Origin of the sequence: Mesorhizobium sp. C432A, from assembly GCF_030323145.1 — a bacterium.
Taxonomy (GTDB): domain Bacteria; phylum Pseudomonadota; class Alphaproteobacteria; order Rhizobiales; family Rhizobiaceae; genus Mesorhizobium.
On the sequence record NZ_CP100470.1, the window covers coordinates 3,147,518 to 3,262,860 of the forward strand.

Here is a 115,343-nt window from a genome sequence, read left to right on the forward strand (position 1 = left end):
GGTCAAGGCGGAGCTCGACGAACACGAGACGCTGCTTTCCAACCGCAAAGCCAGGGACATGCTTGGCTTCCGTCCCGAGCACAGCTGGCGCAAATACGTCAAATAGGCCGGCCGGGGGCAAGGTTGCGACCTGATCTGTGCACAGCCGCAGCCTTTGCCGTCAACGCCCCGCCCTTTGCTTGACAGCTTCCGAAATCCGGACTTTGTGGAGGCATGAGGGACGGAAAGCCGAACAAGGGAAAGATGCCTGAAAAGGCGGCATCCGCAGAGCGCCCGGCGACCCTTCGCCGGGCTGACGCGGCCCGGATGCCCGGCACCAGCGTGCATGCGTCACTGGCCAGCGAAATCGGGCTTCGGATTGTGCGCGGCGACTATCCGCCGGGCACCATCCTGCCCAATGAAGCCAAATGGTCTGAAACCTTCAACGTCAGCCGCTCGGCGGTGCGTGAGGCGATCAAGATGCTGATGGCCAAAAGCCTTCTGGCATCACGCCCTAAAATCGGCAGCTGGGTGGAGCCCAGGGAGCGCTGGAACCTGCTCGATCGCGATGTGCTCGCCTGGTACGCGACCGCGCCCGACCGTGAGGTGTTCCTGAAGGCGGTGCAGGAATTCCGCCACATCATCGAGCCGGAAGCGACTGCCTTCGCCGCCATGCGACGCACCGAGGAGCAGATGGCCGAGATCAGCCAGGCCTGCCGCGAGATGGGCGAGGCGTCGAGCCTGCAGGAGCGCACGCGCGCCGACACGCGCTTTCATCTCGCCATCCTGCGCGCCTCCGGCAACGATCTGCTGGTGCCGCTCGGCGTGCTGATCGAATCCGCCTTCGATCATCTGTTCACCTATACGACGCGCGAACTCGACGATCTGCAGCATGCACAGCAACTGCACGAGGCGATCGAGAAGGCCATCCGCCTGCAGCGGCCGGATGCGGCCCGCAACGCGGTGCGCAAGCTGCTCGCCAATACCGACGGCGTCATCAACACCCGGTAGGATGTGCTGATATTCAGGTGAGGCCGGCCTGCAAACGCCGGCTTTCGCGCTTCACGTACTTAAGTACGCTCCGCTCCGGTTCTCGAAACCCAATGTTTTCGGCGCGGCCTGACCTGAATCTCAACACATCCTGCGAGCGCTCAGCCGGCCTGCGAAGTGGCCAGGTGCTGCTTGGTCAGCGCGATCAGCAGCGCCTGGTCGCGCGCGGCGTGCTCGGGGCGGTTGATCACCTCGTCGCCATTGACGATCGCACCCCAGAAGCCGCGCAGTTCCTCGATGAAGGCTTTGCCGTAGCCGGCGCGCAGATCCTTCGCCGACAGTGTGTGGCCGTCCGAGGTCTTCACAGTCAGCCGGGTCGGGTGATGGTTGAGCCAGGGCGAGGGGAATTCGAGCTCAAGGCTGGCATCGTCGAAGAAGAGCGTGATGCGTTCCTTGTAGTCGGCGAGCTTCGGCACGGTGAGATGCGTCATCGTCCACAGCGCCTGGCCGTCGAGCAGTTTTACCGCGCCCTGGCCGCCATCGCCATTGGCGAAGATCTGCGCGCCGACGACCTCGCCATCCGGCACGCTGAGCGCGTCGAGCAGGCCGTGCACGGCATTCACATCGTGAATCAAGGCGGAGCTGTAAGCGCCGGTAAATCCACGGAAAGCCAGATCGGTTATTGGCTGGCCGAGCGCGCGCTCGACCTGTTGTTTCTGCTTGCTTTGAGCTGCGGCAATCAGCTCCTCGGGAATGTCGTTGCCGCGCTTGTAGCGCTGGTGGGCGATGAACGGCCAGGCATCGGGATCGTTGACCTCGACGGAGACGGACCGCAGCGTCTTTGCCGTGCCGGGCAGCGAGGCCAGCGCCAGCCGGTAGCTCGGATCGAAGCGCTTCATATAGCCGACCTGCATGACCTTGCCGGCCTTGTCGCGCGCGGCGATGATCTCGGCGATTTCCGCCGGGGAATAGCAGAGCGGCTTTTCGCAGAAGACATGCAGGCCGCACCCAAGGGCGGCCAGCACCTGCTCGTAATGAAGCGGGTCGGGCGAGCCGATGACGACGGCGTCGAGCTTCTGGCCGAACAGTTGCTCCGGCGTTTCGAAATTGGCGATGCCGTGAACTTCGCTGACATATTCCCGCGAAATCCTTGACGGGTCGGCAACGCCGACCAGTTCGAACAGGTCGCCGAGCTGCAGCAGGTTTGGTATATGCTCGACCTGCGAAATCATGCCGGCGCCGATAACGCCGATGCGTATCCTGCTCATGCTTTTATTACTCTCTGCAAAAGTGTTCCAGGCTCAGGGTGCGGCGGCCGGCCGATTGCCGATCTGCGCCAACAGCCCGGCAATCTCAGCTTCCACCGCCTTCAAATCCTCGCCGCCCGACATGATCGAAATCACCTCGTCGCGCGAGATCTCGGACTTGGCGTATGTGCCGCGATTGCGGCCGCGGTTTAGCAGCGTGAAAGTGTCACCGACAGGGTAGGCGTGGTGGATGTTGTGGCTGATGAAGATCACCGCCAGGCCGCGCATGCGCGCCTCGATGATGAATTTCAGCACCATCGCCGCCTGATGCACGCCGAGCGCCGAGGTCGGCTCGTCGAGGATCAGCACCTTGGCGCCGAAGTGGACCGCGCGCGCGATCGCCACCGATTGGCGCTCGCCGCCCGACAGCGTGCCGACTGCCTGTGTCGGGTCGCGCACGTCGATGCCGATATCGGCCATCGCCTGACGGGCAATTGTGTTGGCGCGCTCCTTGTCGAAGCGCGAGAAGGGCAGGCGACTTCTCGTCGGCTCGCGGCCGAGGAAGAAGTTGCGGGTGATCGACATCAGCGAGATCATGCCGAGGTCCTGGAAGACCGTCGCGACGCCGAGGTCCTGCGCGTCGCGCGGGCTGCGGAAGGTGACGGGCTTGCCGTCGACGAAAATCTCGCCCTTGGTCGGCCGGTGCACGCCCGACAGAACCTTGATCAGCGTCGACTTGCCGGCGCCGTTGTCGCCCAGCAAGCAGTGCACCTCGCCGGGATAGACCTTGATGTCGATATCCTGGAGCGCGCGCACCGAGCCGAAATTGACCGACACACCACGCAATTCCATGGCTGGCTGGATGGCCGGGGACGGGTTCGGGTAGGTCATTTGCCACCTCCGCGTCCGAGCGCCTTGAGGCGGATGTAGTTGTTGACCAGCACGGCCATCAAAATGACGATGCCGAGGAAGACCTTGAACCAGTCGGTGTCGATGCCGGTGTAGAAGATGCCCATCTGCACCAGGCCGAAGATCAGCGCGCCGAACAGCACGCCATAGACGGTGCCATAGCCGCCGGTCAGCAGCACGCCGCCGATGACCGCGGCGATGATCGCCTCGAATTCCTTGAGCAGGCCGCGCGTGGTGTCGGCGGAGCCGGCCTCCATCACCTGGATGGTGGCAAGCAAGGTCGCGGCACAGGCGGTGTAGATGAACAGCGCGATCTTAACCCGGTCGACCGGCACGCCGACATTGCGGGCGGCATTGAGGTCGCCGCCGGTGGCGAAGATCCAGTTGCCGTATTTGGTCTGGGTCAAGACATAGCCGGCAAGCGCTGTCAGTCCGAGCCACCAGACGATCGACATCGGAATGCCGACGACGAAGGGAATGCCGTCGGTGCGGGTGGCGATCCAACCTTGCGTGCCCATCCATTGGAAGAAGCCGGTCAGGAGATGGCCGTTGAACAGGCCCGCGGTTGCCGGGTCCGGCGCGCCGTCGAGGATGTAGGGGATCTGCGTGCGGCCGGTGACGGCGCGGGTGATGCCGATCGACAGGCCGCGCAGGATGTAGAGCGACGCCAGCGTCACGATGAAGGAGGGCAGGCGGGTCTTCACCACGATCAGGCCGTTGACGTAGCCGGTGAGGATGGCGACAGCGAAGGCGCAGGCGATGCCGCCCCACAGCGGCAAGCCCCAGTATTTGACGGTCAGGCCGATGACGACGCCGGCGAAGCCGACCATCGAGCCGACGGAGAGATCGAACTCGCCGGCGATGATGAGAAGGGCTGCGGCCGTGGCGATGATGCCGAGTTCGGCTGCCAGCGTCAGGAAGGTCATCGACCCCTGTAGCGAATAGAGGTTCGACGCACCCGGCAGCAGGGCGAAGATGATGACGGTGGCGATGAGGCCGCCGGCGGCACCGGCTTCGGGCCGGCGCAGCCATTGCGTCAGCCGGCCGGTGCTGGCCAGCCGCTCGTCAGTGCCGGCAGCCCGTTTCGACGTCATGCCGAAACGGTCCTTGCCCAGTACCCCGGGGGCCGGCGCTTCTGGAGGTATCGCGTTGTCTTCCACAACAGCCATTAGGCTCCCCAATCGCTCACTTCGCAATCTCGACCAGAGACGGGGAGCGCATGGCGGCTCCCCGATCCGTTTTGGTCTTGCCTTAGCGGATGCCGTCCTTGGCGAGCGCCAGGATCGCCTTGGCCTTGTCGGGCGAGTCGATGAACAGCGGCCCGGTGTAGGCGTTGTTCTGCGGCCAGAAGCCATGTGTGGCATGCTCGACCAGATAGATCACCGGCAGGTATCCCATCAGATATTGCTGGGCGTCCATGCCGAAGCCCATTTCGCCGGCGACGACGGAATCCAGGACTTCGGGGCTGATGTCGAAGGTGTAGAGCTTGATCTTGCCGAACAGTTCCTTCTGCCGGAAGAACGGGATCAGCGGATTGGCGGCGGTGGCGCCGAGCGCAAACACCGCCTGGGTGTCGGGATGCGCCGACAGATAGGCCTCGGTGCGGCGCTGGATGTCGGCCGGATCGGGCGACACGGTAAGCACCTCGGTGCCGCCGCCTGACGGCTTCAGCCCGTCATTCAACCCCTGGCAGCGCTGGTCGAGGCTGACATTGCCGACCTCGTGGTTGATGCAGACGACTTTGAGCGTGCCTTCCTTGGCCAGCCGCTCGCCGGCCTTCTTGCCGGAATCATATTCGGAGACTGTGCCGACGTAGAGAGAGGTGCCGAGTTCGGCGCCTTCCTTCTCGCCGGAATCCAGAACGACCATCGGAATGTTGGCGGCAAGTCCGGCCTTGACCGATTTACCAAGCGCATTGGCGTCGGCAATGGAGACGGCGATGCCGTCTGGATTGGTGGCGATGGCCGCGTCGAGCAGGCGGGCCTGCTCGACCACGTCGAACACTTGCGGCGCATAATATTCGACCTTGGCGCCGGTGAGCGCCGCCGCATCGTCGACGCCGCGCTTGACCACCGACCAGTAGGGATCGGAGGCCGAGCCATGCACCACGAAGGTGATGCGGACATCCTTCGGGTCCTTCAGGCCCGCGGCTTGCACGACATCCGCCAGCATACTCATCGAGACAAGCGCGCCGAGCGCCAGTTTCAGAACAGTCTTCATGTCATTCTCCCATTGTCGTTGCAGTTCCAATTCCCTCTTTGCGCCTCGGCCGACCGGATCGGCTTACGGTGCTGCCCGGGTGGCCGCTTTGCGGGCCTTTGCCGATGTCGATGCCCCGAGCCGTGCACGAAGCTCCTCGCGCAGCGGCTTCATGCCGATGATGTCGATGTCCTGCACGCCGAGCCAGTCGCGAAAACCCTGGTCCCGGAAGAGTTCATATTCCTCGGTGCGGACATAGGCGGAGCGCGGCTCGATCAGTTCGAGCTCGCCCGGCGCGTTGAAGTGCAGGCAAAAGAAGGTCAGGCCTTCGCGCACCCCTTCGACCAATGCCTTGTAGGCGGGCTCTATCGGCTTGGAGCGTGGACGGCCCCAGGTCGTCTGAATGGCGGCGTCGAAGATGACAAAGCCCTTAGCGCGGGCTTCAGTGACGCCGCGCTGGAACGCCGCTTCGGTGACGCCGACGAGATTGTCGTTGGGCGAATAGGCCGACAGCGTTTTGGTCAACAGCACCGGCAGCCGATATTCCAGGCCGAGCTTGATGTAGACGTCGCAAAACTCGGGCGACAGCGCTGCCCCCATATGGGCATCAAGATGAGTGACGTCGATGCCGGCGCGGTAGGCGGTGTCGATCTGGGCGCGAAGCTCGGTTTCCACCGCTTGCGGTGCTGCCTTGCGGCGGGTGGTCGCGACATCGGGCCAGAAATAGCCGAACTCGTCCGTCAGGCCGGCCGCGCGCGACGGCGACGTCAGCGGCCGCCATTTGTAGTGCTGCTTTTCGCTGTTCAGCGTCAGGTGGACGCCGAGATCGAGCCGCGGATTGGCGGCTGCCGCTTCGGCCATCTCAGGGAACCATGGGCACGGCACCATCACGGCGCCGGAGCTGCAGGCGCCCAATGCGGTCAGTTCGAGGAAGGCGCTGTTGGCGCCATGGCACATGCCGACATCGTCTTCATGCAGGACGAGCTGTCGCGTCATGGACGGCCACCGTTTTGCCGGCCACCATCTTGCCGGCCACCATCTTGCGGGCCACCATCTTGCCGGCACGCCGGTTTCGAGGGTCTTCCAAAGTGTGTCCCGTGCTGCATGGAACCGACCGTTTGCCCAACTGGACGCGATGGAACGCCCAATGCGGGCTTTCCGACAGGGCCACTTCGACGAATTCGGATGGGTACGATTTTTCCGCGGGCCTGCGTTCTGGAATGCCGATTTCATTCGCTATGCCCACAGTCGGCGCTAAACGCCGCTCCGACGTGAGCAGGATGGCTTGGTCAGATCGCAGCGGAGTGGTTCTTTCAAACAGCGGCCGCAGGCGTACTGCTTTCATACCATCAGCGATGTGGGAGACTTGCCATGTACACTGCCGGCGAAGAAGAGATCGAAGCCATTGCCAGGGTGATCCGCTCGGGTGCGCTGTTTCGCTATGGCAAGAACAGCGAGTGCAACCGCTTCGAGGCGCGCTATGCAAGGCATCTCGGCGTCGAGCATTTCGCGCTTGCCGCCAGCGGCACCTATGGGCTCGCCGCCGGCCTGATCGGCCTCGGCATCGGCCCGGGCGATGAGGTGCTGGTGCCGGCGCACACCTATATGGCGACCGCCACAGCAGTGCTGTCGGTCGGCGCCATTCCGGTCATTGTCGATATCGACGAGAGCCTGACCATCGACCCGGCCGCTCTGCGCGACGCCATCGGCCCGCGCACCAAGGCGGTCATCCCGGTACATATGTGGGGTGCGGCCTGCAACATGAACGCCATCATGGACATCGCTAAAAAACGCGGTCTGCTCGTGCTGGAAGATGTCTGCCAGGGCATTGGCGGCGGCTATGAGGGCAGGAAGCTCGGCTCCATCGGCCATGCCGGCGCCTACTCCTTCAACTACTTCAAGAACATCACGTCGGGCGAGGGCGGCGGCATCGCCACCAGCGATCCGAAAGTGGCCGAGCGCGCGCGCTGCGCCATCGACCCCTGCCACTTCTACTGGCAGGGCCGCAGCGACAGCATCAAGCCGTTCGCCGGCATCGGCGCGCGCGCCTCGGAATTGATGGGCGCGATGCTCAATGTCCAGCTCGACCGTCTGGACGGCATCATCGAGGCGATGCGGGCGGAGAAGAAGAAGGTGCTGGCCGGCACGCGCCATCTCGGCAATCTCGGCCTGACGCCGTCGCCGATGAACAGCCCCGACGACGATTGCGCGGCACAGGCAATGTATCTGCTGCCCAGCGAACAGGCGGCGCAGACTTTTTCGAAGACCATTCCGAGCGTCATTGCCGGCCAGACCGGCCGCCACAATTTCACCCAGTGGGACCAGGTGCTGATGCATGAGGGCGCGCATCATCCGGCGCTCAATCCGTACACGCTGCCGGAAAACAAGGGCCTGCGGCTGACCTATGCCGACGACCTCGGCAAGGGTTCTCTCGACATCCTCAACCGCACGGTGATGATCGCGATGAATCCGGCGCATGGCGACGCCGACATCGACGACATGATCCATAACATCGATGCGGCGGCCCGTGTGGCGCTGGAGAATGCCTCGCTGGACGATGTCGAGGTGCGCAAGGCAGCGCCCGTCGATCTGCAGAAATTCGATAGTGTGAATTGAAGCGCTCAGCGCTGGATCGGCCTATTGCCGGTCCAGCCGCATGAAGGCAGCGCGCAACGCCAGCACCGCGCGCAGGATCTGGCGTTCGTCCATCGCGGCATAGCCGAGCAGCAGGCCGTGTTCCGGCTCGCTCGAATGGTAGTTGATCGAGATGCCCTGCACGTCGAGGCCCTCCTTGACGGCAGCGGCGACGACGTCACTGTCCTTGTAGGGTCGGACAAAACTGGCCAGCAGTTGCATGCCGGAATCGTTCTCGGTCACTGTCAGCCATTCGGCCAGATGCTCCTGGCACAGCTTGACGAAATTGGCTTGCCGGCGCGCATAAAGGCGGCGCATGCGTTTCAGATGTGTGGCGAAATAGCCTTGCGTGATGAAGTCGTTGACCGTCGCCTGCAGGATCAGCGGCGCGAACTGGCCGGTGATCGAGACGGCACGGTCGAAGGGCACGGACAGTTCGCGGGGTACGATGAGATAGCCGATGCGCAGCGCCGGGATCAGCGTCTTGCCGAAGGAACCAATATAGACGACGCGGTCGGCATGATCGAGGCCGCGCAGCGCCGGCACCGGCCGGCCGCGATAACGATATTCGCCGTCATAATCGTCCTCGACGATCCAGGCGCCGTGGCGTTCCGCGATGTCAAGCAGCTGCAGTCGTTCCTCGATGCGCATGATGGTGCCGAACGGCCACTGGCAGGATGGCGTCACATAGATGAGGCGCGGCGGCGGCAGCTCTGGGTCTGCGAGATGCCATCCAAGGCGATCGACCTTCAAGGGCGCAAGCTGCGCGCCGCTGGCGAGAAAGGCGCTCTTGGCGCCGAGATAGCCGGGCTCCTCCATCCAGACATGATCGCCTTCGTCCATCAGCACGCGCGAAGCGAGGTCGAGTGCCGCCTGCGCGCCGGTGACGATGATGACCTGGTCGGCGGTGCAGTTGATGCCGCGCGACAGGCTGATGGTCGAGGCGATGGCCCGGCGCAGGCCGGGATGGCCGGCAAAGGAGATATAGCCGAGCAAGTTCTCGTCGCGGCTGCGGGCATTGCGCACCAGAAGGCTCGACCAGATGGTGAAGGGGAAGGACGCGGTTTCCGGCACGCCGGGATGGAAGTTGATGACGCCGGCATTGCGCGGCGGCTGCGGGCCGTTGACGATGGTCTGGCCACGCCGCGAAAGTTTTTGCGGGGCGGCGAGGCCGGCGCGCAGCGCGGCCGGCGGGCGTTTCTGCTGGATCGGCGCCACCCAGGTGCCGGACCCGGCGCGCGCCTCGATAAAACCTTCGGCGAGCAGCTGGTCGTAGGCGGCGATCACCGTGTTGCGGCCGACCTTGAGATCCTCGGCCAGCGAGCGTGTCGAAGGAAGCAGCGTGTTCTGCTGGATCTGGCCGTCGAGGATGAAGCGCCGCAAGGCGCCATAGATCTGTCGGTGCATCGGTTCGTCCGAGCCGCGGTCGACCGACATGATGTCGAGGGAAAGGCGCATATGGTCGGCCAAGCTAGTCTCCGACGAGCCTGGCTGCGCGCGCGATCTTTTCTTCGTTAAGCAGGCAGACGGTCTCGAGCACCAGCCGTCTGGTTGCGGGACGGACCTCACGGCTGTTCTTCAGCGCGCGGTGAACGGTTGCCGCGCCGAGTTCCGCCTTCTCGGCGATCTCACGGATGGTGCAAAGCCGTTCCATGCCGAGTGCCGCCTCGAATGCCATGTCGCTCCTCCATCCGCATCAAGGCATGCCTCGTCGCCAGCCTCAAGCTGGAAACGCCGGGCCGGCAACTCGGGGGCAAAAATTTCGATGCCAAGAGCTGTGCGATCCGCGCCGCCAAGGGAGGGCGGCGGCGCGGATCGCCGGGCGCTTTCGCGTCGCTACCCCTACCGAGGCGCGCGCCCAACCGGCCCAACCACCAGCCCCCCGGCGGTGGTTAGGCCAAGTCTCGTATCGCGACGTCGAACCCGGCTGCGCAGGCCGTTTTGAGAAGCGAAGCGTAACCTTTCGTGGCATAGGTCAAGGGGTGTGCCTTGGCCGGATCCTGCTCGGCCTCAACGACGATCCAGCCTTCGAAGCCATGGCTGGCCAGAGGCTGCAGCAGCGACAGGAAATCGACGGAGCCATCGCCGGGCACGGTGAAGATTCCTTCCATCACTGCCGCCATGAAACTCATGTCCTCGCGCCGTGCCTTCTCCAGCACGGCCGCGCGGACGTCCTTGCAATGGAAATGCACGATGCGGTCGAGATGCCGGTTCAGGAGGGAGGCCGGGTCGCCGCCTGAGAACAGACAATGGCCGGTATCGAACAGCAGGCCGACGCTCTTGCCGGTTGCCGCCATCAGCCTGTCGACCTCGTCATCGCTCTCGACGATGGTGCCCATATGGTGATGGAAAGCCATGCCGACGCCGAAGGCAGCCATGCGGTCGGCGAGTTCGGTCAGCTTCTCGCCATAGGCAGTCCATTCGCCGTCAGCGAGGCGCGGACGCTGTGAGACCGGCGCGAAAATGCCGTCATGACGGCCGCGCGAGGTGTCGGCATAGACGACGACCTTGGCGCCGAGGTCGCGCAGCAGGGTCAGATGCGAGGTGATGGCGGCGAATTCCTCGTCGACCGTGCGGTCCAGAATGCGGCCGTCATACCAGCCGGAGACGAGCTCCAGTCCGTAAGAAGACAGGATCGGTCCAAGCTCGTCGCTTCGCCTGGGGAATTTGCCGCCGAGTTCGGTGCCGCGATAGCCGGCCTGCCTGGTTTCCGACAGACATGTCGCGAGCGGCGTATCGCCGCCGAGTGCGGGAACATCGTCATTGCTCCAGGTGATGGGATTGATGCCGATCTTGACCGTCATGCCGCTACTTCAAAGGCTCGGGGAACCACAAAGCCGAGGCCGGCAAACTGAGGGGAAAGAGGACCTGTCACTAGGTCCAGTTGAGGTGAATTTGGCAGAACCAATCGGGAGCGCTAAAAGCGCTTCCCGTTTGAACGGACTAAGTCGACGCGCTTTATGTCTTCGTTTTATGCATGTCGTTGTCTCAAAACCGGCGCCACTTTTGAGCGACATGCATTAATCCTGCTGCGGCCTTCCGAAGGCCGCGCGCAGTTCGTCCTGGGCGTCCTCGAGCACTTTCCGGCGCGCCTGCGGCAGGTTCTTGCCGGCGCGGTTGATGTAAAAATTCAGCATCGACATGGCCGACTGAAACGGCTCGGCCTTGCGGCGGTCGCTGTGCTCGGCCGAGCGCTTGAGCGAGGCCGCGATCTTCCTGGCGTCGTCGGCTTCGAAGATGTGGTCCTCGAGGTCCATCGCATCGCTGTGCTCGGTCACCTCGGCCGACCATTGCTTTTTCGCGGTCATGACAAACTCCTTCCTGTCGCAAAAACTCGGGCAGGCCGCCGCCGGTTCCCGAGAAAGTCGCCGGGCCGCTGGAGCCACGGATCATGGCCCTGTGGCGCTGCCCGTCGCGGTGAATGCGCCGATAGTGGCGACACAACGGTCGACTTCCCAGGACCGTAGACAGGAAACGCCTTGACCCCGATCGTCGCCAATCAGGCGGATAGCCCCGGCATCGACAGCAGCTACGCCTGGATGCGGCTTGCCATCTCCATGCTGCTGGCGACGATCGGTGCGGTCGGCATGTGGGCCGTCGTCGTCGTGCTGCCGGCCGTGCAGGCCGAGTTCGGCGTTGACCGCGCCGCGGCATCGATGCCCTACACCGCAACCATGGTCGGCTTCGCCGCCGGCAATGTGCTGGTTGGCCGCGCGGTCGATCGCATGGGGTATTGGATCCCGGCACTGCTATCCTCGGTGGCTCTCGCCGCCGGCCTGCTGCTCGCCGCGTTGTCGACCTCTATCCTGCAATTCACCCTTGCCCAGGGCGTGCTGATTGGTGTCGGCACATCGGTGATCTTCGGGCCGCTGATCGCCGACATCTCGCACTGGTTCAACCGTCGGCGCGGCGTCGCCGTCACGGCGGCGGCGGCTGGCAACTATCTCGCCGGAGCGCTCTGGCCAACCATCATGCCGACACTGATCAAGGCGGAAGGCTGGCGCTTCACCTATGCCGGCATCGGTGTCTTCTGCCTGGTCACCATGGTGCCACTGGTGCTGTTGTTGCGGCGCGCTGCTCCGGCGGCGGCTGCCGCCGGTTCACCCGGAAGCCGGCCAGTGCAGTCGATTTCGCTGTCGCCGGCGGCGTTACAGGTGCTGCTGATCGTTGCCGGTCTCGGCTGCTGCGTGGCGATGTCGATGCCGCAGGTGCACATCGTCGCCTATTGCATGGATCTTGGCTACGGCATTGCGCATGGCGCCGACATGCTGTCGATCATGATGGCGGCGGGCGTCGTCAGCCGGCTCGCCTCCGGCTTTGTCGCCGACCGCATCGGCGGCGTGAAAACCCTGCTTATCGGTTCCGTGCTGCAATGCCTGTCGCTTTTGTTTTACATCCCGTTCGACGGGCTTGCCTCGCTCTATGTCGTGTCGCTGGTGTTCGGCCTGTCGCAAGGCGGCATCGTGCCTTGCTATGCCATCATCGTGCGCGAATACCTGCCCGCCAGGGAGGCCGGCCAGCGTATCGGCATCGTCATGATGGCGACCATCTTCGGCATGGCGATCGGTGGCTGGATGTCGGGCTGGATCTACGACCTGACCGGCTCCTACGCCGCCGCGTTCCTCAACGGGATCGCGTGGAACTTGCTGAACATAGTGGCGATCGGGCTGCTGCTGTGGAAAGCAAAACGCAGTGCTGCCCTGATGGCTTAGGAAGGCAGGATTGCCCTGTTGCTTGACAAGGGCGATTGGCTGCGCGACGCCAGCAGGCGAGTGGGTGCGGCAGCAGCCGGTTGGCATGGTGGCGGTGGAAAAGCTGAACATGGTTTCGCAAGGGCGCAGCGGCCGGGGCCCGGCACGTGGAGGATGTCCATGACCAAGCCGCGCTCGCGTCGTGGGGGCGGCCGCCCGACCCTATCAGATGTGGCGCGCAAGGCCGGCGTCGGCGCCATCACCGTGTCGCGGGCGCTGCGCGAACCGGAACGCGTCAGCCAAGATCTGCGGCGCCAGATCCAGGCCGCCGTCGACGAACTCGGTTATGTCCCGGATCCCAATGCACGGGCGCTGGCCTCGGCGCGCGCCGATGTGTTCGGCGTGCTGGTGCCGTCGCTGACCAACAACGTCTTCGCAGAAGTGGTGCGCGGCATCTATGACAGCCTGTCGGACGGCCCGTTCCGCGTCCAGCTCGGCAACACCCATTATTCCGGCCTCGAGGAGGAGCGCCTGCTGCAGGTGTTCGCACCGCAGCGCCCGGCGGCGCTGATCGTGGCCGGCATCGACCAGACGCCGACCTCGCGAAAGCTGCTGGAGAGCGCGGGCTGCCCGGTGGTGCAGGTGATGGAGACCGGGCCCGATCCGGTCGACATGCTGGTCGGCTTCTCGCATTTCGACGGCGGCCGCACCGCGACCGAGCATCTGATCGAGGCGGGCTACCGGCGGATCGGCTTCATCGGCGCACGCATGGACCCGCGCTCGCAGCGGCGGCTTGCCGGCTATCGCGCGGCAATGGAGAAGGCCGGCCTGTTCGACCCGCGGCTGGTCACCACCACGCCGCTACTGTCCAGCGTGACGCTCGGCCGCGAGCTGCTTCGCGATGCGCTGGCCAAGATGCCGGCGCTCGACGGCGTCTTCTGCAACAATGACGACATCGCGCTCGGCGTTTTGTTCGAATGCCATAGCGCCGCGCTCAACGTGCCGAAAACAATCGGCATTGTCGGCTTCAACGACCTCGAAATGATGCAGGCGGCGTTCCCGCCGCTCACCAGTATCCGCACCCCTCGCTATGAAATCGGCCGTCGGTCTGTCGCCATGGCGCTGGCGGCGATCGCAGGACGAAGGCCTGAGCAGCGGGTCGTCGATCTTGGTTTCGAACTCAAGCCCCGCGAGAGCACCGCACGTTGAACACGCTTTGGCCGGCCTCAGCAAATGGTGCTTTACACAACGTCATGGTAGCGCTACCATTTTCGTCGGGCAGACGTTTTGATGAAAGGCCGCCCCTGTTTATTATACATAAGCAACAGCTCATGCTTGTTTATTATGTATAATATGCTAGTTTCGTTTCTCGCCTGTGAAGCGGCGAGGGGGAGGGGATCGGGCCGGCTTCGGGCCCTTGAGACGTGGCGCCGGCCAGGCTGGAGGGCCTTCGGCAGGCGTGGAAAACACACCACGACAAACAGCATCAAATTAACAAGCAGCAGCAAATAAAACTACAACTGGGAGGAATATCGATGATCAAGTCACTTGTTGGTGGCATCGTTGCCGCCACTGCATTCGTCATGCTGAGTTCGTCGGCCATGGCCGACCCGGAAGTTGTCAAGGGCCCGTCGGCTGAGCCGGATTGCTTTGCGCCCTGGGCGGCCGATACGCAGTTCTTCAAGTTCCCCAAGAAAGACGGCCCATACCGCATCGCGCTCGCCAATGGCTATATCGCCAACACCTGGCGCATCCAGATGGTGCAGACCGCCAAGGCCTATGCGGCCCAGCCGGAGGTCGCTGCGAAACTGAAGGAATTCAAGGTCGTCTCGACCGGCGAGGACGTGCCGGCTCAGATTTCGGCGATCAACAACTTCATCGATTCCGGCTATGACGCGATCGTCGTCAACGCCCAGAACCCGACCGCTTTCGGGCCGGTCATCAAGCGCGCCAAGGAAGCTGGCGTCATCCTCGTCGCCTTCGACAATATTCTCGATACCAAGGACGCCATCAACGTCAATGTCGACCAGAAGGGCCTTGGCGAATTGTGGGGCAAATGGCTGGTCGGCCATGTGCCGAATGGCGGCAAGGTGCTCGAAGTGCGCGGCGTTGCCGGGACTTCCGTCGACACCGACCGTCACAACGGAATCCATGAAGCGCTCGATGCCTCCGGCAAGAAATGGGAGGTCACCGAGGTGGTCGGCAAATGGGACGACGGCGTGGCACAGAAGGCTACGGCCGACGCCATTGCCACCAACGGTCCGTTCGACGGAATCACCGGGCAAGGCGGCGACACCGGCATCGTGCAGGCGATGATCGATGCCAAGCATGCTTTCGTGCCGTTCGGCGGCGAGACCGAGAACGGTTTCCGCAAGTTCTGCGCGGCACATGCCGGCGACGGGCTGAAATGCTCATCGGCCGGCACCGGTCCGGCGCAGGTCGCGGTCGCCATCAAGACGGCCATTGCCGCGCTCGAAGGCAACGTCGTTCCGCAAGCAGTGAAACTGCCACTGGCGATCGTCGAGGATCCGAACTTCAAGGCCGGTCAGGATTTCTTCCCCGACCAGTCCGACAATTTCTTCGTCGGCAATTCCTTCCCGACCTGCGGCATCAATTTCACCGCGCAGGAAATCATGGGCCAGACCAAAGCTGACCAATAGGGCTGACCAATAGGCGGCATATCCGGCGCCGCGGGATCTCCGCGGCGCCGGCCACTCGATATCCCTTGAAGTCAAACTGCCTCGGGAGGGCCGATGGACGGTGCGGTTCCGCTCTTCCGGATGGAAGGCATATCCAAGCGCTATGGTGGCGTGCGGGCGCTGGAAAAGGCCGAGCTTTCGGTCTCGTCCGGTAGCATCCACGCCATTCTCGGCGAAAACGGCGCCGGCAAATCGACGCTGATCAAGGTCATGGCGGGCGTCGTCGCGCCCGACGAAGGCCGCATGATGCTGAACGGCAGCGAGGTGACGTTCGCTTCGCCTGCTGCTGCAAACAAGTCCGGCATCGTCTGCATCTTCCAGGAGCTGTCGCTGGTTCCCGAACTCAGCGTTGCCGACAACATCGTCATCTCCGATCCGCCGAAGCGTTTCGGCATGATCGACCGCAAGGCGCAGCGCCGCATTGCCGAGGATGCGCTGGCACGCGCAGGTGCGGCCGACATCCATCCATTGGCGCTGGTCAAGGATCTTCCGCTTTCAAGAAGACAGATGGTCGAGATCGCCAAGGCATTGGCCAGGAAGCCGCGCATCCTGATCCTCGACGAGGCGACCTCGGCGCTGACCGCGACGGACGTCGCCAGGATATTCAGCGTGCTCAAGCGATTGCGCTCGGAAGGGCTGGCGCTGCTTTACATTTCGCACCGCATGAACGAGATCGCCGAGCTTGCCGACCACTGCACGGTGTTTCGCAACGGCCGCAATGTCGCCAGCTACAAGGCAGGCACAAAGAGCGACAACGAAGTCGTCGAACTGATGATCGGGCGCGAATACAGCCATATTTTCCCGCCGAAACCCGCGCGCGCCGCAGCCGCCGCCGTTCCTGTGCTGGAGGCGCGCAAGCTGTCCTGGACGGACCGGCTGGACAATGTCTCGCTGAAGGTCGGGGCAGGCGAGGTCGTCGGCCTTGGCGGCCTGGACGGCCAGGGCCAGCGCGAATTGCTGCTTGCCTTTTTCGGTGTGCTGCGCGGCCTCGGCGGACAGATCCTTATCGACGGCAAGCCTGTTTCGATCGCCAGCCCGCAAGCGGCGCGCGACGATCGCATCGGCATGGCGCTGATCCCGGAGGACCGCAAGACCGAAGGCCTGATGCTGCCGATGACGGTGCGCGAGAACCTCTCCTTTGCCGCCCTAGACCGGCTGTCCAAGGCCGGCATCATCGACCGCGCCGCCGAACAGCGGCTGATCGACGACATGGTCGGGCTGCTGGCGATCAAGACGGCCGGCCTCGACATTCCGGTCGGTGCGCTGTCGGGGGGCAACCAGCAGAAGGTGGTCATCGCCAAATGGCTGATGCGCCAGCCGCGTATCATCCTGCTCAACGATCCGACGCGCGGCATCGACGTCGGCACCAAGCAGGAACTCTATCAACTGATGCGCAAGCTGGCGGATGCGGGGGCGGCGATCCTGTTCTATTCGACCGACTATGACGAACTGATCGGCTGCTGCGACCGCGTGCTGGTGCTCTATGACGGCGCGGTCAAGCGCGAGCTGGTCGGGGCCGAGATCACCGAGCGGGCGCTCATTGCAAGCGCGCTCAACATCCACGGCGATGACGGCGGCGCAAGAGACGATGCCGGCGCAAGACAGGGAGCGGACGCGTGAAAGAGTGGCGCTACTGGCTGGCCGAGCAGCGCGGAACACTGATGGCACTCGGCATATTCATTGTCATGTTCGTCATCTACACCTCGAACCATCCGGCGGGCTTCACCGCCAATGTCGTGCAGACGGCGTCGAACAAGGGCGTGCTGCTCGCCTTCGTCGCCATGGCGCAGACACTCGTCGTGATCACCGCCGGCATCGACCTCTCCGTCGGCATGATCTTCACGCTGACCAATTGCCTCGCCTCCTGGCTGGTCATCGGCACCGGCCTCGAGACCGCTTTCGGCGTCATCGCCGTGCTCGGCACCGGGCTCCTTTGCGGGGCGATCAACGGCGCCATCGTCATCTACGGCCGCCTGCAGCCGATCGTCGCCACGATCGCCACGGGTGCGGTCTATTTCGGCATCGCGCTGCTGCTGAGGCCGTTTCCCGGCGGTTCGGTCAACGAAGGTCTCGCCGACGCGCTGACCGGGCGCCTGTTCGGCGTAGTGCCGGCCAGTCTTATCGCGCTGCTCGCCGTCGTGCTAATCGTCTGGGTGCCGTTCAGCCGCTCGGTGCTCGGGCGCGCGGCTTATGCGGCCGGCTCGTCGGAGACGGCGGCCTACATGTCCGGTGTGCCGATAAGGCGCGGCAAGTTCGCTGCCTACGCGCTCGCAGGCCTGTTGGCCGCGATCGGCGGACTGTTCCTGACCTTCTTCACCTATACGGGCGATGCAGCCTATGCCAGCGGCAACGCCTATACGCTGTTTTCAATCGCCGCGGTGGTGCTGGGCGGCGTCTCGCTGTTCGGCGGCAAAGGCGGCGCCATCGGCGCCATCTTCGGCGCGCTGGCCTTCCGCACCATCGGCGACCTGTTGTTCGTGTTCGATTTCGACCCGCTATGGCAGCCACTGTTCCAGGGCGTTATCCTGCTGGTTGCGGTCAGCCTCGGCGCCTTCGCACTGTTTCGGGTCCGCAACCGGCTGGAGTGGTTCCTGTGAGCGAAACGACGTTGGGCGGCATCGCCGGCCGCATGCCGAAATTCATCCGCCGCGCCGATCCGGCGGTGCTGACGGCCTTCGCCTGCATCGTGCTGTTGCTGTTCCTAGGCAGCCTCTATTCCAGGAGCTTTCTGTCGCCTGAATATCTCTTGCAGCAGCTCAAGGTGGCCTCGTTCCTCGGCGTCATCGCCACAGGCATGATGCTGGTCATCCTGCTAGGCCAGATCGACCTGTCGGTGCCGTGGGCGGTGGCGGCGGGCGCGATGATGGCGTGTGCGGCTGCGGCCTATGGCCCGATCGGTGTGGCGCTGGCCATCCCGTTCGGCATCTTTTGCGGGGTGCTGATCGGCATCGTCAACGGCTTTGGCGTCGCTTATCTGCGCATACCCTCGATGATCATCACGCTCGCCACCAACGCTGTCGCGCAAGGGCTCATGGTCGTTTATACCGGCGGCTACTCGCCACAGGATTCGGCCACCGGCGCCATGCGCTATCTTGCGACAGGTTTTACCATTCCTGGCGTGCCTAACGCCGTCATCATCTGGGCGCTGATTGGTGCCGCGATGGTGTTCGTGCTGTCCCGCACCAGCTTCGGCCGCACCGTCTACGGCATCGGCAACCGCGAGCGTGCCGCCTACCTCTCCGGCATCGATACAAGGCGCGTGGTGATGATCGCCTTCGCTATCTCAGGCGGGCTGTCCGCCTTTGGCGGGGTGCTTCTCGCCGGCTATGCCTCCAAGGCGGCGCAATCGATGGGCGATGCCTATCTCTTGCCGTCGATCGCCGCCGTGGTTCTGGGCGGCACCTCGATCCTGGGTGGCCGCGGCTCCTATCTCGGCACCGTCGCCGGTGTCATCCTGATTACGCTCCTGCAGTCCATCCTCTCGGTCATGCAGATGCCGGAGGCGGGGCGGCAGATCGTCTATGGCCTGGTCATCGTTGCCATGCTCCTGCTCTACGGCCGCGCGCCGGCAAGCCGCTGACCGTGGACGAAAAGACGGCACAGGCGCCAATGGGCGCTACCGGCTCAGTGCCTCGGGCCATTGTGGTGATGGGCGTCGCCGGCTGCGGAAAGTCGGCTGTCGGCAAAGCATTGGCAGCAGAGGAAGGGGCCGTCTTTGTCGAAGGCGACAGGCTGCACCCGCCCGAAAACGTCGCCCGCATGGCGAGCGGTGAGCCGCTCACAGATCAACTGCGTGAGGGCTGGCTCGATGCCATTGGCGAGCGGATCGCGGACCTGACCGGCAGCGGCCAAAGCGTGGTTGCCGCCTGCTCGGCGCTGAAGCGCAGCTACCGCGATCGTCTGCGCGGCTTCCGCCGGGACATCGTTTTCATCTATCTGAAGATCGATCCCGCTACCGCCAAGCAGCGTGTCGCCAGCCGCAAGGGGCATTTCATGCCGGCAAGCCTGGTCGAAAGCCAGTTCGCCATCCTTGAACCGCCTGGCGCCGACGAGCGGGCGCTGACGGCCGACGCCACACTTCCAGTGGCTGAAATCGTCACCGCCGTTGCCAGCCTGCTGGCCGGCGCAAAATCATGAACCACCCTCGTCGGGCAAGGCGGTTTCCGGCCGTTCGGTGAACCGGTCATGGCCTGACCAGACCATCATTTGCTCGGGATAGAGTTTCAGCGCCTCCAGCAAGCGGTCGCGCTTGAGCAATATGTACTCGGCCTGAAGCGCCATGTTCTTGGCGCCGCCGGCTCTGGTCGCGGGCTCGCCGGCCTCTGCCAGGGCCGGCACCAGTTCGGGACTTAGGACGGCGCGGTATTGGCGGAACGGATCGGTCTCGAAGGTCGACATGGAAAACAGCGCCGCCTTGCCTCTGGCAGCGAAATTCGTCGGCGCCGAAGCCAGGTGGGTCCAGCCGCTCTCGCCAAGGCCGACTTCGGTGAATGTCGAGCCGGCATGCACCGTGTTGGTCACCAACACCACGCCGTTGCTGCCAAGGATCTTCTGGATCCGGCCGGTGACCTGGTAGGCGTCGCTGCGGTCGAACACGATCCGGCTTTTCAGGAAACGGTTCTCGACCCGAACCATCGGCGGGTTCAGGAAGCGCAAGCCGAAGGTCGAATCGGATATGCCGTGAGCCCTGACGCTGAGCTGGTGTGTCTCGATGCCGGCTTCATGGAGAGCGCGTTTGCCGATGATGGTCTGGGTCGTGAACTGATCGCACCAGATGATAGCGCCGTGGCCGCGCTTCAGCGCCGCTTGCAGGCCTTCCAGGCCCTCCAGCCGGATATCAGGTGACCAGCGGCGACCGATGAGATGCGCGGCAAGTAGCAAACGCCGGCGGTGGTTGGCGCAGAGCAAGGCCCTGAACTGCCTTTGCGCATCGATGCCATTGCCGAGCACGGCGCGCGTCGCGGCGGCGTAGCGCACGAAATCCTTGCGGATATGGCGCTTCAGGCGCAGCCCCGATACGCGGCTGCAGATCGCGGCCCACCAATTGACCGGTAGCAATGCCGCGACCCCGAGATAAAAGGCGGCCAGCAGCAGCTCGCGGAGATCCCTGTTGTTGAAGGTGCGCAACTTGCCGGCGCGGACCTGCTTGCGGCTGAAGAAGCGGACATGCTCGGCGCGTTCGGGCACCAGGATGTCGGCGATGATTTCCGTATGATAAATGACGGCGGAAGATGGTGTCCGGTCGGCTTTCCGGGATTTTCCCAACCACGGCAGCCTCATCCGATCGGTGTCCACCTGTTCTTGCGTGCGTCCGGAAATCGCTTTACTGCGTCTGCCACGGGCGCGCAATCGGCGCCGGCAAGGCCATGGTGAACGCCATTCAGGGTTCGAACTTGAAACAGGCCCTATCGGTAGCACTTCCCCAACTGGCGCCCTGGCAGCCGGCTGCGGTGGCGCTGATGGCGCCGGACCGGCCATCCCTCAGCTTTGCCGGCCTCGTCAATCTTGTCGACAAGCTCTGCGGCGATCTCGCCAGGCGTGGCGTTGCCCGCGGCACGGCCGTCGGCATCGTCTTGCCCAACGGCCCGGAAATGGCGGCCTGTTTCCTGGCGGTCTCGGCGTTGGCGACGGCGGCGCCGCTCAATCCGGCTTACGGCGAAGACGAATTCCGCTTCTATCTCGGCGATCTCGATGTGAAGCTGCTGCTGTGCGGACAAGGCATGGGCGATGCCGCGCGCAACGCCGCAAAGGGGCACGGCATTGCGGTGCTCGACGTCGTCGTGACTGACGGCGCCAAGGCCGGCGAGTTTCTGCTGGCGGGCGACGCCGAGGTGGAGGCTGCCAGCGAGGCTCGCCTCGACGATATGCAGCTCAACGGGCCGGACGATTTCGCGCTGGTCCTGCACACGTCGGGAACCACGGCGCGACCGAAGATCGTCGGCTTGCGGCAGCGCAATCTGCAGGCATCAATGGCCAACATCGCCCGCACCTTGGCGCTTTCGGCAGACGATATCTGTCTCAACGTGATGCCGCTGTTCCACATTCACGGGCTGATGGCGGCGCTCAGCGCACAGCTGGCAGTCGGCGGCGCTGTTGTCTGCACGCCGGGCTTCAACCCGCTCAAATTCTACGGCTGGCTGGGCGATTTCCGGCCGAGCTGGTACAGCGCGGTGCCGACCATGCATCAGGCGATCCTGGCGCGCGCCGCCCGCAATGGCGAAACCATCGCGGCTGCGCGGCTGCGCTTCATCCGCTCGTCTTCGGCAGCGCTTCCCGACACCGTGTTCCGCGACCTCGAGCGCGTCTTCGGCTGTCCGGTGGTCGAGGCCTATGGCATGACCGAGGCGGCGCACCAGATGACATCCAACGGCCTGCCGCCGGCGCGCCGCAAGCCAGGCTCGGTCGGCCTGCCTGCGGGTCCGCAGCTGACGATCCTGGACGACAAGGGGACGATCCTGCCGGCGGGTGAAAAGGGCGAGATCGCGGTGCGCGGCGCCAACATTCATGATGGCTATCTCAACAATCCGGTGGCCAATGAAGCTGCCTTCAGCGATGGCTGGTTCCGCACCGGCGACCAGGGTCTCATCGACGAGGATGGCGATCTGAAGATCACCGGGCGGCTGAAGGAGATCATCAACCGCGGCGGCGAAAAGATCTCGCCGCTCGAGGTCGACAATGTGCTGCTCGATCATCCGCTGGTGGCGCAGGCGGTGACCTTCGCCGTGCCGCATGCCATGCTCGGCGAGGAGGTGGGTGCGGCTATCGTGCTGGCCGAGGGCGCCACCGCCGATGCCGAGCAGATACGCGCTTTCGCGCGCAGCCGGATCGTCGAGTTCAAGGTGCCGCGCCACATCCTGTTTCTCCAGGAGATACCCAAGGGTCCCACCGGCAAAATCCAGCGCGTCGGCCTGGCCGGCAAGCTCGGCCTGGTCTGAGGACTCTCATTTCAGCATGATCTTGTCCGAAAACCGGTTCGCACTTTTCGGGACCATGCTCTAATTTAGATCTGCGATGTCAGCTCGACCGGAAAATCATCATTGTCGGCGTCGCGCATGGCGGCGAGGCTGCGATTGTCCAGCACTTCGGCGATCGCCTGGCGCACTTCCAGCATCATGTGCCGGACTTGGCAGGTCGCCTCGTCGCAATCCTCGCAGCGCTGGTATTGCGTGCGGCTGGCGCAGGGTATGGGAGCGAGCGGGCCGTCCAGCACGCGCACGACGTGGCCGATCTTGATTTCGGAAGCCGGCCGGGCGAGGCGATAACCGCCTTCCTTGCCCTTGCGACTGAGGACGAAACCGGCATTGCGCAGCTCGCCCAGAATGGCATCCAGGAATTTCTTCGGGATGTTGTTGGCGATCGCGATGTCATTGACGAATGCAAGCTGGCCGACCGGCAGGCCGGAAAGATGCACGAGGGCCTTGAGGCCGTATTTGCCTTTTTTGGTAAGCATGCCCGCTTCAGTTCATGAAAACCCCAACCACCCGCATCTGGCGGTTGTTTGTGTGCAAATCATGACGTTTCGCCTGAACAACCCGGTTTCGCGTAGAACAAGCCGCCCGATTGCACGTTGGGCACAAAGGCGTTGATTCTTTGTAACGTTTTTCACCGATCGCGACAGATTCCGCCTGAAGCCGTTTGTCGGCGCGCGAAAACGAAGAAGGCGGCAAAGCGCCGGCTTTCTTGTGAGGTGAGGTCGAACGCTGCTGATATCAGCGGCTGCCATAGGTCTGGTCGAGCAGACCGCCGGCGGCGAAGTGCTCCTTCTGTACCTTGTCCCAGCCGCCGAAGACGTCTTCCACAGTCAGCAGGCGGACATCGGGGAAGTCGGCCTTGTATTTTGCCGCGACTTCAGCGTTGCGGGCGCGCAGGCCATTTTCAGCCGCGATGGTCTGGCCCTCGGGCGTGTAGAGGAAATCGAGATAGGTCTTGGCGAGGTCACGGCTGCCGTGCTCGTCGGCGACCTTGTCGACGATCGCCACCGGGAATTCGGCGAGCAGGCTGACCGTTGGCGTGACCTGTTCGAACTTGTCGTTGCCATACTCCTTGCGGATGCCGCGCGTTTCCGACTCGAAGGTGATCAGCACGTCGCCGATCTCGCGTTGCACGAAGGTGGTGGTGGCGGCGCGCCCGCCGGTGTCGAAGATCGGCACGTTGTTGAACAGCTTGGTGACGAACTCCTTCACCTTGGCGTCGTCTCCCTTGAAGGCTTCCTTGGCGTAGGCGGTTGCGGCCAGATAGGTGTAGCGCGCATTGCCCGAGGTCTTGGGGTTGGGGAAGATCACCTGCACGTCGTCGCGCACGAGGTCGTTCCAGTCCTTGATGTGCTTGGGGTTGCCCGCGCGGACGAGAAAGGATGGGAGCGAATAGAAGGGCGAGGCGTTGTCGGGGAAATCCTTCTGCCAGTCGGCGGAGACGAGGCCTTTCTTGACCAGAAAGTCGATGTCGGTGACCTGGTTGAAGGTGACGACATCGGCGCCGAGGCCTTCGGCAATGGCGCGCGCCTGCGCCGAGGTGCCGGCGTGGGACTGGTCGACGGTGACGCCCGGATGGCCGGCGACGAAAGCCTTGTTCACCTGGGCGAACAATTCGCGGCCGACATCATAGGAAGCGTTGAGCAATTTGTCGGCCGACCAGGCCTGCGAACAGGCGAGGATCAGGCCGGCGACAGTGGCGACGCTGAGGAAAAATCGCTTCATGAACACAGGCTCCGATGTGCAATGCGTTGCCAGAACATAGCCGGGCCGGAGGGTGTACTGCGAGGCACACGGGGCAGACGTATGGCGTTGCAGCGAAAAAGAAATCGCTGAAGCAGGTTATCGGCGAAATTTCATTCCAGCCGAAATGCCGATGCGTTGGGGTTTTCTGTGGTTTGCAATTCGAGGCCGAGTGGCATATACAAATGGCATATACAAGTGGAACAGACAGGGGAGGCTGCCATGCCGCAGCACCGTCACTCAATACCACCCCCCAGGGAGGCGAAGTTGTTTCGCAACAACCGCAGTCAGGCGGTTCGCATCCCTGTCGAATTCGAGCTGCCTGGCGAGAAGGTCCTGATCAGCCGCGATGGCGACCGGCTGATCATCGAGCCGGTCCGTCAACCAGGCCTCACCGCCTTGCTCACCCAATGGGCGAAAGAGCCGCCGCTTGGTCCTGAAGACGACTTTCCCGAGATCCATGATGCGCCCGTGGGGCCTGAGGATATCTTTTGATGCGGTTCATGCTGGACACCAACATTCTCAGCGACATGATCCGAAACCCTACCGGCAAGGCTGCCAGTGCGGCGGTTCGCGCGGGAGACGGTGCCCTGTGCACCAGCATCGTTGTCGCCTCGGAGCTGCGTTATGGCTGCGCCCGCAAGAGATCGGCCAAGCTGCTCGCCAAGGTCGAGCAATTGCTCGCCGAGGTTCCTGTGTTGCCGCTCGATGTGCCGATGGATAACGAATACGGAGCACTTCGTGCCGAGCTGGAGGCCAGAGGCCAGCCAATCGGCCACAATGATCTTTTCATTGCTGCCCATGCCTGTGTGTTGGGGACGACACTGGTGACGGCCAACACCGCTGAGTTCCGTCGGATCAAGGGCCTGACGGTCGAGAACTGGCTGGAGTAGCGCCGGATCGATGTCTATGCCGCCGGGAAAAGCTTCCAGCGCCTCGGCCTGAACGCCACCCGGCTCTTCTGCGCCGCAGGATGGTCCACAGGCAGTTCGATCTCGACGCGCTGGCGCTCGCCGCCGATTTCCAGTTCGACGCGTCTTGTGCCGGCGACGCGGCGGCTGGCGGCGACCGTGCCGGCGATGCAGCCGCTGCAGCCGTCGAGCAGTTCGATATCGTGCGGGCGGAAGTACAGCGTCGCATCGCCCTCGGGTGCGTGCGGCGCCGACACGCCGATCGGACGGTCGGCGAGCCAGATCTCGCCATTCTCAACCTTGACCGGCAGCATGCTCGATTCGCCGATGAAGGAGTAGACGAAGGGCGAGTTCGGCGTGTCGTAGATCTCGTCGGCGGAGCCGACCTGCTCGATGCGCCCCTGGCTCATCACCACGACGCGGTCGGCAAGCTCGAGCGCCTCTTCCTGGTCGTGGGTGACGAAGACGGTGGTGTGGCCGGTACGGTCATGGATCTCGCGCAGCCAGCGGCGCAGTTCCCGGCGCACCTGCGCATCGAGCGCGCCGAACGGCTCGTCGAGCAACAGCACCTTGGGCTCGATGGCCATGGCCCGGGCGAGCGCCACGCGCTGGCGCTGGCCACCCGAAAGTTGCGCCGGATAGCGCTTTTCCAGGCCGGAAAGCTGAACGAGATCGAGCAGTTCGGAGGCGCGTCGGCGGATTTCGGCCGCCGGTGGTCGCGACGGTCCATGCCGCACCTTGAGGCCGAAGCCGATATTGTCGGCGACCGTCATGTGCCGGAAGAGCGCATAGTGCTGGAAGACGAAGCCGACATTGCGCTCCTGGATCGAGCGGTGCGAGGCGTCCTCGTCGCCGAAGAAGATCTTTCCGCGCGTCGGCCGCTCCAGGCCGGCGATAAGCCTCAGCAGCGTCGTCTTGCCGGAGCCGGATGGCCCAAGCAGCGCGATCAGCTCACCCGATTTGATGTCAAGCGATACGTCATGGAGGGCCGGAAACCGGTCAAACTCCTTGCGTACGTTGGCAACGCGAACTTCCATCAAATGTCCCTTTTTAGTGGATGCATGTCGTTATCCCAAAACCGCTTCACACTTTTGGGCGACATGCATCTAATGTCCGCGCGTCGCGGCGATCTCGGCGCCGTAGCGCATCTCAAGAAGTGTTTTCAAGACCAGCGTGACCAGCGCCAGGCCGGCAAGCAGCGAAGCGACGGCAAAAGCGCCGACGGCGTTGTACTCGTTGTAGAGGATTTCGACATGCAACGGCATGGTGTTGGTCAGCCCGCGTATGTGGCCCGACACGACCGACACCGCGCCGAATTCGCCCATCGAGCGGGCGTTGCACAGAAGCACGCCGTAGAGCAATCCCCATTTGACGTTGGGCAGCGTCACGTACCAAAAGGTCTGCCAGCCATTGGCGCCCAGAGAGAGCGCGGCTTCCTCGTCGCCGTTGCCCTGTTCCTGCATCAGCGGGATCAGTTCGCGGGCAACGAAGGGGAAGGTAACGAAGATGGTCGCGAGCACGATGCCGGGCACGGCGAAAAGGATCTGGATGCCGTGCGCCTTCAGCCATTCACCGAACAGTCCCTGAGCGCCAAACAAAAGCACATAGACCAGGCCGGAAATGACCGGCGAGACCGAGAAGGGCAGGTCGATCAGCGTGGTTAGAAAAGCCTTGCCCTTGAACTCGAACTTGGCGATCGCCCAGGCAGCCGAAATGCCGAAGACGACGTTGAGCGGCACGGCGATCACCGCCACCAGCAGAGTCAGCCGGATCGCCGAGCGCGTATCGGGATTGGAGAGCGATTCCGTGTAGGCGCCAATGCCTTTCGCCAGCGCCTCGTGGAAGACGATGATCAGCGGCAGCAGCAGGAAGATGGCGAGGAAGGCGAAGGCCACCGCCATCAGCAGCAGCCGCACCGGCCGGCTTTCGGTCACCGCCGCCGACCGGCTCTCGTGATGCGGTTCGTAGGATTTGATCTCGGGGTCAGCCATAGCGCTTGCGACTCCATGACTGCGCCAGGTTGATGACCAGCAGCATCACGAACGACAGCAAAAGCATGATCGCCGCGATCGCGGTGGCCGCCGGATAATTGTACTCCTCGAGCCGGATGACGATCAGAAGCGGTGCGATCTCCGACTTGTAGGGAAGGTTGCCGGCGATGAAGATGACCGAGCCGTATTCGCCGACGCCGCGCGCGAAGGCGAGTGAGAAGCCGGTGATGATGGCCGGCGCCAGGCCGGGAAACAGGATGCGGGTGATGATCTGGAAGCGGTTGGCGCCGAGCGTCGCGGCGGCTTCCTCCACTTCCTTGTCGATCTCCTCCATGATCGGCTGCACCGTGCGCACGACAAACGGCAGGCCGATGAAGACAAGCGCCACGACAATGCCGAGCGGCGTGTACGCGACCTTGATGCCGAGCGGCGCCAGGAGATGGCCGATCCAGCCATTGGGCGCATAAAGAGTGGTCAGCGCAATGCCCGCGACCGCGGTCGGCAGCGCGAAGGGCAGGTCGACCATGGCGTCGACGACGCGGCGGCCGGGGAAGCGGTAGCGCACCAGCACCCAGGCGACGAGCGTGCCGAAGACGACGTTGACGGCGGCTGCGATGAAGGCTGTGCCGAAGCTGATTTCGAGTGCGTTGATGGTCCGGCGGTCGGTGGCGATCGCCCAGAAATCGGTCCAGCCGAGGGCTGCCGAGCGCCAGATCAGGCCCGACAGGGGGATGAGGATGATGAGCGTGAGGTAGGCAAGCGAGAAGCCGAGCGTCAATCCGAAACCCGGAATGACACTCGGCTGTCTGAATCGCCACCCCGCCTTGGCGGGTGCTATGGTCATGTCGTCCTGATCTAAATCCTACTGGGCCGGCTTGTAGATCTGGTCGAATATACCACCATCGCCGAAATGATAAGGCTGTGCCTTCTTCCAGCCGCCAAAAAGCGGATCGTCGATGGAGATCAGCTTGATTTCGGGCGTCTTCGGAATGTCAGCCGCATCCACCAGCTCGGGCTTGGCCGGACGATAGTGGTTCTTGGCGATGATCGTCTGGGCTTCCTTGGAATAGAGCCAGCCGAGATAGGCTTCGGCGACCTTGCGGGTGCCCTTGGCATCGACATTGGCGTCGACGATCGCCACCGGCGGCTCGGCCAGGATCGAGGTCGGGGGATAGACGATCTCGAAATTGTCGGCTCCGAATTCATTGAGCGCCAGATAGGCGTCGTTTTCCCAGCCGATCAGCACGTCGCCGATGCCCTTTTGCGCGAAGGTGACCGTCGAGCCGCGCGCACCGGTGTCGAGCACCGGAGCATTGGCGTAGAGCTTGCCGACGAATTCCTTGTTCTTGGCCTCGTCGCCGCCATCATTGGCGTTGGCATAGGCCCAGGCGGCAAGGTAGTTCCAGCGGGCGCCACCCGACGTCTTCGGGTTCGGCGTGATCACCTGGACACCGTCCTTGACCAGATCGCTCCAGTCGTGGATGCCCTTCGGGTTGCCCTTGCGGACCAGGAAGATGATGGTCGAGGTGTACGGCGCCGAATTGTTCTCGAACTTCTTGCGCCAGTCCGGGTTGATCTTCTTCGACTTGGTGACGATGGCGTTGATGTCGCCTTCGAGCGCCAGCGTCACCACATCGGCATCGAGGCCGTCGATCACGGCGCGGGCCTGGGCGCCGGAGCCGCCATGCGATTGCTGGATGGTGACCGTCTCGCCGGTCTCGGCCTTCCAGTGTGCGACGAAGGCTTCGTCATAGGCCTTGTAGAGTTCGCGTGTCGGGTCGTAGGACACGTTCAGAATGGTCGTATCGGCAAACGCGAAACCGAGCGTGCCGAACTGGATCGATGTGGCGACCAGTGCGCCGAGCAGTTTCTTGAAATGAGGTTTGGTCATTTCCGCCTCCGTTGATGACGGCTGAACTCTATCGAATTGATAGAAATTAGATGCATTCAACGTTGCATTTTTTGTCCCCCGAAGGAAATTTTCGCCGATATTGGGTTTCGGAAGGAAATATTTTCCTCATATTGGTCTAACCCGAATCCGGCCGGTTTGACGCTATCTAGGAGCTGACAGCGCAGAAGCAAGGCCGAGCGAGGGAAGGCTCGGTGTAGCACCGGGCGGTTCAGCCCGCAGTGATGGGAAAATCGAAGCGCAGCTTTGGATACGGCTCATCCCGAAGCGTGTAGTGCCACCACTCGCGCGCATAATTCTTGAAGCCGCCGGCGCGCATGGCGTCGAGCAGCCTTTTGCGGTTTGCCGCCGCTTCTGCCGCCAATGGGCGATGGGCGGTTTCGCTTGCCGGGTCGAAACAGTCGAAGCTGGTGCCGAAACCGAGCGTGCCGGCGCCGGCCGCGCCGCAAGCGGCGGATGACTTGTTCTTGCCGTCGCTGCGGGCGATGGCGACATCGACGGTCGAGCCGCGCGAATGGGTGGACAATTCGCCCATATAGCCCTTGGCGATGAGGTCGCCGCGCTGCACCTGAGGGTACCATTGCGGATCGGGCGGGCCGCCCTCTCTGGTCCATTTGCCCATGTCGGCAACGGCGCGGGCCGGGCGGTAGCAGTCGAAGACGACCAGCGTCAGGCCATCGGCGGCGAGCGCTTTCTGCACACCGGACAGCGCTTGCGCAGCTTGCTTCGTGAGTATGCAGACCGGCGCGTCATAGCCGTCGGCCTTGCGATGCAGGAAGTTTTCCAGGCCGGCATAGCGGATGTCCTGGCGGATCGAGGGATCGACATCGGCCAGGCGGACGAAGCCGGCGGGCAGGGGATCGGCGGCGGCGGGGGAGCAAGTCGAAACGAACATGGATAGGGCTAAGGCCAATCCTCGATGCAAGCGCTTCGGCACACCCCCCTCTGGCCTGCCGGCCATCTCCCCCGCAAGGGGGGAGATCAGGTGTCGCTGCGGCTTTCGCCAATTTTCAACGTTGCTGAATGAGCGCGGCGCCGAAGCTGCCAATCTCCCTCCTTGCGGGGGAGATGGCCGGCAGGCCAGAGGGGGGTGCCTCGCGCCGGGTCTCGGGCGAAGAAGCCCAATCCCCTGAATCGCTTGGCGCCATCTATTCAACGAACACCTTCACGCTTGCCGCGCGTCCCACGGCGTCGATGACGGTGAGCGTCGAATAGCCGGCGCCGTCGGGCAGCCAGGTCGCAGTGCGGCGGCGGTCGATGCCGACGAGAGGCTTGCCATTGGCCAGCCAGCGGAACGGCGCGCGGCCGCCTTGCAGTTTCAGCACCAGCGGCGAGGCCTCGGCGGAATTGGTGGCGAGATCGACGAGGGCGCCGTTGGGCGGGAAAATGATCGTTGGCGCCGGTTCCGTCGGGCCTGCCTGCACCAGTCCGTCGGCGCCGGCGCCGAAGCGCCCCAATGTCACCGGCAGGTCTTCGCGCCTGGCCTTGAGGACACCGGCCGGCTGGCTGGGCAACGGGACGGCGGTGAGGCCGGAGCGGACGAAGCCCTCGAACAGGATGGGGGCGGCTGAGACATAGCCGGACAGGCCGGGCACCGCACCGGCATCGGCGCGGCCGACCCACACACCCAGCACGTAGCGGCCGTCGAAGCCGACCGACCAGGCATCGCGATAGCCGTAGGACGTGCCGGTCTTGTAGGCGATGCCGCGCTGCAAGGCGCCCTCGGGCGGCTTTACGCCCGACAATATGTCGGTGATCTGCCAGTTCGCCTGGGCGTCGAGGATGGTGGCGGTGGCGCGCTCGTCGTTGGCCGGCTCGGTGCCGTCATGGAGCGTGTTTGCCTTGCCGCCATTGGCGAGGCCGGTATAGAGCTGGACGAGATCGCGCAGCGTTACGCCGACGCCTCCGAGGCCGATGGCGAGGCCCGGCGCCTCGTTGACCGGTAGCACGGGGCTGACGCCGGCCTGGCGGAAGCGCGCCATCAGCCGTGCCGGGCCGACCGAGTCGAGCACGCGGATCGCCGGAACGTTGAGCGACAGCTGCAGCGCCTGGCGGATCGAGACATCCCCCTGATAGCCCATGTCGAAATTCTTTGGCCGGTAGCCGCCGAAATCGACCGGACTGTCCTCGATCAGCATTTCCTGCGCCACCAGCCCTTGCTCGAAGGCGAGGCCATAGATGAACGGCTTCAGCGTCGAACCGGGCGAACGCACGATCCTGGTCATGTCGATCCAGCCGGAGCGGCTGGCATCGAAGAAATCGGCCGAGCCGACTTCGCCAAGAATGTCGCCGGTGCGTGCGTCCGCCATCACCATGGCGACTGACAGGCGCGGGCCAAGCTTGATCGCGGCATCGCGCGCCACCTGTTCCAGCCCTTGCTGGACGCTTTTGCGGATCGTAAGCTGCAGTGGCTTGCCGGGCACGGCCTTGGGCAGCATGGCGTAGGCGGCGTGCGGCGCCAGCGCCGGCAATTTGCGGCGCAGGCCCGAGACATCGTCGAGGGCGGCGCGCGCGGCCTCGCGCTCGCCAAGCAGGCCAGCCGAAACCATGCGGGTCAGCACGCGGTCACGGGCGGCATGCGCAATGGTGAGATTGCGGTCGGGCCGGCGCTTTTCCGGCAATTGCGGCAGCGCCACCAAGAGGGCTGCTTCCGAAACCGTCAGCCGCTTCGGCTCCTTGCCGAAATAGGCAAGCGAGGCGGCGCGCACGCCTTCAAGATTGCCGCCATAGGGCGCCAAGGTCAGGTAGCGTTCGAGGATCTCCTGCTTGGACAGCCGCCGCTCGATCTGGATGGCACGCAGCATCTGCTTGATCTTCGAGCCGAGGCTGCGGTTTTCGCGTGGCTCGATCAGCCGGGCAAGCTGCATCGACAGGGTCGAGCCGCCGGAGACGATATGGCCGCTGGTGGCGAACTGGCCGGCGGCGCGCGCCAGCGCCAGCACATCGACGCCATCATGGTCCCAGAAGCGCTTGTCTTCATAGGTGACCAGCATGTCGACGAACTGCTTGTCGACCTGGTCGAGATGAGTGTCGAGCCGCCAGTAACCGTCCGGCGTGGCGAAGGCGCGCAACAGCTGGCCGTCGCGGTCCTGGACCTCGGTGGAGACGGTGAGCCTTCCGGGCAGCGGCGGCGGAAAAGCGCGGTCGAGTTCCCAGAGAGAAGCGGCAGCGATCGCCGCAAAGCCGACGAGGGAGGCGGCGGCGATGCCTGTTCGACGGAGAAATTTTCTGGAGAGCATGGTGGTGCCCTTCATCCGCCTGCCGGCTCCTTCTCTCCGCATAGCGGGGAGAAGGAGATGGTCGCGGACATCGGCGTGTTCATCTTCGTCAAGGCGCCTTACGGCGCCTTGATCTCCATCATGCCGGTGGCGGTGCGGGCCGAATATTGCGGCCGGTACATGTCCTCCACCGTGGCTGCCGGATGGGCATAGGTGCCCGGCGTTACCGCACGCACGACGTAGGCCAGCATGATGTTGCGGTCGCCATCGCCGTCATTGGGATTGAATGCCGCGACGAAACGGTCGTCGCGGAATTCGAGATGGGCTGCGTCCGTTTGCGCCAGCCAGGTGAAGTTCGACAATTGGGCGCTGGAGACAAGGCCCGGATTGTCGATCTCGAAGCCGGCCGGCAACAGGTCGGTGATCAGCAGGCGCGAAGGCCAGCGGTTCTGCTCGTAAACCTTGAGCACGACCACGTAGCGTTCGTTCTGCGTCGCCTCGGTGACGTTGGCTTCGGTGCCATCGAGCTTGTAGTAGGTGCGGTCGATGGTGAAGCCGTCGCCGCCGGCCGGCAAGGGCTCTACCGGCGAGGCGACCGTGGTGACGACCGCCTGCAGCGGCGTGGCGCCGGTGTTGGCGATGGTCAGCGGGCTGTCGGCAATGTCGGTGCCGCTGAGGTGGTTGGAATATCCACCTGCATGCGGCGCGCCGTTGACCGAGAGCGTGATCGAGTCGTTGCCCGACTTCAGCGCGCGGGCCGCCAGAAGCATCCAGGACTCGTCCTGCGTGCTGGTCCAGCGGGCATCGGCGCGTTCCCTTGCCACCAGCCGGATCAGCTCCGGCACGATGGTCGGCACCGGCTTCGATTCGGCGGCGAGCGCCAGGATCGCGGCGCCATCACGCAGCCGCGAGCCATAGTCGGACCGGTAGTAGTCGTATTCGGTGGTCGACTTGGCCAGCTGCAGCGCCGTCTGGAAGGTTGCTTCCGAACGCTGCGCGTCGCCGTAGAGCGCCAGGCTCGCCGCCAACTGGGCGACGGCCATCGGGCTCGAGAAGGCTTCGAGCTTGGTGTCGGCGTAGTAGCGCAGATCGCCGACCGAGGCCTTCTTGTTGCGGGCCAGAACATAGAGCGCGTAGGCGATTTCGCTGCCGCGATCCTGGACGTCCTGGTCGTAACCGACCGAGTTTTGCAGATTGCTCAGCGCCTGGCTCATCGCCAGGGCCGGCACGTCGTAGTTCTGCTCGCGCGCCCGGGTCAGGAAGTCGGTGACGTAAGAGTCGAGCCACAGATCGCCGGAGCCCGGACCCCACAGGCCGAAGCTGCCGGCCGAAGCCTGGTAGCTCAGCACCTTGTAGATGGCGGCCTGCACGCGGCCGTGCAGTTCGGGATCGCTTTGCATGCCAACGCCGGACGCCAGATCGTTGACGTAGAGAAGCGGCATGGCGCGGCTGGTGGTCTGCTCGGCGCAACCATAGGGGTAGCGGTCGAGCGTCATCAGCAGCGACGGCACGTCGAAGGCCGCAGCCTGCGAAACGCCGACGCTGATCGAGGCGCCGTCGAGCAGGCTTGCCGCGAGCAGCTCCTTGTCGACGCGCAGCGAGCCGCCATTGCCCTTGAGGTCGACGACCAGACGGGTGGTGACCGGCAATTGCGCCGGACGCACCGGAACATACAGCGTCTGCTCGACGGCGGTGCCGTCGCCATGGGCGAGCTTGATGGTGATCGAGGCATTGCCCGCCGTCTGTGCAATCAGCGGCACGGTCAGCGTCTGGCGCTTGCCCTTGGCCAGCGTCAGCTTTTCGGGCAAGGGCTTGTCGCCGGTCGAGAGGTCGCCGGTCGTGGCGATCGACAGGGCATAGTCGCCCTCCGGACCGTCGGTGTCGGCGACGTCGAGCCGCATGATGGCTGCATCTCCAGGCGCCAGGAAGCGGGGCAGGCCGGCAGTGATCACCACCGGATCGCGCACGATGACATCGGTCGTGGCATGGCCGACGGCCTCCTTGGTCCAGGCGACGGCCATGACGCGCACGGTGCCGTTGAACTGCGGGATGTCGAAGTCGATCCTCGCCTTGCCGTCGGCGTCGAGCTGGACCGGGCCGGAGAAGAAGGCGACCAGCTTTTCGGTCGGCGGACTGCCTTGCGGCTGCATCGAGGCGCCGTCGCCGCCGGTCCTGAGCTTGCCGGTGGTGCCGAGCGAGCCGTCGATGAGACGGCCATAGATGTCGCGGACTTCGAGCCCGAGCATGCGCTGGCCGAAATACCAGCCCTCCGGATCCGGCGCCTTGTAGTTGGTGAGGTTCAAAATGCCGACATCGACGGCAGCGACCGTGACATAGGCATTGCTGCCCGGCGCTACGCCGGCGACCGAAACCGGGATCGACAGCTGCTGGCGCGGCATCGTCTTGTCCGGCGGCGTCAGGGTGACGGCGAGCTTTTTCGAGCCTGGGTCGACCGTCAGCCATTTTACGCCGATGGCGCGCGCCGGCATGCGGGTTTCCTGCGCATCGCCGGGCCGGAACAGGGTTGCGGTGATGTAGGCGCCGGCGCCCCAGTCGTCACCGACCGGGATGTCGACCGTGCTGCCGCCGGCCGGCATGGTTGCCGTGACGGTCTTGAGCAGCTTGTCGGCGCCGATGGTGACCAGCAGTTCGCCGGCAAAATGCGGCGACACTTTCAGCTTGGCCACGTCGCCGACGGCATAGCTGTCCTTGTCGAGAGCGATCTCGAGCCCATCAGGCGTTTCGGTGGAGGTCGAGGAGACATACCAGCCGGCGTCGAACTCATAGCTGGTCGCCGGGCCCTCGGGATCGGCAGTCTCGATCTCGAGCCGGTACTGGCCCCAGTCGACCGGCATCGTCACGGTCGCCTCGGCATCGGCGCTGAGATCGACCTGGCCGTTGGCGATCGACTTGGTGAAGGTGACCGGTTCGTAGTTCCACGAGTTGTTGTTGCGGTACCACTGGTAATTGCGTTCGACCTTGACCAGCGACCACTGCGCGCCCTTCAGCGTCTCGCGCTTGCCGTCGGGGTCGACCGCGATGAGGCTGAACTTGGCGGTGCCGCCCTGCGGCACCTCATTGTCGGCGAAATCCGGACGAATGCCGATCATGTGGCCTTGCGGGCGGATGCCGATGTTGAGCGAGCGTTCGATGGCGCGGCCGCCGGTTTCACGCATGCGAACCGTGACCTTGGCGTCGACCAGCTTGGTGGTCGCGGGCAACTGGTCGACCGTGACCGGGAAGGTCGCCTTGCCGTCGTCGCCGACCACCGGCAGACCGGTGAACGGGGTGACCGAAGGCTCGGCCGACTGCTCGTCGGCAAGGCCGAACGAATAGCCGGCGAAACGGTCCCAGTCGCGCGCCGTCGACAGCGTCAGCTCGCCTTCGAGCGCGAGGCCGGCGGCCGGCGCGCCATAGAGGAAGCGGCCGTCAATGTCGATGTTGGCGGTTTCGCCCTGGGCGATCTCCTGCTTGTCGGACTTCATGTCGAACTCGATGCGATCCGGCACGAAGTCTTCGACCAGGAACATCTGGCTGGAAACGGCCGCCTGCTTGGGATCGGTATAGATCGACACCGTCCAGGTGCCGCGCATGGCGTTGGCTTCCAGCGGCAGGTCGACGGCATAGCCGCCGGCCGAGACGCCATCGGCAACGATGCGGCGGTTCTCGACGCCGTCGGGACGGGTGAAGATGAAGGTCAGCGGCAGGTTTTCCACCGCTTTGGAGGCGCCGTCGCGGGCAAGGGCTGCGACATGCACATCCTCGCCGGCGCGGTAGATGCCGCGTTCGGTCCAGGCATAGACATCGAGCGCGCCCGGTGCGGCGCGTCCGGCGACGCCGCGATCGGACAGATCGAAGCCGGCGCGGCCCATGTCGAGGAAGACGAAATCGTTGTCGCCCCGCTTGGCCATCAGAACGGCCGGCACCATGCCGCCGTCGCCGCGCGTCAGGCCGGGGTTGAAGACAGCATGGCCTTCGGCGTCCGACGTGGCTGTGCCGAGGATTTCATTGTTCCTGGCCAGCAGCGTCAGTTCGGCGCCGGCGATCGGCTTGGCGGTTCCGAGCGAGCGGGCAAAGACATTGAGGCCATCCTGGCCGGTATAGGTCGACAGGCCGATGTCGGAGACGACGAACCACTGCGTGGCAAGCGAATTGTAATTGTCCTCGTCATTTTCATTTACCGCTTGCGCGGTCAGCACGTAGACGCCGGGCTTGCGCTGCGGCAAGGCTTCGTCGACCGGGAACGAAGTCGTGACGTCCTTGTTGAGGTCGTTGGCGATATCGAGCTGCCCCTGCCAGACCGGCTCACCCATCTGGTCGGAAATGCTGGAGATATCATAGCCGTCGAGCTGCTTCAGGAACTGATAGCCGGACAGAAGCTGCGCCAGCGAACGATCGCCGATGCGGTAGAGCTTCATCTGCGCGGCATTCATGTTGACGGTGACGACCGGGATGCCGCGGCGGGCGCCGGCGGGCAGCACGAAGCTGTCGCCGGTGAAGCGGGCGGACGGCGCGCGATCCTGCACATAGATCGACAGCACGACCGGAGCGGCGGTGACCTCGCCAATGGCGGCCGGCAGACCGGCGCGGAAGGTCACTTCGTAATGTTGGCCGTGCTCCAGGCCTTCGACGCAGATCTGCTTGTCCTTGGCCTCGACGCCCTTGGGCGGCTGGTTGTCGACGGTGACGAACTGGGCGTAGTCGACGCCGGTCTTGACCAGCTCCTCGGAAAACTGCGCGCAAATGCGCGGCGCGCTGGTGTCGGCGTCGATCGAGTGATCGATGACGCGGAAGCCCTTGCGGGCCTTGAGATCCTCATATTCGGCCTTGACCGCCGGCGAACTGACCAGCGCGAGGCTGGCTTCATAAGCCTGCAGGGCCGGACGGTAGAGATCGCGGCGGTCGAGGCCGTTGCCGAGCAGCGCCAGCACTTCGGCGCGGGTCTTGGTGGTGCGCAGCAACTTGTAGGCGTTGATGGCGGCGGAGGTGCCTTTGACCGGCAGATTGTAGGATTCGGAGGTGCCGCTGGCCGGCTGTATGGCAAGCGTTTCACGCGCCAGACCGAGCCAAAGCTGGCCGTCGTCAGGCAGGACCGAGACCGCGGCCTCGTATTTGTTCATGGCCTGGCCATGGTCGCCGGTCAGTGCAGCCTGTTCGGCGGCGGCGCGGAGTGATTCCAGCCCGTCGGTCGGCTTGTCATAGGCCGGATCGGTCAGCTTGTTGCGGTATTGCTGGGCCTGGTCGGCCATCCAGTTGGGGAAGAAGGCGAGTTCCGGCGGGGCGCCGATATCGGGGTCGCCATCGACATTGACGACCTTGCCCGCGACCGCGCCGCTGAAGGGTTTCAACTGGTTATAGTCGGATTTTAGGAAGCACCATTTGGCCTTGTTGTTGTAAGTAAAGGCGCGGCAGGCGGGGTCGCCGAGGCATGTCGTCTTGCACTGATCGAGGCTGACATTCTGGTCCGATCTGAGATCGAAGCCGAAATAGTCGGAATTATTTGAGGTCACCACCCGGCGGGCTTCGGCCGCTTGCGCTACAGACCCCCAGCCGAAAATGAGAAGAATCAAGATCGACAGACCACGAGCCGCCGCGCGCATCGCCATAACACCCTCCAGACACTGCTACGTCCGCGGCATGTTCAAGCTTCAGTCAAGCTTGTCAACACGAGGACGGGCAGGTTTCCGCCCGCCAACGGTTCCCAAACCGGCCAATGACCGGTATGCCGATAGTTCATCCACGGGAAGGGATCACGCTTTCTTGCGAAAACGCAGAAGGTGTGAATTCCAAGCCCTGCCTATTTCAGACAATTGGATTGTGGCCCCTTTACGAGCGCTTCAAAACTTCATTCCAATTTTAGTTTTGTAACCTAGGTTGTCCTGATGCCGGCGTATGAAGCGCAGATGTCGAAGGTAAGTGCGCCACGGCGCACGCTTTCGCGTGCGCTGATTGTGGCGTTGGCGTGCTCGACCGTGCTCGTTGCCGAATCGGGGTCGGCGGCCGCCTTCGAGCTCTTCGGCATCAAATTGTGGGGCTCTTCGAATGACGAGGACGCCGATATCGTCGACCCGCTGCGCTATGCGGTGACCATCGAAGCGCCCGATGCCGACAAGGACCTGGTCAAGAAGCTCGAAAACGCCTCGTCGCTGAAATCCGACGAAGACCGCCCGGTTTCCGGCTCGCTCGGCCTTTTGGCAAAGGCGCGTAGCGACCGCGAACAGCTGGTCGCCGCGCTTTATGCCGACGCCCGTTATGAAGGCGTCGTCACCATCACCATCCAGGGCAAGGCGCTCGACGATTTGCCGCCCGATGCCGAATTTACGGGTCCGCAGCCGATCCCGGTGGTGATCAGCATCTCGAGCGGGCCCAAATTCACGCTCGGCAATATTCGGCTGGAGGGCGATGCCGCCGGGCTGGCGAGCGCCGATTTCGGCCTGATAGCCGGCGGCGATGCCGGCTCGGGCGCCGTGCTCAAGGCCGAGGCGCTGATCGTGCGGGCGCTGAAGCAGGAGGGCCGGCCGCTGGCCCGGATCACCGACAGGCAGGTCGTGGCCGAGCACACCACCTCGACGCTCGACGTGACGCTGACGGTGGCCGCCGGGCCGGTTGCCGGTTATGGCGACACCACCGTCGATGGCACCGAGAAGGTCGATCGCGAGTTCACCGAATATATGACCGGGCTGAAACGCGGCCGGCAATATTCGCCCGACGAGATCGACGATGCCCGCGACCGGCTGCTGAGGCTCGAAGTGTTCAACAGCGTGACGCTGAAGGAAGCCGACAGTCTCGACGCCGACGGCAACATTCCGATCGGCGTTCAGGTCAGCGAGCGCAAACCGCGCTATTTCGGCGTCGGCGGCACTTTCTCCAACACCGAAGGGCTAGGCCTGGAAGGCTATTGGGGCCACCGAAATCTGTTCGGCCGGGCCGAAAAGCTGCGCATCGAGGGCAAGATCAGCGGCATCGGCAGCAACGATCTCAGCGAGCTCAACTACAATGCCGGCATCATGTTCGAGAAGCCGGGCGTGATCGGGCCGGCTTCGAAATTCATCGCCAGCGTCAAGACCGTCCTCGAACATCCCGATGCCTACGACCATTTCTCGGTCAAGGGCAGCACCGGCCTGTCCTATGAGATCGACAAGAAGCAGACGGTTTCGGCTGAAATCGCGCTCGACTATTCCAGGATCACGGACGCCTTCGGCAAGCACAAATACCTGATCGCCAGCATTCCGCTGCAATATGTCTATGACAACAGGGACAACCGGCTCAATCCGACCAGCGGCTTCAGGGTTCTGGCCTATGCCGAACCGAGCTACGACATTCTGAGCGGCGCCGCCTTCCTCAAGCTCAGGGGCGAGGGGTCGGCCTATCAGTCGCTCGACACGGCCTCGAAATTCGTGCTTGCCGAACGCGTCGCGCTGGGTTCGATCGTCGGCACCGGCCTTCAGAACGTTCCAGCCGACAGGCGCTTCTATTCCGGCGGTGGCGGCTCGGTGCGGGGCTATGCCTATCAGGGCATCGGACCGAAGGACATCGACAATCAGCCGATCGGCGGGCTTTCCTTCTTCGAAACATCGGTCGAAATGCGCATTGCTCTGACCGACACGATCGGCATCGTGCCGTTCGTCGACGCCGGCACTGTCTCGACCACAGCGACGCCGGACTTTTCAGACGTGAAGGTCGGCGCGGGCGTTGGCCTGCGCTACATCACGCCGTTCGGGCCGCTGCGCATCGACGCCGCCGTGCCGCTCAACCGCGACCGTGGCGACCCGCGTTTCGGCATCTATGCCGGGATCGGACAGGCGTTCTGACGATGAAGATTTTGAAACGCATCCTTCGCCTGTTTTTCTACACGCTGCTGATCGTGGCGGCGGCGGGCATCGGCGCGTTGGTCGTGCTGACCAAGACCGAGCGCGGCCGCGAAAATCTCGCCGGCATCATCTCTGACATGGCCTCGTCAGGGGACAGCAAAGTCACGGTCAGCGGCATTAACGGTATCTGGTCCGGCGCGCTGACGGTCGACCATGTCGTGCTGGAAGACCGCGAGGGCGCCTGGCTGGTGGCCCGCAAGGTGGCCGTCGACTGGTCGCCGCTGGCGCTGTTGTCGAAGAATTTCAGCGCCGACCGCATAGCGGCCGAACGGATAGAACTGGCACGGCTGCCTGTGGCGAGCACCGAGCCGAGCAAGAGCGGGTCGACCGGCCTGCCGGTTTCGCTTGATATCAGAGCGATCGATTTGCCGGAGATCGCGCTCGGCCAGCAACTTGCCGGCAGCGGCATTGCCGAACTTGCGGCCAAGGGATCGGCCAAGGTCGATGCGTCGCCGCTGGCGATCCAGACGGTGCTCAACGTTACCCGCCATGACGGCAAGCAAGGCAATGTCGACGCCAACATCCACTTCGCGCCGGATGAAAACAAGCTCGACCTCGATCTCAAGGCTTCCGAGCCGGCCGGCGGCATCATCGCCAACCTGCTCAAGCTACCCGGCGCGCCGCCGGTCAACATCGTCGTCTCGGGCACCGGGCCGCTGGCCAACTGGAGCGGCATCGGCACCTTCATGGTCGACGGTCAGATCGTTACCCAGCTCACCGGCCGGCACCAGCTCACCGACAAGGGCAACCGGATCGAGGCCAAGGGCGACGGTTCGTTCGAAGGCTTCCTGCCGGAACGGTTCAAGTCGCTGTTTGCCGGCAAGACCAGCTTCGACCTAGCCGGCACCGCGACCGCGACCGGCGGCGTCGACATCGAGCGCGCTGCGATCGAGAGCGACGCAGTTCATGGTACCGCTGCCGGCATGGTCGACCCCAAGGGCGCCAGCGACCTTTCGGTCGAACTCGTGGCCAAAGCCAAGCCGGTCACGGTCAATGTCGGTACCCAGGCGCAGCCGATCATGGTGGCCATCAACAATGTGACCGCGCGCGCCTTCGGTGACGGCAAGGCGCCGATGATTGACGCCAGCGCTTCACTGGTGTCGGTGGTGGCGGGCGGCTCTCAGGTGAACAATCTGGATGCGAAGATCCATTCCGACGGTTTCGACATCGAGAGCCGCAGCGGCCCGGTCAGTGTAAGTCTGGCGGCCGCCGGGCTGAAGACCGACGTGGCGACGCTGGCGCCGCTGATCACCGGCAAGCTGACGGCCTCTCTTGCCGGTTCGATCAGCAGGGACGAGATTTCCCTCGACGAAGGCACGCTGCGCAGCGATGCTCTCAATGCCGGGCTGACGGCCAAGGTGACGCTGGCCGATCTCGCCATGACGCTGAAGATGAATGCCGATGCTGTGTCGACGGCGCTGCCGCCGCAGATCAGTTCGCTGCTTGGCGAACGGGTCAAATTCTCGGCGACCGCAACGCGCGATCCGCAGGGCTCTTTCGCCGCCAACTCGATCGAACTCACTTCCGGTTCGCTGAGCGCCAGCGGCACCGCCAGCGCGCAAGGCAGCGATATCCAGGCCGACATCAAGGGCAAGCTCGGCGACGTCTCGGTGCTGTCTTCGCTGGTCGGCGTGCCGGTCGCCGGCGGGGTCGATTTCGCGCTGACGGCAAGCGGCGCGCGCAACGCACCGGATTTCTCGGTTTCGGCCGACAGTGCCAGCCTGACGGCCTCCGGCCGCACGGTCAAGGACATCAAGCTGACCGCATCGGGCAAGGCCGACATTGTGAGCCCGGCCGCAGATATCTCGCTGACCGGCGCGGTCGACGAACAGCCGCTCGCCATCAAGGCGGCGCTGGTGACGAGCGATGGCAAGCGCTCCATCAAGGGGCTCAGCGTAGCGCTGGGCGACAACAAGGTGTCGGGCGACCTCACGCTCGATGAGAAATTCCTGCCGCTGGGGACGCTGACGATCTCCGCGCCCGATATCGCGCCGCTGGCGTCGCTGGCCGGGCAGACGGCGGCCGGCGATATCGGCGGCACCGTGGTGTTCGCCAAAGACGGCGAGGCTCCCACTGTCACCATCAATGCAGCCAGCGTGTCGATCGCGCGCGGTGATGTGGCAGCCAAGGCAGTCACCGTCAGCGCACTGATCGCCAACTATCTCAACAGCCCTGCGATCTCCGGCACGATCAAGGCCGAGAGCGTGACCTCGGGAACGACCGTCGTCAGTGGCATCGGCGTCGACCTCAAGCGTGACGGCGACTGGACGAATTTCACCGGCGGAGCAACCATATCAGGCATTCCGGCGACAGCTGCCGGGCGGGCGAAGATTGCTGGCGGCGCGACCAGCGTCGAGATCGCGTCCGGCGAGGCGACGGTGCGCGGCATCAAGGTGGCGATCGCCGAGCCGTCGAGCCTGACCATTGCCGATGGCATAACCAACATTCAAAGGCTGGTAGTCGATCTCGGCGGCGGCTCGGTGACGCTGTCGGGCACGGCGGGCCAGACGCTCGATCTGGCGGCGACCTTCTCGGCGCTGCCGGCTGCGCTTGCCAATGGCTTTTCGCCCCGCCTCGATGCCGCGGGCACGCTCGACGGCACGGCGCAAATCACCGGGCCATCAGCAAATCCCGACATTCGCTTTAATGCAAAGCTGGCCGGCGCCGAGACGAGCCAGACCCGTCAGGCCGGGCTCGGGCCGCTCGATGTCGATGCGGCCGGCAGCTATTCCGCGGCCGGCGGCGTCGTGCTCGACCAGGCGACGCTTTCGGGTGAGAAAATCTCCGGCAAGGCGGCCGGCACCCTCAACCCGAACGGCGCCAGCGATTTCGCGCTCGATCTGACATCGTCAGGTCCGAGCCTGCCGTTGACGCTGGGCAGCGCGGAAAGCCCGATCAAGCTCGAATTGCAGGCGCTGTCGGTGAAGGCGGCCGGGCAGGCTGCGCAAGCCAAGCTCGACATCTCGGCGGTACTGCCTTCGGTGGCGACGGATGACGCCAAGGTCGAGGGCATTGCGCTTGCGCTGCATTCCGATGCATTTGATATGAAAAGCCGAACCGGTCCGATCTCGGGCACGGTGACGGCGGACAAGATCGGTCTGGACAATCCGACCATCGCGCCGCTGATCGCCGGCAAGATCACCGCCAAGATCGCCGGCACCCTGGCGGCGGACGCGATCACCATCGACAGCGGCTCGGTGCAGGCCGATGCGCTGGGCAGCGCCTTCAATGGCCGTGTCGGCTTTGCCGATGGAGCAATCGACCTCAACCTCAACGCCGACGTGCTGTCGGCGGCGTTGCCGGCGGCGGCGCGCAGCGTGCTGGCAGAGCGCACGCAGCTCAGCGCCACGCTGAAGCGGGATGGCAATGGCAATGTCAGCGCCAATCCGGTCAAGCTGGCGTCGGGCGCACTGACCGCGGACGGTCAGGCCAGTCTCGCCGACAATAAGCTCAGCGCAGATATCAAGGGTGCACTGGCCGACATCTCACTGTTGTCGAAAGATGCCAAAGGCGCGATCAGCTTCGCACTCAGCGCGCAGGGGCCTAGCCTGGCGCCGGACCTGTCGCTGACAGTCAACAGCGACCGGCTGCTGGTGGCGGAACGCGAAATCACCGGGTTGAAGCTGACCGCAACCGGCAAGGCCGACGCCGCCAATCCGGCGGCCAATGTGCAACTGACCGGCAATGTCGCGGGGCAGGCGCTTCAAGGCAGCGCGGTGCTGGCCACGGCCGACGGCAAGAGCGCCATCAACGGCCTGCTGTTGTCACTCGGCAAGAACAGGATTTCCGGCGACCTCGCCCTCGACGAGGCTTTCGTGCCGGTCGGCACCATCGCGCTCGACCTGCCGGATATCGGGCCGCTGGCGGCGCTGGCGCTGGAAAAGGCCGAAGGCGACGTGCGCGGCACCATCGCCTTCTCAAAGACCGCGGATGGCCCGAACGTCGCCGTCAAGGCTGCGACCGCTTCGATCACGCGCGGCGATCTGCAGGCGAAGACGGTGTCGATCGATGCGCTGGTCGCCAACTATCTCGCCGCGCCGGTCATCTCGGGCAAAATTCGCGCCGACAGCGTCATTTCCGGCGGCACCGCCATCAGCGGCATCGATGTCGATTTGAAGCGCGACGGCGACTGGACCGGGTTTTCCGGCGGCGCCACCGTCAAGGGCATTCCGGCGAAGGCTGCGGGCAGGGTAAAGGTGGCTGGCGGCACCACCACCATCGAACTCGCTTCCGGCCAGGCCACGGTGCAGGGCATCAAGGCGGCCATCGCCCAGGCCTCGACCGTCAGCATCGCGAACGGCACCACGACGCTGGACAAGCTGGTGCTCAATCTCGGTGGCGGCACGGCGACGGTGACCGGCAAGGTCGGGCAGGCACTCGACATCAGCGCCGCGCTGTCGAAGGTGCCGGCCTCACTCGCCAACAGTTTTTCGCCGGGCCTCCAGGCCGCCGGTTCGATTTCGGGAACAGTCAAGGTAACCGGCGCGCCGGGCAATCCGACTGTCGCTTTCGATATCGATGCTGGTGGGGTGCAGACCTCGCAGACGCGCAGCGCCGGTCTTGGCGGCATGAATATCTCTTCGTCGGGAACATTCGCCGGCAAGAAGCTCACCTTCAACGCCGACATCAGCGACGGCGCCGGGCTTGGCCTCAAGGGCGGCGGTACGGTAACGACGGCCGGCACACCAGCGCTGGTGCTCGACTTCAACGGCAAGGTGCCATTTTCCTTCCTGGCCGCCAAGCTTGCGGCGCAAGGCCTGTCGCTCAGCGGCACCGCCAACGTCAATATCCAGATGCGCGGCCCGGCGGCGTCGCCGGTGATCGGCGGCACGGTCAGCACGTCGGGCGCCCGCCTGGTCGACGCGCGCTCCGGCCTTGCCGTCAACGACATTGCCGCCGACATTTCGATCGGCAACGGCGTTGCCCGGATCAACCGGCTGACCGGCACGCTGTCGACACGCGGCAGCCTGTCGGCCTCCGGCACACTCGGCATCAATCCGGCGCAAGGTTTCCCAGCCGATTTGTCTATCAAGCTGGTTGACGGCCGCTATACCGACGGCAGGGTGGTGACAGCCAATCTCGGCGGCGACCTGACCATCAAGGGGCCGCTCACCTCGGCGCCGGTGATTTCGGGCACCGTCAACCTGGCCAAGACCGTCATCACCGTTCCCGATAAGCTGCCGGGCTCGCTGGCGGCGCTCGGTGTCAAGCACAAGAACGCGCCCGCCTCCGTGCGGGCGCAGGACAAGGCCTTGCGACCGGCGGCGGCCAGCGGGGGTGGCGGCAGTGGGCTTGTCCTCGACGTCACGGTCAATGCGCCGAACCAGATCTTCATCCAGGGCAGGGGTGTCGATGCCGAGTTCGGCGGTTCGCTGAGGCTGACCGGCCCGGCGGCTTCGCCGCAGGCGGTCGGCACCTTCACCTTGCAGCGTGGGCGGCTGTCGATCCTCGGCAAGCGGCTGACCTTTACCGAAGGCACGGTCGGCTTTTCGGGCTCGCTGGTGCCCTACCTCAACTTGACCGCGACATCGACCACGACCAGCGCCACCGTCACCATCGTCGTCTCGGGCGAAGCGACCAATCCGAAATTCGACTTCTCCTCGGTGCCGGCGCTGCCCGAGGACGAGGTGCTGGCGCAGCTGATTTTCGGCCGCTCTATGTCGAACCTGTCGCCGCTTCAGATCGCGCAGCTGGCCGAGGCCGCCGGCCAACTGGCCGGCGTCGGCGGCTCGACCTCGCTGCTCGAAAACCTGCGCAGTGCAATCGGCGTCGACGACCTGGATGTGACCACCGATGACCAGGGCGGCACCGCCGTGTCGGCGGGCAAGTACCTCAATGACCGCACCTATGTGACGATCCAGAAAGGCGACAGGCCAGGATCGGGCAAGGCGACGATCGACCTCAATGTGGGACGCGGCGTCAAGCTGCGCGGCGAGGCCAACGATGGCGGCGAGGCCAAGGGCGGCATCTTCTACGAAAAGGAATATTGAGTTCCTGGCCCTTACCGCCGCCGGAACTGGCGCTGTCTCAACCCGCCCAAATGTATCAGTTACTCGCCTAAGCAGATTCCGGCGGAATCTGGGCGCGCTAGCACTTTTGCGCCAAGTCTGTCGTTATCACGCGAACCGCTCCCTTTTCAAAGTTGCACATTCCCTAATAGGTTCCGTAGCCATGCCGTCTTTGACATCACGGCAGGGATGCGGAATGTTAAAAGGCGGAAAGCCAACAATGGGAGTTAAGGTATGACAAATTACAAGAGTAATGGCGATCGCGTTCCCGATCACATCCTGGCCATGGCCGAAGAAGCCAAGGCAGGCAAAGTCGATCGCCGCGAGTTCCTCGCCATGGCGAGCGTGTTCGGCGCGTCGACTGCGATGGCCTACGGCATGCTCGGCGTAGCCGTGCCGACCCAAGCCAGGGCCGAAGAGGTGCAGGGCAAGAAGGGCGGCATCCTGAAAGTCGCGCAATGGGTCAAGGATCCCAAGGATCCACGCAAGGCCGATTGGTCGGAAATCGCCAATGCCGAGCGCCAGGCGCTTGAGCCGCTGGTCAAGTACACCAGCGAATACACGTTCCGCCCGTACCTTCTGGAGAGCTGGGAGGTCAACGACGACGCCACCGAGTACACGCTGCATGTTCGCAAGGGTGTGACCTGGTCGAATGGCGATGCCTTCACCGCCGATGACGTCATCTTCAATCTCAAGCGCTGGGCCGACAAGAAGGCCGAGGGCAATTCCATGCCTGGCCGTCTCGGCACGCTGGTCAAGGACGACAAGCTCGACGAAAGCGCCGTGACCAAGGTCGACGACCACACCGTCAAGCTGAAGCTCGGCAAGGCCGACATCGCGCTCATTCCGAACATGTGCGATTATCCCGGTCTCATCGTCCACAAGAGCTTCGACGAGAAGGGCGGCGACTTCAAAGCCTGCCCGATCGGTACCGGTCCGTTCGAGCTCGTCTCCTACGATGTCGGCCAGAAGGTGGTCTACAAGCGCCGCGAGGACAACAAGTGGTGGGACGGCGAGGTGTTCCTCGACGGCATCGAATTCGTCGACTACGGCACCGATCCGGCAGCCATGGTCAGTGCCTTCGAGGCCGGCGAAGTCCATACCAATTTCGAGACCTCGGCCGACTATGTGTCGATCCTCGACGGACTGGACCTGGTCAAGTCCGAAATCGTCACCGCCTCGACCATCGTGTGCCGCACCAACATCAACAACAAGCCTTATGGCGATCAGAAGGTGCGTAACGCGCTGCAACTGGCGGTCGACAACAATGTCGTTCTGCAGCTTGGCTACGGAAATGCCGGCACGGTGGCTGAAAACCACCATGTCTGCCAAATCCACCCGGAATATTACGAGCTGTCCAAAGTCGCTCGCGATCCGGCCAAGGCCAAGGCGCTGATGGCGGAAGCCGGCCAGGCCGACTTCGAGCATGAGCTGATCACGGTCGACGAAGACTGGCACAAGAATACCGGCGACGCCATCGCCGCGCAGATGCGCGACGCCGGCCTCAAGGTAAAGCGCACGGTGCTGCCGGGCTCGACGTTCTGGAACGATTGGACCAAGTACCCGCTGTCGATGACCAACTGGAACATGCGGCCGCTCGGCGTCCAGGTTCTGGCGATCGGCTATCGCACCGGCGAGGCCTGGAACGAGTCGGCCTATTCCAACCCCGAATGGGATGCCAAGCTCAATGCAGCATTGGCCGTTGCCGATGCGGCCAAGCGCAAGGAGATGATGAAGGACATCGAGCAGATCCTGCAGGATTCCGGCATCATGATCCAGCCATACTGGCGCAAGCTCTACAGCCACTCGGTCAAGGCGGTGCAGAATTACAAGATGCATCCGACCTTCGAGCGCGACTACGGCAAGGTCTGGCTCGACCAGGCGTGATCGGAACGTCAGGGAAGGGGCGCTTCGCTCCTTCCCGTCACGCCTCGCATGGCCCAGAACCGGAAGCCGCCGCAGCAAAAAGTTGCGGACTCTCCTGAAAGACCGTTCAATAAACTGGGTTGATTGCATCCGAGTGCCGATTTGACGGCCAACTCTGCCGGCAACGGCAAAGCTGGTTTTTCGAACTGGCTCCAACCCCAACCAGACCGGCAGGGGACCGCCATGCTTTCTTTCGTAATCCGGCGTCTCGGCACCATGGCATTGACGATGCTGTGCCTGACGATGATCGTCTTCTTCCTGATCAACCTCGAGCCGAATTTGAAGAAGCTGGCGATCAGCCAGACCGAAATGCACACATCGGCCGAACAGCTCGAAAGCTGGCTGGTCAACCATGGCTACCGGCAGAACTTCTTCGTGCGCTACGGCCAATGGCTGGGCGTCGTCCCGAAACAACCGGTGACCGATCCGGCGACCGGCAAGCCGACGCAGCGTTTCTCCTTCTGCAACGATCCGCTGGAGCCGAAATTCTCCGGCATCCTGGAAGGTGATTTCGGCTGCTCGACCAAGTTCAAAACCTCCGTTGCGTCAAAGCTCTTCCCCGCACTCGCCGCCACCGGTATCCTGATGCTCTGTGTGCTGTTGGTGATGGTGCCAATTTCGCTGCTGATTGGCATCCTGGCCGGCATGCGCGAGGGCTCGCGAACGGACCGAACGCTGTCCGTCGCATCGATCGCGTCGACGGCGACGCCCGAATATGTGTCCGGCGTCATCTTCACCGTCATCTTCGCCTCCTGGCTCGGCTGGCTGAACGGTTCGGCCGCCTCGGCAAGCCAGGGCATCACCTTCTACAATTTCACCCTGCCGGTGATGACGCTGGCGATCTACGGCATCGGCTACATCGCCCGCATGACACGCGCCTCGATGGTCGAGGTGATGACGCAGCAATATATCCGCACCGCCCGGCTGAAAGGGCTTTCCTTCGGCAGCGTCGTCGTCAAGCACGCGCTGCGCAATGCGCTGATTGCGCCCTTCACCGTCATCATGCTGCAATTTCCCTGGCTGCTTACCGGCGTCGTCATCGTCGAGGTGATGTTCCGCTACCAGGGCTTTGGCTACACGCTGGTCGAGGCCGCCGGCAACAACGACATCGATCTGCTGCTTGGCTGTTCACTGGTCTCGGTGTTCATCGTGCTGATCACGCAGCTCATTTCGGATGTCGGCTACGCGTTCCTCAATCCGCGTATCAGAGTTCAATAGGGGGCTGGGGCAGATGCAGGTCGAATATATCGGTGCCTTCAATGTCGTGCTCGGCGTGATTGGGCGTTTCTGGCCAGTCTGGTTAGGGCTTGCCCTGGTGATGGGGGTGAGCTTCACCTACAAGAAAAGGCTCGGCCTCTACGGCCAGTTGTTCGATAGCGGCGTCGGCATAGTCGGTGTCGGCATCTGCCTGTTCTGGCTGTTCACGGCAATCTTCGCGTCGACCGTCGCGCCCTTCGATCCGCTCGCCCAGGTCCCGATCATGAAGGATGCGCTGCCGGGCGCGCTCGAGCCGGTATCGAAACTCATCTACTATTTCGGCGGCGACAAGCTCGCCCGCGATGTCTTTTCGCGCATGGTCTATGGCAGCCAGATCGTGCTGATCATCGCACCGGCGGCGACCGGTTTCGCGCTGATGGTCGGCATCACGCTCGGTCTGCCCGCCGGTTACTATGGCGGCCGGATCGACACCGTGCTGTCGTTCCTGGCCAATCTGGTGCTGGCCTTCCCGGTGATCCTGCTGTTCTACCTGCTGGTGACGCCCGGCATCATGGATACGCCCATCCCCTACGCCATGGCCGGGTTGTTCTTCCTGTTCCCGATCATATTCTTTTCCGTACTGTTCTGGACGCGCTACAAGAACCGGCCGGACCGCCTCTATATATTGCTCGGGCTGACGCTGATCATCGGCGGCTGGGTCTATGCCGGCCTGGTCTTCGATGCCGATCCGTTCAAGATCATCCACATCGACCCCAACCAGCTCAATATCTTCGTGGCGGTGGTGTTTGCTTCAAGCCCCGGCGTGTTCCGCATCGTGCGCGGCCTGGTGATGGACATCAAGACGCGCGACTATGTGGCGGCGGCGCAGACGCGCGGTGAATCGCCCTGGTACATCATGCTGTGGGAGATCCTGCCCAATGCGCGCGGACCGCTGATCGTCGATGCCTGCCTGCGCATCGGCTACACCACGATCCTGCTCGGCACGCTCGGCTATTTCGGGCTGGGTCTGGCGCCGGAGAGCCCGGATTGGGGCACCGCAATCAAGGACGCCAGCCGCCTGCTGCGCTCCTTCATCCACCCGGCGCTGCCGCCGACCATCGCGCTGATGTCGTTCGTGCTGGGCTTGAACCTGCTTGCCGACTCGCTGCGCGAACAATCGATGAAAGACTGATCTGCGGGTTTCGGCCCGCGAGCATGAAAATAGGATTGGAGCGACCCATGAATGAGGCAGTTCGAAATCCCCCAAAGTCGACCAATGGGCCGATCATCGAGATCGAGAACCTGTCGATCTCCTTCTTCACCCGCAAGGGCGAGATCCCTGCCGTCATGGACTTTTCCTGCACGGTGATGCCGGGCGAAGCCATGGGCATCGTCGGCGAGTCCGGCTGCGGCAAGTCGACTGTGTCGCTCGGCATCATGCGCGACCTCTCCAACATCGGAAAGATCGTCGGCGGCAAGATCAAGTTCCAGGGCAAGGACATGGGCGAGCTGTCCGACGAGGAGTTGCGCTCCATCCGCGGCAACAAGATCGCCATGATCTACCAGGAGCCGATGGCGAGCCTCAATCCGGCGATGAAGGTCGGCCAGCAATTGATGGAAGTGCCGCTGATCCACGACAAGGTGTCGAAGGAAGAGGCTTACAAAAGGGCGCTCGAAATGGTGCGCTCGGTGAGATTGCCCGATCCCGAACGCATGATGCGTTCCTATCCGCACCAGCTGTCCGGCGGCCAGCAGCAGCGCATCGTCATTGCCATGGCGCTGCTGTCGAAGCCGGCGCTGCTTCTGCTCGACGAACCGACGACGGCGCTCGACGTGACGGTGGAGGCCGGCATCGTCGAACTGGTCAAGGGGCTGGGCGAGAAGTTCGGCACGTCGATGATCTTCGTGTCGCACAATCTGGGCCTCATCCTCGAGACCTGCGACCGCATCACGGTGATGTATTCGGGCGAAGCGGTCGAGACCGGCAAGATCAAGGACGTGTTCGACCGGATGCGTCACCCCTATACGCAAGGGCTGTTCCGCTCGATTCCGCTGCCGGGCGCCGACAAGAATTCGCGGCCGCTGATCTCTATCCCTGGCCAGTTGCCGCTGCCGCATGAGCGGCCCAAGGGCTGCAATTTCGGGCCGCGCTGCCACCATTTCGTCGAGGGCGTCTGCAACGCCGCCGAAATCCCGATGATCGAGGTCGCCGGTCACGAAGGGCATTTCTCGCGCTGCGTGCGCTTCAACGAGATCGACTGGGAAGCGCTGCCTCCCGGCGCCAAGAAGGTCAATGAGAAGGTCGTGCCCGGCGCCCCGGTGCTCAAGATCGAGGATTTGAGAAAATACTACAAGGTCGGCGGCAGCGAAGTGTTCGGCTCCAGCGAAGGCCGCGTCGTCAAGGCCAATGAGACGATCTCGTTCATGGCGCGCGAATCCGAGACCGTCGCCATCGTCGGCGAGTCCGGCTGCGGAAAGTCGACACTGGCCAAGGTCCTGCTGGGGCTGGAGACGGCAAGTGCCGGCACAGTGACGCTGGGCAACAAGGAGATCCAGTCGACCGGCATCGAGAAGCGCAGCGTCGAAACGGTGTCGTCGATCCAGATGGTGTTCCAGAACCCGTTCGATACACTCAATCCCAGCCACTCCGTCGGTTCGCAGATCATCCGCACGCTGGAAAAATTCAAAGTCGGCAACAATGTCGCCGAGCGGCGCAAGCGCATGCTGGAGCTGCTCGACCTGGTGAAGCTGCCGCGGGCCTTCGAGACGCGCAAGCCGCGTCAGCTCTCAGGCGGCCAGAAGCAGCGCATCGGCGTGGCGCGTGCCTTTGCCGGCGATGCCAAGGTGGTGGTGGCCGACGAGCCGGTGTCGGCACTCGACGTCTCGGTGCAGGCGGCGGTGACCGAGCTGCTGATGGACATCCAGCGCAAGAACAAGACGACGATGCTGTTCATCAGCCACGATCTGTCCGTCGTGCGCTACATCGCCGACCGCGTCGTCGTCATGTATCTCGGCTACATCGTCGAGCAGGGCACGACCGACCAGATCTTCGCGCCACCCTATCACCCCTACACAGAGGCGCTGCTGTCGGCTATCCCGATCGCCGACACCAGCGTGGTCAAACGGCACATCGTGCTCGAAGGCGATATCCCGTCGGCGATGAACCCGCCGAGCGGCTGCCCGTTCCAGACGCGCTGCGGCTACAAGAAACTGGTGCCGGACAATCTGTGCGAGACCAAGGTGCCGCCGGTGAAGCATCTCGGCGATGGCCATATGAGCCTGTGCTGGCTGTCGGACGATGTGCTGGCGACGATGGAGCCCGTGATCAAGTTCGACAGGGAACACGCAGCGCATGAGGGCGTGCCGGAAGACGCACCGGATGGGATCGGCCCCGGTTTCGCCGGCGAACCGCCGAAGCGCCCGCATGGCAAGAAGCCGAGCTGACCAGCCATAGAGGCAATGCCGCTCGTTGGCGCATTGCCGCAGCGTCGCCATAGCTCAAGGAACGACAGCTACGTTCGCTTGAATATTGCTGTCCATTGCATTATGTGATGCGTGATGTTTGATGCGCGATAGGGAGCATATTGTGAGAACCACACTTGCAATCGATGACGATGTCCTACTTGCGGCCAAGGCCATGGCGCGGCAGCAGGATCGCAGCGTTGGCGATGTCATTTCCGATCTGGCTCGCCGCTCACTGCGCAGGCCACCGACCGGCGGTGAACGCAACGGCATCCCCTTGCTTGCATCGCGGCCCGACGGCCCGATGGTCGATCTCGAAATGGTCAATGCGCTTCGCGACGAATTGGCGTGACCTTCCTGCTCGACGTCAATGTGTTGATTGCGTTGATCGATCCGGCTCACGTCGCGCATGAAGATGCCCATCGGTGGTTCCAATCCACCGGGCATTTATCATGGGCAACATGTCCCATTACCTAGAATGGCGTCATCAGGATTGTAAGCAACCCGAAATACCCCAATTCTCCGGGTTCGCCCGCCGTGGTGGCGCAGATTGTCGGCAAGCTGCATGCCCTTTCAGGACATCAGTTCTGGCCTGACGAGATCAGCCTTGTCGGTTCCAACGACATCGATGCAGCCAGGATCCTCACCCCGGCACAGGTAACGGATAGCTATCTGTTGGGACTCGCCAAGGCGCGTGACGGCCAATTGGCGACGTTTGACCGAAAGCTGTCGACGGCAGCGGTAAAGGGAGGGAGGTCGATCCTCCACCTGATCCCAAGCGAATGAATGGCTGAGTTCCGCTTCGATCGCAAACTGCGTGGCTGCAAGACCGCTTGGCAACGTCAGCTGCCGCATTGCTGCAGCTGTTCGGCATAGTCGCGGGCCATCTTTTCGGTCGCCCTGGCATAGCCCTGCACGCCGGCATCGCCACGGTTGCCGCGGCCGTAGGCGGTCCAGCCGAGATAGTAGGCGAGATAGAGATTGTAGGTGTCGTTGCGGGCGACGCCGAACGTGTCTGATGTCTTGGAATGATACCAGCCGACGAAATCGACGGCATCGGCAAACTTGGTCCGCCGCGCCGCCCAGCTGCCGGTTTCGCTCTGATATTGCGACCAGGTGCCGTCGAGCGCCTGCGAGAAACCGGTGGCCGACGAGACATGTTTCCACGGAATGAAGCCGAGCAGTTTGGTACGCGGCGGCCTGGCATTGCTCTTGAAACCGGATTCCTTGCGCACCGTCGCCATCAGCACGGGGACAGGGACGCCGTATTTCTGCGAGGCGCGCTCGGCGGCCGACTGCCAGTTGTCGAACCAGCCGTCGTTCTGGTCGAAGACGGCGCAGACATTGTTGATATGGTTGGGCGGCGTCGCGCAGGCCGGCAAAGCCAGCAGCACGCCAACCGCTACAATTTTACTCAAACTCGAACTACGCATTGGAAAACGAATAGGCCGAAATCATAAAGGGAATCTTGCGGTGTTTCTTAACGGCTTGCCGGCTTGGCTGCGCTCGGTGGGCCTGTATCATTATTCCGACCTTTCGCGTCGCCTTTATCTCCATCAGAATTCAAAAATGCCGCCTTGGATAAAATCACGCCCGCGAAGGGCGGATTTCTGACAGCGATATCCGGATGCCGGCGCTCTGATGCCAGGCATGAATGAACCAAGACGAAAGCGCGGCGCGGAGCGAACCAGCAACCGGGGGCCCGCCGCCATCCCGCAACTTCCACTGCGGCGGGTGACCAATCCCTATCCGCCGATGGCGATGCTCTCAGTCGACCAGGTCGAAGCGATCCACCAGGCGTCGATGCACATTCTGGAAAATTTCGGCATCGAGGTGATGTCTCAGCGGGCGCTGGCGCTGTTCGAGAAGGCGGGCGCAAAAGTCGACCATGCGACCGCGAATGTCCGCATCGACCGGGGCCTTGTCGCCGAGGCGCTGAAGACCACGCAGTCCAGCTATCGGCTGACGCCGCGCAACCCCGCCAACACCATTCATCTCGGCGGCAACACGATCAATTTCACCCTCGTCGCCGGGCCGCCCAATGTGCACGACATGGAGCGCGGCCGGCGCGCTGGAAACTTGCACGACTATGCCGATCTGACCCGGCTGGCGCAGCATTTCAACTGCATCCACATGCTCGGCAACCAGGTCTGCGCGCCGGTGGAACTGCCGGCCAACACCAGGCACATGGATACCTATTTCACCAACCTGACGCTGACCGACAAATCGTTCCATGTCTCGGCGATCGGACGAGGCCGGGCGCTGGACGGCATCGAGATGATGGCAATCGCGCGCGGGCTGACGCTGGACGAGATGCGCGATGATCCCGGCATTGCCACCATCATCTCGGTCAACTCGCCGCGGCGTTTCGACGAGATGATGGCCGAAGGGCTGATGACCATGGCTGAGTTCGGCCAGTCGGTGGCGGTGACGCCGTTCACGCTGATGGGCGCGATGAGCCCGGTGACGCTCGCCGGCGCCCTGGCGCAGCAGAATGCCGAGGCGCTGTTCGGCGTGGTGCTGACGCAACTGGTGCGCCCCGGCGCGCCGGTGATGTACGGCGCCTTCACCTCCAACGTCGACATGAAGTCGGGCGCGCCGGCCTTCGGAACGCCGGAGAACACCAAGGCCAACATCGCCTCGGGGCAATTGGCGCGGCGCTACAATCTGCCCTACCGCACGACACCGGGGTCGGCATCGAATGCGGCGGACGCGCAAGGCGCCTACGAGACGCTGATGGCGCTGTGGGGCGCTGTGCTCGGCCACGGCAACCTCGTCTATCATGCCGCCGGCTGGCAGGAGGGCGGGCTGACGGCATCGTTCGAAAAGCTCATCATTGATGTCGAGATGATCCAGCACATGATGGAGTTCTTGCGCCCGATCGTCGTCGACGAGGCGGAGCTTGCGGTCGAGGCGCTGGGCGCGGTGCCGACCGGCGGCCATTTCTTCGGCGAACCGCACACGCTGGAACGCTATGCCACCGCCTTCTACCAGCCGATACTGTCCAACTGGCAGAATTACGAGGCATGGCAGGAGGCCGGCGGCCTCGACACGACGGCGCGCGCGACCCGGCTGTGGAAGAAGGCGCTGGAAGACTATGTCGAGCCGGTGATGGATATCGCCGTGCGCGAGGCGCTGGAGGCGTATGTGGCCAGGCGCAAGGAAGCGATCGGGCAGGGCGAGCCGTGACTTTTTCAGCGTCGGCGCGCGGCGCTGCCTTTCTGATTCACCTTATCTCCTCAACTCATTGATAACAGAGCAAAACTCATGAAATCGCATGCAAAGGTCGTGGTCATTGGCGGTGGCGTCGTCGGGTGCTCCGTGCTGTTCCATCTGGCGCGTCATGGCTGGACCGATGTCGTGCTTTTGGAGCGCGACGAGCTGACCTCCGGCTCGACCTGGCATGCGGCCGGCGGCATGCACACGATCAATGGCGACCCCAACGTCGCCAAGCTGCAGAAATACACGATCTCGCTCTACAAGGAGATCGAGGAGCTGTCGGGACAGGCGACCGGCGTACATCTGACCGGCGGCGTGCTTCTGGCGGCAACCGAGGCGCGGCTCGACTGGCTGCGCGGCGTCGTCGCCAAGGGGCGTTACCTCGGCATCGACCTCGAGGAGATATCGGCCAATGAAGCGGCCGAGCTGATGCCGCTGCTCGACCCGAAACAATTCGTCGGCGCCGTCCGCAACAAGGAGGACGGCCATCTCGATCCCTCCGGCGTGACGCATGCCTATGCCAAGGCCGCGCGGAAACTGGGCGCCGAGGTCGAGCGCTTCACCAAGGTCGAGGACATTGTGCGCCGGCCCGACGGCATGTGGCGCGTCATCACCAACAAGGGCGAAGTGGTGGCCGAGCATGTCGTCAATGCCGGCGGGTTATGGGCGCGCGAGGTCGGCCGCATGGTCGGGCTGGAGCTGCCGGTGCTGGCAATGGAGCACATGTACCTGATCACCGAGGATATGCCCGAGGTGGCGGCGTGGAACGCCAAGACGGGGACCGAGATCATCCATGCCGTCGATTTCGACGGTGAGCTGTACCTGCGCCAGGAGCGCGGCGGCATGCTGATGGGCACGTATGAGAAGGCCAACAAGGTCTGGTCCGAATTCCAGACACCGTGGAATTTCGGCCATGAACTGCTGGAGCCGGATATCGACCGCATCGCGCCGTCGCTCGAAGTCGGCTTCCGGCATTTCCCGGCCTTCGAGAGGACCGGCATCAAGCAGATCATCAACGGCCCCTTCACCTTCGCGCCGGACGGCAATCCGCTGGTCGGGCCGGTGCGCGGCCTTCCGGGCTTCTGGGTCGCCTGCGGGGTCATGGCGGGCTTTTCACAAGGCGGCGGCGTCGGTCTGGCGCTGTCCAACTGGATGATCGAGGGCGATCCCGGCGCCGACATCTGGGCCATGGATGTGGCGCGCTATGGCGACTGGGCGACGATGGCCTACACCAACGCCAAGGTGCGCGAGAATTATTCGCGCCGCTTCTCGATTCGCTTTCCCAATGAGGAGCTGCCCGCCGGGCGGCAGCTGAAGACGACGCCGATCTACGATTTGCTGTCGGCCAAGGGTGCGCAATGGGGTGTGTCCTATGGGCTGGAAGTGCCGCTGTGGTATGCGCCCGAGGGTGTCAGGGACGAATTCTCGTGGCGGCGTTCCAGCGATTTTTCCCATGTCGCCAATGAGGTCGCGACGGTTCGTGAAAGCGTCGGCCTGGCGGAGATTTCGAACTTCGCCAAATACAAGGTGACGGGAGAAGGGGCGGCCGCTTGGCTCGACCGGATCTTTGCCTGCAAGTTGCCCAAGCCAGGCCGCATGACGTTGGCGCCGATGCTGAAGGATGACGGCAAGCTCATCGGCGATTTCACGCTGGCCAATATCGGTGCCCCCAATTCCAACGGGACCGAGTGGTTCATCGCCGGCTCCGGTATCGCCGAGCAGTATCATATGCGCTGGTTCGAGGCGCATTTACCTGCGGATAGCTCAGTGCGCATGGAGGCGCTGGGGCAGAAACTGACCGGTCTGGCGATCGCCGGACCCAAGGCGAGGGAGGTGCTGGCAAAGGTCAGCCGCGCGGATGTCGCCAACACAGCATTCCCCTTCATGGCCGTCGCGAAAATGGACATCGGCATGGCGCCGTGCCTGGTCGGCCGCGTCAGCTACACCGGCGATCTCGGCTACGAGATCTGGGTGGCGCCGGAATATCAGCGCGCTGCCTTCCAGGCGTTGATGGCGGCAGGCGCGGAATTCGGCCTCGGCCTGTTCGGCTCGCGCGCGCTCAATGCGCTGCGGCTGGAGAAAAACTACGGCTCATGGGCGCGCGAATACCGGCCGATCTACGGGCCGCTGGAGGCCGGGCTCGACCGTTTCGTCGCCTATGGCAAGGATGCCGATTTCGTCGGCAAGGCCGGCGCTCTTGCCGAGCGCAAGCAGGGCGGCAAGCTCAGGCTGCGCACATTTATCCTCGATGCCGACGATGCCGATGTCATCGGCGACGAGCCGATCTGGTACGATGGCGCGGTGCGCGGCTGGGTGACGTCGGGCGGCTATGCGCATCACTCGAAGAAATCCGTCGCCATCGGCTATGTGCCGAAGGAGATCGCAGACAAGAGCGACGGCTTCGAGATCGAACTTTTGGGCAAGCGCCACGCGGCGCGCGTTCAGGCAGCGCCGCTCTTTGACGCGAACTTCGAGCGAATGCGCGCCTGAAGCGCTTCGGCTTCGCCGAGGCGCTTCAGAGTCTTGTTTTGTGCAAGTCGTTATCCCAAAACCGCTGCGCACTTTTGGGCGACATGCATCAGGCGCGTCAGGTGCTGCGGCGGTTGTCGAGCGCGAAGGCGCCGGCGCCGGCAAACACCAGATAGAGGAAGATGAAGCAGAAGGAGATTGCCGCGTCGCCGCTGTTGTTGACCGGGAAGAAGTCGCGCGGGTAGTGCGCCATGAAATAGGCGATGGCCATCTCGCCGGCCAGAAGGAACGCGACCGGGCGGGTGAACAGACCGAGCGCCAGCAGGATGCCACCGGCGAACTCCAGGATGCCTGCCGTCGCCGTCAGGCCGCTAAGAGCGTGAGGCTCGGCGCTGACCGGAAAATTGAACAGTTTCTGCGAGCCATGCTCGAGGAACTGCAGGGCCGTCATGATGCGCAGGACGCCGAGTGCCTGCGGCTGAAATCTGGCGAGACCGTCAAAAAGCTTCATCTAAACTCCATTTTTCCAACCCTGCGGCCCGGCCATAAATTATCACCCGGCGCTGGACCATTCACTTCGCGTGGCCTGTCATCAACAATCGGTGATTGGAAATCACTTCCAGTCTGGACTTCAAAATTTGTTCTCGTTATGGTTGCATACGGCTCGTTTAAGTTGTATGCCTGCGTGTAGACACTCCAAACCAAACGGGTTCCTAGCCATGAAAAAAGTCGCCGTCAGCCTGTTCGCAATTCTCGCAAGCACCAGTTTCGCCATGACCGCTGATGCTGGCTGCGATGCCTTCAAATGGCCGGTGACACGCGAGCAGGAACTGTTTCCGGCTGCGCCCGCCGCGCAGTCCGGTGCCTCTCTTGCTTTCGGCGAAGCCGCGGATATGGCGCTGGAGCCGGTCGATGCGGTCAGCTTCACGGTCTCACCGCAACGCGCGCCGGCAGCCGGCACGTTCGGCGCGACGGCAAACGTGGCGGTGCCACCGGAAGGAGAGCTCCAGATCAGCCTGTCCGACGAGGCCTGGGTCGACGTCATTCAGGATGGCCAAGCCGTGAAATCAGCGGGTTTCACCGGCGTGAAGACCTGCCCCGGCATCCGCAAGAGCGTGCGCTTCAAGCTGACGCCTGGCGCAGCCACGATCCAGCTCAGCGGCGCCAGGAAAGAGAACCTCAAGGTCGCGGTGCTGGCGCCGGAGTGACCGCGCCCGGACGCGCCTCTCATCGCACCGGCAGTGCGATGAGAGCAGTTCCGTGCAGGCGAGTACCGGAGGGGATCAGCGGCCCGGCGCGATCAGCGCGAAATAAGCGACTTGCGGATCGGTGAACTGGGCAATCCATTGGCCGGTCGGCACCGGCATCGGACCCATGACGATCTTGCCGCCATTGTCGGTGACGCGTTTGGCGGCTGCGTCGATGGCATCGACATTGAAGTAGAACAGCCACACCGGCACCGGCAGCTGTTGTGGCTTGTTCATGATGCCGCCGCCGGATTCAGGGCCGGCCGAGAAGGTCTGATAGATGCCCATCTCGCCGATGTCCATGCTACCGGCATCGGTCCAGCCGAACTGGCTGGAGTAGAAATCGAAGGCCTTCTGGCGGTCGGACGCATAAAGCTCGTGCCAGCCGACATGGCCCGGCGTCGTTGCCGGAAGGACGGGCTGGTCGGGGCCATTGGGCTGCAGGAACATGAAGGCGGCGCCTTGCGGGTCGGCGACGACGGAGAAGCGGCCGACGCCGGGAATGTCGTCGGGTTCGCGGTGAACAGCCCCGCCGGCGGCTTTCAGTGCCTCGGTCGAGGCATCGGTATCGCTGGTGTGGATATAGCCGAACCAGGCCGGCTTCAGACCCGTCCTGGCTGCTTCCTCGGGCAGGGTCATCAGCCCGCCGACGCCACGCTCGGCGGAGTTCACCACGATATAGCGCGGCATGCCGGGCGCCTTGTCGAAGGGCTCGGCCCGCCAGCCGACCACGGTGGTGTAGAACGCTTGCGCCGCATCGAGGTCGCTGGTCATCAACTCGTACCAGAAGAAGGGCATTGGGGATCTCGGCATTCTCGGTCTCCTCACCTATGCATAGATCGTCGTCCGATCCATCAAAGGACGTTTTCAGCGACGCGAATCCGACAGCGAACCGGAGAAAATTCAACGGCTGCGTTGACACATCGTTCCGCACTTCGCCCCACCGACGCCTTGCACGTGCGGCGGTTTTCGACTTTCCTTGGGCAAACGAGGGGTAGTCGTTTCATGCGCCTTATGTCGCTCACGCCTGAGCTTGTGTCACTGTGTCATCGCGAAGAGGTCGATCCCGGACCCGACTGCAGTTGGACGCAGCTGAACGATGAGGATTTTCGCACGCTTGCCTTACGGCTCTCCGACGAAGCCGATGCGGGGCCGTTATGGGTGTTCGCCTATGGCTCGCTGATCTGGAAGCCGGCTTTCGAGTCCGTCGAACGCCAGCGCGCCACTGCGTTTGGCTGGCATCGCTCCTTCTGCCTCGACATGGTGCGCTGGCGCGGCAGCGTCGCGCAGCCGGGGCTGATGATGGCGCTCGAACGCGGCGGCCGATGCGACGGCGTCATCTACCGCCTGCCCGACGGCGACAAGCCGCAGCAGATCGAAAGATTGTTGCGGCGCGAGATCGACGACCATGAGAGTGTCAGCTCGGTCCGGTGGGTTCCCGTGCGCACGGAGCAGGGCCGGATACGGGCGCTCGGCTTCTGGGTCGGGGTGACGGGCAGGGGAACCTCGCTTGGGCAGCCGCTAGATCGGGTGGCGCGGGTGTTGGCGCGGGCCTGCGGCCATGTCGGCTCGGGTGCGGAATATCTCTACAACACCGTCAGCCACCTCGAGGAATTCGGCATCCGCGACCGCAATCTGTGGCGGCTGCAGCAACTGGTTGCCGACGAGATCAGGTCGATTCATGGCGGCGCTACGAGCACTGGCTTTTCGCCCGTGACATAGGCCATAACATGAGTGGTCCGATCATATTATCAGCTAGGCTTTTCAGTGGCTTGCGGCGAAAATTGACCAATTGATAAAAAAATAAAACGTGCTAGCCTTCCCCAAAACGAAAACATGGGGAACTGACGATGCCAGAAGGCCAGTTCAAGGACGGCATTGCCGGCGGCCGGCTTGCCGCCGACCAGTACGCCGAGAATTTTTCCGACCTGCATCCGCCGCTCGATCACCACGAAGCGCTGGTCGAATCCGACCGCTGCTATTTCTGCTACGATGCGCCGTGCATGAACGCGTGCCCGACCTCGATCGACATTCCGCTGTTCATCCGCCAAATATCGACCGGCAACCCGATCGGTTCGGCCAAGACGATTTTCGACCAGAACATATTGGGTGGCATGTGCGCCCGCGTCTGCCCGACCGAGACGCTTTGCGAAGAGGTCTGCGTGCGCGAGGTGGCGGAAGGCAAGCCGGTGCAGATCGGCCGCCTGCAGCGATATGCCACCGATGTCGCGATGGCCGAGCACAAGCAGTTTTATTCGCGCGCTGAATCGACCGGCAAGTCGGTCGCCGTGGTCGGCGCCGGTCCGGCCGGTCTAGCCGCGGCGCACCGGCTCGCCCGCCATGGCCACGAGGTGACCATACTGGAAGCCCGCCTGAAGGCCGGCGGCCTCAACGAATACGGCATCGCCGCCTACAAGAGCATCGACAATTTCGCCCAGGCCGAGGTCGACTATGTCACGGGGATCGGCGGCATCGATATCCAGAACGGCAGGGCGCTCGGCCGCGACTACCGGCTGTCGGACCTGATCCGGAATTACGATGCCGTCTTCCTCGGCATGGGGCTTGGCGGCGTCAATGCGCTGCGCGCCGATGGCGAGGAGGCCGGTGGCGTCGTCAATGCAGTCGAATTCATCGCCGAACTGCGCCAGGCCAGCGATCTCGCGAGCCTGCCGGTTGGCCGGCGCGTCGTCGTCATCGGCGGCGGCATGACGGCGATCGACGCCGCCGTGCAGTCGAAGCTGCTCGGCGCCGAGGAGGTGACGATCTGCTACCGGCGCGGCCAGGAACACATGAACGCTTCCGAGTTCGAGCAGGATCTGGCAGCCGCCAACGGCGTCACCATCCGCCACTGGCTGCAGCCGAAGCGGGTCATTGTCGAAGGTGGCAAAGTGTCGGGGATCGAGCTCGAATACACCGCGATGAACGGCGACAGTCTTGTCGGCACCGGCGAGCGGCTGACGCTGACCGCCGACCAGGTGTTCAAGGCAATCGGCCAGAGCTTTGTGCCGGCGGCACTTAACGGCAGCGGTGCTGCGATCGAACTCGAGGCCGGCCGCATCAAGGTCGATGCGGAAGGGCGCACCTCGCTCGCCAATGTCTGGGCGGGCGGCGACTGCATTTTTGGCGGTGACGATTTGACGGTTTCGGCCGTGGCGCAAGGCCGCGATGCGGCGGAGAGCATCAACCGGAGTCTGACACAGGGATAGAGATCATGGCCTCAGTGGAATCGGGCATCGCCCGTCACTACGACGTCTCGGATCTTGAGCAGCACATTCTTGCCGTGCTCGCCGATACCGGCGTGGAAATTGCCCATCTACGCGCTGGCGATCTCGAAGCGGTCGACGAGTTCCACATTGGCGGTATCGCCGCCACCAGGGAACTCATCGGCCAGATGGGTTTGAAGCCGGGGGCCAGGCTGCTCGACATTGGTTCCGGCGTGGGTGGTCCAGCCCGCTTCGCCGCCAACAATGCCGGCGCCGATGTCACCGGCATTGATCTGACGCAAAGCTATGTCGACATTGCGACCAGCCTTTCGAAGCGGGTGGGAATGGCCGACAAAGTCCGGTTCGTGCAGGGCAGCGCGCTGGACATGCCGTTCAGCAACAAAAGCTTTGATACGGCCATGATCCTGCATGTCGGCATGAATCTTCCCGACAAGAAAAAGCTGATGAGCGAGGCGGCGCGTGTGCTCAAGCCGGGCGGCGTCTTTGCCGTCTACGATGTGATGCGGCTCAAGGCAGGTGCGCTGACCTATCCGCTGCCATGGGCATCCGACGAGAGCATGTCCTTCGTTGCCACGCCCGACGACTATCGTTCGGCTGCCGCCGCCGCGGGGTTCTCTGTAACCGCCGAGCGCCCTCGTGGCGCCTTCGCCATCGAATTTTTCGACACGATACGGGCGCGCATGGCTGCGGCGCAGGCGGAAGGAAAAAAGCCGCCGCCTGGCGTTAATCTTATCATGGGCGAGAACGCCGGCACCAAGATCGGCAATCTCACCCCCGCGCTTAAAGGCGGCATTCTCGCACCCGTGGAAATGCTCCTTCGTCTCGGTTGAAAGGGACCTGTCATGGCAGACATCCGCAACAATTTCGTCGGCATCAAATCGCCCAATCCGTTCTGGCTGGCTTCGGCGCCGCCGACCGACAAGGCCTACAATGTCATCCGCGCCTTCAAGGCGGGCTGGGGCGGCGTCGTGTGGAAGACGCTGGGAGAAGAAGGTCCGCCGGTGGTCAACGTCAACGGCCCGCGTTATGGCGCGATCTGGGGGGCGGACCGGCGCCTGCTCGGCCTCAACAATATCGAGCTGATCACCGACCGCGATTTGCAGGTCAATCTGCGCGAGATCAAGCAGGTCAAGAAGGATTGGCCCGACCGCGCCATCGTCGTCTCACTGATGGTGCCATGCGTCGAGGAAAGCTGGAAGGCGATCCTGCCGGTGGTCGAGGAGACCGAAGCCGACGGCATCGAGCTCAATTTCGGCTGCCCGCACGGCATGTCGGAACGCGGCATGGGCGCTGCTGTCGGCCAGGTGCCGGAATATATCGAAATGGTGGTGCGCTGGTGCAAGGCCAACACCCGCATGCCTGTCATCACCAAGCTGACGCCGAATATCACCGATGTGCGCAAGCCGGCGCGCGCCGCACTCTCCGGCGGAACCGACGCGGTGTCGCTGATCAACACCATCAACTCGATCACCGGCGTCGACCTCGATAGCTTCGCCCCGCAGCCGACCATCGACGGCAAGGGCTCGCATGGCGGCTATTGCGGCCCGGCGGTGAAGCCGATCGCCATGAACATGGTGGCCGAGATCGCCCGCGATCCGGAAACGCGCGGCCTGCCGATCTCCGGCATTGGCGGCATCACCACCTGGCGCGATGCGGCTGAATTCATGGCGCTCGGCGCCGGCAATGTGCAGGTGTGCACGGCGGCGATGACATACGGCTTCAAGATCGTGCAGGAGATGATCGCCGGTCTCGAAAACTGGATGGACGAGAAAGGCCACGCCTCGCTCAACGACATTGTCGGCCGCGCCACGCCCAACGTCACCGACTGGCAGTATCTCAACCTCAATTACATCGCCAAGGCGCATATCGACCAGGACGCCTGCATCAAATGCGGCCGCTGCCACATCGCCTGCGAGGACACTTCGCACCAGGCGATCACCAACATGGTCGACGGCGTCAGGCATTTCGAGGTGATCGAGGCCGAATGCGTCGGCTGCAATCTGTGCGTCAATGTCTGCCCGGTCGAGAACTGCATCACCATGGAGCCGCTGGCCGCCGGCGTGATGGACCAGCGCACCGGCAAGCCGGTGTCGCCGGTCTATGCCAATTGGACGACACACCCGAACAACCCGATGGCCAAGGTGGCTGCGGAGTAGGGAACGGGTCGAAGAAAAAAGCGGCGCTTTCGAGCGCCGTTTTTCATTTTCCTATTGCAGATAAAATCTATCTGGGATAAAAGATATCCATGAATAGGAGCGCAACATCGTGAAGCTGGGCGAGGGTGTAGAAGCGGCCATCCATTGCGCGGCCACACTGGCCAGCGTGGAGGGCAACAGCACGATGCCGGGTGCTGCTTTGGCAGAGTCCTTCGGCCTGTCGCCGAGCTATCTGCTGAAACATCTGAACCAGCTGACTGCTGCGCGCATCCTGGAATCGGTACCGGGACCGGCGGGCGGCTACCGGCTGGCTCGTCCGGCCGAGCGCATCACGCTGCTCGATATCGTGCTTGCGGTCGAAGGCCGTGAGCCGGCCTTCCGCTGCGGCGAGATCCGCCAGCGCGGTCCGGTCAAGATCGATGCTTCGGCCTATGTGAAGCCGTGCGGCATCAATGCCGCGATGCTGAAGGCCGAGCGCGCCTATCGCGCGGCCCTCGCGGAAACCCGGTTGTCCGACATCGTGGCTGATTACAAGGCCGAAGGCGATCCGCGATCGTTTGCCGCCAGCTGTGCCTTTGTCGCGCGCCATCAGCGGCCGCAGAAACCCGCTTCGACCAAACAGATTTAATCCCCGCCAAACAGATGTGAAAGGAAAGACGATGAAACAGAGACTGCAATTCTTCGCCAAGGCGCCTGAGATCATGAAAGCCGTGTCGGCGCTCAACAAGGCGGTCGACGAATGCGGGCTTGAAGTGAGCCTGCTGCATTTGATCAAGCTCCGCGCCTCGCAGATCAATGGCTGCTCCTACTGCGTCGAGATGCACAGCCGCGAGGCGAGGCGCGATGGCGAAACCGAGACACGGCTCTATCTGGTTTCGGCCTGGAAGGAATCGCCGCTGTTTTCCGAGCGCGAACGCGCGGCGCTTGCCTGGACCGAGGCAACGACCCTGATCGCCAACAATGTCGTTTCGGACGAACTCTATGCCCGCACGCTAGAGCACTTCTCGGAAGAGGAACTGGTCAAGCTGTCGGTCGCGATCGGCATGATCAACACCTGGAACCGGCTCTGCATCCCGTTCCACGCCATTCACCCGATGCCGGCTGCCAAAGCAGCCTGACCGTCCGTTAGTCATGGAGCGCCGTGGAAAGGGCGGCGCTCCACCTGTTTCATGCTTAAGTACGGGGAAGATTTCATGCCTGTCGATTTGCCTTCGACCCTGTTGTTTCTCGGCCGCCTGTTGCTTGGCGGCGCCTTCGTTGACGCGGGACTGCGCAATGTTCAAAACGAGGCGTTCCTGACCGGGCTGATGGCCGCGCGCGGCGTGCCGCAGGCGAGATTGGCGTTGTGGGCCGGCATCGTCCTGCAGACCATTGCCGGCGCGCTGGTGATGGCCGGCCTGTGGACCGCGATCGCCAGTGCTGTGCTGGTGCTGTTTCTCATTGTCGCGACGCCGATGTTCCACAATTTCTGGGACCATCAGGGCCCGGACCGGGCCTCGCGCATCAACGGCTTCGTCGGCAACGTCGCCCTGGCCGGAGGCTTTCTCACGCTGATCGCACAGTCGCTGTAAGGTCACGCCGCGAAGCGCAAACCGCCATCGCAGGTCAGCACCTGGCCGGTCATGAAGCCGTTGGAGACGAGAAAGGCGATTGCGCCGGCGACGTCTTCGGCGCGGCCGATCCTGCCCACCGGGGTTTTGCCGGCATATTCGCTGAACACCGCCTGCCGCTGGTCTTCGGCCAGGAAATCCCACCATGGCGTGTCGATGACGCCGGGGGCAACGACATTGACGCGCAGCGGCTTCAGTTCGACCGCCAGGATCGGCACCACCGTCAACAGCATGCCGTTGACGGCGGCAATGCCAGCCACGCCGGGCGCCGACAATTGTGCCGACACCGCCGAGATGAAAGTGACCGATCCCGATCTGTTGAGCGTCGGCAAGGCAGCCTGCAAACAGGACAGCTGCGGCCTGACTTTCTCGTCGACGCCGCCGGCGATGTCTGAGAGATCGAGGGTTTCGAACGGCCCAAGTCCCTTGCCGCCGCTGGCAGCCAGCACGAGGTGATCGAACGGTCCGAGTTCCCCAAAGAAATGGCGGACTTCGTCCGGCTTCGAAGCATCGAAGGCAGCTTTTTCGGCGGCGCCGCCGAGGCTCTTCCAGGCGCGGGTGAGCTTGTCCTGGCTTCGTCCGGTGATGGTCACCTTCATGCCTGGGCCTAGCAGTTTTCGCGCCGTCGCCAGGCCGATGCCGGATGAGCCGCCGATGACGACCGTGTGTTCGATCTTGCCGGTCATGAATGCTGTTCCTTCGATTTTGCGGAGGCTTGGCCGACGAGGTCGAGGCTCAGGGTTCGCAATTGCTGTCTGGCCTTCGCGTCATAGGCTTGTGCGTCGGCGCGGGCCTCCCTTTGGCCGTCGGAATAGAGGCCGCTGCGGCCCTCCAGCGCGGGCGATGTCGCGAGGTTGAGAATGGCATCGGCGCCGGTTTCGACCGAGCTCCATGGCGTCACGCCGGCCTGGCGGACCATGGTGGTGTTCATGTAGCTCGCCGGATGCAGAGCGTTGACGGTGACGCCGCTGCCTTTCAACTCTCCAGGATCTGCGCCAGCTTGCTCTGGCAATAGGCGCGCACGCCGTCATAGGAACGTGTCAGCATGACGTCGCCGAAATCGATCGCCTGCTGGCCGGCCGAAGCGACGTTGATGATTCGCGCCGGCGAACTCGCCTTGAGCAGCGGCAGCAGTTCCGAGGTCAGCAGGAAACCGGCGAGATAGTTGACCGCAAAGCGCAGTTCGAAGCCGTCGGCGCTGAGCTGTCGCTTGGCGCCGGCCGTGCCGATGCCGGCATTGTTGATGAGGATGTCAAGCCGGTCGGTTTTTGCGCGTACGGCCTCGGCAAGGCGGCGGACCTCGGCTAGCGAGGCGAGGTCCGCGGCGAGGAACTCGGCTTTGCCGCCGGCGGATTCGATTTCTGCGACGGCTGCCTTGCCGCGAGCCGCGTCACGGCCATGCACCAGCACGCGCGCGCCGCCGGCGCCCAGCCTTTGCGCGACGACACGGCCGACGCCATCGGTCGAACCGGTGATGAGGATTGTCTTGTCTTTCAGATCCATATTCAGAGCCTCCATCTCTCTGGATGGAAGATGGGGCGCCTGACGCAGCCCAAACAGTTCAAACTTTATCCTGGTATCAATACTGCTATAATAGCTCTCATGGATGCTCCCACGCACTCCGCTGAAGACAGCCGCCGGCGCGAGCTTGGCGCCTTCCTGCGCTCGCGCCGCGAAAGATTGACGCCGTCCGCCACCGGCATCGCGACCGGCCTGCGGAGACGCACGCCAGGCTTGCGTCGCGAGGAAGTGGCGATGATCGCCGGCGTCGGCACCACCTGGTACACATGGCTGGAGCAGGGGCGCGAGGTCAGACCCTCGGTGGAGGTGCTAGCGGCGCTCAGCGAAGCGCTGCGCCTCGACCCCGTTGAAAGGCGGCATCTGTTCATCCTGGCAGGCCGCCAGCAACCGGAGAACCGCGTGGCTGCGCCGGAAAAGGTCGATGGCCCGCTGATGCATATGCTGGAGAGCCTGGTGCTGCAGCCGGCCTATGTCGTCGGGCGGCGCTGGGATGTGCTGGCCTGGAATCCGGCGGCGGTAGCGGTGTTCGGTGATTATGGCCTGCTAGAGGGCGACGCCCGCAACATCGTCCACATGGTGTTCACCAATCCGCATCACCGGCGCCTGCTGGTTGACTGGGAGCAATTGGCGCGCACCGTGCTGGCCTCGTTTCGGGCGGAAAGCGCCCGCTATGTGGGCGATGCGGATTTCGAGCGGCTGATCGTGCTTATGACGCGCTCAAGTCCGGAGTTTCGCGACTGGTGGCCGCAACGCGACGTGGCACGCCGATTGTCGGGGGTGAAACATGTCCGACATCCGAGAGCCGGCGCCATGACGTTCGAGCATATGAGCCTGTCGATCGACGACGGCTCGGACATGAAGCTGATCGTCTACACGCCGCTGGCCGAACAGAATTCGATTGAGAAGCTGCAGAATTTGCTTGAGGCGATGCCGGCGGAGCGCCGCAGCGCCTGACGCCCAAGGTCAGCCCTTCGGCTTCAGCCCATCAATGAACAACTGCTCCAGAAACCGCGCCGCATCCTCGAAGCGGCCGTCGCTGCCGCGGTCGGGCCCGAGCACCGCGCGGACCTGGACATCGAAATCGGCATAGTGCTGCGTCGTCGCCCAGATCGAAAAGATCAGGTGCCAGGGATCGGTGCGGGCGATTTTTCCTGCGCGCATCCAGCCCTTGATGACGTTGGCCTTCTCGTCGACCAGCGTTTTCAGCTCACCCGCCAGCAGCGGCATGATGCGCGGCGCGCCTTGCAGGATCTCGTTGGCGAACAGCCGGCTCTCCCTGGGAAAATCACGCGCCATTTCGAGCTTGCGCCGGATGTAGCTCCTGAGCTCGGTCAGGGGGTCGCCGATGTCGTCGAGTTCACGTAGCGGCGCCAGCCACGTCGCCAGCAGCCGCTCCATCAGCGTTTCGTGGATGTCTTCCTTGCGGCGGAAATAATAGAGCAGGTTCGGCTTCGACATCCCCGCGGCCTCGGCGATCTGGTCGATGGTCGAGCCGCGAAAGCCGTTGGTGGAGAAGACTTCGAGCGCTGCTTCCAGGATCAGTTCACGCTTTTCCTGCTGGATGCGGGTGCGGCGAGGGGCTGAGCCTTCCATGGCGCCGCTCACCCCTGCAAGCCTTGGCCGCAGGGTTCATCTGGACCAATTCTCTGGACCAGTTTTTCTCTTACCCGTGGAGCGCACTTCGCAGGCCGCATTTCCGCTAGTAATCCCTTGACCGCCGACAGGGCGGTGCTAACGTTTGTCCAATCGGTCAAAAATTTGCGTAGCATGAAAACGCAGCAAAGACCAAGCTTTGGAAAGACCAAGCGTTAGCCGCACCGAAACAGGTTACAAGGGGAAGTCTTGGTCATGTCCAACCGGCTGAAAGTCACGCCGAACGATCTCAGCGCATTCTGGATGCCGTTCACGGCAAACCGGCAGTTCAAACAGGCGCCGCGCATGTTCGTGTCCGCCAAGGACATGCACTACACCACCAGCGACGGCCGCAAGGTGCTCGATGGCACCGCCGGCCTCTGGTGCGTCAATGCCGGCCATTGCCGTCCCAAGATCACCGAGGCGATCCAGCACCAGGCGGCCGAACTCGACTATGCGCCGGCCTTCCAGATGGGCCACCCCATCGTGTTCGAGCTGGCCAACCGCCTGGTCGATCTCGCGCCCAAGGGCATGGACCATGTCTTCTTTACCAATTCCGGTTCGGAATCGGTCGAAACGGCGCTGAAGATGGCGATCGCCTATCACCGTGTGAAGGGCGAGGGCGCGCGCACCCGCCTGATCGGCCGCGAACGCGGCTATCACGGCGTCAATTTCGGCGGTATCTCGGTCGGCGGCATCGTCACCAACCGCAAGATGTTCGGCACGCTGCTCGGCGGCGTCGACCACATGCCGCACACGCATCTGCCGGAAAAGAACGCCTTCTCCAAGGGCGTGCCGGAATATGGCGCGGAACTCGCCAACGAGCTGGAGCGCATCGTTGCCCTGCATGACGCCTCGACCATCGCCGCCGTCATCGTCGAACCGGTCGCCGGCTCCACCGGCGTCATCCTGCCGCCGAAGGGCTATCTGCAGAAACTGCGCGAAATCTGCACCAAGCACGGCATCCTCTTGATCTTCGACGAGGTTATCACCGGTTTCGGCCGTCTCGGCGCGCCGTTCGCAGCGGATTATTTCGGCGTCACGCCCGACATCATGACCACCGCCAAGGGCGTCTCCAACGGCGTCATCCCGATGGGCGCGGTGTTCGTGAAGAAGGAAATCCACGACGCCTTCATGACCGGCCCCGAGCACATGATCGAGTTCTTCCACGGCTACACCTATTCGGGCAATCCGATTGCGTGCGCCGCGGCACTCGGCACGCTCGACACCTACAAGGAAGAGGGCCTGCTGACCCGCGGCGAGGAACTGGCGCCCTACTGGGAAGATGCGCTGCATTCGCTGAAGGACGAGCCGCATGTCATCGACATCAGGAATATCGGCCTGATCGGCGCGATCGAACTGGCGCCGATCGCCGGCAGCCCGACCAAGCGGGCCTTCTCGGCCTTCGTCAAGGCGTTCGAGCGCGGCGCGCTGATCCGCACCACCGGCGACATCATCGCGCTGTCGCCGCCACTGATCATCACCAAGGGCCAGATCAACGAATTGATCGACCATGTCAGAGAAGTGCTGAGGGCGATCGACTAATCTATCCAGCCAGTCGGGCGGCGGCGGGAACCGCCGCCCGGTTGGTTATATGAAATGAGAGGACTTTGAATGGCCGCCCCAGGCGAGAATCTGCGAATCAATTCAGACCGTTTGTGGGATTCCATCATGGAGATGGCGAAGATCGGCCCCGGTATTGCCGGCGGCAACAATCGCCAGACCGTGACCGACGAGGACGGCGAGGGACGGCATCTGTTCAAGCGCTGGTGCGAGGCGGCCGGGCTCGAAATGGGGCTCGACGAAATGGGCACCATGTTTGCCCGCCGGGAAGGCGCTGATCCCAGCCTGCCGCCGGTTTATGTCGGCAGCCACCTCGACACGCAGCCGACCGGCGGCAAATATGACGGCGTGCTCGGCGTGCTCGGCGGGCTGGAGATTATTCGCTCGCTTAACGATCTCGGCATCCAGACCAGGCATCCGATCGTCGTTACCAACTGGACCAATGAGGAAGGCTCGCGCTTTGCCCCGGCGATGATGGCGTCCGGCGTGTTCGCCGGTGTGCTCGATCAGGCGGACGTGTATCAGCACACTGATAAACAGGGCAGGAAATTTGGCGAGGAACTGGAGCGCATCGGCTGGAAAGGCACCGAGAAAGTCGGTGATCGCAAGATCCACGCCTTCTTCGAACTGCATATTGAGCAGGGGCCGATCCTCGAGGACGAAGGCATCGACATTGGCGTCGTCACCCACGGCCAGGGCCTGAAATGGCTGCAGGTAACGCTGACCGGCAAGGAGGCGCATACCGGCTCGACCCCGATGCCCAAGCGCCGTAATGCCGGGCTCGGCATGGCTCGGGTCATCGAACTGGTGCACGAGATCGCCATGGACTACCAGCCCGACGCCGTCGGCGCGGTCGGCCACATGGAAGTGTTTCCGAACTCGCGCAACATCATCGCCGGGCGCACCGTCTTCACCATCGACATCCGCTCGCCCGAGAAGGAAGTGCTGGACGCGATGGATGGGCGCATACGCGAAGGCATCGACACGATCTGTGAGGCGCTCGACATCCAGTACAAGGTCGAGCAGGTCGGCGCTTTCGATCCGGTCACCTTCGATGCCGGCTGCGTCAAGGCGATCCGCGACGCCGCCGATCGGCTCGGCTATTCCCACCGCAACATCGTCTCCGGCGCCGGCCACGACGCCTGCTGGATCAACCGCGTCGCGCCGACCGCCATGGTGATGTGCCCCTGCGTTGACGGGTTGTCACACAACGAGGCCGAGGAAATCACCAAGGAATGGGCCGGCGCCGGCGCCGACGTGCTGTTTCATGCGGTGGTGGAGACGGCGGGGATCGTGGCGTGAACTAAGATCTGTATTCAAAACGACGCTCACAAGAAGCGCGAAGAGAACAAGGGAACACGACAATGACCAAAGTCATCCGAAACGGCACCATCGTCACCGCCGACCGCACCTGGAAGGCCGATGTGCTGATGCAGCACGGCAAGATCGTCGCCATCGGCTCGAACCTGCATGGCGACCATGAGTTCGACGCCAGCGGCTGTTACGTCATGCCGGGCGGCATCGATCCGCACACCCATCTCGAAATGCCGTTCATGGGCACCTATTCGGCCGACGATTTCGAGTCCGGGACGCGTGCGGCCCTTTCCGGTGGCACCACGATGGTGGTCGATTTCTGCCTGCCGGCGCCGCAGCAATCGCTGCTGGAAGCGTTGCAGATGTGGGACAACAAGACCTCGAAGGCTGCCTGCGACTACTCCTTCCACATGGCGATCACCTGGTGGGGCAAGCAGGTGTTCGACGAGATGGCCACCGTCGTCGACAGAGGCATTACCTCGTTCAAGCATTTCATGGCCTACAAGGGCGCGCTGATGGTGGACGACGACGAGATGTACGCGTCGTTCCAGCGCTGCGCCGATCTCGGCGCGCTGCCGCTCGTTCATGCCGAGAATGGCGACGTGGTTGCGGCGCTGTCGCAAAAGCTGCTCGCCGCCGGCAATAATGGCCCCGAGGGACACGCCTATTCGCGGCCGCCGGAAGTGGAGGGCGAGGCGACCAACCGCGCCATCATGATCGCCGACATGGCCGGCGTGCCGCTCTATGTCGTGCATGTGTCCTGCGAGCAGAGCCACGAAGCCATCCGCCGCGCCCGCCAGAAGGGCATTCGGGTTTTCGGCGAGCCGCTGATCCAGCATCTGACGCTGGATGAAAGCGAGTATTTCGACAAGGATTGGGACCATGCGGCGCGCCGCGTCATGAGCCCGCCCTTCCGCAACAAGCTGCACCAGGATTCGCTGTGGGCCGGCCTGCAGGCGGGATCGCTGCAGGTGGTGGCGACCGACCACTGCGCCTTCACCACCAAGCAGAAGCGCAACGGCGTCGGCGATTTCACCAAGATCCCGAACGGCACTGGCGGGCTTGAAGACCGCTTGCCCGTGCTGTGGACGACGGGCGTCAACACCGGGCGGCTGACGATGAACGAGTTCGTCGCGGTGACTTCGACCAACATCGCCAAGATCCTCAACATGTACCCTAGGAAAGGTGCCATCGTTGAAGGCGCGGACGCCGACATCGTGGTGTGGGACCCCAGCGCCAAGAAGACCATCACCTCAAAGAAGCAGCAATCGGTGATCGACTACAACGTCTTCGAAGGTTTTGAGGTGACCGGCCTGCCGCGCTTCGTCTTTTCGCGCGGCGAATTGTCGGTCGAGGAAGCGGAGGTCAGGGCCAAGCCAGGCCATGGCGAATTCGTCGCCCGCGAGCCGAACGCGGCGGTCAACCGGGCTCTATCGACCTGGAAGGACATCACCGCGCCGCGCAAGGTCGAACGCACCGGCATTCCGGCGACAGGCGTTTGACGTTGCGGAGCCCGGGGGCGCTCATTTCACTGGTCGTGGCGATGGTGGTCGCTGGTCCGGCAACAGGGGCCGAGAGGCTGGTGGGCTTCTGGGGCAACGATGCCGGTTGTGTCTTTGCAAAGGCCGGCTTTCAGGGCCGCGACGATTATATCGTGCTGACCGCCGAGGGCATCGAGACCTATGGCAGCGGCTGCCGGTTCGCGCAGCAATTGACGTGGGCGCCGGGCACGCAATCGCTTGATGCGACCTGTTCCGCCGAGGGCGAGGCGGGGACGACGGCTGAAACCGTTGTGGTCACCAACAAGGGCGAGGGTGGTTTCTTCGTGACCATCCCCGGCCTCGAAGAAATGGGGCCGCTGCTGCCGTGTTCGTGATGTTGGTTTCGGGGGAATGAGTGTGCGTGGGTTGGTTCTATTCGTAGCGGTTCTTGCCGGGCTGGCTGCGGGTCAGGCCCATGCGGCAGGGATCGACCTGTCGAAACCCTATGGCGACAAATATGGCTGCATCAACCGCAACGGCCAGGAGGTCGCCGCCGATCGGATGCTGCTTTTGACCGACGAGGCGTTGATCACCGCCGCCAGCGCCTGCACCTTCACGGAGAAGCAAGCGCAGGCTGATGGTTCGCTGGTGGTGACGGCGACGTGCGAGGCGGAAGGTGAAGACGGGCAGGAGCCGACCAAATTCACCATCAAGCGCAGCGCCAAGAACGCCAAGAAGCTGACGGTCGCCGACGAGGACGGCAATGTCATGGGCGAAGTGGCGCGGTGCAAATGACGGCAGTCCCGTCAGCGTCAGGCCACCAGCGCATCCAGCTCCGGCAACAGGACGACGCTTTCCTGTTCATTGGGATCGGTGCGGGCGATGACGGCCGAGGACGGGGCGTTGCTCATATTGGCCGGCAGATGCGGTACGCCGGCCGGGATGTAGAAGAGGTCGCCGGCCTTGACGACGATGTGGTTCTCGAGCCTGTCGCCATACCATGTGTGGACCTCGCCCGAGAGCACATAGATCGCCGTCTCATGGCTTTCATGCAGATGCGCCTTGGCGCGGGCGCCGGGCGGCAGGGTGAGCAGATGCATGCAGATGCCGGACGAGCCGACCGTCTCGGCGGCAATGCCGGCAAAATAGGTCAATCCCTGCTTGCCTTCATAAGTGCTTTCAGGACGGATAAGGTGACAAGTGGGTTTGGGCGACATCGGCAAGGCTCCGGGCGTCGATTGGGTGGGATTGGACGAGTGGAAAGCAACATCAACGCGAATGCAACGGCATTTCATCCTGGGCGGCTGCGAGAGGCAGGCAGCAAGCGATGACGGGACGATCGCCAGCCGTTGTCTCGGCAAGCAGACTTGGCCTTACCTTTCAGACCAATGACGGTCCGGTAGAGGCGCTCTCCAATGTCGACCTGACCATCGGCAAGGGCGAGTTCGTCTCCTTCATCGGCCCATCGGGCTGCGGCAAGACCACCTTGCTGCGCGTCATCGCCGATCTGGAAAAACCGACATCGGGCACGATCTCGGTCAACGGCATGACGCCGGAACAGGCGCGCGAGAAACGCGCTTATGGCTACGTCTTCCAGGCGGCAGCCCTTTTCCCGTGGCGCACGATCGAGCGTAACGTGGCGCTGCCGCTGGAGATCATCGGCCTTTCGAGAGCGGAGCAGGCCGAGCGCATCAAGCGCACGATGGAGCTCGTCAACCTCTCCGGCTTCGAGAAGAAATACCCTTGGCAGCTTTCCGGCGGCATGCAGCAGCGCGCTTCGATCGCCCGCGCGCTCGCCTTCGACGCCGACCTGTTGCTGATGGACGAGCCCTTCGGCGCGCTGGACGAGATCGTGCGCGACCATCTCAATGAACAGCTTCTGGAATTGTGGGCACGCACCAACAAGACGATCTGCTTCGTCACCCATTCCATCCCCGAGGCGGTGTATCTGTCGACGCGCATCGTCGTCATGTCGCCGCGCCCAGGTCGGGTTACCGACATCATCGAATCGACGCTGCCAAAGGAGCGGCCGCTGGATATCCGCGAGACGCCGGAATTTTGGCGATCGCGGCCAGGGTGCGCGATGGCTTGAGGGCAGGGCACAGCTATGATGATTGAGGGGGCGAACGACCGGCTGGCTCCTCTCCCCAACGGGGAGAGGGTGGCCGGAGCGAAGCGGAGGTCGGGTGAGGGGGCGGCGCCGACGGATCCGACCAAGAGAAATGTCGGGGCAACCGCTCGCGCCCGAAAGCTGCGGTTTGACGAGACCGAAGCTGAATACCGGCTTTGGGGGGAATTGAGAGGACGTCATCTCAACGGCTACAAATTTGTGCGGCAAGTGCCGCTCGGACCTTTCATCGCGGACTTCGTCTGCCGCGAGCAGGGGCTGATTGTCGAACTTGATGGCAGCCAACACGCGGATTCACTGACCGATCCCGCCAGGACAGCCTGGCTGAACGGACAAGGTTATTCGGTTCTGCGCTTCTGGAATCACGAAGTTTTGGCTGAGCGCCGAGCGGTCCTGGATACGATCTTGGCTTGTCTCGACGGAAAGATTTCTACCCCCTCACCCGACCTCCGCTTCGCTCCGGCCACCCTCTCCCCGTTGGGGAGAGGAGGGCGCCCCGCTGGCGAGGCGCGCTAGATGGACACCTTCCGCGAAAAATTCATCCCCGTGACCTCCATCCTCCTGGGCGTGGTGGTGCTCTGGTATGTCTTCGCCGTCATCCTAAACGCGCCCTTCCAGCGCGACCTCGACCGGCGCGCCGGGGAAACCCACGACACCGTCGAATTCATCGGCAAGACGCTGTCGCAGCCCAAGCCGACGCTGCCGGCGCCGCATCAGGTGGCGGTGAACTTCTTCGAGAACACCTTCCTGCGGCCCATCACATCGAGCCGCAGCCTCGTCTACAATGCCTGGGTGACCCTGTCGTCGACGTTGCTCGGCTTTGCCTTCGGCACGGCGCTCGGCATCGTCATCGCGGTCGGCATCGTGCATGTGGCGACGCTCGACCGCAGCCTGATGCCGTGGATCATCGCCTCCCAGACGATTCCCATTCTGGCGGTGGCGCCGATGATCATCGTCGTGCTGGGGGCGATCGGCATCAGCGGTCTGATCCCAAAGGCGATGATCTCGACCTACCTGTCGTTCTTCCCGGTGACGGTTGGCATGGTGAAGGGCCTGCGCTCGCCCGAACTCATGCATCTCGACCTGATGCACACCTACAATGCCAGTGTCTCGCAGACCTTCTGGAAGCTGCGGGTGCCGGCCTCGGTGCCGTTCCTGTTCACCTCGATGAAGGTGGCGGTGGCGGCGAGCCTGGTCGGCGCCATTGTCGGCGAACTGCCGACCGGTGCTGTCGCCGGCATCGGCGCCAAGCTTTTGGCAGGCGCCTATTACAGCCAGTCCATCGACATCTGGTCCGCCCTTGTGGCGGGCTCGGTGGTGGCGGCCCTTCTGGTCATGGTGGTCGGCATAGCCGGGCGCCTCGTTGACCGCGCGATGGGCGGGAGGCCGGCATGAACTGGCTGAAGCCCTCCTGGCAAGCCGTGCTGGCCATTGCGCTGTGCCTCGTCGCCGTCGCGCTCGGTGCGATGTCGAAGCCGGAAGCGGCCGCCCTTGCAGACCCGACAGCAAGCTTCGACTACCCCTATTTCGGGATAAAGACCCCGATGATCGGCCTGGCCGTGCTGGCAGGGCTGATCTCGATGATCAGAATTTCGCCGCTGGCCGAGGCTGCGGTGCTGTTCATCGGCGCTCATCTCGTCGCCTGGATGCTGATCTCGGGCATTACAGGTTTCGAAGGCACGGCATTGGCGCCTTATTTCCTGCTGCTCGCCGCTGCCTGGCTGCTGGCCTGGCGCTGTGTGGCGGTGCTGTCGGGGCTTCGCCCGATGGCAAAAGGGGCGCGGATGGCGCTGCGCCTCATCATCCCGGCGATCTTCGGCGCCTGGATCCTGATCATATGGGAAGCGGTGACGCGTGGCGCCGGCATTCCCTTCATCCTTTTGCCGCCGCCGAGCGCCATCGGTGTGCGCATCGCCAGTTCCCTGCCGGTGCTCGGCGCCGATATCAGGCAGACCATCTTCAAGGCGGTGATCTTCGGTTATGTCATCGGCAGCGGCGCCGGCTTCCTGGTGGCGATTGCGGCCGACCGCGTGCCGTTCCTGCGCCGCGGTCTGCTGCCGATCGGCAATATGGTCTCGGCGCTGCCGATCATCGGTGTGGCGCCGATCATGGTGATGTGGTTCGGCTTCGACTGGCCGTCCAAGGCCGCGGTCGTCATCATCATGACCTTCTTCCCGATGCTGGTGAACACGGTTGCCGGTCTTGCCGCCTCCGGCCATATGGAGCGCGATTTGATGCGCACCTATGCGTCGGGCTACTGGCCAACACTCTTGAAGCTCCGGCTGCCGGCGGCAGCGCCCTTCATCTTCAACGCGCTGAAGATCAACTCGACGCTGGCGCTGATCGGCGCCATCGTCGCCGAGTTCTTCGGCACGCCTGTGGTCGGCATGGGCTTTCGCATCTCGACCGAGGTCGGGCGGATGAACATCGATATGGTCTGGGCCGAAATCGCAGTTGCAGCACTGGCGGGTTCGGTCTTTTATGGCGTGGTCGCTCTCGTCGAGAGAGCCGTCACGTTTTGGCATCCCTCTGTCCGTGGTGGATAGGGCGGTGGGTTCGGGTGTTAACTTCAGAGGGTAAAAACATGAAAAGACTGATCATTCCGATGCTGGCCGGCGCGATGTCGCTGGGCGCGTTCCAGGCAATGGCCGCCGACAAGGTGACCTTGCAGCTGAAATGGGTCACGCAGGCGCAGTTTGCCGGCTACTATGTCGCCAAGGCCAAGGGTTTTTATGAAGCCGAAGGCCTCGACGTCGACATCAAGCCGGGCGGTCCCGATATCGCACCCGAGCAGGTGATCGCCGGCGGTGGCGCCGACGTCATCGTCGACTGGATGGGTGGGGCGCTCGCCGCGCGCGAAAAGGGCGTGCCGCTGGTCAACATCGCCCAGCCGTTCAAGAAGGCCGGCATGGAGCTGGTCTGCCCGAAGGATGGCCCGATCAAGACCGAAGCCGATTTCAAGGGTCACACGCTCGGCGTCTGGTTCTTCGGCAACGAATATCCTTTCTACGCCTGGATGAACAAGCTCGGCCTGAAGACCGAAGGCGGCCCGGATGGCGTCACGGTTTTGAAGCAGAGCTTCGACGTGCAGCCGCTGATCCAGAAGCAGGCGGATTGCATTTCGGTCATGACCTACAACGAGTACTGGCAGCTGATCGATGCCGGCTACAAGCCGGACCAGCTCACCGTGTTCAACTACTCGGCGATGGGCAACGACCTGCTTGAGGACGGGCTCTATGCCTCGGAAGACAAGCTCAAGGATCCGGCTTTCGAAGACAAGATGGTGCGTTTCGTGCGCGCCTCGATGAAGGGCTGGAAATATGCCATCGACAACAATGACGAGGCCGCGGGCATTGTCATGGACGGCGGTGGCCAGGACGAAAACCACCAGAAGCGGATGATGAGCGAAGTCGCCAAGCTGATCGACAATGCCGACGGCAAGCTCGACCCGGCGACCTACGAGCGCACCGCCAAGGCGCTGCTCGACCAGAAGATCATCACCAAGGCGCCGACCGGCGCCTACACCACGGCCATCACCGACAAGGCGATCAAATAAGCCTGGCCAGGCAATTTCGACCTCGAGAGCGGCGCCTTTGACCAAATGTCAGAGGCGCCGTTCCTTTATGGTGTTCATGACGAAGCTGGTCTCGATCGAAGCGACGCATTTCAGCCGCGCGATCTTTTCCTTGATGAAGCGCTCGTACTGTTCGAGGCTGCCGGTCACCACCTTCAGCACATAGTCGCGCGCCCCGGTGACGAGGTGGCATTCCAGCACCTCTTCCCACCCGCGGATGGCGTCCTCGAACATGACGATCTCGTCCTCGTTCTGGCGGCTGAGCCGGACGGTGGCGATGGCGACCATGTTCCACCCGAAGGCGGCCGGGTCGACCAGCGTGGTATAGCCCCTGATGATGCCGGCCTCCTCCAGCCGGCGTACCCTCCTCAAACATGGCGACGGCGACAGGCCGATGCGCTCCGCCAGCTCATTGTTGGTGATGCGGGCGTCGGCCTGCAGCTCGCGCAGGATCTTGCGGTCGAAATCGTCGGCTATCTTCTGTTGCACTTTTGCTCTCGCTCGGCAATTTGTTGCCGGAATGCAGCCATGCGAGGCCGAAAATAGCAAGGACTGGTGGACCGGGATCGCATAAATTGCTGCACGAGACTCCTCCAGAACGCAGGAAAAGCCATGACCGCGCCGCGCCCGTCGAAAACCCACATCGGCAACCACAAGCTCCATCCGGAAACGTTGATGTTGAGCTATGGCTTCGATCCGCAACTGTCGGAAGGCGCCGTCAAGCCGCCGGTGTTCCTGACCTCGACCTTCGTGTTCAAATCGGCGGAGGAGGGACGCGACTTCTTCGACTACACATCCGGCCGCAAGGAGCCGCCGAGCGGCACGGCGTCCGGCCTGGTCTATTCGCGCTTCAATCATCCCAACTCGGAGATCGTCGAGGACCGGCTGGCGGTCTATGAGGGAACGGACGCCTGCATCCTGTTCTCGTCGGGCATGTCGGCGATCGCCACGACGCTGCTCGCCTATGCCCGGCCGGGCGATGTCATCCTGCATTCGCAGCCGCTTTACGGCGGCACCGAGACGCTTTTGACGCGCACGCTGTCCGGCTTCGGCATCGGCGCTGTCGGCTTCGCCGACGGCGTCGACGACAAGGCGGTGCGGGCCGCTGCTGATGCAGCGGTGGCGAAGGGGCGTGTCTCGGTCATTCTCATCGAAACGCCGTCGAATCCGACCAACAGCCTGGTCGACATCGCACTGATCCGGAAGTTTGCCGACGAGATCGGCGCAAGCCAAGGATCAACGCCGATCATCGTCTGCGACAACACGCTGCTCGGCCCGGTGTTCCAGCGACCGATCGAACATGGCGCGGATGTCTCCGTCTATTCGCTGACCAAATATGTCGGCGGCCATTCCGACCTGATCGCCGGTGCGGCGATGGGCAGCAAGGCGGTGACCAAGCCGATCAAGGCGCTGCGCGGCGCCATCGGCACGCAACTCGACCCGCATTCCTGCTGGATGCTCGGCCGCTCGCTGGAGACGCTGTCCATCCGCATGGAGCGCGCCAACGACAATGCGCGGCTCGTGGCCGAATTCCTGCGCGATCACGCCAAGGTCGAGAAGGTGCATTACCTGCCGTTCCTGGGCGAGGATACGGCAGCGGGACGGGCCTACAAGGCGCAATGCAGCGGCGCCGGGTCGACATTTTCTTTCGATATCAAAGGCGGAGAGAAGGCGGCCTTCGCATTTCTCAACGGGCTGCAAATATTCAAGCTGGCGGTGAGCCTCGGCGGCACGGAGTCACTCGCCAGCCACCCGGCGGCGATGACGCACTCCGGCATTCCCTTCGACGTGCGCCAGCGCATTGGCGTGCTGGAGACCACGGTCAGGCTGTCGATCGGCGTCGAGCATCCGGACGATCTTATCGCCGACCTGACGCAGGCGCTGGCAGCGGTCTGATAGCTCGCTTGTAGATATCAGGAAAGGGGCGATCGTCTTGGCAGCGTCGGCGGGACAGCACCCCCCTCTGTCCTGCCGGACATCTCCCCCTCAAGGGGGGAGATCAGCAGCTCTGACCATAGCGCCCTGTCTGCAACGCTGCAGATTGGCGAAGGGCGACATGACATCCAATCTCCCCCCTTGAGGGGGAGATGTCCGGCAGGACAGAGGGGGGTGTGACGGAACTCGGCTTTCGCTGCTAACTTCTCAGCTCTTGTCGCGGATCTGCGTCATCGTCCGCGTCGGCGTGATCGCCTCGGGGTCGAGCCTGATTTCGACGATCGCCGGCTTGCCGCTGGCGCGGGCACGCTCGAAGGCAGGGGCAAAATCTGCCGTGTTCTCGACCGTCTCGCCGTGGCCGCCATAGGCGCGGGCAAGAGCGGCAAAGTCAGGGTTCTTAAGATCGGTGGCGACGACGCGGCCGGGATAGTCGCGCTCCTGGTGCATGCGGATGGTGCCGTAGATGCCGTTGTTGACGACGATTACGACGATCGGCAGGTCGTATTGCACGGCGGTAGCGAATTCCTGTCCGTTCATCAGGAAGCAGCCGTCGCCGGCAAAGGCGATCACGGTGCGGTCGGGATGGAGCGCCTTGGCGGCGACCGCGGCCGGGGTGCCGTAACCCATCGAACCGGAGGTCGGCGCGCCTTGGGTGGCGAAGCGGCGGAAGCGGTGGAAGCGGTGCACCCAGGTGGCGTAATTGCCGGCGCCGTTGGTGAAAATGGCGTCATCGGGCAAAATCTTTTCCAGATAGTTCATGATCGGCCCCATCTGGACCGTGCCGGGGCCGGTCTCAGGAGGCGTCGACCAGTCGAGGTAGGCAGCGTGTGCTTTCGCTGTCTCATCCGCCCAGGCTGGCGTGGACGTTGGCTTGCGCTTGGCGAAGGCTTCGACGAAGGCCGACGGCGCAGCGTTGATCGCCAGGGTCGGCCGGTAGACACGGCCGAGTTCGCCGGCATCGGCATGGACATGGACCAGCGTCTGGTCGGGGTAAGGGCTCTTCAGCAGCGTATAGTCGGAGGACGGCATCTCGCCCATGCGGCCGCCGATCAGCAGCACCAGGTCGGCCTGCTTGATGGCGGTGGCCAGCTTCGGGTTGATGCCGATGCCGACATCGCCGGCATAGTTCGGGTGCAGATGGTCGAACAGCATCTGGCGGCGAAAGGAGCAGCCGACCGGCAGCGACCAGGCCTCGGCAATGGTGCGCATACGTGCCACCGCTTCCTCGTCCCAGCGTGTGCCGCCGAGGATGACGAAGGGACGCTTGGCCTTGGCCAGAAGCTTTTCCAAAGCATCGAGTTCGGCTTCGCCGGGCCGGGTTTCGACCGGCGTGTGCGGCAAGGCCGCGGGCGCGTCGACAAGACTGGTCAGCATGTCCTCCGGCAGCGAGACGACGACGGGGCCGGGGCGGCCCGATGTCGCGACGGCGAAGGCGCGGGTGACGAGTTCGGGGATGCGCGCGGCATCGTCGATCTCCACCACCCATTTGGCGATGTCGCCGAAGAAGCGCTTGTAGTCGACCTCCTGGAAAGCCTCGCGCTCCTTGGCGTGGCTGGCGACCTGGCCGATGAACAGGATGACGGGTATCGAATCCTGCATGGCAATGTGAATGCCGGCCGATGCATTGGTGGCGCCGGGGCCGCGGGTGACGAAGCAGATGCCGGGCTTGCCCGTCAGCCGCCCCTGGCAGTCGGCCATCATGGCGGCGCCGCCTTCCTGTCGGCAGACAATGGTGCGGATGGGCGAGTCATGCAATGCGTCGAGCACCGCGAGATAGGATTCGCCGGGCACGCAGAAGATGCGGTCGGTGCCGTTCGCCTCGAGTGCGTCGACAATCAGTTGTCCACCGGTCTTCATCGTCCAGACTTCTCCAGTTCGGCAAGGATTTCTTGCGTGTGTTCGCCAAGGCGCGGCGAAGGGCGTTCATAGACCAGCGGTGTGCCGGACATCACCATCGGCGCGCGTACCGAGGGCAGACGATTGCCATGGCCATCGTCGAGGTCGAGGCGCATGCCGCGTGCGATCGTCTGCGGGTCGGCAAACATCTGGCCGATGTCGTTGATCGGGCTCGCCGGCACGCTTGCCGCTTCGAGCTTGGCCAGCAATGGGTCGCGATCCCAATTCTTCAGCGTCTCGATCAAGTGCTCGCGCAACTTCACCCGGTTGGCGACGCGGGCCGGATTGGTGGCGAAATCGGGATTCGCTGAGAGATGGTCGAGCCCGACGGCGGCGCAGAATTTGGCGAACTGGCCGTCATTGCCGACCGCCAGGATGATGTGGCCGTCCCTGACCGGGACAACCTCATAGGGCGCAATGTTCATATGCGCATTGCCCATCTGCACCGGCGCTTTGCCGGAGACGAGATAGTTGAGGTTCTGGTTGCCGAGTGCGGAAATCTGCGTGTCGAACAGGGCCATGTCGATATGCTGGCCTTCGCCGGTCTTTTCGGCATGGCGAAGCGCTGCCTGGATGGCGATCACCGAATAGAGGCCGGTGAAGATGTCGGAAATAGCGACCCCGGCCTTTTGCGGCTCGCGCCCGACCTCGCCGGTGATCGACATCATGCCGGCCATGGCCTGGATGATGAAATCATAGCCGGCGCGTGAGGCGTAAGGCCCGTCCTGGCCGAAGCCGGTGATCGAGCAGTAGACGAGCTTTGGATTGATCGCCTTCAGGCTCTCGTAATCGAGCCCGTATTTCTTGAGGCCGCCGAACTTGAAGTTCTCGATCAGAACGTCGGCCGTGGCAACCAGCCGGCGCACCGTCTCGGCCCCTTCGGGCGTCGAGAAATCGACCGCGATGGAGCGCTTGCCGCGATTGCAGGAGTGGTAATAGGCGGCCGACAGGTTCTCGCCATCATGGCTCATGACGAAGGGCGGACCCCATTTGCGGGTATCGTCGCCGCCATCGGGGCTCTCGACCTTGATGACATCGGCGCCGAGATCGGCCAGCAATTGTCCTGCCCACGGGCCGGCCAGGATGCGGGCGAGTTCGACGACGCGGATGCCTTTCAGCGGAGGTTCAGCCATAAATCACCAAAAACGGGTCGGAACCGCAGCCTCTATCAACCCGGGATGCCGCTGTCACGGGCCTTGCGGTAGGCCAGCGATGTCACTGTTTGAGCACGCTATCGGCCCAGGCAGCGAAATCGTCCATAACGGTGTCGCGGTTCACCTCGTTCAGGCTTTCGTGGCGGGTGTCGGCGTAAATTTTTGAAACCAGATTCGAAAAGCCCATCGCGCGCATCCGCTTGGTGAGATGATCGATGCCTTTGCCATAGTCGGAGGCCGGATCCTTCTCGCCGCCGACGATGCTGACGGGCAGGTCGCGCCTGATGCCGGCAAAGCCCGCATCCTTGCCGCCTTTCTGCGCCATCTCCACGACATCGCGCCACATCGAGATCGAGGCATCCCAGCCGCACAGCGGGTCGGCAATGTACTTGGCCACTTCAGCCTCGTCGCGCGACAGCCAGTCGAACGGCGTCTTGTGGTTGGGCACCGCCTTGCCCCAGGCCTGGAAGGTCAGTTTGGGCAAGACGCGTGAGGGAACATCGGAGCCGAGCCTGAAGCGCTCATAAGCGAGGATGGCGAGTGCAAGCTGACCAAGCAGGCCTTGTGAGAAATTGCCGTTCCAGATCGCCGCGGCGTGGACGCGCGGCGAGTGCGCCAGCAGGTAGTTGAGCGCCACCGACGCACCCATCGAATGGCCGAACAGGATGACCGGCAGGCCGGGCTGCTCCTTCGCAATCAAATCGTGGACTGCGTCGACATCGGAGATCACCTTGGCCGGGCCGCTTGTGCCGGCGAACCTGCCGAGCGGGGCATCGGGCGCCTTGGTCGCGCCATGGCCGCGATGGTCGTGGACGTAGACATGAAAGCCGCCGGTGCTGAGGTAATCGGCGAAGCGGGCATAGCGCGCGGCGTGTTCGGCAAGGCCATGGTTAATCTGGACGACGGCGCGTGGAGAGCCGCTCGCGTGCTTCACATAGAGGTTGAGCGTGGCCCCGGTCGGTGAGGCCAGCGTCGTCTGCTCGTCAAATGCCATCTCTCGCTCCCGTCGGCGACTGTTGGGCGACGGCGTGACCGGCGTCAAGGGGAGGGCTATTGACAGTATGCTGTCAATTTGATTATATGACAGCATACTGTCAAAATAGGGAGCATGAGCATGAAAACCTTTTCGACCGTTTCGCGCCGCGCGTTTCTGCTGGCGAGCCTGTCATCCGCAATGCTCCTGCCCGGCATTGCTTCCAGCCAGACCAGGGAGATGACCATGAAGATCTCAACCATTGCCGGCCCGCAGGGCCAGCTTGCCGGCTACGACATCAAATCCGGCGACGGCCTGCCGATCCTGTTCGCGCATGGCGACTGCAGCCGCGCCACACAGTGGAACCGGGTGATGCAGCTCACCGCAGGTGGCCGTGAGGCGGTCGCCTTCGATTTTCGCGGCCATGGCGCATCGGCGCCTGCAGCTGATGCCGACTACGGCTATGACGGCCGTGCCGACGATATTGATGCGGTGGCCGATGCGTTCGGCCTGAAGCGGTTTGTCCTCGTTGCGCATAGCGGCGGCAGTGGGGCCGCGCTCGCCTATGCCGCCGGCCATGCCGACCGTGTTGCCGGCATCCTGCTGGTCGATCCGGCGACCGATCCGCGCGCCCTGCCCAAAGAGATTCGCGACGGGTTCGTGCGCGATCTGGCGGGGCCAAACGGCGGCGACGTCCTGAGCGCTTATTACACCTCGATCGCCGGATCCAATCCAGATGTCCGCAAACGGGTCCTCGCCGATGCGGCGGTGGTCGATCCGGCGGCTCGGGCAGGCGTCGGCAAGGCGCTGGCGGAATGGAATCCCGAACCGACGCTCGACGCCTATCGCGGGCCGATCTTCGTGCTGGCTACGGAGGCCAATGACAATGCGGCGGCCCTGTTTCGGCTGTGCAGCCGAATTGGCCACAGAACCGTCGCCGGTTCCGGCCATTGGGTGATGCTTGACAAGCCGGAGGCGGTGGCTGAATCCGTCAACACCTTCGTTTCCACCATCGAGGCCGGCCAGAAATGACAAGCAGGACCGAAGCCGGAGATGTGCTCACCGAACTGGTGCTTGCCGTGTTCCGGCTGAATGGCGGGTTTCTCGACGCGGCCGACCGGCTGGCGGAGCCTGCCGGGCTGACGGCGGCGCGCTGGCAGGTTCTGGGCGCGGTGCTGAAGGAGCCGAAATCGGTGGCCGACATTGCCCGCGACATGGGGCTTGCCCGCCAGAGCGTGCAGCGCCTTGCCGATATTCTGGCCGCCGAAGGGCTTGCCGCCTATGCGGACAACCCGGCGCACCGCCGCGCCAAGCTCCTGGCGATGACCGATGCCGGCCGGGCCGCGATCAGGGATATCGGCACGCGCCAGCATGTCTGGGCCAACCGCATCAGCGAGGGCATCGAGCCTCGCGTGCTTGAGACCGCGCTTGATCTGCTGCGTATGTTGACGAAGCGGGTCGAGGAGGGCGGGGTCTGATCGACCGAGCGATTGTTTTTTGCGGCCGACGAAAGAAATCGTAATTCTGACATGTCACACGTTTCTAGCTTGCGCTATGAAACGCTAGGAGTGCTGGAATGCGGATATCGGCGATATGGGGTGCGGTGTTGGTGGCGCTGGCCGGTGTCGGCCTAGCGCGCGCCGATGTGAAGATGAGCGGCTCCTTCGTGGCCGATGCTGCTTGCCCGGCAACGCAGGCAATCAAGAGCGGCAAGAACCCCGGCAATATCGCGACAACGGCTGGACAGAGCTACGACCTCCTGGCCGGCAACAAGGATGCGCCGACGCATTACCTCATCCGCGTGCCGGGCGCCGATCCTGAGCGTCGCTGGGTCAAGATCAGCTGCGGTCATGTCGCCGGCGGCAGCGCAGCCGCCCAGCCGGCCGCGCCCGCCGATCAGGGCAAGCCTGCGGCTTCGGAAAAGCCCGAATATGTCTTTGCGCTGAGTTGGCAGCCGGCCTTCTGCGAAACCAAGGCAAGCAAGCCCGAATGCCAGGCGCAGACGGCGGGCGGCTTCGACGCGTCGCATTTCACATTGCATGGGCTCTGGCCGCAGCCGAACGGCAATTTCTATTGCCAGGTGCCGGCGAGCGACAAGGCCAATGACAATCCGGCCCATTGGGCAGACCTGCCGCCGGTCGATCTCGATGCCGCTACGCGCGCCGAGCTCGACCAGGTTATGCCGGGCACCGCCTCCAAGCTCGAACGGCATGAATGGATCAAGCACGGCACCTGCTACGGCAAGAGCCAGCAGGAGTATTTTGCCGAGGCGCTGAACCTGATGCGGGCGGTGAATGCCTCGCCGGTGCGCGAGCTCTTCACCAGGAATGTCGGCAAGCAGCTGACTTCGGACCAGATCCGCAGCGCCTTCGACAGCGCCTTCGGCGCCGGGTCGGGCGCGCGGGTGCGTGTCTCCTGCCTGGTCGATCCGTCGAGCGGCAGGCGGCTGATCGGCGAGCTGACGCTCGGCCTGACCGGCCCGATCGGCCCCGACAGTTCGCTGAGCACTCTCATGCTCGCCTCGGCGCCGACGACCAAGGCGGGCTGTCCGAAGGGCTCGGTCGATGCGGCCGGGTTCCAGTAGGATATCCGTCTGTCGCTTGGCAGTGACGCGGTGATATGGTCTGGATGTGTTTCATTCGGCGGGGGTGGCGATGAGTGGCATGACATCAGGCGCGCTGGCGCGGCTGGCTTTCTGGGCCAGGGGGATGACCGCCATTAAAGACGGCCGCATGGAATGGCCGGGCTTTTCCTATACCGATGCCGAGTGGGCGCGCATGCGCGTGCTTGCCGCGCCGATCGGGGCAAGCCGCTACCAGCTGTTCACTTGGGTCAATGCCGCGATCTTCATCGCCATTGCCGCGCTCGGCATCGTCTGTGTCTTCCTGCCGCTGGCGACACTTTTGTTTCCGGTGCCGGCCGACACCAGCGCGCTCAAATTTTCGGCTCTGCTGGCGGCGTGTGCCTTCCTCATAATCGGGCTCGGCTTGCCGATCTCCATGCGCCTGTCGAGCGCGTTGGCCATCTCTCGGGAGATGCGCGCCGGTCTTGTCGGCGAAGCCGGTGACGAAGCGCTGGCAGCAAAAGTGTCTTGGCAGATCAACCGCATCATGCTGGTCATGTGCGGCCTGCTGGTGCCCGGCATTCTGTTGTTCATCGCTTATGACATCGATGCCAGTCCGATCATCACCGTGCTGAAATGGCTGGCCATCGCGCTGATAGCCGTTTCAGTTGCGGTCGGCGCGTTGCAGCAGCGCAAGCGGAGCTGACAGCCTTATCCGCTGACGCCACGCGTGGGCAATGTCCACGCAGTTAGGTCTTCGGCATCGTCATGCGCTTCGCCGACGACGCGGTCACGCCCGGTGGACTTGGCCCTGTAGAGACGCTCGTCGGCAAGGGCGAAGAGATCGGCAAGCGAGCCTACGGTCTCATCGACAGTGGCGATGCCGGCGCTGACGCTGATGTCGAACCGGTTTACGCACGCTTTGACGGCCTGGCGGAGGTTTTCTCCGAGCAACCTGGCGACCGCATGCGGCTGCGAGCAAAGGATGGCGAACTCCTCGCCGCCGATCCTGAAAACCTGATCGTGCGCGCCGGCCGCCTGGGTCAGCACCTGGGCGATCGATCTCAGCACCCTGTCGCCCTCGGCATGGCCGAAGCGATCGTTGATCGACTTGAAATGGTCGACGTCGACGATCAGCAGGCTGAGCGGTTGGGCCGTGCGCAGGCTGACAGCGACCAGACGTTCGCCGTCGCTGTCAAAGCGTCCCCTGTGCAACAGGCCGGTGAGGCCGTCGCGGCCGACATGTTCGACCAGGGCTTCGTAGCGCTCGCGATAGGTCAAGGTGTCGAAGACGTCGGACAGCCCGCGGGGTGCCACGACCTGACGCGTTTCGAACCATCTGAGGTAGGCGACAAGCATGGCGCTGTAGGCAAAAGCGGCACCCATCTTGGCCAACCAGCCGCCGAAGAAGACCGCAATCGGTGCGCCTGCGACGAAATGCAGGGCGGTGAAAAATCCGGCCTGGTCGAAGGTGAGCACGCAGGCGACGCAAATCAGGATGCGGGAGAACGGCGCTTTGCGCAGATAACGCCCGAGCTTTTCGTAAAGCAGGATGATCAGGATGGCGTCGATGAAGAGCAGCGTCGTGCCCCACACCATCAGCCAGCCCAACTGGTCGATGAAACCGATATCGGGAAGCTTGCCGTCGGAAAGGGCTGAAATATCGTGCAGGCGCAGGATCAGGACCAGCCCGATCATCAAGGCGTTGCCGAGCAAAAGGCCATAGATCGGCTGGCGCACCGTGGCCGCATCTTCCTTCATGTAGAGCAGAAGCAGCATCACCAGCTTGCCGGAAAACAGCACCGCCGAGCCTGGCGAGACCATGCCGAAGGGCAGGGCGACATAGAAGACGCTGGCGAGATAGGTTTCGAGGAAATGCATGGCGCCCAGCGCGCAGACGAAGACGCCGAGGCCGATGCGATCCCTGAAGCGGAACAGCGTGACCATGACGCTGAAGTAGACGACCGCTTCGGCAAGGAGCAGGAAACTGTTCAGCACTACCTTCGGTCCGATCTCTACTTTCGATCGCGACAGGCCAGCGATCGATCCTGTTTTGACGCTGAAGGGTTAACCGGGGATTTCAACGCTCCCTACAACCGGCGGAAAACTTAACGTGCGGTGTACACCCGGCTTGAAATGGCAAAAGCGATTGCCGTTCGGCCCGGCATCGCCTACATAGCGGCCAACCTCCATTCAATCCGACATTTCGGTCAATCATCAAGGAAAGCGCGCGTGGCACGCCAGTTCATCTATCACATGGCCGGCCTCAACAAGGCCTATGGCACCAAGAAGGTGCTTGAGAATGTCCATCTCTCCTTCTATCCCGACGCCAAGATCGGCATCCTCGGCCCCAACGGCTCGGGCAAGTCGACGATCCTCAAGATCATGGCCGGGCTCGACAAGGAGTGGAACGGCGAAGCCTGGCTCGCCGAAGGCGCCACCGTCGGCTATCTCGCGCAGGAGCCGGCGCTCGATGCCAACAAGACGGTGTTCGAGAACATCATGGAAGGTGTCGCCGCCAAGACCGCCATCATCGAGCGCTACAACGAATTGATGATGAACTACTCCGACGAGACGGCCGACGAGTCCGCCAAGCTCCAGGACGAGATGGACCGGCTCAATTTGTGGGATCTCGAACAGCAGGTCGAGATGGCGATGGAAGCGCTGGGCTGCCCGCCCAAGGATTCCGAGGTCACCAAGCTTTCGGGCGGTGAGCGCCGCCGCGTCGCGCTCTGCCAGCTGCTGCTGCGTCAGCCCGACCTCTTGCTGCTCGACGAACCGACCAACCATCTCGACGCCGAGACCACGGCGTGGCTGGAAAAGCATCTGCGCGCCTATCCCGGCGCCGTGATGATCATCACCCACGATCGCTACTTCCTCGACAATGTCACGGGATGGATCCTCGAGCTCGATCGCGGCCGCGGCATTCCCTATGAGGGCAACTACACCAAATACCTCGAAGCCAAGGCCAAGCGCCTCAAGCAGGAAGGCCGCGAGGACGACGCCCGCCAGCGCGCTATCGGCCGCGAGCGCGAGTGGATCCAGTCCAGCCCGAAAGCCCGCCAGACCAAGTCCAAGGCGCGTATCCAGGCGTTCCAGGACCTGCTGGATGCAGCCGACAAGCGGCGTCCGAGCGATACGCAGATCGTCATTCCGCATGGCGAGCGGCTCGGCAATGTGGTGATCGAGGCGGAAGGCCTGTCGAAGGGCTTTGGCGACACGCTTTTGATCGAAGGCCTGGAATTCAAGCTGCCGCCGGGCGGCATCGTCGGTGTCATCGGCCCGAACGGCGCCGGCAAGACGACGCTGTTCCGCATGATCACCGGCCAGGAAACGCCGGATGCCGGCTCTGTCCGCATCGGCGAAACGGTGAAGCTCGGCTATGTCGACCAGAGCCGCGATGCGCTCGATCCGTCAAAGACGGTGTGGGAGGAGATTTCCGGCGGCGCAGAAGTGGTCAAGCTCGGCAAGTTCGAGGCCAACACGCGCGCCTATTGCGCGTCGTTCAACTTCCGTGGCGGGGACCAGCAGCAGAAGGTCGGCAACCTCTCCGGCGGCCAGCGCAACCGCGTGCATTTGGCAAAGATGCTGAAGACCGGCGGCAATGTGCTGCTGCTCGACGAACCGACCAACGACCTTGACACGGAAACGCTGGCGGCGCTCGAAGACGCGCTGGAAAACTTTGGCGGCTGCGCCGTCATCATCTCGCATGATCGTATGTTCCTCGACCGTCTGGCCACCCACATCCTCGCCTTCGAGGGCGACAGCCATGTCGAATGGTTCGAGGGCAATTTCGAGGACTACGAGCAGGACAAGATCCGCCGGCTCGGCCCCGAAGCCGTCAACCCGCACAGGATGACCTACAAGAGGCTGACGCGGTAAGGGAGCAACCGGGGCGGCGAATTTCTCAACTGATACGAGGAAAGCTTGAATGACCGACTGGTCAGCCGCCCAATATCTGAAATTCGAGGATGAGCGCACGCGGCCCGCGCGCGATCTTGTTGCGCAGGTGCCGGTGGATTTCCCGCGCCGGGTGGTCGACATCGGCTGCGGCCCGGGCAACTCGACCGAGCTGCTGGTCGAGCGCTGGCCGGATGCTGAGGTCATCGGTTTCGATACCTCTCCCGACATGATCGAAAAGGCGAGGGCGCGCCTGCCCAGCGTCAATTTCGACCTCGCCGATGCCTCGACATGGCGGCCTGCCGAGCCGGTCAACGTCATCTTCGCCAATGCGGTGTTCCAATGGCTGCCCACCCACCCGGTAGTGTTCCAGCGGCTGATGGGCTTTCTCGCGCCGGGCGGTGCGCTCGCCGTCCAGATGCCCGACAATCTGCTTGAGCCGTCGCATCGGCTGATGCGCGAGACGGCCGCCGAAATGCCGTTCGCCGCCAAGATGGCAGGTGCTGCGCGCGGACCGCTGCCGGCGGTGTCGTTCTATTATGATCTCTTGTCGCCGCTCTCCATCCGGGTGGATATCTGGCATACGGCCTACAATCATCCGCTGACCGACGCCGAGGTGATCGTCGAATGGGTGAAGTCGACGGGGCTGAAGCCGTTTCTCGATCCGCTCGACGCCGGCGAGCGCAAGATATTCCTCGACAATTACACCGCCAAGATCACCGAGGCCTATCCGAAGACCGCAAACGGCAAGGTGCTGCTGCGCTTTCCGCGTATCTTCATCGTCGCCAAGCGGGCCGGCTAGCACTCTGCACCCGAGGATATCCGCCCACAGCCTGTGGCTTAAGCCGGCGTAAACCGGCGGGGTGAGAAAAGTGTTGTGTCGCGCCCCTTCGTCGTTCACATGAGAACGACAATGCCTGCGCATGGACGGACTGGATATGCATCGCGTCATCATCAGCGGCATCGGCGTTGAAATCCCTGAAGCCAAGATCACCAATGAAGAACTGGTCGCCAGTTTCAACGCCTGGGTCGACACGGAGAATGCGCGCCGGCAAGGCACGGATGAGACGCTGCTGCAGAAATCCGACAGCGCCTTCATCGTCCATGCCTCGGGCGTCCAGACCCGGCATGTGATCGAGCGCGAAGGCATTCTCGATCCGACCCGCATGGCGCCGCGCATTCCGGCGCGGCCCGATGATGCGCTGTCGCTGCAGGCCGAGTTTGGAGTGGCCGCGGCCCGGAAGGCGCTCGACCATGCCGGCCTGAAGCCGTCCGACATCGACCTGGTGATCTGCTCGGCCTCGCACCAGCAACGGCCCTATCCGGCGATCGCCATCGAAATGCAGGAGGCGCTGGGCACCAAGGGCGCCGGCTTCGACATGGGGCTTGGTTGTTCATCGGCCGCGGCCGCCTTGCACATTGCGGCCAATCTCGTGCGGGCGGGCGCGCACAAGCGCGTGCTGGTGGTCACGCCGGAGATCATCACCGGCCATCTCAATTTCCGCGACCGGCAGACGCATTTCATCTTCGGCGATGCATCGGTGGCGATGGTGGTCGAGGGGCTGGGCGAGGGCGAGAGGCGGCCGGGGCGTTTCGAGGTGCTGGACACGCGCACCTGGACGCAGATGTCGAACAATATCCGCACCAATCTGGGCTATCACACCCGAACCGCCCAGGACGATCCTTACATGATCAACCTCGAAGGCAATCTGATCAAACAGGTCGGCAACAAGGTGTTCAAGGAAGTCACCGTCGCCGGCCACAAATTCATTGTCGAATTCCTCGCCGAACACGGGCTGACGCCGCAAGCCATCAGGCGATTCTGGCTGCATCAGGCCAATGCGCGAATGAACGCCATGATCCTGAAACTGGCCTTCGGCCACGAGGTCGACCATGACCGCGCGCCGATGGTGCTGGAGCGGCTCGGCAACACCGCCGGCGCTGGCGCCATCATCGCGCTGTCGGAAAACCACGCCGACATGAAGCCCGGCGATTTCGGCGTGCTGTGCGCCTTCGGCGCCGGCTATTCGATCGGCGGCGCGCTTTTGCGGATGCTGTAATCAGGCCGGCATGAACGGCACCAGCATCGGTACGCGGCGGGCATAGTCGTCATAGGCGTTGCCGAGTTCTCCGCGCAGAAAGCGTTCCTCCAGCCTTGCCTTCATGACGATGCCGATGGACGCTATCAGCCGGTTTGATCGAATCATCATCGCTTTCGACTGGACCCGAGCCCACGGCTACGGCTATTTGCGACGTCATCCTGCAGAAGGAACGAAGCCATGCTGGACCTCTTCCCGGAGTCTGAGAAGCCGGTCGACATCATCCCCGCCAGGAAGCTGTCCGCCAAAGTGGCCGCTTTGTACGTCGCACCGTCGAATCACTTCCAGACGCGCCCGGTGGAAGCATTGCAGCTCGGTTTCGAAGGCATCGACGGCGACTTCCACGCCGGCGCCACCCGTCGTTCCGGCGGTCGCGAACCCTGGTATCCGCGCGGCACCGAAATCCGCAACGAGCGGCAGATATCAATCGTAGCAGCGAATGAACTCGGCGTCGTTGCCGAGCGGATGGGGCTGGCCGAGATCAAGCCGGAATGGATCGGCGCCAATCTGCTGATCGAAGGCGTGCCGCATCTCTCGATGCTGCCGTCAGGCACGCTGCTGTTCTTCAGAGATGGCGTGACGATCAAGGTTGATGCGCAGAACGGACCTTGCCGGCTTGCCGGACGTTCGATTGCCGAAAACGCCGGGATGGCCGATCCGGAGGCCGGCGCGCTGGCCTTCCCGAAGGCGGCGAAACGGCTGCGCGGCCTCGTTGCCTGGGTCGAGAAACCGGGTCGTATGACAACAGGGGAAGAGATCTCGGTGCGCGTGCCCGAGCAGTGGATTTATCGATCCTAGCACCGGGCTAGGGCAAGGGCTGCGCCGCCGGGGCGACGCAGCCGGATTTCAAGACGCGCTCAGGCCGCCTTGCGGTTCTTCTTGGCGCCCTGCGCCTCGACGGAAACGTAGTCCCACTTTTCCCACAGCGCGATGCGGTTGGCGTATTCCTGCTTGATCATCGGCAGGCCGCCATCGCCGAAGAAGACGCGCAGCGGCGGCTCGGCCGCGTCGACGATTTCAAGCATCGCCGGTCCGGTGGCATCGGGGTCCCCGGCGACCGAGTTGGCGCGGCGTTCCGCCATCTTGGCGCGGGCCGGCGCGTAAGCCTCGATCGCTTTGGAGACCTTGGCCGAGGCGCCGGACCAATCGGTGGAGAAGCCTCCCGGTTCGACAAGCGTCACATGGATGCCGAATTCGGCGACCTCGATGCTGAGCGACTGGCTGAAGGCTTCGAGCGCCCATTTCGAGGCATGGTAAAGGCCGAGCGAGGCGAAGGCGTTGACGCCGCCGATCGACGAGATCTGGATGATATGGCCGGAGCCCTGCGCCCGCATGATCGGCAAAGCCGCCTGGGTGACCCAGAGCGCGCCGAACACATTGGTTTCGATCTGGTCGCGGGCTTCCTGTTCGCTGACTTCCTCGATGGCGCCGAAATGGCCATAGCCGGCATTGTTGATGACGACGTCGAGCCGGCCAAAGCGCTTGTGCGCCTCGGCGATGGCCGCATCGACGGCCTTCTTGTCGGTGACGTCGAGCTTGATGGCGGCGACATTATCGCCGTATTTCGCGACGAGATCGGCGAGCGTGCCGGCATCGCGCGCGGTTGCGGCGACACGGTCGCCGCGGGCGAGTGCGGCCTCGGCCCAGACTCGGCCAAAGCCTTTCGATGATCCGGTGATGAACCAAACCTTGCTTGTCATGACGTGGAATCCTTGCCCATGCGGGCCGTGAACTGGGAAGCGGAGGCTTCTCCGCTTCTGCGATATACGGTGTGTCGAGCGATTTTCCAGAGGCGAGGGGGAATCTTTTTGGTCACGACATCGTGTGGAGCAGGATCTTCGCCGGTCAGGGATAGCGCACCGGGCTTGACCAGGCCGGGTCGTCATGCTTTTGCCAGTAGAGCGCCATCAAGCGCTTTGTGATCGCGCCTATCTTGCCGTCGGCGACAGCAGCGCCGTCGATCACCGTCACAGGCATGATGCCGCCGGCGGTGGAGGTGATGAAGACTTCGTCGGCTCCCTTCAGCGCGGTGACGCTGACATCGACTGGAGCGGCGACAAGGCCTGCCTCGGCGCAGAGGTCGAAGACGGTGCGCCTGGTGATGCCGGGCAGCACGCCGGCGGCTGGCGTCGACAGCCTGCCGTCCTTGACGCAGAACACGTTGAAGCCGGGGCCTTCGGCGACATTGCCGTTGAAGTCGAGAATCAATGCGGTTTCGGCCCCACGGTCATAAGCGTCGTAGAGGCCGCGCACGAGCTCGAGCCAGTGGTAGTTCTTGATCGCCGGATCGATCGAGACCGGCGGAATGCGCACCTTGTCGCTAATGGCGACATGCAGGCCGCGCCGCAACTGCTCGGCATTGGCGACCGAGCCGAAGGGAACTGCGAAGGCCATGAAGCGGTTGACCGCCTGGCGCGGATCGCGGCTGAAGGTCGGCGAGGCGCCGCGTGTGCACAGCATTTCGACATAGGCGGCGCGATGGCCCGACAGCGCCACGCAATTGTGCAGAATCTCGGCCACACCATCGCGGTCGGACGGGATCGTCATGCGCAGTTTTTGCAAGCCGGCGAAGAAGCGGTCGAGATGCAGGTCGAGCCGGAAGAAGCTCCCGTCCCAGACATGCACGGTGTCGTAGGTGGCGTCGGAATGCAGAAAGCCCCAATCCAGCACCGAGATCTTGGCCTGCGACATCGGCAGATACTGGCCGTCGAGGAAGGCGATGCCGTCGGGATAGGAATGCGGATCGATGTGGCGGTCGGACATGGAAGGAAATGGCACGATGCTACCCGCTGCTGAGCTTCGGTTCATGGCGATTGGTCCCTTCGGCTTCATACGGCAGAGTCAAGCTAGTGGTCCCCTGCAGGCGGCATAGGGCCACCCAACCATCGCCGTTTGTCCTAGGTAGCACATTCGATATGCCCTATGGTCCGGCTTGAAAATATCCGGCCGGGAGGGGCAAAATGGGCAGATCTTTTCGGACCATCAGCTTTGCAATTTTCCTCGTCTTCGTCACTGGCCATGCCTTCGCGCAATGCGCTCGCGAGGGCGAGGCGCTGTGCCAGAACGGCCAGACCTATCGTTGCGAGAAGACGGGCAGCGAGTTGACGCCGATCTTTCAGAACGTGCCTTGCGTGGTCAACGCGGCGGGGCTCAACGGCGTCTGGACCGGCAGCGGTCATCAAAGTCCGGCCGGGGCTGCCGGCGCCGATTGGGCGATCGCAATGACAATCGGCGATGGCGCCGCGTCGATCGACTATCCGTCGCTCGGCTGCGGCGGATCGTTGACCGAGATTTCTCGCGACGACAGTTCGGCGGAATACCGGGAAAACATCAGCTACGGCCAGGACAAGTGCATCGACGGTGGCGGCATCACCGTCCGATTTTTCAAAGGGAACCTGTCCTGGACCTGGGTTGGCCAGGCCGACGGCCAGCCCTACAATGCGGTTGCCGTATTGAAGCGACGGTAGCTGAAGTTATTCCTCTTCGTCCTCTGAATCGAGCAGGCGCGTGGCGCGCCAACGGGTCAGCACCATGTTTGTTTGCTCGATGACGAAGAACCGCGCCGAGTCGCGGTCATAGCCCTCGGCCAGCAGCTTTTCATAGTCGGTATGGCCGTGCCTGATATGGGCGATCGTCGCCAGCCAGACCGCGATGCCCGGCGGCAGCGTCTTCATGTGCACGGCGCCGGCCTCGGTGCGGATTTTCTCCATATCGGCATAGGGCGCCAGGGGCAGCAGTGCGGTCAGCGCCTTGGCGATGGCGCGGCGGCGGCCGGTGGGCGCGCTCATTTTTCGTCACGCCCGGCAATGGTCGCCTCGGGAAAGGCGTCGGTCGAGGCGAAATAGGGCTTGATGTCGATCACCGGGGTGCCGTCGAACACATCGATGGCGTCGATGTCGATGCGGCCGTTGTCGATGTCGACGGCCATCAGCCTGGCGATATGCAGCCCGACTGGGTTCGGCCGGGCAGGGGAGCGCAGCGAGAAAACGCCTTTCGGCTCAGCCGCATGGCGGGGTCTCTGGACAATCAGTGCCCGCGGCGCGTGATGCAGCCAGGACAGGAGGACGATGTGGCTGGCCCGCTCCAGCGCAAGCAGGCCGTCGCGATAGGGTGGGTCGATGAGAACGGTGGCCGCCTGTCCTGTCTCGCGGGCGGCGCGCATGTTCTTCGGGCAGCTTTCGCGCGTGGTCCATGGCGAGGCGATGCGGCCGATAAACACGATATGGCCATCCGCCGGCATGTCAGCCGGGTCAGTCTGCAGGAGCTTTTCGCCGTCGCGCTTCTCGAACATGGCTTTCGCCCTAGCACAAGTTTCCAGCTGATCGTCAGGGAAAAGCGGTTCTCTCAGGCGGGGATCATGTGTGCGGCATTTTCTTGTCAGGAAGCGACATAGGCCTTGCCATGTCGTCAAAGCTGACATAAACATATGTTTATATCTTTTTCAACGAGAACGCGCCGATGCATGTTTCGCTCGATACGATGGTTGATACGTTGAAGGCTGCGGCCGAATCGAGCCGGCTCCGCATCCTGGCGCTGCTGTCGCGCGGCGATCTCACCGTGTCCGACCTCACCGAGATCCTCAGCCAGTCGCAACCGCGGGTGTCGCGGCATTTGAAGCTGCTGCTGGAGGCCGGGTTGATCGGCCGCTACCAGGAGGGCTCGTGGGCCTTCTTCCGGCTGTCGGATACGGATTCCGCGCGCGACTTCGTCATGGGGCTGGTCTCTGGCATTCGCGGCGCCGATCCACAGGTCGAGCGCGATCTCGAGCGGTTGGCATCGGTCAAGCGCAAGCGCCAGGACCGTGCCGCCGAGTATTTCTCCGAGAACGCCGCCAGTTGGGATCACATCCGCTCGCTGCATGTGCCGGACCGCGCGGTGGAAGCCGCACTCCTCAAGCTGGTCGGCAAGCGGCCATTCCAGTCGATGCTAGACCTCGGCACCGGTACCGGGCGGCTGCTGGAGATATTTTCGCCGCTCTACCGGCGCGGTGTCGGCATCGACATGTCGCGCGAAATGCTGACGGTGGCGCGGGCCAATCTCGACAAGGCAGGCATCGCCAATGCCCAGGTCCGCCAAGGCGACATTTTCGCGCCGCCGGTCGAGCGCGACGCCTTCGACCTCGTCACCATCCATCAGGTGCTGCACTATCTGGACGATCCCGCCCGCGCCATCCGCGAGGCGGCAAGGCTGCTGCGCCCGTCGGGCCGGCTGGTGATCGTCGATTTCGCGCCGCATGCACTGGAATTCCTGCGCGACCAGCATGCGCATGTCAGGCTGGGCTTTTCCGACCGCCAGATCTCCGAATGGTTTGCCGATGCCGGGCTCGATCTCGAGGATGCCCAGGAATTCGAGCCGCGCGGCGGCAACGAAGCCAGGCTCACCGTCAAGCTGTGGCTCGGCCGCGACCGCCGCATGCTGATCGCCGAGCCTTCAAATGACACCCAACCCACCAAAGCGTACCCTATGGGGGAAATCGCCTGATGAACCAGTTCCGCTTTTCCCGCCGTCCCGACATTGGCGACAAGGTCCGCGTCTCCTTCGAGTTCTTCCCGCCGAAGACCGACGAGATGGAAGCCAGGCTCTGGGACACCGTCACCAGGCTGGAGCCGCTGAAGCCGAGATTCGTCTCGGTGACCTATGGCGCCGGCGGCTCGACGCGGGAGCGCACGGCGCGCACGGTCAAGCGCATCCTGAACGAGACGGCGCTGACGCCGGCGGCGCACATGACCTGCGTCGACGCCGCCCGCCATGAGGTCGATGCCGTGGTCCGCGAATTCGCCGATATGGGCGTGAAGCGCTTCGTTGCGTTGCGCGGCGATCCGGCGGCGGGTGTCGGTACGGCCTACCGGCCGCATCCCGATGGCTATGCCAATGGCGCCGAACTTGTCGGAGCGCTGAAGGACGCCGGCGATTTCGACATCTCGGTCTCGGCCTATCCCGAAAAGCATCCGGAAAGCCCCGACTTCGCCACCGACTTCGACATGCTGAAGCGCAAGGCCGACAATGGCGCGACGCGGGCGATCACCCAGTTCTTCTTCGACAACGATCTCTACGAGCGTTATGTCGAGAAGGCGCGCCGTGCCGGCATCTACATCCCGATCGTGCCTGGCATCCTGCCGGTGCACAATTTCACCCAGGTCGCCAATTTCTCGGCGCGCTGCGGCGCGCTGGTGCCGGCATGGCTGGCCGAGCGTTTCGAAGGGCTGCACAACGATCCGCAGACGCATGCGCTCGTGGCGTCTGCCGTGGCGGCCGAGCAGGTGCTCGATCTCGTCGAGCGCGGCGTCAGCGACTTCCATTTCTACACCATGAACCGGGCCGACCTGGTGTTTGCCATCTGCCATATGATCGGCATCCGCTCCCACGAAACAGAGGCAGCTGGATCCGCCGCCGCCTGAGCTTCATCGTGGTATGAAATCTGAAATGCAAAGGCCGGGCGAAACACCCGGCCTTTCGAATTTGTGGGCTATTGCTGCTGTTCTTCCGCTCCGGCGGTTACGGAAGAACACCTATGATAAGGGCGCCAATGAAGGCAAATGCAGCACAGATCATCAATGCGTTGATTGGCCTCGTAAGTCCCATGTCATAGTCTCCTCTTCAAGAGCTATGGGTGGAGTCTAGGGGCATTTGTGCCACAGGCAAGCGGAAAATATGCTGCAATGCGACGCGATTGTGGAATTTGCGACCTGCCACCTGTCGTTAAGCGTTGAAACTCTTCGGCAAAAGCCGCTGGCAGCCTGTGAATAAATTGTGACGCGGCCGTGGCGAAAGCGAGGCATGGCAGCGCTACCAGACCTAAAGCGCGTCGTTGTCCCAAAACCGCTGCGCACTTTTGGTCGACAAGCATTAGCGCCGACCAAACAACCGCCCGTCGATCGTCAACAGGCCAAGCGCGATCAGTGCCATGCCGCAGAACTCGAACAGAGCGAGCCGCTCGCCGAGGAACAGAAGGCCGAGCAGGATGGCGCTGGCCGGGACGATGAGCGTGACCAGCGAGGCGTTGGTGGCGCCGGCCGAGGCGACGAGGTTGAAATAGAGGATGTAGGCGAAGGCGGTGGAGAGCAGCGCCAGCGCCAGCACCGCCGTCCAGACCGGCGGCGAGGCCGAGAACAGGCCGGCCGGGCCATAGGTGAGCAGCACCACCGGGATCATGATGATGGTCGACGCCGTCAATTGTCCGGTGGCGATGACCGGCGAGGGCACGCCCTTGAAGCGGCGGGCAATCATCAGCGCGACGGCGTATGACAGCGAGGCGCCGATCAGCGCGAATTTCGCCCAGACCGGGCCGCCGAGCCCGGCCAGCAGGCCGGGGCCGATCATGACAGCGGTGCCGGCGATGCCGAGCCCGATGCCGGCAAGCTTGTTCCAGGAGAGCTTTTCGTCCGCTGTCAGCGCGTTGGCGAGGATCAGCGTCCAGAACGGCGTCGTCGCATTGAGCACCGAGGCGACGCCGGCGCCAAGCGCGGTCTGGCCGGCAAAGATCAGCGAGAACGGGACGACATTGTTGGCGAGCGCCAAAAGGAAAAACAGGCCGGCATGCGGGAAGGCGAGGCGGAAGGACGGACCGCGAATGCCGAGATAGAGCTGCAGTGCAATGGCCGCAATGGCAACGCGAAACAGCACCAGCACCAGCGGGTGCATTTCGGCAACGGCGATGCGGGCAAAGAAGAACGAGCCGCCCCAGATGGCGCCGAGCAGCAGAAGCTGTCCCCAGTCCCTCAGCGTCATCGGTCCGCGCTGCACGGCTGTCGTGGCTATTGCCATCGTGAACGTCCTTCCCCGCGGCATCAATGCCAGCCACTCAGGCAGAAGGCATATCGGGTCCGGCGACAAGAGCCACCCGAAACCTGATTGCTGGCAACAGTGCTGCCAGGAGGGTGCGCCGCTGGGTCAGTGCCCGCCAGACACAGAATTGTTTTCTTTGGCCGCTAGCTTGGATTAATTGTGCGCAGCCGAGAAGTCAGGGGATTCGTCCATGCAGCGATTCGAGAATGCCCGCGAGGCGGCGCTGGCGCTTCGGCCGGACGATCCGGTCTACTGCTTTCGCCCGCAGGTGCTGAAGGCGGATGCCAAACAGTTCATGGGCATGTTTCCCGGCAAGACCGCCTACGCAGTCAAGACCAATGGCGAGCAGATCGTGCTGAAGGCGCTGGTCGAAGCCGGCGTCACCGCCTTCGATGTGGCCTCGCCCGGCGAGTTCGCCGCCGTGCGCGCCGTCTCACCCGACGCCGAGATGCTCTACATGCATCCGGTCAAGGCGCAGTCGGACATCAAGCTTGCGCTGGAAAAATACGCCATCCGCGTCATTTCGCTCGACCATGAGGACGAGATCACCAAGCTGACGCGGGTGGTGCGGGCGCTTGACATCGATCCGGGCTCCATCAGCGTGTTCGTGCGCATCCAGACCAAGGGTTCGGCGGCCTATGAACTGTCAAAGAAATTCGGCGCCGGGCCGGCCTATGCTGTGGAACTCGCCGAGCGACTCAACCGCACCGGCTACAAGGTCGGCCTGTGCTTCCATGTCGGCAGCCAGATCGAGGATCCCGACACCTATGAGCGGGCGCTGGCCTCCGCCGATTGGGTGCGCAACCGGCTGACCTTCGACATTGCCGGCCTCGATGTCGGCGGCGGCTTTCCCGCCGAGTACGGCCATGACCCCAATCGCAAGCAGATCGAGATGCCGTCGCTCGGCCAGATCATGTCGCGGCTGTCGGGCGACCTGAGGGAATACCAGTTCGACCAGATCCCGTTGGTGGCCGAGCCCGGCCGGGTGATCGTGGCGCGCTGCCTGTCGCTGATCGTGCGGGTGCTGCTGCGCAAGGGCAAGCGGCTCTACATCAATGACGGCATCTGGGCGTCGCTGTCGGATTCTTGGACCGGCAAGATCACACTGCCGGCCCGCTTCATCCCCGATCCGGCGATCCGCTCGCGCAATGGCGAGGAGAAGAACATCGTGCCGTTCAAGGTCTGCGGCGCGACCTGCGATTCCGTCGACATCCTGTCGCGGCCGTTCTGGCTGCCGGAAACCGTCGACACCGGCGACTGGATCGAGATCGGCCATATCGGTGCCTATTCGCTGTCGCTGAGAACCCGCTTCAACGGCTTTTATCCCGATACCTTCGTCGAGGTGACGACACCCTTCGATGAAGGCGATGCGCCGCAGGGATTCGCCAGCCTGGAGACAATGGCGGATTAGGCGACGCCTCCACCGGCCTGGATATTCTCGCCGGTCAGCCAGCGGGCCTCGTCGCTGGCCAGGAAGACCGCGACATCGGCAACGTCGCGGGGCGCGCCGATCCTGCCAAATGGAGACATGCCGGCCGCCACGGCGCGATCGCGCTCGGGAAGCAGGTCCGTGTCGGTGAAGCCAGGCGACAGCGCATTCACGGTGATGCCGCGCGGTCCGAGTTCACGCGAGAGCACACGGACGAATTGTTCGACGGCGCCCTTGCTGCCGAGATAGAGCGCCGTTTGCGTGAAGAACATCTTGGTGCCGCCGGTGGAGACCGCGATGATGCGGCCGCCGTTTCGCACACGGCGCGCTGCTTCCTGAAGCACGAAGAACGTGCCCTTGGCATTGGTGCCGAAGACATGGTCGAAATCGGCTTCGGTTGCCTCGGTCAGAGGCTTGATGACGGCGACGCCGACATTGGCAACCACGATGTCGATCGCGCCGAACTCACTCTCAGCCTCGTCAAACAGGCGATGAATATCCGAGACGCTTGATATGTCGGCCTGGACGGCGATCGCCTTTCCTCCCTTGCCGTCGATGGCGGCCACGACCTCGTCAGCGGCTTCGTGGTTGCCGACATAGTTGACGACGACGGCAGCGCCCTTGGAGGCGAGTCCTTCGGCGATGGCTCGCCCAATGCCGCGCGAACTGCCGGTGACGAGTGCGGTCTTCCAACGCGCCTATCCTGATATCGCGCTGACCGTCATCGTCGACGATACCCTGACCGATATCGTCGAGGGCCGGTTCGACGCCGGGATCCTCTCGGCGAGCGGCTGCAGAAGGACATGGTGGCGGTCAAGCTCAGCGACGATTTGCAGATGGCGGCGGTGGCCGCCCCGGCCTACCTTGAGGGCCGCGCAACTCCCCGTCATCCCCAGGATCTGCACCAGCACCAATGCATCAACTTCCAATGGCCGGGCGGCGGCAACCTCTATCGATGGGAGTTCGCGCGCGGCAAACGGTCTCTGGAAATCGCCGTCGAGGGCAGCCTGACTGTCAACGACACCGAGCTGATGCTGAACGCGGCGCTGGGTGGAGCAGGCGTTGCCTACATGATCGACTATCAGGTCCAGTCCTGGATCGATGCGGGCAGGCTGATGAGATTTCTAGAGCCCTGGTCGCCCAGCTTTCCAGGCTTCTTCCTGTATCACCCGAGTTCGAGGCACGTCCCCCCGGCTTTGCGGGCATTTATCGACTTCGTCCGGGCAAGGAGTAGGGAATAAGGAACCCAGCTTGGGCAGATTCTACTCACAGTTTCCCCAAAAGCTCCGGCGTCGGCCAGCCGTCTACCGGCATGCCGAGCCGCATCTGTTCCTTGCGGATGGCTTCGCGGGTGTTGGTGCCCAGAATGCCGTCGACGGTGCCGACGTCATAGCCCCTGGCTTCGAGCTTGGTCTGCAATTCCTTCATCTGGTCGCCATTGAGCCCGGTTTCGGGATTGCGCGGGTCGAACTGCTTTGCCCCGGCCAGCCGGCTGGCGAAGTTGGCGGCGGTCAGCGCGTAGGTGAAGGACTGGTTCCATTCGAGATAGACGTCGAAATTGTCGTAGGCGAGGAAGGCCGGACCTTTGCGGCCCATCGGCAGCGCCAGGCCGGCCTTCAGGCCATTGTCGATCAGCGGCGTGCCATCGGGATTGGTGACGCCCCAGGCGGCCCATTGCGACAGCGGCAACTTGTTGGTGCGGCCGGTCTGCTCCCAGGGCATGTCCTCGGGCACGCGCACTTCCTCGATCCAGGGCCGGTCGCGTTTCCAGCCGCGCGACAGCACCTTGTTGGCCGTGGTCATGATCACGTCGGGTACGCTGCGCCTGAGGTCGACGATGCCGTCGCCGTCGCCGTCGACGCCGCGCGCGAGATAATCGGAAGGCAGGATCTGCGTCTGGCCGATCTCGCCGGCCCAGGCGCCGGTGACGTCGGCCGGAACGACGCCGCGATCGATCAGCGTCAACAGCGGCACCAGTTGCGGCCGAAACAGCTGCGGGCGGCGGCAGTCATGCGACAGCGTCACCAAGGCGCTCAGCGTGTGGAAATCGCCCTGTACGGCGCCGAAATCGGTCTCCAGCCCCCAGAAGGCGGTGATGATCGGCGCCTGGACACCGAACTGCTGGTCGGCGCGCGCAAAGATTTCGGCGTATTTCTTCAGATTGGCCGCGCCCTGCTTCAGCCGGTAGGCCGAGATCATGCGGTTGGAGAACTGGATGAAGGTCTGTGCGAAGACGCCCTGGGCGCGATCGCGCGCCAGCACCTTGTCGTCGATGGTGGCGGCTTCCAGTGCGTCAAGGCCGACAGCGCCGACACCGGCCGCCTTGGCTTCCGCCGCCACGCCTTGCTTCCAGGTTTCGAAGTCGCCGCCGCATTCCTGCGCCCCCGCCGGCATCGCCGTAGCGCCGAGCAGCAGGGCCGCGAGCAGCCCGGAGCGCAGGCGGCTCTTCGACTGTTTCCGGCGTAAATATCCCAGTGGCTGCAGGTAGGTGCGCATGGGACGTCGAAAAGCAGGCGGCTGAGCCGGTGTCAACGGGTGTTCTGCCGCAGCCACTTTTTCCAGGCTGCCTCAGTGCCGTTGAAGACGTTGATATCGGACTTGCCGGTCATGCCGGGAACGATACCGGTTCCGGTGTATTGCCAGAAGGTGAAAGGGTGGCTGCCGTACTTCTGGCGGGGGTGGCCGGCCACCGAGCGCAGCCAGTAGGGATAGCCGCGGAACGTCGAAAGGTCGTTATCGTCGAAGAAGTCGACCGAGGTGTAGATGATCGGCTTCTTGCCATAGTGCCGCTCGATCATCTCGAGAAAGGTGGTCATTTCGGCCCGCACCGTCGCCGAATCCGGGCGCAGCCGGCAGGTCGGCGATTGCGGGTTCCACTCCATGTCGAGCACCGGCGGCATGGCCGAGCGGTCGACGGGCACGTTCTGGATGAACCAGCGCGCCTGGGTGGCGGCAGGCGTGCAGAAGTAGAAAAAATGGTAGGCCGCGCGCGGAATGCCATTGGCCTTGGTGCGCGACCAATGCTCGTTGAAATACTCGTCGAAACGGTCGCCGCCCTCGGTCGCCTTGATGAAGGCGAAGGAGATGCCGCTGGCCTTGGCCGTCGGCCAGTCGACCGAGGTCTGGTATTTGGAGACGTCGGTTCCGTGAACGGCATAGTTCCAAGGCGCGCCGCTATCCCATTCATGCGGCTTGGAGTCTTCGAAACGCGGTGCGCGCACGGCAACCGTCGGGCTGCTGGATGGCGATATCGAGGGCACGAGATCGCCGGCGGTCGAGCAGGCGGCCAGCAGCGTCAACGTGATGAGGGCCGCGAAACGGCGCATCGCATTTCCCGAGCCGGAATCAGCCGGTCGCTGTTGGGTTGTCGTTGCAGGTGCCCCTCAGGCGATCGCCCCACAGCATCGCCTGATACGCTATTTTCGTGCATGTCGTTGTTCCAAAACCGCTGCGCACTTTTGGGCGACATGCACCAGTGATCGCCGATCATGGTTGATAACAGGTTGACGGCGCTCGACAAGAACACCGATTTTGCGGAAGCAATGGCGGCAAATCGATGACATAAATCGGGCCGCAAGCCACGGGCAGCCGAAAAGCAGGGACGGAAAGATGCGGATCGCCGTGAAGATCATCAAATGGCTGCTCGGCCTGGTCGTGCTGGCGATAGCCGCGCTGTTTGCCTGGCTCTACGTCGCTCCGCCCGACCTGATCCGCGTCGGTTCCGGCTATTCCGCCAAGATTGTCTGCTCGAATGTTTTTATCGCCGGCCGTGATCCCAATGAGGTGCTGGCCATCGACGTGCAGGCGCCCGGCCATCCGCTGCTCAGGCTGATGAAGGTGTCGGTCGACAAGAACAGGGGGACCGTCTCGGCCGGGCTGCTTGGCTTCCTCGGCAAGAGCGTTGCCGTTGCGCGCGCCGGCCTGGGTTGCGCCTCGGTTCCCGATGGCGACGTCGGCAAGGCACGGCGCACGTCAATCTCTGCCGAGGCGTCGGCGGCCACCAAGGGCGATCTGTGGCCCGAGGGAGATCGAGTCGATGCCTCGCAAAATCCCGAAATCAACAAGATCCTCGACGGTGCGGCGATGACCGGCATCGGCATGCGCGCCGTGGTGGTGGTCAAAAATGGCCGCATTGTTGCGGAGCGTTATGGCGACGGCTTTTCGGCGAAAACGCCGCTGCTGGGCTGGTCGATGACCAAGACAGTCAACGCCGCGCTCGTCGGCACGCTGGTCAAGGACGGCAAGATGGCGGTGACCAATCAGGGCCTGTTCGGCTCATGGAAGGCGGACGGCCGCGCCGCCATCAGCCTTGCCGATATGATGGCGATGTCGAGCGGACTCGAGTTCAACGAGGATTATGGCGACGTTGCCGATGTGACGCGCATGCTCTACCTCGAACCGGATATGGCGGGCTTCGCCGAGGCCAAGCCGCTGACCGGCGACGTCGGCAAGGTCTTTTCCTATTCGAGCGGCACGGCGGTGATGCTGTCGCGGCTGTGGCAGGATGCTATCGGCGACAAGGACAAGGCGCTGATGTGGCCAAGGGCAGCGCTGTTCGGGCCGCTCGGCATGCAAAGCGCGGTGCTCGAAACCGACGAGGAGGGTACCTTTGTCGGCTCATCCTACCTCTATGCCACGGGGCATGACTGGGCGCGGTTCGGCCAATTCCTGCTGCAGGGCGGCGTCTGGAACGGCAACCAGATCCTGCCGGCCGGTTTCGTCGACTGGATGCGCGAACCGGCACCGGCCTCGAAAGTCTACGGCAAGGGGCAACTTTGGATCGAAGCCCCGGGGGACGAAGGAAATCCCGGCGCCGGCGTCGCCGCCGGCCTGCCCAACGATACCTACTGGATGGAGGGCCATGACGGCCAGACGGTCGCCATCATCCCGTCGGAGCAACTGGTGGTGGTGCGGCTGGGGTTGACGCCGGCCAAGCTCGGCTACCGGCCGCAGGTGATGGTCGGCGCGCTGATGAAGGCACTGCGCTAGCTCCCTTTACCCTCCCCTTTATGGGGAGGGTCGGCGCGTAGCGCCGGGGCGGGGTGCCTAGCGCTTCACCCCCACCCGCGCCTTCGGCGCGACCTCCCCCATCGAGGGGGAGGTGAGGTCCTGCGATTCGACGATCGCCAGCCAGGCATAGCCGCGATAAAGCGTGCGGAAACGGAAGGTTGCGCCGGTTCGTCGAGATTCCGATTCCACGACTTCGCGCAGAGATTCACGCGGCGTGACATGGAATTTCTTGAGCCAACCGCGCAGCAATGTCCGGAACCAGCCGGGCAGACCTTCCTGCTGGCCGAAGTCGACGACATGCAAGGAACCACCGGGCGCAAGTGCTGCAAGGGCTGCTGAAACCGTCTTTTCCCAACCGGGGATCATCGACAGGGAATAGGAGACGAAGATGCGGTCGAAGCGCTCGACGCCGAACAGCGTCTTGGCGTCGAAATCGGTGGCGTCGCCGCGCGCCAGCACGGCGCGGCCGGACAGGCCGTCGCGGCCGATCGCCTTGCTCGCCGTCTCCAGCATCTCGGCCGAGATGTCGAGGCCGTAGAGGCGGGCGTCGGGATAGCGGCGGGCGGCAAGCGCGATGTTGCGGCCGGTGCCGCAGCCAAGTTCGAGCACTCTGCCATTCGCCGGCACATCCAGCCCGGCTATCATCTGGTCGCGGCCAAGCAGATAGTATTTGCGGGTCAGGTCGTAGATATGGCGTTGCCAGCGATAGACGCCGTCCATCAGTTCGGCATGGTCGGCCGGCAGCTCGCTCGCGCTCATGCCGCGCGCTTCACATAGAGGTGGAAGCCGCCATAGATGGCCGAGCGGTCGCGGGCCGAACAGTCGCGCGAGGCCTCGTCCTCGTAGGTCCACTGGTCGAGCAGCGAGATCGAGACGCGGCCCGGCAGCAGGCTGGGCTCGGCGGCGGTACGGAAGATGACTCGGGCGCCGACCGAGGCGGTGCGGGTGATCTCCGACCAAAGGGCATTGAGCTGGTCGTTCGTCATCCAGTCCTGCGCGTCGAGCAGGACGAAACGATCGACGGTGCTTGCGTCCTTGCCGGCCAGAAATTCGATCAGATTGGCGTGGTGGATGCCGACGCGATCGACATTGTTGCGGATCGCCTTGTAGTTGGCCTCTTCTAGATAGGCGGGCAGGGCGGCCTCACCCGGATTGGGATAGCGACGGGCGAAGGCTTGCCAAGCGAAGTAGTTGTTCTTCAGCGGAAAATCGCAAGCGAGCTTTTCCAGCCGGGCCTTCAGCACGCTGGCCATCGAACCATCGCCCGAGGTGATCAGCGAATCGTACTGCGCCGGCGGAATGCCGAGGCCGAACAGCGAAGCCTTGCGCGAGGTAGCCCAGCGCAACAGCTTCTTGTCGAAGACCGGCGCCAGCTCTTCGTTGAAGAAGCGGCGCTGGTCGGCGAGGCTCTTCGACGCCATGATACCGGCGGGATCGACGCCGAAGAATTTGGCGATGCGGTGGCCCATGGCGATGAACAGGCCGAGCAGGCCGGTCTGGTAGAAATTGCGGTCGAAGACGGTGATGCGCCGGCGGCCGCGCCAGCTGCGACGCTCCCAATAGTGGCGGCTGACCGGGTCGAGATGCGGCGCGATGAAGCGGTCATAGGCTTGCGAATTGTGGTTGGTGTCGGCGGCGCCGAAGAAACGGAACAGATCGCCCTGCGAGGGCAGATGCCGCACCGCCTCCAGCTTCATCCGGTTCAAGGCGATGTGGGCGGCGTTGAGGTCGACCGCATCGACGCGTTCAGGCGAGCGGGTGAGGTAGGCGAGGATGTTGCAGCCGCCCGACGCTATGGTGACGACGCGGTGGCCCTGGCCAAGCTGCATGGCCTCCATGTCGACTTCAGGGTCTTCCCAGATCTGCGGATAGACGAGACCGGAAAACAGAAGCGCAAACAGCCGTTCGGAAAGGCCGGCCTTCGACAGCGGGCGGTTCTGGTAGACGGCCTTTCCAACTTCCTTGCCGCGGCGAAAAACGAGATCCGAGGAGACGTCCGTCATGGCAAAGTGATTCCCCATTTGCTTTGCCGCAAGCGGGTAACTCAGGGGCATGACAGGCGGGTGACAGCCTGTTGACGCGAGTTCAGGCCTTGCCAAATCCCCCCGGTGTCGGCGTCGTCAGGATGACGGCGTCGCCGGCGTCGAGCACGGTCTGGTCGCAGGCCTTCAGCGTCTCGACGCTGCCGTCCTGGCGGCGGACCTTGGTCGAGCCGACCTCGCCGTCACTGCCGCCATCGAGGCCTTGCGGCGGGCGGTTGCGGTGCGAGGACAGGATGGCGCATTCCATCTTTTCGAGGAAGCGGATGGTGCGCCTGGTGCCGTCGCCGGCGCTCCATTTGCCCTTGCCGCCGGAACCTTCGCGGATGTGGAAATCCTCGAGCATGACGGGAAAGCGCAGTTCCAGCACCTCAGGGTCGGTGAGGCGCGAATTGGTCATGTGGGTGTGGACGCCGGATGTGCCGGCAAAGCCGCGGCCGGAGTTCATCCGGCCTGCCGGCGAGCCGGAGCAGATGGTCTCGTAATACTGGTACTGCTTGTTGCCGAAGGTCAGGTTGTTCATCGTGCCTTGCGCATTGGCCATGGCACCCATGGCGCCGAACAGCGCGTTGGTGACGTGCTGCGAGGTCTCGACATTGCCGGCGACGACGGCGGCGGGGTAGGCGGGCTTCAGCATCGAGCCTTCGGGGATGATGATGTTGATCGGCCGCAGGCAGCCGGCATTCATCGGGATCATGTCCTCGACCATGACACGGAAGGCATAGAGCACGGCGGCGCGGGCGACGGGCTCGGGCGCGTTGAAATTGTTCTTCTCGACCTTCGAGGTGCCGGTGAAGTCCACGGTCGCCTCGCGCTTTTGCCGATCGACGGTAATCTTCACCTTGATCACCTGGCCGGTGTCGGTCGGGTATTCGTACTCGGAACTATCGGGCAGCCGCTCCAGCACGCGGCGAACGCTTTCGGCGGCGTTGTCCTGGACATGGCCCATATAGGCTTCGACGACATCGAGGCCGAAATGGCCGACCATCTTGCGCAATTCCGCCACGCCCTTTTCGTTCGCGGCGATCTGCGCCTTGAGGTCGGCGATGTTCTGGTGCGGGTTGCGGGCGGGGTAGGGGTGGTCGGTGAGCAGCGTTTGCAACTCCGCCTCGCGGAATTTTCCACGATCGACGACCCGGAAATTGTCGAACAGCACGCCTTCCTCGTCGACCGTGGTGGCAAGCGGCGTCATCGAGCCGGGAGCCGTGCCGCCAATGTCGGCATGGTGGCCGCGCGAGGCTACGTAGAAGATTACTTCCTCCCCCCTTGAGGGGGAGGTGGCGGCGGAGCCGCCGGAGGGGGTCGTTGCGGCAGTGCTCGACGCTCTTGTGGTGCCTTCTGAGAGGACCCCACCCGGCCGCTGCGCGGCCACCCTCCCCTCAAGGGGGAGGGAAAACACCGGCGTCACCACCGTGATATCAGGCAAATGCGTGCCGCCATTATAGGGGGCGTTCAGCGCAAAGACGTCGCCGGGATGGATGTCGCCGGAGTTCAGCCGGATGATGGTTTCGACCGAGCGGTCCATGGAGCCGAGATGCACCGGCATGTGCGGCGCGTTGGCGACCAGCGCTCCATGACGGTCGAAGACGGCGCAGGAAAAGTCCAGCCTTTCCTTGATGTTGACGGAATAGGCGGTGTTCTGCAGCGTGACGCCCATCTGCTCGGCGATCGACATGAAGAGGTTGTTGAAGACCTCCAGCATCACCGGATCGGCTTCGGTACCGAGGGCAGCCGTGCGAACTTTCCGTTCCGTGCGGCGAATGACGACGTGATTGAGGTTGGTGATTTCGGCCTGCCAGCCCGGCTCGACGACGATGGTCTGGTTCGGCTCGATGATCAAAGCGGGGCCTGGGACCAGATTGGATGGGCGCAGGTTTTCGCGGCGATGGATGCCGGCCTCATGCCAGCGGCCCTCGGTGTAGATGCGCCGCGTTCCCGACGCACCCGCTTCAACCCTTGCCGGTCCGGCGGGCGCAACGGCTTCGGCCGTGGTCTCGACGATCTCGGCGCCTTCCACGCCAACGGTCTCGACGATCATCGGCTTGTCATCATAGACGAACCCGAACTGCGCCTTGTGGGCGATTTCGAAATCGCGCCTGGCCTGGAAGATCGAGTCGCCTTCGAAATTCACCGGCAGCGTGGTGTCGGTGCCGTCATAGCGGATGTGCAGCACCGGCTTTGCCGCAATCTTGTCCTCGGCGATGCCTTGCGCTGCCAATTCGGCGATGACGGCTTTTTTCAACGTGCCGATGAGGCTGCCCATCTGGGTCCTGGATTCTTCGGCAAGCGGCTTCAGGAGCGCCTGCTGGCGCGACGCGAAAACCGACGACAGGCCGATACCATAGGCTGAGAGCAGACCGGAGAAGGGGTGGATCAGTACCGCCTCCATGCCGAGCGCGTCGGCAACCAGGCAGGCATGCTGGCCGCCGGCGCCGCCAAAACAGTTCAAGAGATATTCGGTGACATCGTAGCCGCGCTGCACGGAGATCTTCTTGATAGCATTGGCCATGTTTTCCACCGCGATGGTAACGAACCCTTCGGCGACGGCTTCCGGCGTGCGGCCATCGCCGATTTCGACGGCCAGCGCAGCGAATTTTTTGCGCACGGCGGCCACATCGAGCGGCTGGTCCTGGCCTGGGCCGAAAATTGCCGGGAAGAAATCGGGCTGCAGCTTGCCCAGCATGACATTGGCGTCGGTGACGGCCAGCGGGCCGCCGCGCCGGTAGGCGGCGGGGCCAGGATTGGCGCCGGCGGAATCCGGGCCGGCGCGGAAACGGCCGGCTTCGTAGTGCAGGATCGAGCCGCCGCCGGCAGCGACGGTATGGATGCGCATCATCGGCGCACGGATGCGCACGCCGGCGACCTCGGTGTCGAAGGCGCGCTCATACTCGCCGTCATAATGGGCGACGTCGGTCGAGGTGCCGCCCATGTCGAAACCGATGACTTTCTCGAATCCGGCGAGTTTCGCCGTCTCGACCATGCCGACGACACCGCCGGCCGGGCCGGACAGCAGCGCGTCCTTGCCCTGAAACATGTCGGCGGCGGTAAGCCCGCCCGACGACATCATGAACATCAGGCGAGGGTTCTCCCTCCCCCTCGAGGGGAGGGTGGCGGCGAAGCCGCCGGGTGGGGTCGCCGCGGCAGTGCTCGACGCTTTGGTGGTGCCTCCTGAGAGAACCCCCTCTGTCGGCTTTGCCGACTGCCCTTCGCTATGGCTCCGGGCGTTCGTCGCTGAAAAAGCCAAATCGTTGGCTTTTTCTCGGCCTTTGGCCGACCGCTCCTCACCCCCCACAAGTGGGGAGATTGGCGTCGCGCCCAGTTCTCCCGCCACCCTTTGCACATAGCGCGACAGGATCGGCGACAGATAGGCATCGACCACGGTGGTGTCGCCGCGGCCGACCAGTTTGATCAGCGGCGAGACTTCATGGCTGACCGAGACTTGGCTGAACCCGATCTTGCGGCAGACTTTCGCCACCGCCTTCTCGTGGTCGGGATATTTCCAGGCATGCATGAAGACGATGGCCACCGCATCGATGCCGTCGGCCTTCGCCTGTTCGATGGCGGGCCGGCAGGCGGCGATGTCGAGCAAGCGCTCGACCTCGCCATTGGCGCGCACACGCTCGTCGATCTCGATGACTCGCTCGTAGAGCTGTTCGGGAAGGATGATCTCCTTGGCGAAGATGTCCGGCCGCGCCTGATAGGCGATCTTCAGCGCGTCGCGAAAGCCCTTGGTGATGAGCAAAAGCACACGGTCGCCCTTGCGCTCCAGCAGCGCATTCGTGGCAACGGTGGTACCCATCTTGACGTCACCGACCAGGCCCGGAGGAATAGCGGTGCCGGATTTCAGCCCCAGAAGCTCGCGGATGCCGGCTATGGCCGCGTCGGGATAGGCTTCGGGATTTTCCGACAGGAATTTCCTGGGATGCAAACCGCCTTGCGGATCACGTCCGATCACGTCGGTAAAGGTGCCGCCGCGGTCGATCCAAAAATCCCATTTCTTGTCCACGCAGAACTCCGGCATTGCATTTGGGTCCAGACTGTTAGTTCGGCATCGCCCGGCCCGCAATCGGTAGTGCGCGGATGTTACATCAGGAAACGCAACGTTACGAAACTCATGGCCGTTTGATGCATTTTGCCTTCGACCGTTCACCGCAACGTGAGCGTGTGTTGAAGGAGAGATGTCATGAAAAAGCTCATTCTTGCTTCCGTTTCCGCCCTGGCCCTGTTCGGCGTTGCCGCCTGCAGCGACAGCGGTACGGATAACACCACCACCCAGAGCACCAATCCGCCAGCCGCCGAGCCCATGAAGCCGGCGACGCCGGATGCACCGAAGCCTGCAGAACCGGCTCCGGCAACACCTGCTCCTGCCCCCGCGCAGTAGCAGCAGTCCCGGTCACTTTGACGTGACGAGAGAGGAGGCCGGCTCCGCGCCGGCCTTCCTGCGTTTAGGTCGATTCGGGGCTCAAGGGCCTTGAACCGGCTCTTTTCTACGGTTTGGGATCTGGCGCGTCGGTTGCTTGCGCAAATCGATCCACTCTGCGGCGCTGTCTTGGCTTGATAGCAATGGCCGGCGGCCCTAATAAGCGCTCATGTCGATTTGGGATCGCCTCGGCGACTTCATCAACCGCGTTTCATCTTCAGCCACGTCCGGTGTAGCCGATGTGGTCGAGGCCGTGCGCACGGTTTTCTCCGGTGACGCTGATCTGCGCCGGCGCGTCGCCTTCTCTGTGGCGATGATTGCGCTGTCGGCCAAGATGGCCAAGGCCGATGGCATCGTCACCCAGGACGAGGTTCGCGCGTTCCAGGAAATATTTGAGGTGCCGCGAGAACAGACCCGCAATGTGGCGCGGCTTTACGATCTGGCCAA

At 63.5% G+C, this 115,343-nt stretch carries 99 protein-coding genes and 4 pseudogenes (2 of these 103 running past the window's edge); 59 read left to right on the forward strand and 44 right to left on the reverse strand.

Annotated features, from left to right (window positions below; genetic code table 11):
- On the forward strand, positions 1-106 hold the 3' end of the coding sequence (locus tag NLY33_RS15235) for an NAD-dependent epimerase/dehydratase family protein (protein ID WP_023705622.1). It extends 785 nt beyond the left edge of the window; 106 of the gene's 891 nt are visible here — the last part of the coding sequence; its start codon lies beyond the left edge, outside the window; the stop codon is at positions 104-106.
- Between the two features lie 107 nt (positions 107-213).
- Positions 214-990 (forward strand): FadR/GntR family transcriptional regulator, encoded by a 777-nt coding sequence (locus NLY33_RS15240; protein WP_023705621.1) that lies wholly within the window; start codon positions 214-216, stop codon positions 988-990.
- 140 nt (positions 991-1,130) lie between these two features.
- On the opposite strand, the gene NLY33_RS15245 is transcribed toward NLY33_RS15240, so the two are convergent.
- The 6 genes from NLY33_RS15245 to NLY33_RS15270 all read right to left on the reverse strand — a co-directional run bounded on the left by NLY33_RS15245 (position 1,131) and on the right by NLY33_RS15270 (position 6,669).
- On the reverse strand, positions 1,131-2,237 hold the full coding sequence (locus NLY33_RS15245) for a Gfo/Idh/MocA family protein (protein WP_023705620.1): 1,107 nt from the start codon (positions 2,235-2,237) through the stop codon (positions 1,131-1,133).
- A gap of 33 nt (positions 2,238-2,270) precedes the next feature.
- Positions 2,271-3,107, reverse strand: a complete 837-nt coding sequence (locus NLY33_RS15250) for an ATP-binding cassette domain-containing protein (RefSeq protein WP_023712088.1) — start codon at positions 3,105-3,107, stop codon at positions 2,271-2,273.
- On the reverse strand, positions 3,104-4,219 hold the full coding sequence (locus NLY33_RS15255) for an ABC transporter permease (protein ID WP_023687958.1): 1,116 nt from the start codon (positions 4,217-4,219) through the stop codon (positions 3,104-3,106). The genes NLY33_RS15250 and NLY33_RS15255 overlap by 4 nt, the downstream gene beginning before the upstream one ends.
- A 157-nt stretch (positions 4,220-4,376) precedes the next feature.
- Positions 4,377-5,345, reverse strand: coding sequence for a rhizopine catabolism ABC transporter substrate-binding protein (locus NLY33_RS15260; protein WP_023705619.1), 969 nt, complete (start codon positions 5,343-5,345; stop codon positions 4,377-4,379).
- A gap of 63 nt (positions 5,346-5,408) precedes the next feature.
- A complete protein-coding gene (locus NLY33_RS15265; protein ID WP_023705618.1) occupies positions 5,409-6,320 on the reverse strand; it encodes a polysaccharide deacetylase family protein in 912 nt (303 codons plus the stop codon).
- Positions 6,295-6,669, reverse strand: a complete 375-nt coding sequence (locus NLY33_RS15270) for a hypothetical protein (RefSeq protein WP_156932594.1) — start codon at positions 6,667-6,669, stop codon at positions 6,295-6,297. The genes NLY33_RS15265 and NLY33_RS15270 overlap by 26 nt, the downstream gene beginning before the upstream one ends.
- A 26-nt stretch (positions 6,670-6,695) precedes the next feature.
- On the opposite strand from NLY33_RS15270, the gene NLY33_RS15275 reads away from it, so the two are divergent.
- Positions 6,696-7,940, forward strand: coding sequence for a DegT/DnrJ/EryC1/StrS family aminotransferase (locus NLY33_RS15275; protein ID WP_023705616.1), 1,245 nt, complete (start codon positions 6,696-6,698; stop codon positions 7,938-7,940).
- A gap of 21 nt (positions 7,941-7,961) precedes the next feature.
- Here NLY33_RS15275 and mocR read toward each other — a convergent pair whose 3' ends face one another.
- The 4 genes from mocR to NLY33_RS15295 all read right to left on the reverse strand — a co-directional run bounded on the left by mocR (position 7,962) and on the right by NLY33_RS15295 (position 11,266).
- Positions 7,962-9,428 (reverse strand): rhizopine catabolism transcriptional regulator MocR, encoded by a 1,467-nt coding sequence (mocR, locus tag NLY33_RS15280; RefSeq protein ID WP_245260978.1) that lies wholly within the window; start codon positions 9,426-9,428, stop codon positions 7,962-7,964.
- 1 nt (position 9,429) lies between these two features.
- Positions 9,430-9,636 (reverse strand): LacI family DNA-binding transcriptional regulator, encoded by a 207-nt coding sequence (locus NLY33_RS15285; protein WP_023705614.1) that lies wholly within the window; start codon positions 9,634-9,636, stop codon positions 9,430-9,432.
- Between the two features lie 214 nt (positions 9,637-9,850).
- A complete protein-coding gene (iolE, locus tag NLY33_RS15290) occupies positions 9,851-10,762 on the reverse strand; it encodes a myo-inosose-2 dehydratase (protein ID WP_023707709.1) in 912 nt (303 codons plus the stop codon).
- Between the two features lie 216 nt (positions 10,763-10,978).
- Positions 10,979-11,266 carry a DUF3175 domain-containing protein gene (locus tag NLY33_RS15295; protein WP_023705612.1) on the reverse strand — a complete coding sequence of 96 codons (288 nt, stop codon included), beginning with the start codon at positions 11,264-11,266 and terminating at the stop codon, positions 10,979-10,981.
- Between the two features lie 231 nt (positions 11,267-11,497).
- On the opposite strand from NLY33_RS15295, the gene NLY33_RS15300 reads away from it, so the two are divergent.
- The 7 genes from NLY33_RS15300 (at position 11,498) to NLY33_RS15330 (ending at position 19,485) form a co-directional block, all read left to right on the forward strand.
- Positions 11,498-12,670 carry an MFS transporter gene (locus NLY33_RS15300; RefSeq protein ID WP_050587434.1) on the forward strand — a complete coding sequence of 391 codons (1,173 nt, stop codon included), beginning with the start codon at positions 11,498-11,500 and terminating at the stop codon, positions 12,668-12,670.
- Between the two features lie 159 nt (positions 12,671-12,829).
- The gene (gntR, locus tag NLY33_RS15305; protein WP_023682222.1) at positions 12,830-13,858 is read left to right on the forward strand and encodes an HTH-type transcriptional regulator GntR; all 1,029 of its coding nucleotides are present in this window, start codon (positions 12,830-12,832) and stop codon (positions 13,856-13,858) included.
- Positions 13,859-14,184: 326 nt separating this feature from the next.
- Complete coding sequence (locus tag NLY33_RS15310) at positions 14,185-15,309, forward strand: sugar ABC transporter substrate-binding protein (protein ID WP_023705611.1); 1,125 nt, start codon at positions 14,185-14,187, stop codon at positions 15,307-15,309.
- Between the two features lie 93 nt (positions 15,310-15,402).
- Complete coding sequence (locus NLY33_RS15315; RefSeq protein ID WP_023705610.1) at positions 15,403-16,968, forward strand: sugar ABC transporter ATP-binding protein; 1,566 nt, start codon at positions 15,403-15,405, stop codon at positions 16,966-16,968.
- Positions 16,965-17,945: an ABC transporter permease gene (locus NLY33_RS15320; RefSeq protein WP_023705609.1), complete on the forward strand. Its 981-nt coding sequence runs from the start codon at positions 16,965-16,967 to the stop codon at positions 17,943-17,945. Before NLY33_RS15315 ends, NLY33_RS15320 begins: the two co-directional genes overlap by 4 nt.
- Positions 17,942-18,928, forward strand: a complete 987-nt coding sequence (locus NLY33_RS15325; protein ID WP_023673071.1) for an ABC transporter permease — start codon at positions 17,942-17,944, stop codon at positions 18,926-18,928. Before NLY33_RS15320 ends, NLY33_RS15325 begins: the two co-directional genes overlap by 4 nt.
- 2 nt (positions 18,929-18,930) lie before the next feature.
- Positions 18,931-19,485, forward strand: coding sequence for a gluconokinase (locus NLY33_RS15330; RefSeq protein WP_023705608.1), 555 nt, complete (start codon positions 18,931-18,933; stop codon positions 19,483-19,485).
- Here the strand turns inward: NLY33_RS15330 and NLY33_RS15335 are convergent.
- The gene (locus NLY33_RS15335) at positions 19,480-20,628 is read right to left on the reverse strand and encodes a hypothetical protein (RefSeq protein ID WP_023707710.1); all 1,149 of its coding nucleotides are present in this window, start codon (positions 20,626-20,628) and stop codon (positions 19,480-19,482) included. The genes NLY33_RS15330 and NLY33_RS15335 overlap by 6 nt on opposite strands.
- An 86-nt stretch (positions 20,629-20,714) precedes the next feature.
- Here NLY33_RS15335 and NLY33_RS15340 point away from each other — a divergent pair, with 86 nt between their 5' ends.
- Positions 20,715-22,283, forward strand: coding sequence for an acyl--CoA ligase (locus tag NLY33_RS15340; RefSeq protein WP_023705606.1), 1,569 nt, complete (start codon positions 20,715-20,717; stop codon positions 22,281-22,283).
- A 65-nt stretch (positions 22,284-22,348) separates the two neighbouring features.
- On the opposite strand, the gene NLY33_RS15345 is transcribed toward NLY33_RS15340, so the two are convergent.
- Together NLY33_RS15345 and NLY33_RS15350 are read right to left on the reverse strand one after the other, a co-directional pair.
- Positions 22,349-22,798, reverse strand: coding sequence for an RrF2 family transcriptional regulator (locus NLY33_RS15345; RefSeq protein WP_023673075.1), 450 nt, complete (start codon positions 22,796-22,798; stop codon positions 22,349-22,351).
- A gap of 259 nt (positions 22,799-23,057) precedes the next feature.
- The gene (locus NLY33_RS15350) at positions 23,058-24,044 is read right to left on the reverse strand and encodes a sulfate ABC transporter substrate-binding protein (protein ID WP_023707711.1); all 987 of its coding nucleotides are present in this window, start codon (positions 24,042-24,044) and stop codon (positions 23,058-23,060) included.
- Between the two features lie 240 nt (positions 24,045-24,284).
- Here NLY33_RS15350 and NLY33_RS15355 point away from each other — a divergent pair, with 240 nt between their 5' ends.
- Together NLY33_RS15355 and NLY33_RS15360 are read left to right on the forward strand one after the other, a co-directional pair.
- Complete coding sequence (locus NLY33_RS15355) at positions 24,285-24,557, forward strand: AbrB/MazE/SpoVT family DNA-binding domain-containing protein (RefSeq protein ID WP_023682213.1); 273 nt, start codon at positions 24,285-24,287, stop codon at positions 24,555-24,557.
- Positions 24,557-24,955 (forward strand): type II toxin-antitoxin system VapC family toxin, encoded by a 399-nt coding sequence (locus NLY33_RS15360; RefSeq protein ID WP_023705604.1) that lies wholly within the window; start codon positions 24,557-24,559, stop codon positions 24,953-24,955. Before NLY33_RS15355 ends, NLY33_RS15360 begins: the two co-directional genes overlap by 1 nt.
- A gap of 14 nt (positions 24,956-24,969) precedes the next feature.
- Here NLY33_RS15360 and NLY33_RS15365 read toward each other — a convergent pair whose 3' ends face one another.
- The 7 genes from NLY33_RS15365 to NLY33_RS15395 form a co-directional block, all read right to left on the reverse strand.
- Positions 24,970-26,010, reverse strand: coding sequence for a sulfate/molybdate ABC transporter ATP-binding protein (locus NLY33_RS15365; protein WP_023673079.1), 1,041 nt, complete (start codon positions 26,008-26,010; stop codon positions 24,970-24,972).
- Between the two features lie 69 nt (positions 26,011-26,079).
- A complete protein-coding gene (cysW, locus tag NLY33_RS15370; protein ID WP_023690809.1) occupies positions 26,080-26,964 on the reverse strand; it encodes a sulfate ABC transporter permease subunit CysW in 885 nt (294 codons plus the stop codon).
- A complete protein-coding gene (gene cysT, locus NLY33_RS15375) occupies positions 26,957-27,808 on the reverse strand; it encodes a sulfate ABC transporter permease subunit CysT (RefSeq protein WP_023687973.1) in 852 nt (283 codons plus the stop codon). The genes cysW and cysT overlap by 8 nt, the downstream gene beginning before the upstream one ends.
- 18 nt (positions 27,809-27,826) lie before the next feature.
- On the reverse strand, positions 27,827-28,855 hold the full coding sequence (locus tag NLY33_RS15380; protein WP_023673082.1) for a sulfate ABC transporter substrate-binding protein: 1,029 nt from the start codon (positions 28,853-28,855) through the stop codon (positions 27,827-27,829).
- Between the two features lie 229 nt (positions 28,856-29,084).
- A complete protein-coding gene (locus NLY33_RS15385) occupies positions 29,085-29,768 on the reverse strand; it encodes a M15 family metallopeptidase (protein WP_023687974.1) in 684 nt (227 codons plus the stop codon).
- Positions 29,769-30,021: 253 nt separating this feature from the next.
- Entirely contained in the window at positions 30,022-32,127 is a 2,106-nt protein-coding gene (pbpC, locus tag NLY33_RS15390) for a penicillin-binding protein 1C (RefSeq protein WP_031196385.1), read from the reverse strand.
- Between the two features lie 83 nt (positions 32,128-32,210).
- Complete coding sequence (locus NLY33_RS15395) at positions 32,211-37,697, reverse strand: alpha-2-macroglobulin family protein (RefSeq protein ID WP_023709597.1); 5,487 nt, start codon at positions 37,695-37,697, stop codon at positions 32,211-32,213.
- A gap of 276 nt (positions 37,698-37,973) precedes the next feature.
- On the opposite strand from NLY33_RS15395, the gene NLY33_RS15400 reads away from it, so the two are divergent.
- From NLY33_RS15400 to NLY33_RS15435, 8 genes and pseudogenes are all read left to right on the forward strand, one after another.
- A complete protein-coding gene (locus NLY33_RS15400) occupies positions 37,974-39,902 on the forward strand; it encodes an autotransporter assembly complex protein TamA (protein ID WP_023709596.1) in 1,929 nt (642 codons plus the stop codon).
- Positions 39,903-39,904: 2 nt separating this feature from the next.
- Positions 39,905-45,952, forward strand: a complete 6,048-nt coding sequence (locus tag NLY33_RS15405) for a translocation/assembly module TamB domain-containing protein (RefSeq protein WP_023705599.1) — start codon at positions 39,905-39,907, stop codon at positions 45,950-45,952.
- A 252-nt stretch (positions 45,953-46,204) separates the two neighbouring features.
- Positions 46,205-47,857 (forward strand): ABC transporter substrate-binding protein, encoded by a 1,653-nt coding sequence (locus NLY33_RS15410; protein WP_023705598.1) that lies wholly within the window; start codon positions 46,205-46,207, stop codon positions 47,855-47,857.
- A gap of 222 nt (positions 47,858-48,079) precedes the next feature.
- The gene (locus NLY33_RS15415) at positions 48,080-49,114 is read left to right on the forward strand and encodes an ABC transporter permease (RefSeq protein WP_023668188.1); all 1,035 of its coding nucleotides are present in this window, start codon (positions 48,080-48,082) and stop codon (positions 49,112-49,114) included.
- A 13-nt stretch (positions 49,115-49,127) separates the two neighbouring features.
- Positions 49,128-50,285: an ABC transporter permease gene (locus NLY33_RS15420; RefSeq protein ID WP_023690814.1), complete on the forward strand. Its 1,158-nt coding sequence runs from the start codon at positions 49,128-49,130 to the stop codon at positions 50,283-50,285.
- Between the two features lie 47 nt (positions 50,286-50,332).
- On the forward strand, positions 50,333-52,537 hold the full coding sequence (locus NLY33_RS15425) for a dipeptide ABC transporter ATP-binding protein (protein ID WP_023707712.1): 2,205 nt from the start codon (positions 50,333-50,335) through the stop codon (positions 52,535-52,537).
- Positions 52,538-52,679: 142 nt separating this feature from the next.
- Complete coding sequence (locus tag NLY33_RS15430; protein ID WP_023707713.1) at positions 52,680-52,907, forward strand: hypothetical protein; 228 nt, start codon at positions 52,680-52,682, stop codon at positions 52,905-52,907.
- Positions 52,904-53,341 (forward strand): annotated as a pseudogene (locus NLY33_RS15435) (TA system VapC family ribonuclease toxin). Before NLY33_RS15430 ends, NLY33_RS15435 begins: the two are co-directional and overlap by 4 nt.
- A gap of 56 nt (positions 53,342-53,397) precedes the next feature.
- On the opposite strand, the gene NLY33_RS15440 reads toward NLY33_RS15435, so the two are convergent.
- Positions 53,398-53,988 (reverse strand): transglycosylase SLT domain-containing protein, encoded by a 591-nt coding sequence (locus NLY33_RS15440; RefSeq protein ID WP_023707714.1) that lies wholly within the window; start codon positions 53,986-53,988, stop codon positions 53,398-53,400.
- A 217-nt stretch (positions 53,989-54,205) separates the two neighbouring features.
- Between NLY33_RS15440 and NLY33_RS15445 the strand changes: the two genes are divergently transcribed.
- Both NLY33_RS15445 and NLY33_RS15450 read left to right on the forward strand, forming a co-directional pair.
- On the forward strand, positions 54,206-55,744 hold the full coding sequence (locus NLY33_RS15445; RefSeq protein ID WP_023707716.1) for a trimethylamine methyltransferase family protein: 1,539 nt from the start codon (positions 54,206-54,208) through the stop codon (positions 55,742-55,744).
- Positions 55,745-55,822: 78 nt separating this feature from the next.
- Positions 55,823-58,264, forward strand: coding sequence for a GcvT family protein (locus NLY33_RS15450; protein WP_023707717.1), 2,442 nt, complete (start codon positions 55,823-55,825; stop codon positions 58,262-58,264).
- Between the two features lie 97 nt (positions 58,265-58,361).
- Here the strand turns inward: NLY33_RS15450 and NLY33_RS15455 are convergent, their stop codons facing one another.
- On the reverse strand, positions 58,362-58,754 hold the full coding sequence (locus NLY33_RS15455; RefSeq protein ID WP_023707718.1) for a DoxX family protein: 393 nt from the start codon (positions 58,752-58,754) through the stop codon (positions 58,362-58,364).
- A 208-nt stretch (positions 58,755-58,962) separates the two neighbouring features.
- Between NLY33_RS15455 and NLY33_RS15460 the strand changes: the two genes are divergently transcribed.
- Entirely contained in the window at positions 58,963-59,451 is a 489-nt protein-coding gene (locus tag NLY33_RS15460; RefSeq protein WP_023705593.1) for a hypothetical protein, read from the forward strand.
- Between the two features lie 75 nt (positions 59,452-59,526).
- Here the strand turns inward: NLY33_RS15460 and NLY33_RS15465 are convergent, their stop codons facing one another.
- A complete protein-coding gene (locus tag NLY33_RS15465; RefSeq protein WP_023707719.1) occupies positions 59,527-60,303 on the reverse strand; it encodes a VOC family protein in 777 nt (258 codons plus the stop codon).
- A gap of 192 nt (positions 60,304-60,495) precedes the next feature.
- On the opposite strand from NLY33_RS15465, the gene NLY33_RS15470 reads away from it, so the two are divergent.
- The 7 genes from NLY33_RS15470 (at position 60,496) to NLY33_RS15500 (ending at position 66,441) form a co-directional block, all read left to right on the forward strand.
- On the forward strand, positions 60,496-61,212 hold the full coding sequence (locus NLY33_RS15470; RefSeq protein ID WP_023705591.1) for a gamma-glutamylcyclotransferase: 717 nt from the start codon (positions 60,496-60,498) through the stop codon (positions 61,210-61,212).
- 128 nt (positions 61,213-61,340) lie between these two features.
- Positions 61,341-62,696 (forward strand): NAD(P)-dependent oxidoreductase, encoded by a 1,356-nt coding sequence (locus NLY33_RS15475; protein WP_023705590.1) that lies wholly within the window; start codon positions 61,341-61,343, stop codon positions 62,694-62,696.
- 5 nt (positions 62,697-62,701) lie between these two features.
- Entirely contained in the window at positions 62,702-63,544 is an 843-nt protein-coding gene (locus NLY33_RS15480) for a class I SAM-dependent methyltransferase (RefSeq protein WP_023705589.1), read from the forward strand.
- Between the two features lie 12 nt (positions 63,545-63,556).
- Positions 63,557-64,870, forward strand: coding sequence for an NAD-dependent dihydropyrimidine dehydrogenase subunit PreA (gene preA / locus NLY33_RS15485; RefSeq protein ID WP_023699020.1), 1,314 nt, complete (start codon positions 63,557-63,559; stop codon positions 64,868-64,870).
- Between the two features lie 109 nt (positions 64,871-64,979).
- The gene (locus tag NLY33_RS15490) at positions 64,980-65,498 is read left to right on the forward strand and encodes an RrF2 family transcriptional regulator (protein WP_023697058.1); all 519 of its coding nucleotides are present in this window, start codon (positions 64,980-64,982) and stop codon (positions 65,496-65,498) included.
- A 31-nt stretch (positions 65,499-65,529) separates the two neighbouring features.
- Complete coding sequence (locus tag NLY33_RS15495) at positions 65,530-65,988, forward strand: carboxymuconolactone decarboxylase family protein (RefSeq protein WP_023705588.1); 459 nt, start codon at positions 65,530-65,532, stop codon at positions 65,986-65,988.
- A gap of 75 nt (positions 65,989-66,063) precedes the next feature.
- Entirely contained in the window at positions 66,064-66,441 is a 378-nt protein-coding gene (locus NLY33_RS15500) for a DoxX family protein (protein WP_023705587.1), read from the forward strand.
- Positions 66,442-66,443: 2 nt separating this feature from the next.
- On the opposite strand, the gene NLY33_RS15505 is transcribed toward NLY33_RS15500, so the two are convergent.
- Together NLY33_RS15505 and NLY33_RS15510 are read right to left on the reverse strand one after the other, a co-directional pair.
- Entirely contained in the window at positions 66,444-67,166 is a 723-nt protein-coding gene (locus NLY33_RS15505) for an SDR family oxidoreductase (RefSeq protein ID WP_023705586.1), read from the reverse strand.
- Positions 67,163-67,983 (reverse strand): annotated as a pseudogene (locus NLY33_RS15510) (SDR family NAD(P)-dependent oxidoreductase). Before NLY33_RS15510 ends, NLY33_RS15505 begins: the two are co-directional and overlap by 4 nt.
- Positions 67,984-68,082: 99 nt before the next feature.
- Here NLY33_RS15510 and NLY33_RS15515 point away from each other — a divergent pair.
- Entirely contained in the window at positions 68,083-68,955 is an 873-nt protein-coding gene (locus NLY33_RS15515; RefSeq protein ID WP_023699636.1) for a helix-turn-helix transcriptional regulator, read from the forward strand.
- A 9-nt stretch (positions 68,956-68,964) separates the two neighbouring features.
- Here NLY33_RS15515 and NLY33_RS15520 read toward each other — a convergent pair whose 3' ends face one another.
- Positions 68,965-69,594, reverse strand: a complete 630-nt coding sequence (locus NLY33_RS15520) for a TetR family transcriptional regulator C-terminal domain-containing protein (protein WP_023705585.1) — start codon at positions 69,592-69,594, stop codon at positions 68,965-68,967.
- A gap of 255 nt (positions 69,595-69,849) precedes the next feature.
- On the opposite strand from NLY33_RS15520, the gene aptA reads away from it, so the two are divergent.
- The 5 genes from aptA to NLY33_RS15545 all read left to right on the forward strand — a co-directional run bounded on the left by aptA (position 69,850) and on the right by NLY33_RS15545 (position 74,786).
- The gene (gene aptA / locus NLY33_RS15525) at positions 69,850-71,178 is read left to right on the forward strand and encodes an omega-aminotransferase AptA (RefSeq protein WP_023705584.1); all 1,329 of its coding nucleotides are present in this window, start codon (positions 69,850-69,852) and stop codon (positions 71,176-71,178) included.
- A gap of 69 nt (positions 71,179-71,247) precedes the next feature.
- Positions 71,248-72,498: a Zn-dependent hydrolase gene (locus NLY33_RS15530; protein ID WP_023690832.1), complete on the forward strand. Its 1,251-nt coding sequence runs from the start codon at positions 71,248-71,250 to the stop codon at positions 72,496-72,498.
- Between the two features lie 62 nt (positions 72,499-72,560).
- On the forward strand, positions 72,561-74,012 hold the full coding sequence (gene hydA, locus NLY33_RS15535; RefSeq protein WP_023705583.1) for a dihydropyrimidinase: 1,452 nt from the start codon (positions 72,561-72,563) through the stop codon (positions 74,010-74,012).
- A gap of 80 nt (positions 74,013-74,092) precedes the next feature.
- A complete protein-coding gene (locus tag NLY33_RS15540; RefSeq protein ID WP_245260981.1) occupies positions 74,093-74,386 on the forward strand; it encodes a hypothetical protein in 294 nt (97 codons plus the stop codon).
- 16 nt (positions 74,387-74,402) lie between these two features.
- Positions 74,403-74,786 (forward strand): hypothetical protein, encoded by a 384-nt coding sequence (locus NLY33_RS15545; RefSeq protein WP_031196381.1) that lies wholly within the window; start codon positions 74,403-74,405, stop codon positions 74,784-74,786.
- A gap of 17 nt (positions 74,787-74,803) precedes the next feature.
- Here NLY33_RS15545 and NLY33_RS15550 read toward each other — a convergent pair whose 3' ends face one another.
- Positions 74,804-75,208: a cupin domain-containing protein gene (locus tag NLY33_RS15550; protein ID WP_031196380.1), complete on the reverse strand. Its 405-nt coding sequence runs from the start codon at positions 75,206-75,208 to the stop codon at positions 74,804-74,806.
- Positions 75,209-75,318: 110 nt separating this feature from the next.
- Here NLY33_RS15550 and NLY33_RS15555 point away from each other — a divergent pair.
- The 5 genes and pseudogenes from NLY33_RS15555 to NLY33_RS15575 all read left to right on the forward strand — a co-directional run bounded on the left by NLY33_RS15555 (position 75,319) and on the right by NLY33_RS15575 (position 79,675).
- Positions 75,319-76,109: pseudogene (locus tag NLY33_RS15555) on the forward strand (ABC transporter ATP-binding protein).
- Positions 76,099-76,635, forward strand: coding sequence for an endonuclease domain-containing protein (locus tag NLY33_RS15560; RefSeq protein ID WP_023705579.1), 537 nt, complete (start codon positions 76,099-76,101; stop codon positions 76,633-76,635). The pseudogene NLY33_RS15555 and the gene NLY33_RS15560 overlap by 11 nt, the downstream one beginning before the upstream one ends.
- Positions 76,636-77,514: an ABC transporter permease gene (locus NLY33_RS15565; protein ID WP_023690837.1), complete on the forward strand. Its 879-nt coding sequence runs from the start codon at positions 76,636-76,638 to the stop codon at positions 77,512-77,514.
- Positions 77,511-78,665, forward strand: coding sequence for an ABC transporter permease (locus NLY33_RS15570; RefSeq protein WP_023682179.1), 1,155 nt, complete (start codon positions 77,511-77,513; stop codon positions 78,663-78,665). Before NLY33_RS15565 ends, NLY33_RS15570 begins: the two co-directional genes overlap by 4 nt.
- Positions 78,666-78,703: 38 nt before the next feature.
- Positions 78,704-79,675: an ABC transporter substrate-binding protein gene (locus NLY33_RS15575; RefSeq protein ID WP_023668223.1), complete on the forward strand. Its 972-nt coding sequence runs from the start codon at positions 78,704-78,706 to the stop codon at positions 79,673-79,675.
- A 48-nt stretch (positions 79,676-79,723) separates the two neighbouring features.
- On the opposite strand, the gene NLY33_RS15580 is transcribed toward NLY33_RS15575, so the two are convergent.
- Positions 79,724-80,182: an Lrp/AsnC family transcriptional regulator gene (locus NLY33_RS15580; RefSeq protein WP_023668224.1), complete on the reverse strand. Its 459-nt coding sequence runs from the start codon at positions 80,180-80,182 to the stop codon at positions 79,724-79,726.
- Positions 80,183-80,305: 123 nt separating this feature from the next.
- On the opposite strand from NLY33_RS15580, the gene NLY33_RS15585 reads away from it, so the two are divergent.
- On the forward strand, positions 80,306-81,589 hold the full coding sequence (locus NLY33_RS15585) for a cystathionine gamma-synthase family protein (RefSeq protein ID WP_023668225.1): 1,284 nt from the start codon (positions 80,306-80,308) through the stop codon (positions 81,587-81,589).
- Between the two features lie 246 nt (positions 81,590-81,835).
- Here the strand turns inward: NLY33_RS15585 and NLY33_RS15590 are convergent, their stop codons facing one another.
- From NLY33_RS15590 to NLY33_RS15600, 3 genes are all read right to left on the reverse strand, one after another.
- Complete coding sequence (locus NLY33_RS15590; RefSeq protein ID WP_023699629.1) at positions 81,836-83,485, reverse strand: thiamine pyrophosphate-binding protein; 1,650 nt, start codon at positions 83,483-83,485, stop codon at positions 81,836-81,838.
- Entirely contained in the window at positions 83,482-84,657 is a 1,176-nt protein-coding gene (locus tag NLY33_RS15595; RefSeq protein ID WP_023705578.1) for a CaiB/BaiF CoA transferase family protein, read from the reverse strand. The genes NLY33_RS15590 and NLY33_RS15595 overlap by 4 nt, the downstream gene beginning before the upstream one ends.
- An 82-nt stretch (positions 84,658-84,739) precedes the next feature.
- Complete coding sequence (locus tag NLY33_RS15600; RefSeq protein WP_023705577.1) at positions 84,740-85,672, reverse strand: alpha/beta fold hydrolase; 933 nt, start codon at positions 85,670-85,672, stop codon at positions 84,740-84,742.
- Between the two features lie 120 nt (positions 85,673-85,792).
- Here NLY33_RS15600 and NLY33_RS15605 point away from each other — a divergent pair, with 120 nt between their 5' ends.
- From NLY33_RS15605 to NLY33_RS15620, 4 genes are all read left to right on the forward strand, one after another.
- Entirely contained in the window at positions 85,793-86,683 is an 891-nt protein-coding gene (locus NLY33_RS15605; RefSeq protein WP_023709253.1) for an alpha/beta fold hydrolase, read from the forward strand.
- Complete coding sequence (locus tag NLY33_RS15610) at positions 86,680-87,129, forward strand: MarR family winged helix-turn-helix transcriptional regulator (RefSeq protein ID WP_023705574.1); 450 nt, start codon at positions 86,680-86,682, stop codon at positions 87,127-87,129. The genes NLY33_RS15605 and NLY33_RS15610 overlap by 4 nt, the downstream gene beginning before the upstream one ends.
- A 98-nt stretch (positions 87,130-87,227) precedes the next feature.
- Positions 87,228-88,235, forward strand: a complete 1,008-nt coding sequence (locus NLY33_RS15615; protein WP_023705573.1) for a ribonuclease T2 family protein — start codon at positions 87,228-87,230, stop codon at positions 88,233-88,235.
- Between the two features lie 70 nt (positions 88,236-88,305).
- Positions 88,306-88,920, forward strand: coding sequence for a hypothetical protein (locus NLY33_RS15620; protein WP_031194875.1), 615 nt, complete (start codon positions 88,306-88,308; stop codon positions 88,918-88,920).
- A 5-nt stretch (positions 88,921-88,925) separates the two neighbouring features.
- On the opposite strand, the gene NLY33_RS15625 is transcribed toward NLY33_RS15620, so the two are convergent.
- Entirely contained in the window at positions 88,926-90,212 is a 1,287-nt protein-coding gene (locus tag NLY33_RS15625) for a GGDEF domain-containing protein (protein WP_023705571.1), read from the reverse strand.
- 234 nt (positions 90,213-90,446) lie between these two features.
- On the opposite strand from NLY33_RS15625, the gene ettA reads away from it, so the two are divergent.
- The 3 genes from ettA to NLY33_RS15640 all read left to right on the forward strand — a co-directional run bounded on the left by ettA (position 90,447) and on the right by NLY33_RS15640 (position 94,174).
- Positions 90,447-92,096 (forward strand): energy-dependent translational throttle protein EttA, encoded by a 1,650-nt coding sequence (gene ettA / locus NLY33_RS15630; protein WP_023688009.1) that lies wholly within the window; start codon positions 90,447-90,449, stop codon positions 92,094-92,096.
- Positions 92,097-92,145: 49 nt separating this feature from the next.
- Positions 92,146-92,916 carry a trans-aconitate 2-methyltransferase gene (gene tam, locus NLY33_RS15635; RefSeq protein WP_023705570.1) on the forward strand — a complete coding sequence of 257 codons (771 nt, stop codon included), beginning with the start codon at positions 92,146-92,148 and terminating at the stop codon, positions 92,914-92,916.
- A gap of 136 nt (positions 92,917-93,052) precedes the next feature.
- Positions 93,053-94,174: a beta-ketoacyl-ACP synthase III gene (locus NLY33_RS15640; RefSeq protein WP_023668239.1), complete on the forward strand. Its 1,122-nt coding sequence runs from the start codon at positions 93,053-93,055 to the stop codon at positions 94,172-94,174.
- On the opposite strand, the gene NLY33_RS15645 is transcribed toward NLY33_RS15640, so the two are convergent.
- Positions 94,175-94,324 carry a hypothetical protein gene (locus NLY33_RS15645; protein WP_023705569.1) on the reverse strand — a complete coding sequence of 50 codons (150 nt, stop codon included), beginning with the start codon at positions 94,322-94,324 and terminating at the stop codon, positions 94,175-94,177.
- Between the two features lie 69 nt (positions 94,325-94,393).
- On the opposite strand from NLY33_RS15645, the gene NLY33_RS15650 reads away from it, so the two are divergent.
- A complete protein-coding gene (locus tag NLY33_RS15650) occupies positions 94,394-95,011 on the forward strand; it encodes an MOSC domain-containing protein (protein ID WP_023705568.1) in 618 nt (205 codons plus the stop codon).
- Between the two features lie 59 nt (positions 95,012-95,070).
- On the opposite strand, the gene NLY33_RS15655 is transcribed toward NLY33_RS15650, so the two are convergent.
- Together NLY33_RS15655 and NLY33_RS15660 are read right to left on the reverse strand one after the other, a co-directional pair.
- Complete coding sequence (locus NLY33_RS15655) at positions 95,071-95,913, reverse strand: SDR family oxidoreductase (RefSeq protein WP_023705567.1); 843 nt, start codon at positions 95,911-95,913, stop codon at positions 95,071-95,073.
- Positions 95,914-96,058: 145 nt separating this feature from the next.
- Complete coding sequence (locus NLY33_RS15660; RefSeq protein WP_488473752.1) at positions 96,059-96,976, reverse strand: aminotransferase class IV; 918 nt, start codon at positions 96,974-96,976, stop codon at positions 96,059-96,061.
- Positions 96,977-97,173: 197 nt separating this feature from the next.
- On the opposite strand from NLY33_RS15660, the gene NLY33_RS15665 reads away from it, so the two are divergent.
- Positions 97,174-97,680, forward strand: a complete 507-nt coding sequence (locus tag NLY33_RS15665) for a hypothetical protein (RefSeq protein ID WP_023699619.1) — start codon at positions 97,174-97,176, stop codon at positions 97,678-97,680.
- A gap of 6 nt (positions 97,681-97,686) precedes the next feature.
- Here the strand turns inward: NLY33_RS15665 and NLY33_RS15670 are convergent, their stop codons facing one another.
- Positions 97,687-98,001 carry a DUF2293 domain-containing protein gene (locus NLY33_RS15670; protein ID WP_023705565.1) on the reverse strand — a complete coding sequence of 105 codons (315 nt, stop codon included), beginning with the start codon at positions 97,999-98,001 and terminating at the stop codon, positions 97,687-97,689.
- Complete coding sequence (gene tsaA, locus NLY33_RS15675) at positions 97,998-98,504, reverse strand: tRNA (N6-threonylcarbamoyladenosine(37)-N6)-methyltransferase TrmO (RefSeq protein ID WP_023699618.1); 507 nt, start codon at positions 98,502-98,504, stop codon at positions 97,998-98,000. Before tsaA ends, NLY33_RS15670 begins: the two co-directional genes overlap by 4 nt.
- Positions 98,505-98,671: 167 nt before the next feature.
- On the opposite strand from tsaA, the gene NLY33_RS15680 reads away from it, so the two are divergent.
- Together NLY33_RS15680 and metF are read left to right on the forward strand one after the other, a co-directional pair.
- A complete protein-coding gene (locus tag NLY33_RS15680; protein WP_023682157.1) occupies positions 98,672-99,694 on the forward strand; it encodes an ArsR/SmtB family transcription factor in 1,023 nt (340 codons plus the stop codon).
- The gene (gene metF / locus NLY33_RS15685; RefSeq protein ID WP_023690856.1) at positions 99,694-100,611 is read left to right on the forward strand and encodes a methylenetetrahydrofolate reductase [NAD(P)H]; all 918 of its coding nucleotides are present in this window, start codon (positions 99,694-99,696) and stop codon (positions 100,609-100,611) included. Before NLY33_RS15680 ends, metF begins: the two co-directional genes overlap by 1 nt.
- A 448-nt stretch (positions 100,612-101,059) precedes the next feature.
- On the opposite strand, the gene NLY33_RS15690 is transcribed toward metF, so the two are convergent.
- A complete protein-coding gene (locus tag NLY33_RS15690) occupies positions 101,060-101,977 on the reverse strand; it encodes a DMT family transporter (RefSeq protein WP_023699616.1) in 918 nt (305 codons plus the stop codon).
- A 211-nt stretch (positions 101,978-102,188) separates the two neighbouring features.
- On the opposite strand from NLY33_RS15690, the gene NLY33_RS15695 reads away from it, so the two are divergent.
- Positions 102,189-103,409 carry an alanine racemase gene (locus tag NLY33_RS15695; protein ID WP_023668250.1) on the forward strand — a complete coding sequence of 407 codons (1,221 nt, stop codon included), beginning with the start codon at positions 102,189-102,191 and terminating at the stop codon, positions 103,407-103,409.
- Here the strand turns inward: NLY33_RS15695 and NLY33_RS15700 are convergent.
- Positions 103,406-104,101 (reverse strand): annotated as a pseudogene (locus NLY33_RS15700) (SDR family oxidoreductase); the annotation flags it as partial. The gene NLY33_RS15695 and the pseudogene NLY33_RS15700 sit on opposite strands and share 4 nt — an antisense overlap.
- 129 nt (positions 104,102-104,230) lie before the next feature.
- On the opposite strand from NLY33_RS15700, the gene NLY33_RS15705 reads away from it, so the two are divergent.
- Positions 104,231-104,668: a LysR substrate-binding domain-containing protein gene (locus NLY33_RS15705; RefSeq protein WP_032995795.1), complete on the forward strand. Its 438-nt coding sequence runs from the start codon at positions 104,231-104,233 to the stop codon at positions 104,666-104,668.
- A gap of 25 nt (positions 104,669-104,693) precedes the next feature.
- Here NLY33_RS15705 and NLY33_RS15710 read toward each other — a convergent pair whose 3' ends face one another.
- Positions 104,694-105,923, reverse strand: a complete 1,230-nt coding sequence (locus NLY33_RS15710) for a lytic murein transglycosylase (RefSeq protein WP_023705562.1) — start codon at positions 105,921-105,923, stop codon at positions 104,694-104,696.
- 32 nt (positions 105,924-105,955) lie between these two features.
- A complete protein-coding gene (locus NLY33_RS15715) occupies positions 105,956-106,753 on the reverse strand; it encodes a glycoside hydrolase family 25 protein (protein ID WP_023705561.1) in 798 nt (265 codons plus the stop codon).
- Positions 106,754-107,036: 283 nt separating this feature from the next.
- Here NLY33_RS15715 and NLY33_RS15720 point away from each other — a divergent pair, with 283 nt between their 5' ends.
- Positions 107,037-108,416 carry a serine hydrolase domain-containing protein gene (locus NLY33_RS15720; protein WP_023705560.1) on the forward strand — a complete coding sequence of 460 codons (1,380 nt, stop codon included), beginning with the start codon at positions 107,037-107,039 and terminating at the stop codon, positions 108,414-108,416.
- Positions 108,417-108,473: 57 nt separating this feature from the next.
- Here NLY33_RS15720 and NLY33_RS15725 read toward each other — a convergent pair whose 3' ends face one another.
- From NLY33_RS15725 to NLY33_RS15735, 3 genes are read right to left on the reverse strand one after another with little or no spacing between them, the layout of a single operon-like run.
- Positions 108,474-109,196, reverse strand: coding sequence for a class I SAM-dependent methyltransferase (locus NLY33_RS15725; protein ID WP_023705559.1), 723 nt, complete (start codon positions 109,194-109,196; stop codon positions 108,474-108,476).
- Complete coding sequence (locus tag NLY33_RS15730; RefSeq protein ID WP_031196373.1) at positions 109,193-110,491, reverse strand: BtaA family protein; 1,299 nt, start codon at positions 110,489-110,491, stop codon at positions 109,193-109,195. Before NLY33_RS15730 ends, NLY33_RS15725 begins: the two co-directional genes overlap by 4 nt.
- A 31-nt stretch (positions 110,492-110,522) precedes the next feature.
- Positions 110,523-114,482: a hydantoinase B/oxoprolinase family protein gene (locus tag NLY33_RS15735; protein ID WP_286438800.1), complete on the reverse strand. Its 3,960-nt coding sequence runs from the start codon at positions 114,480-114,482 to the stop codon at positions 110,523-110,525.
- 177 nt (positions 114,483-114,659) lie between these two features.
- Between NLY33_RS15735 and NLY33_RS15740 the strand changes: the two genes are divergently transcribed.
- Positions 114,660-114,857, forward strand: coding sequence for a hypothetical protein (locus tag NLY33_RS15740; protein WP_023668260.1), 198 nt, complete (start codon positions 114,660-114,662; stop codon positions 114,855-114,857).
- Between the two features lie 208 nt (positions 114,858-115,065).
- Positions 115,066-115,343: the 5' end (the start) of a J domain-containing protein gene (locus tag NLY33_RS15745; RefSeq protein WP_023705557.1), read on the forward strand. The gene runs 442 nt beyond the window's last position; the window shows 278 of its 720 coding nt (coding positions 1-278); its start codon is at positions 115,066-115,068; its stop codon lies off the right edge, out of view.

Coding starts and splice junctions, on each gene's coding strand:
- NLY33_RS15240 (WP_023705621.1), top strand. CDS start 214: ATGAGGGACGGAAAGCCGAACAAGGGAAAGATGCCTGAAAAGGCGGCA.
- NLY33_RS15245 (WP_023705620.1), bottom strand. CDS start 2,237: ATGAGCAGGATACGCATCGGCGTTATCGGCGCCGGCATGATTTCGCAG.
- NLY33_RS15250 (WP_023712088.1), bottom strand. CDS start 3,107: ATGACCTACCCGAACCCGTCCCCGGCCATCCAGCCAGCCATGGAATTG.
- NLY33_RS15255 (WP_023687958.1), bottom strand. CDS start 4,219: ATGACGTCGAAACGGGCTGCCGGCACTGACGAGCGGCTGGCCAGCACC.
- NLY33_RS15260 (WP_023705619.1), bottom strand. CDS start 5,345: ATGAAGACTGTTCTGAAACTGGCGCTCGGCGCGCTTGTCTCGATGAGT.
- NLY33_RS15265 (WP_023705618.1), bottom strand. CDS start 6,320: ATGACGCGACAGCTCGTCCTGCATGAAGACGATGTCGGCATGTGCCAT.
- NLY33_RS15270 (WP_156932594.1), bottom strand. CDS start 6,669: ATGAAAGCAGTACGCCTGCGGCCGCTGTTTGAAAGAACCACTCCGCTG.
- NLY33_RS15275 (WP_023705616.1), top strand. CDS start 6,696: ATGTACACTGCCGGCGAAGAAGAGATCGAAGCCATTGCCAGGGTGATC.
- NLY33_RS15285 (WP_023705614.1), bottom strand. CDS start 9,636: ATGGCATTCGAGGCGGCACTCGGCATGGAACGGCTTTGCACCATCCGT.
- iolE (WP_023707709.1), bottom strand. CDS start 10,762: ATGACGGTCAAGATCGGCATCAATCCCATCACCTGGAGCAATGACGAT.
- NLY33_RS15295 (WP_023705612.1), bottom strand. CDS start 11,266: ATGACCGCGAAAAAGCAATGGTCGGCCGAGGTGACCGAGCACAGCGAT.
- NLY33_RS15300 (WP_050587434.1), top strand. CDS start 11,498: ATGCGGCTTGCCATCTCCATGCTGCTGGCGACGATCGGTGCGGTCGGC.
- gntR (WP_023682222.1), top strand. CDS start 12,830: ATGACCAAGCCGCGCTCGCGTCGTGGGGGCGGCCGCCCGACCCTATCA.
- NLY33_RS15310 (WP_023705611.1), top strand. CDS start 14,185: ATGATCAAGTCACTTGTTGGTGGCATCGTTGCCGCCACTGCATTCGTC.
- NLY33_RS15315 (WP_023705610.1), top strand. CDS start 15,403: ATGGACGGTGCGGTTCCGCTCTTCCGGATGGAAGGCATATCCAAGCGC.
- NLY33_RS15335 (WP_023707710.1), bottom strand. CDS start 20,628: ATGAGGCTGCCGTGGTTGGGAAAATCCCGGAAAGCCGACCGGACACCA.
- NLY33_RS15340 (WP_023705606.1), top strand. CDS start 20,715: ATGGTGAACGCCATTCAGGGTTCGAACTTGAAACAGGCCCTATCGGTA.
- NLY33_RS15345 (WP_023673075.1), bottom strand. CDS start 22,798: ATGCTTACCAAAAAAGGCAAATACGGCCTCAAGGCCCTCGTGCATCTT.
- NLY33_RS15350 (WP_023707711.1), bottom strand. CDS start 24,044: ATGAAGCGATTTTTCCTCAGCGTCGCCACTGTCGCCGGCCTGATCCTC.
- NLY33_RS15355 (WP_023682213.1), top strand. CDS start 24,285: ATGCCGCAGCACCGTCACTCAATACCACCCCCCAGGGAGGCGAAGTTG.
- NLY33_RS15360 (WP_023705604.1), top strand. CDS start 24,557: ATGCGGTTCATGCTGGACACCAACATTCTCAGCGACATGATCCGAAAC.
- NLY33_RS15365 (WP_023673079.1), bottom strand. CDS start 26,010: ATGGAAGTTCGCGTTGCCAACGTACGCAAGGAGTTTGACCGGTTTCCG.
- cysW (WP_023690809.1), bottom strand. CDS start 26,964: ATGGCTGACCCCGAGATCAAATCCTACGAACCGCATCACGAGAGCCGG.
- cysT (WP_023687973.1), bottom strand. CDS start 27,808: ATGACCATAGCACCCGCCAAGGCGGGGTGGCGATTCAGACAGCCGAGT.
- NLY33_RS15380 (WP_023673082.1), bottom strand. CDS start 28,855: ATGACCAAACCTCATTTCAAGAAACTGCTCGGCGCACTGGTCGCCACA.
- NLY33_RS15385 (WP_023687974.1), bottom strand. CDS start 29,768: ATGTTCGTTTCGACTTGCTCCCCCGCCGCCGCCGATCCCCTGCCCGCC.
- pbpC (WP_031196385.1), bottom strand. CDS start 32,127: ATGAAGGGCACCACCATGCTCTCCAGAAAATTTCTCCGTCGAACAGGC.
- NLY33_RS15395 (WP_023709597.1), bottom strand. CDS start 37,697: ATGGCGATGCGCGCGGCGGCTCGTGGTCTGTCGATCTTGATTCTTCTC.
- NLY33_RS15400 (WP_023709596.1), top strand. CDS start 37,974: ATGCCGGCGTATGAAGCGCAGATGTCGAAGGTAAGTGCGCCACGGCGC.
- NLY33_RS15405 (WP_023705599.1), top strand. CDS start 39,905: ATGAAGATTTTGAAACGCATCCTTCGCCTGTTTTTCTACACGCTGCTG.
- NLY33_RS15410 (WP_023705598.1), top strand. CDS start 46,205: ATGACAAATTACAAGAGTAATGGCGATCGCGTTCCCGATCACATCCTG.
- NLY33_RS15415 (WP_023668188.1), top strand. CDS start 48,080: ATGCTTTCTTTCGTAATCCGGCGTCTCGGCACCATGGCATTGACGATG.
- NLY33_RS15420 (WP_023690814.1), top strand. CDS start 49,128: ATGCAGGTCGAATATATCGGTGCCTTCAATGTCGTGCTCGGCGTGATT.
- NLY33_RS15425 (WP_023707712.1), top strand. CDS start 50,333: ATGAATGAGGCAGTTCGAAATCCCCCAAAGTCGACCAATGGGCCGATC.
- NLY33_RS15440 (WP_023707714.1), bottom strand. CDS start 53,988: ATGCGTAGTTCGAGTTTGAGTAAAATTGTAGCGGTTGGCGTGCTGCTG.
- NLY33_RS15445 (WP_023707716.1), top strand. CDS start 54,206: ATGAATGAACCAAGACGAAAGCGCGGCGCGGAGCGAACCAGCAACCGG.
- NLY33_RS15450 (WP_023707717.1), top strand. CDS start 55,823: ATGAAATCGCATGCAAAGGTCGTGGTCATTGGCGGTGGCGTCGTCGGG.
- NLY33_RS15455 (WP_023707718.1), bottom strand. CDS start 58,754: ATGAAGCTTTTTGACGGTCTCGCCAGATTTCAGCCGCAGGCACTCGGC.
- NLY33_RS15460 (WP_023705593.1), top strand. CDS start 58,963: ATGAAAAAAGTCGCCGTCAGCCTGTTCGCAATTCTCGCAAGCACCAGT.
- NLY33_RS15465 (WP_023707719.1), bottom strand. CDS start 60,303: ATGCCGAGATCCCCAATGCCCTTCTTCTGGTACGAGTTGATGACCAGC.
- NLY33_RS15470 (WP_023705591.1), top strand. CDS start 60,496: ATGCGCCTTATGTCGCTCACGCCTGAGCTTGTGTCACTGTGTCATCGC.
- NLY33_RS15475 (WP_023705590.1), top strand. CDS start 61,341: ATGCCAGAAGGCCAGTTCAAGGACGGCATTGCCGGCGGCCGGCTTGCC.
- NLY33_RS15480 (WP_023705589.1), top strand. CDS start 62,702: ATGGCCTCAGTGGAATCGGGCATCGCCCGTCACTACGACGTCTCGGAT.
- preA (WP_023699020.1), top strand. CDS start 63,557: ATGGCAGACATCCGCAACAATTTCGTCGGCATCAAATCGCCCAATCCG.
- NLY33_RS15495 (WP_023705588.1), top strand. CDS start 65,530: ATGAAACAGAGACTGCAATTCTTCGCCAAGGCGCCTGAGATCATGAAA.
- NLY33_RS15500 (WP_023705587.1), top strand. CDS start 66,064: ATGCCTGTCGATTTGCCTTCGACCCTGTTGTTTCTCGGCCGCCTGTTG.
- NLY33_RS15505 (WP_023705586.1), bottom strand. CDS start 67,166: ATGACCGGCAAGATCGAACACACGGTCGTCATCGGCGGCTCATCCGGC.
- NLY33_RS15515 (WP_023699636.1), top strand. CDS start 68,083: ATGGATGCTCCCACGCACTCCGCTGAAGACAGCCGCCGGCGCGAGCTT.
- NLY33_RS15520 (WP_023705585.1), bottom strand. CDS start 69,594: ATGGAAGGCTCAGCCCCTCGCCGCACCCGCATCCAGCAGGAAAAGCGT.
- aptA (WP_023705584.1), top strand. CDS start 69,850: ATGTCCAACCGGCTGAAAGTCACGCCGAACGATCTCAGCGCATTCTGG.
- NLY33_RS15530 (WP_023690832.1), top strand. CDS start 71,248: ATGGCCGCCCCAGGCGAGAATCTGCGAATCAATTCAGACCGTTTGTGG.
- hydA (WP_023705583.1), top strand. CDS start 72,561: ATGACCAAAGTCATCCGAAACGGCACCATCGTCACCGCCGACCGCACC.
- NLY33_RS15545 (WP_031196381.1), top strand. CDS start 74,403: ATGAGTGTGCGTGGGTTGGTTCTATTCGTAGCGGTTCTTGCCGGGCTG.
- NLY33_RS15550 (WP_031196380.1), bottom strand. CDS start 75,208: ATGTCGCCCAAACCCACTTGTCACCTTATCCGTCCTGAAAGCACTTAT.
- NLY33_RS15560 (WP_023705579.1), top strand. CDS start 76,099: ATGATGATTGAGGGGGCGAACGACCGGCTGGCTCCTCTCCCCAACGGG.
- NLY33_RS15565 (WP_023690837.1), top strand. CDS start 76,636: ATGGACACCTTCCGCGAAAAATTCATCCCCGTGACCTCCATCCTCCTG.
- NLY33_RS15570 (WP_023682179.1), top strand. CDS start 77,511: ATGAACTGGCTGAAGCCCTCCTGGCAAGCCGTGCTGGCCATTGCGCTG.
- NLY33_RS15575 (WP_023668223.1), top strand. CDS start 78,704: ATGAAAAGACTGATCATTCCGATGCTGGCCGGCGCGATGTCGCTGGGC.
- NLY33_RS15585 (WP_023668225.1), top strand. CDS start 80,306: ATGACCGCGCCGCGCCCGTCGAAAACCCACATCGGCAACCACAAGCTC.
- NLY33_RS15590 (WP_023699629.1), bottom strand. CDS start 83,485: ATGAAGACCGGTGGACAACTGATTGTCGACGCACTCGAGGCGAACGGC.
- NLY33_RS15595 (WP_023705578.1), bottom strand. CDS start 84,657: ATGGCTGAACCTCCGCTGAAAGGCATCCGCGTCGTCGAACTCGCCCGC.
- NLY33_RS15600 (WP_023705577.1), bottom strand. CDS start 85,672: ATGGCATTTGACGAGCAGACGACGCTGGCCTCACCGACCGGGGCCACG.
- NLY33_RS15605 (WP_023709253.1), top strand. CDS start 85,793: ATGAAAACCTTTTCGACCGTTTCGCGCCGCGCGTTTCTGCTGGCGAGC.
- NLY33_RS15610 (WP_023705574.1), top strand. CDS start 86,680: ATGACAAGCAGGACCGAAGCCGGAGATGTGCTCACCGAACTGGTGCTT.
- NLY33_RS15615 (WP_023705573.1), top strand. CDS start 87,228: ATGCGGATATCGGCGATATGGGGTGCGGTGTTGGTGGCGCTGGCCGGT.
- NLY33_RS15620 (WP_031194875.1), top strand. CDS start 88,306: ATGAGTGGCATGACATCAGGCGCGCTGGCGCGGCTGGCTTTCTGGGCC.
- tam (WP_023705570.1), top strand. CDS start 92,146: ATGACCGACTGGTCAGCCGCCCAATATCTGAAATTCGAGGATGAGCGC.
- NLY33_RS15640 (WP_023668239.1), top strand. CDS start 93,053: ATGCATCGCGTCATCATCAGCGGCATCGGCGTTGAAATCCCTGAAGCC.
- NLY33_RS15645 (WP_023705569.1), bottom strand. CDS start 94,324: ATGATGATTCGATCAAACCGGCTGATAGCGTCCATCGGCATCGTCATG.
- NLY33_RS15650 (WP_023705568.1), top strand. CDS start 94,394: ATGCTGGACCTCTTCCCGGAGTCTGAGAAGCCGGTCGACATCATCCCC.
- NLY33_RS15655 (WP_023705567.1), bottom strand. CDS start 95,913: ATGACAAGCAAGGTTTGGTTCATCACCGGATCATCGAAAGGCTTTGGC.
- NLY33_RS15660 (WP_488473752.1), bottom strand. CDS start 96,976: ATGTCCGACCGCCACATCGATCCGCATTCCTATCCCGACGGCATCGCC.
- NLY33_RS15665 (WP_023699619.1), top strand. CDS start 97,174: ATGGGCAGATCTTTTCGGACCATCAGCTTTGCAATTTTCCTCGTCTTC.
- NLY33_RS15670 (WP_023705565.1), bottom strand. CDS start 98,001: ATGAGCGCGCCCACCGGCCGCCGCCGCGCCATCGCCAAGGCGCTGACC.
- tsaA (WP_023699618.1), bottom strand. CDS start 98,504: ATGTTCGAGAAGCGCGACGGCGAAAAGCTCCTGCAGACTGACCCGGCT.
- NLY33_RS15680 (WP_023682157.1), top strand. CDS start 98,672: ATGCATGTTTCGCTCGATACGATGGTTGATACGTTGAAGGCTGCGGCC.
- metF (WP_023690856.1), top strand. CDS start 99,694: ATGAACCAGTTCCGCTTTTCCCGCCGTCCCGACATTGGCGACAAGGTC.
- NLY33_RS15690 (WP_023699616.1), bottom strand. CDS start 101,977: ATGGCAATAGCCACGACAGCCGTGCAGCGCGGACCGATGACGCTGAGG.
- NLY33_RS15695 (WP_023668250.1), top strand. CDS start 102,189: ATGCAGCGATTCGAGAATGCCCGCGAGGCGGCGCTGGCGCTTCGGCCG.
- NLY33_RS15705 (WP_032995795.1), top strand. CDS start 104,231: ATGGTGGCGGTCAAGCTCAGCGACGATTTGCAGATGGCGGCGGTGGCC.
- NLY33_RS15710 (WP_023705562.1), bottom strand. CDS start 105,923: ATGCGCACCTACCTGCAGCCACTGGGATATTTACGCCGGAAACAGTCG.
- NLY33_RS15715 (WP_023705561.1), bottom strand. CDS start 106,753: ATGCGCCGTTTCGCGGCCCTCATCACGTTGACGCTGCTGGCCGCCTGC.
- NLY33_RS15720 (WP_023705560.1), top strand. CDS start 107,037: ATGCGGATCGCCGTGAAGATCATCAAATGGCTGCTCGGCCTGGTCGTG.
- NLY33_RS15725 (WP_023705559.1), bottom strand. CDS start 109,196: ATGAGCGCGAGCGAGCTGCCGGCCGACCATGCCGAACTGATGGACGGC.
- NLY33_RS15730 (WP_031196373.1), bottom strand. CDS start 110,491: ATGCCCCTGAGTTACCCGCTTGCGGCAAAGCAAATGGGGAATCACTTT.
- NLY33_RS15740 (WP_023668260.1), top strand. CDS start 114,660: ATGAAAAAGCTCATTCTTGCTTCCGTTTCCGCCCTGGCCCTGTTCGGC.